The organism is Micromonospora sp. NPDC005206 (assembly GCF_040608175.1).
GTDB lineage: Bacteria > Actinomycetota > Actinomycetes > Mycobacteriales > Micromonosporaceae > Micromonospora.
This window is the reverse complement of the sequence record NZ_JBEXHU010000025.1, coordinates 1-104,331: the sequence shown is the minus strand read 5'-3', so window position 1 is coordinate 104,331 and position 104,331 is coordinate 1. Positions and strand designations below refer to the sequence as shown.

Sequence of the window (104,331 nt, the reverse complement as noted above, 5' to 3'; positions counted from 1 at the left end):
CCGCCCGAAGCGAACTGAACCTCGCAGCCGCCGCTTACAACATCCGCAAAATCCACACCGCAGCAGCCTGACGCGCCAGCCCCGGGGGCCAGCCCCGGCCGACGGCGCGATCAAGCCAGCCTGCTCCGCCCAGCCATCGGCATTCTGCGACAGGCTCTTCGACGCCGAGATCCGCACCGTCGTGTGCTCCACCAACGCCATCGAGAGCGTCAACGCCCGGATCCGGCGAGCTGTCCGAGCCCGCGGACACTTCCCCAACGAGGCCGCCGCGCTCAAATGTGTCTACCTCGCGGTCATGAGCCTGGACCCGACCGGGCAAGGCCGCAAACGCTGGACGATGCGCTGGAAGCCAGCGTTGAACGCCTTCGAGATGGCCTTCGAAGGCCGACTCACCGCAGCCCGCAAGTAGTCCTCAACAACCCGCGTTACACCGTTTTCTTGACAGACCCTACCCCTCAATCCGGGTTGCTAAGGGCACGGGCGTTCCTTGTGCCCGGCTTTCAGGAGTTCGATCATTTCGGCGATGCGTTGGGGCCGTTGCTCGGGTTGGCGTTTTGTGGCGTCGATCCGCCGTAGGTATGCGCGCCGGTAGAACTGAGCCAACGAGTCGAAGAACGCGCCGGCTTGCGGTTGCGCGTCGAGCGCGGCGGCCACGTCTTCGGCGAGGTCGCCGCGTTGGGGGCCTTCCGGCTCGATAGTCACGGAGACGGTGTCGCCGGCGGCCAAGCCGCAGCACCGTAGCCAGGCCGGGCCGAGGGTGAACCCGAAGACATCGCCTGCTGGTTCCACCACGGCACGTACACCGATGCCGTTGACGGTGCCGCGAATGTGGTGGGCGGGCTTGGCTCCCCAGACGGTGTCCGGGTTGAAGGGGACCGGGATCAGGACACGGCCGCGTGTGGCCCCGGTGACCGTGGCGGTGAACTGTTGACTTCTCGCGGAGCCCTGCATCGATGCACCTCGTGTCGGGTCCGGCGGCGGCGGGTGGCGATGGTGCTGTCGGCCTTAGGCGAGCAGCGGTTCGAAGATGTCGCGGCCGAGCGTGACGGCCTGGTCCTGGTCGAGAACAGTGGCGGCCAGGTTGGGATGGGCGGTGATCCACGCTTGAGCGTTGGGCGCGCTCGTGAAGAAGCTGATGGTGGAGCAGCAGGTGTCCGCGGAGCGACCAGCGTCTCCGGTGGCTGCGTAGACGACCACCGCTTCGGCCGGCTCGTAGGTGGCGGCACCGTTGGTGATGGTCACGCGGACCGATTGGCCGGTGTGCGGATCAGTGGAGGTGATCGTTGCGTCGGTGCCGAGCATGAACGGCATGCCCAACGCGTCGATGGCGCACATCGCGAACACCTCGACATCGCCGAATGAGACCACGTGCGGGGTTGGCGTTGGGGAGAACGGGTAGGCCGCGACCAGACGCCCGGCGCTGTCGACAGCGACAAGGTCTTCCCGGGCGAGTTCGCGCAGCGCGTTCGCGGTGTCCAGGTCCGGGGCGCCGAAAGCAGTGCGGATGTCGGCGTCCGTGGGGACGGTTCCAGTAGTGGAGAAGTGGCGGAGGATCGTCTGGTGCACCTGCCGGAGCCGGTCGGGCAGATGCTCGGCGCGGCGAGGTCGGTCGGCCCGGATAGCGTTGCCCGGCTGCGCGCAGCAATCCACCGGGCTCGACTCGGCTGCGGCGGTGGCGGGTTCGGCGCGCATCGCCTGGTGCAAGGCAGCACGGATGCGCTCGCCTGTGGGAAGGTCCAGGCGACAGGCCGCCGACCCGTCACCGGTGCTGCCCATCACGTCTAAACCGTTGATCAAGATCGACGGTGACGGATAGTCCCCCACCACCTCGGTGACAACATCCAGCGACAGCCCGACGTCGGCCAGCGCGGCGCGCAGCTCCTGCCGAGCAGGGCCAAGGTTCGGACACTCGGGCACGGAACGAAGCTCAACAGCCAGCTGGCGCTCTGCTGCTGCAGTCATCACAGCCCCTTTCCGTCTGGTGACCGGTGGCATGACGCACACCGCTTGGCCGTTACGGCTCTACCGGTACCAGACTGGACCTTCCAGTGCAGGGGAAGGTCAAGGCGCGACGGCAGGAGGCCACGAATGCGGATCGGGGAACTCGCCCAGGAAACCGGCACCACTACCAAAACGCTACGCTTCTACGAAGCCAGCGGCCTGCTCCCACCTGCGGGACGTTGCGGGAACGGCTACCGCGACTACGACGACCGGGCGCTCGCGCGGCTCGACTTCATCCGCCGCGGTCGCGCCGCCGGATTCACCCTCGCCCAGATCCGCGACATCCTTGCCGTCCGCGACGCCGGCAACGCCCCCTGCGGACATGGACGCCAACTGCTCGCCCAACGGCTCGACGCCCATCGACGCCCAGCTGGCCGACCTGCACGCCCTACGCTCCACCGTGGCTCAGCTTCACCAGTCCGCCACCGACGCCGAACCGGACACCTGCCCACCCGAGCAGGTCTGCCGATACCTGTAGCCGCTCGGGCGCCGAGCTTCTCCGGACGTTGGCGCTCGTCGCGTGCCGCCCGTTGAGGTCCGTAAGACGCATACAAGTTTCACCCAAATGCCGGTTAATAGGCAATGGGGTCTCAGGGCCTACGGGACACTCCGCCGTTCGTAGCACCCCCGAGGCCAGAGTCGATGAGCTGATCCGAATCGGCGGCGGCTTGAAGGCACCGACGGACCTCTACGTCTTCCCGACGGGGTCACCAAGGCGGGGCCGGCGGGCTCCAGGACTGGCGGCTTGCTGATAGTTGCTGCCCACTTGGGCGGGCGGACCGTATCGTCAACCTCATCCAAGGGCCGATCCGTGGACAGTGGAAGCGGGCGGTAGCTGTGAGGATCGCGACTTTCAACGCCAACAACCTGTTCTCCCGCTGGTCGTTCCAGGCAGAGCTTTCCCGGACCGTGGCCAATCCCCCGCTCGCCGAGATCGCCACCGACGCTACGCCGGACGCAACAGGCGGGCCGAGCAGCGAGCAACCGTCAGTGGTCGAGGTGGTCCTGCCTGACGGCACCCACATGAGCGGGATTCTGCGCACCTTCCGCGGCAGACTCGTGAAGGGCAAGGACCCGAAAGCCCGGGCGTGGATCGCCCGACGCATCGCAGCCCTGAACGCCGACGTGCTGTGCCTGCAGGAAGTCGAAGACCAAGACGCCCTTGACACGTTCCACCGCGACGACCTGCGCCCCCTGGGCATCGACTACCGCTACCGGGTCGTCGTAGAGGGCAACGACCCCCGCCGCATCGACGTTGCCATCTGCTCCCGCCACCCGATCACCCGCATCAGCTCCTGGCGGTTTTGGCCCAACCCCACCGGAGAACCGGTGTTCGGCCGCGACCTCCTTCAAGCCGAGATCGCCGCCCCGGACGGCAAGCCGTTGCACGTGCTCGTCAACCACCTCAAGAGCAACTTCATCACCGACGAACACACCCTCAGCCCCGCCGAGGTCGCAGCCGCTCGAAAAGCTATTGCCGAACGACGCCGCGACCAAGCCACGGCGATCGCCAAGATCCTGCGTCGACAGCGGCTGACCCGCCGCGTTGTGATCACCGGCGACTTCAACGATGCCCCTGAGGCCGCGACCCTCGCCGCCCTGCAAGAAGCGAACCTCACCGAACACATCCAACGGGGCACCACGATCGCCGGCCCCAACCGCAACGGGACCCTCATCGACGACAAGTTCGCCGACCTGTCCCCCACCATGTGGACACACCGGCACCGGGCAAAGGGCGTCACCACCTTCGCCCTCTACGACCAGATCTGGACGACCCCCGACCTGACCGTCACCGCCGCGCACGTGATGCGCCGCACCCAGATCAGCGGTGACGGGTCCGACCACGACCCCGCATACATCGACCTTGCCGTGAGCTGACGCTGAACCGTCTACCGGAGGCCCGCCACTGATCGGTCACCGACGCGCCGCAACGTCGACAGCTGCACCCGCTCAGCCGACTTCGATCTACGCCGCAGCCCACTTGACTGGAAGCTGTCCGAAGACTGGCGCATCGAGTACAACACCTACAGACCCCACGGCTCGCTGGACCCGCAGCAGCCTGCCCCGACCCCGTTCGTCTAGACGGTAAGTCCGAAGTTTGGTCAGTGGTCGTATGCGATCAGTGAGCCCCCCTCCCGACCGGCGGCGGTCGGGAGGGGGCCTGCGATCGGTTTAGGCCACCGGTTCGGGCGCGTCCACGCCGGCCTCCCTACGCGGCGCGGGGACGAGCCGGGCGTCGCCCTCGTCGGCGTGGTAGTCGTCGGTGGTGGTGCCGTCGGCGCCGTCGGCCACCTTCGTGGCCCGCAGGATCAGCGTGCCGAGCACCGCCACCAGCAGGTTGACCAGTACGGCCACGATGCCTACGTAGATCGTCTTGGTGGTGTCGAAGCCGAACTCCGACAGCGGGAACGCCGAGCCACCGAAGTGCTTCCGGGTGGGGCTGGCCACCTGGTAGAGCATCCACATGCCCAGCCCCATCCCGGCGACCCAGCCGGCGATCAGCGCGCCCCGGTGGAACCAGCGGGTGTAGAGGCCCAGCGCCACCGCGGGCAACGTCTGCAGGATGATCACGCCACCGATCAGTTGCAGGTCGATGGAGAACTGCGGGTCGAGGAAGACGATGCAGGCGACGGCGCCGACCTTCACCACCAGCGAGGTGATCTTCGAGACGTTCGCCTCCTGCGCTGGGGTGGCGTCGCGCCGCAGGTATTCCTTGTAGATGTTGCGGGTGAACAGGTTCGCCGCCGCGATCGACATGATCGCCGCGGGGACGAGGGCGCCGATCCCGATTGCGGCGAACGCGATGCCGGCGAACCAGCTCGGGAACTGCTGGTCGAACAGGAGCGGCACGACGGTGTTGTTGTCCACCGAGCCCTCCTTGGCCCCCGGCAACGGGGTCACCCCGGCCGCGATCGCCATGTAGCCGAGCAGCGCGATCAGCCCCAGGAGCAGGGTGTACGCCGGCAGCGCCGACATGTTGCGCTTGATTACGTTGCGGTTCTTGCTGGCCAGCACGCCGGTTAGGCTGTGCGGGTAGAGGAACAGCGCGAGGGCCGAGCCCAGCGCCAGGGTGATGTACTGCCACTGGTTGTTGGCGTTGAGCAGGATCCCGTCGCCGGCGTTCTGGCTGGTGTCGAACTTGGCGTCCGCCGCGTCGAAGATCTCCCCCCAACCCCCCAGCTTGTACGGCAGATAGATGATCGCCACCAGGATCACGATGTAGATCAGGATGTCCTTGATGAAGGCGATCAGCGCCGGCGCCCGCAGGCCGGACTTGTAGGTGTACGCGGCGAGGATCGCGAACGCGATGATGATCGGAAGGTGCCGGGCGATGGTGCTCTCGCCGGTCACCCCCATCGTCTTGAGCACCGCTTCGATGCCGACCAGTTGCAGCGCGATGTACGGCATGGTGGCGGCGATGCCGGTGATCGCCACCAGCAGGGCCAGCGTTGGCGAGCCGAACCGGGTCCGGACGAAATCCGCCGGGGTGACGAAGCCGTGCCGGTGCGACACCGACCAGAGCCGCACCAGCACCAGGAAGACCAGTGGATAGACGATGATCGTGTAGGGCACAGCGAAGAACCCGGCCGCGCCCGCGCCGAACATCAGCGCCGGCACCGCCACGAAGGTGTACGCCGTGTAGAGGTCACCGCCGACCAGGAACCAGGTGATCCAGCCACCGAAGCTGCGCCCGCCCAGCCCCCACTCGTCGAGGTGGGCCATATCCTTGGGTGCACGCCACCTGGCCGCCACGAATCCCATGGCACTGACCAGCAGGAACAGCAAGCAGAAGATGATGATCTCGGTGAGATGGTCGCGCCACATCAGCGCTCACCCCGCTTCTTCGTCATCTGGTAGACCACCGTCGTGGTGGAGACGCCGATGATGATGAAGGCGAGTTGCAGCCAGTAGAAGGTCGGAAACCCGAACAGCCGCGGTCCGTCCGAGTTGAACACGGGCGTGGTCAACGGCACCACGATCGGGACGAACAACAGCCAGTTCCACGGGCTGCTGTCCTTGGCTCTAGCTCTCGGCTTCGCCGGCACATTCTGCTCCTGTTCGTCGATGCGGGGGTAATCGGTGCGATGCGCGCGATGGTCGGGGCGGGCCGCGCGGTGGCCGGACTCAGTGCGGACCCGCCCGCCTGGCACGCCGATGGGCCAGGTAGGCGCAGGCCAAGCAGGCTGCCGTCAAGGGGACCCACGCGAGCTGGTACCAGTGGAAGAACGGCACGCCGAAGAGTCGCGGTTCGGCGCGGGCGAACACCGGTGTGGCCACCGCGCCCAGCATGGGCAGCGCCAGAGCGACCGCCTGTAGACAGGCCCAGACGCGGGCACGCTGTGCGGTGGGTGCCACCATCTCGCCCGCCTCACCTGGGTTCATACGTCTCTCCCATCACCTCTGACACTTGATTCTCAAGTTTCGAGCTGGTTAATTAGCTCTCGATCACTTTGCTTCCTCTGCTGCGTCCCTCCCCTGCTGCTCCCTCACCACCTCAGTTGCGGTCCGAACCCAGAAGGTTTACCCGCATCGGGTCTGGACCCCGCCAGCGGCATGGGAGGAGCAGCACATGGCAGAGTTCGCAGTCTGCTGTCACGCCGACCTTGGGAAGTGGACGTGAGAGCGGCGGTCGCCGCGGTCGTGGTCCTGTCGGCGTCCGTGGTCGCCCTCGTGGCCTCCCGCGGCCGGGGTCGCCGCTTGCCCGCGGGACGCGACCTGGCCGGCTGGGCCTTGGCCGACCGCAGCCACGGGCACCTGTTGACGTGGTGTGTCCTGGGCGGCACGATCTACACCGCCTACACGTTCCTGGCCGTTCCCGGGCTGGTGTTCAGCTCCGGCGGTGTCGGCTTCTACGCCCTGACGTACACGGTCGTGGTCTATGCGTTGGCCTTCATGGTCCTGCCACGACTGGCCGGCATCGCGCGCACTCACGGCTACGTGACGGGGGCCGACTTCATCCGCGGCAGGTACGGCTCCCCTGGCCTGGCGCTTGCGGTGGCACTCACCGGGATTCTGGCCACGATGCCGTACATCGCCCTGCAGTTGCTGGGCATACAGGCGGTGCTCAGCGTGCTCGGGGTGGAGTCCGGCGGTGTGGTTGGAGACCTGGTGCTCACCGTCGTGTTTGCGGTACTTGCTGTGTCGACCTACCGGCACGGGCTGCGCGTGCCCAGTGCTGTCTCCATTGGAAAGGCGGTCCTGGTCACGGCGTCCGCCGTGTCGATCGCGGCGCTCGTGTGGATCCGGGTCGGTTCACCGGGGGAGCTGTTCTCCGCGGCGGAGCGGACAATCACCGCGCGGGACAGCGGTTTGAGCGTCGTGCTGGACCCAGCGCTGGGACCTGCGTACGTGTCGTTGGCGCTGGGGTCAGCTTTGGCGCTGTTCGCGTTTCCGCATGTGCTGATGGTCGCGTTCTCAGCCCGCAGCGACGACGTCGTTCGGCGATCGGCGGTGACGCTGCTGGGCTGGACCGGCCTGCTGGGCCTGTTCGCGGTGTTTGGCGTGGCCGCGCTGGCCATGAGCCTCGTGCCGCCGCCGGGACGGGCCGAGCTCGCCGTCCCGATGCTGGTGCGCGAGCTGGCACCTGCATGGCTGTCCGGGGCCGTGCTGGGTGCCCTGGTGGTGGCGGCGCTGGTACCGGCCGCCGTCATGTCGATCGGGGCTTCGGCCCTGTTCGCCCGCAACGTGTATGTGGAGTATGTCAACCCGACCGCGACCGCGGAGCAGGAGACCAAGGTGGCCCGGGTCGTGTCGCTGGTCGTGAAGCTTGGCGCCTTGGGCTTCGCCATGGGCCTTCACGGTCAGAACGCCATCAACCTTCACTTGCTGGGTGCGGTGTGGGTCCTGCAGACGTTGCCTGCTCTGGTCCTCGGCCTCGCATCCCGGGCACCGCATCGGTTAGCCCTGCTGACCGGCTGGTTCGTCGGGATGATTGCGGGCACTGCGATGGTCGCCCACGGTGGGTTCTCTCCGACCGTACTGGTGTCCCTCGGGCCGGTCAGCACGCAGCTGTATCCGGGGCTGCTTGGGCTCGCGGTCAACCTCGCTGTCGTCGTCGTGGCCGAGCTGCTGTTGCGACGATGGGGGCCCGTCCGGGGGCTGGATCGGACGGTGGGTCGCCGAAGTACGCGGACGCTGCCGGCCGCCGCCTCGCGCTCGGTGCAGTCATGAACCTCGATCGAACGCAGCGCCACGGCACCTCAGATCGCCGCAACCGGCCTGCGCAATCCGAGATTGTCGGCCCTAACCCCGACGACTCGGGAGCGAACCCGTCCGGCACGGCCGGCGCGGAACATCGAGGAGTGCCGCTTCCAGCGGACGGCCCGCTGGCGGACGGTCCCGGCCTCGACCTCCACGATGTGGAACGCGAAGCCGCGATGATCGCCCTGTTCGACTCACTGCACGGCCAGCTCGTCCGACTTGCCTTCCTGCTGGGCGCCGACCACGACGCCGAGGACCTGGTCTCGGAGGCGTTCTGCGAGCTACATCGACGCTGGTACCGGCTGCGTGATCCGGCGGCAGCGCCACAGTACCTGAGGTCGATCGTGTGTAACCTTGCCCGTATGCACGTCCGGCATCTGCAGGTGCGTCGCCGTCATGCCGGAGACGAGCTGCCCCCCGGCCAGGCCGGCGTCGTGGACTCGGCAGAATCGTCCGTGCTGCTGCGGGAGGGTCAGCGAGCGGTTGTGGCGGCGCTACGGCAGCTGCCGGTGCGCCAGCGCGAGGCGCTGGTGCTGCGCTACTGGCTGGATCTGAGGGAGGCTGACATCGCCGGCGCCATGGGCATCAGCACTGGGGCGGTGAAGTCACACATCTTCCGGGGCATGGCCGCCCTGGCTACGCTCATGGGCGCGTCCCGATGAGTATCGGCGAGACCGAGACCCGGCTGCGGGATACCCTCCAGGTGCTGGCGACCACAGCCGTCACTTCCCCGGATGCATATGCCAACGCCCGCAGCGAATGGCAGCGGCGGGAACGGCGCCGGCGGCTGCTCACCGTCATCTTGGCATTGCTGATCTTCGCCCTGGCTGATGTGGTCGGGCTGTGGGCTCTCAGCAATCACCACCACACCAGACCGACGCCGTACGACCAGCCGGTGGCCCCTGGGAGCAAGGTCGGGCTCGATGGTGTCGTGATCATACCCTGACCTGGGTTCGGCGCCATGGCGGTCCACCATCGGGCCGGCGGCGCACGGCAGGGCGAGCGCCCGCTGACGTCGCGAACGCTCGCCCCTTGCCTCGTGGCCGCTGTCAGGCCATCTTGCCGGACAGTTTCCATGCCGCGTCGACCAGCCGGTTAACGTCCTGGCTCTGGTGGAACAGGTGCGTTGAGATGCGGACGGGGCGATGCGACTGGGCCGATCCGATGACGGGGAAGTCGCTGTTACGGATGGTGATCCCGTACTCGTCGCTCATCCGCGCGACGAACTCGGCCGACTTGTCCGCGTTGAGCACATCGGTGCGATTGCGGAACGGGTTGAACGACGTCAGGGCGCAGACCAGGCGAGAGTCGTCCTTCGGGGAGTACAACGATTGGACCCCCCACCGCTCGGCGACGAGTTCCTTGAGGTACGACGACAGGCCGACGACGTGGTCTTCGATGCGCTGTCGTCCGATGCGGTCCCACACCTCGCAGACGGTCCTGACTCCGGTGTTCAAGGCCAGGCTGCCGTTGCCGACAGACTGGAGGTAACTGCCGATGTTGTAGCTCTCCTTGTCGGTCGTCGAGCGGGGCGGTACGCCGCCTTCCGCCGGATAGCTGCTGGACACGACCGGCCAGAACTCTGGCAGGGGGTTCGGGTTGTACTGGGACAGGACCTTGTTGCGGATATACAGCACGCCCGTTCCGCCCGGACCGCACTGCCACTTGGCGGCGGAGCCGGCGAGGAAGTCCACGCCTAGCTCGTGGAAGCTGTAGTTCATCATCCCGGGGATATGTGCTCCGTCCACAACGCTGGTCAGGCCGTATTCCTGGGCGAGCTTGGCCAGCATCGGGATGGGCAGCATCGTCCCGGTCTTGTACGTCGGAGCGGAGAACAGAAGGACCTTGGTCTTGGCGGTAATCGCCTTGCGGAACAGCTCCACATAGTCCTCAGCCCGCTGGTCGTTGCCCACGGGCAGGGCCACCTTCCGGATGACAACGCCGTGCCGATCCCGGGCCATGCCCATCGGGACGAGGCCGCCTCCGTGCTCGTGATTGGTCGTCAGGATTTCGTCACCCTCGCGCAGATTCAGCCCGGCGATGATCTTCGACATGCCGTCACTGGTGTTGTGCGAGATGACGAGCTCGTCCACGTCGCAGCCGTATCCACGAGCCGCGACGGCCCGGACGTCGGCGAAGTCGCTGTAGGCGGAGAGGGCGTCACGGGCGACGTCCCGATTCGTTTTGTCGAGAGCGTCAAGGACCTCGCGGGGTGGGGAGCCGACTGTCCCCACGTTCATGAAGAGGACCTTCTTGTTGAGGGTGAACAGCTTCTCGACCTGGCGCCAGAAGTTCGCGTCGTTCGCGAGCGGCAACGACGACGACCCGGCAGCGGTCAGCGGGGATGCCGCCGCGGGAGAGGCGGCGGCGAAATTCAACCCCGCCGCACCCGCGGCGACGGCGCCCGCGCCGGCGCCCAGGAACTGGAGAAGGCCTCGACGCGAAATCTGGGGCGGCGTGTCCCCAGGGACTGGGGCGTTGGCGGTGTTCAGCATAGTTGTGTCCCCCTTCTAGGTAGAGTCATCGCACTGCGATAGCGGAGATTTCGACCTTGGCGTCCTGCGGCACCCGCGCCACCTGGATGGTGGCCCGGGCCGGCGGCTTACTGCCGAAGAACTCGGCGTACGCGGTGTTGAAGCGGGCGAACTCATTGAGGTCTGCCACATAAACCGTGGTGCTGACGACGTTGTCCAGGGTCATTCCACCGGCCCGCAGCACCGCATCGAGGTTCCTCAAGACCTGGCGCGTTTGGTCCTCAATGGACGCATTCGCCAAGAGCTTGTTCGTGACCGGGTCGATGGGAAGCTGGCCGGACAGGTACAGGGTGTCTCCCACAGCTATGGCCTGGGAGTACGGACCTATCGCGGCCGGGGCGTCCGGCGACGTTACAACCCGGTGATGCTTGCCACCGTTCTTTTGTTCGCTGGCGTTGGCGGCTGGTTCGTGTCCTGCGATGACGGCACCGGCTGTGCCAGCCAGCGCGCAGGCGAGAACTGCGGCAACCAGGCGAGTCCGTCGAAATCCGACAATGGAGGTTCTAGGAGACACACGTCTCTCCGCTCTTCGTGGATGTCTGCCGACTTCCGCAGGCCTGCGAGCTTGTCGTCATCCGTAAGTTGCATCCCGCGCGCGTACGGTTTACCGCCTTGAGCAATTTGTTTGGCCGCGATGTCGGTGCCTGCAGTGCGGTGACGGGCGTGATCGACTTTGGGAAGCTGCCGGGACGGCGCCACCGAGGACACCGCTGCTGCGAACATGCCGGTCTTCGTCGAGGCGGTCCAGCAGCGCGGAGGGTGGCTGGCGATGCCCTGTGGGTGCCTGAAAGTCGGTCAGCCTACGCGGCCTGCGAGTACTCGCCGACCATGCCGCCGAGGCGATCACGCCGCAGCACCCGCCGGCCAGCGATGGCGACCGGCGGTTGGGCCGGTCCGAGCGGCGGTGCCTGTGCCAACGAACGGTGTGGACGGTGCGAGTTGTCATGGTCGACGAATTCGGCTACCACCGACTCGAGGTGGCGACGCCCGAAGAGCAGCACGCGGTCAAGCAGTTCACGGCGTACCGTGCCGACCCAGCGCTCCGCGTACGCGTTGGCCCGCGGTGCCCGCGCTGGTGTCGTGAGGACGTCGATGCCTGCGGCGGCGAAGACCGCGTCGAACACGGCGCTGAACTTCGTGTCGCGATCCCGGAGCAGGAACCGTAACCGGTCGTCTCGCTCGCCAAGGTCCATCAGCAGGTTCCGGGCCTGCTGGACCACCCACTCCTCCACCGGATGTGCGGTGCCGAGCACATGGACCCACCGGCTGCCCACCTCGACCGCGAACAGCACGTACAGCCGCCGCAGCAACACCGTGTCGACGGTGAAGAAGTCCACCGCCAGGACGCCCTGCGCCTGGGCCCCTAGGAACTGCCGCCAGGTCACCGCCGACCGCTTCCGAGCGGGATCGATCCCGGCCAGGTTGAGGATGACCCAGTTGGTACTGGCACCACCCGGTAGCCAAGCCGGCGCAGCTCGCCATGAATTCTGCGGTAGCCCCAGGTCGAATTCTCCCTGGCCAGTCGCAACACCAGACCGCGGATCTCCCCGGTGACCGGTCGCCGGCCGCGTCGGCTCGGATAGGTCCAGCGCTGGCGGACCAGATCCCGATGCCAGCGCAGCAGGGTGCCCGGCCGAGCGAACAACCCGTCCCACAATCGGCGGCGCAGCAGCCATGTCAGGCCGGCCAGCACGCCCGGTCAGCCCAGTCCCACCCGCGGCCGAGCGACCTGTCGCCGCAGCACCGCCACCTCCTGACGCAGCACCAGGAGCTCACTTAGCTGCCGTAGAGCCGTAGTTGCCGCGAGCGAGGAGTTCGGCGAGGTGGACGCCCGGGCGACCGACTAGCTGGTCGGCCTGGGTGCGGCAGGAGAAGCCGTCCGCGAGGTACACGGTGTCCGGCCCGGCATTGCTCAGGGCGGGCAGCAGGGCGTTCTCGGCGACGGCTACGGAGGTGTCGTAATGGCCGGCCTCCATGCCGAAGTTGCCGGCCAGGCCGCAGCACCCTGCCAGCCGGGTCACGGATGCGCCCGCCCGGGCCAGGAGGGCGGCGTCGGCTTCCCAGCCCATGACCGAGTGGTGGTGGCAGTGGGGCTGCGCGACGACCTCGACGCCTGCCAGCGACGGCGGGGTCCAGCGGGGTCCGGGGCCCAGTGGCGCGGGGGCGGTGAGCAGCTCGGCGAGGGTGTAGGTGCCGGCTGCGAGTGTCGGGGCGCGGGGGTCGTCTGGGAGGAGGTCGACCATGTCTGAGCGCAGCACGGCGGTGCACGAGGGTTCGACGCCCACGACAGGGATCCCCCCGGCGGCGTAAGGCGCCAGGACGGAGAGCAGGTGGGTCAGTCGCTTCTTCGCCCCGTCGAGCTGGCCGGTGGAGATCCAGGTCAGCCCGCAGCAGGCGGATTCTTCGGGCACGATCACGGTGTACCCGGCCTCCTGCAGCACGCGGGCAGTGGCACGCGCCCCAGCGGTGTCCATCGTGTCGGAGAACGTGTCCGCCCACAGCACCACCGGCTGCGGCGGAGAGGAGGACGCGGGCCTGGCGACGGCGGGCGCCGCGCCATCGGGCATGGTCGCGCGGCCCTGCTCCCTGAACCAGGCGGAGAAGCGTTCTTGGGCGAAGGTGACCATCTGTCGGCGGGGGTCCATCCCGCCCGCGGTGAGCACCGCCCTCGCGATCGGGCGGACCCTCAGCACTGTGTTGACCAGCCTGGCTATGGCCGGGACCTTGGTGACCAGCGACGACCAGCGGGGCAGCTGGCCAAGAATGTAATGGTTGCGCGGGCGTATTTTGCCCGCGTAGGCGCGGTGGAGAACCTCGGCCTTGTAGCGGGCCATGTCGGTGCCGGTGGGGCAGTCCGTCGAGCACGCTTTGCACGACAGGCACAGGTCGAGGGATTCGAGCACCGTCGGGGAGTCCCAGGCGGTGACCAGCGAGCCGCTGGTCAGCTCCTGCAGCACCCGCGCGCGCCCGCGGGTGACGTCCTTCTCGTCCCGGGTGGCCTGGTAGCTGGGGCACATGAACCCGCCTGCGGCGGTGTTGTCGGCCCGGCATTTGCCCACCCCGGTGCAGCGATGGACCGCGGTGGTGAAGTTCCCGCCGTCCTCGGCGAACGCGAATCCCTGCCGGGGCGAGGCCGGGCGCGCGAAGGGCCGGCGCAGGTCCGCGTCCAGGGGCCGCGGGTCCACCACGATCCCCGGGTTCAGCGCGTTCTCCGGGTCGAACAGGGCTTTTACCTTGCCGAACAGGCCGATCACCTCAGGGCCGTACATGCGCGTCAGCAGCTCTGAGCGAGCCCGACCGTCTCCGTGCTCGCCGGACAGTGACCCGCCGTAGGAGGCGACGAGGTCCGCGGCCGCTTCGAGGAACGCCCGGGACGGCCCGATCCCGGCGGGCGTCTCCAGCGGTAGGTCCAGACGCACGTGCACGCAGCCATCGCCGAAGTGCCCGTACAGCAGCCCGTCTACGCCACGGTCAGCCATCAGGGCGGTGAAGTCGCGCAGGTAGTCCCCCAGCCGCTCAGGTGGGACGGCAGCGTCCTCCCAGCCCGGCCACGCCGGTGCCCCGCTCGGGGTCCGCCCGCCCAGACCCGCGCCGTCGGCCCGGATGCGCCACAGCGCCGTCGCCTCGGTTCCTGCGGGCACCACCCGCACCGCGTCGGTGCCGGCGTCGGCGGCCAGCGCGCGCGCTCGGGCTAGCACGTCGTCGACGCGCTCACCGGCCTCGGCGCCGACTTCCACGAGCAGCCACCCGCCACCGGCGGGCAGCTGTGGCACCGCGCCCGCTCCGCGGTGGCGGCGCACAACCTCGACCAGGCGGGCGTCCATGCCCTCGATCGCCAGGGGCCGGTGGGCCAGAAGCGCGGGGACGGCGTCGGCGGCCGTCGGCATGTCCGGGTATCCCAGCGCGACGACGACCGGGGCGGCCGGCGCGGGCACGAGGTTCACCGTGGCCTGCAGGACCGTGACCAGGGTGCCCTCAGTCCCCACGAGCATCTTGGCCAGGTCGCGGCCGTTCTCGGGCAGTAGGTGCTCGAGGGAGTAGCCGGAGACCTGCCGGCCGAAGCGGCCCAGCGCGGTGCGGATCGTCGCCAGGTTCGCGCGCACCAGGGCGTCCAGGCCCGCGACCGGCTCCAGCGTGCCTGCGCCGGCGTGGAATCGACGCCCGGTGCCGTCGACGACATCGAGTGAGACGATGTTGTCGGCCGTGCGCCCGTAGGCGACGGCGTGCGGGCCGCACGCGTTGTTCCCGATCATCCCGCCCAGAGTCGCCCGGTTCTGGGTCGATGGGTCCGGGCCGAAGCGAAGTCCGTGGGGAGCGGCCGCGGCTTGCAGGGAGGACATGACAACACCCGGTTGGACCACGGCGGTGCGGGCGTCGGCGTCGAGCGCGATGATCCGGTCCATGTGCCGGGAGAAGTCCAGCACCATCCCGGTGCCGATTGCGTTGCCCGCCACCGACGTCCCCGCGCCGCGGGCCGTGACCGGCACTCCGAGGCGGCGGGCCACGTCCAGGGCCGCCAGCGCGTCGTCGCTGTCGCGCGGGGCCACCACCACCCGTGGGGGCACCCGGTAGTTCGACGCGTCCGTGGAGTACTCGGCCTGGCGGCGTTCGGAGTCGTCGACATCCCCGTCGACCACCTTGCGAAGGGACGCGACGACATCATCGCTGCGCCCCGGTGCACGCACCGACTTCATTCGTGCCCTTCTTTCGTCAATACATGGGCGATGCATTGCGCAGCGGCCCGCGGGAGCCGTCATCCAATGCGGAGTCGGTCGCCTCGTGTAGGCGTTCGATGGTGATCTTCGCGTCGACGATGAAACCTCGCGCACGATCATCGCGGGAAAGGGAGCGGGAGCCCGCATCAGTCCGATGTGGAGTGCCCGCACTCGTTTCCACGTGCTCATCCGACGCACGTTCATGCCGCCGATCTTGATAACGCCCTTCGGTACGGACGAGTCCGAGCACGGCAAAATCCCGCAACGCCGGTCGTTGCCCGTACCCATGATCGACGCGCACATCCCTGCCGCGCCGCGCCAACTCGAAATCGATCTTGGTTCCGGCTCTCCGTGCCGACCGGACCCTTGCGAGGGGTCCGGTCGGCACGAAGGCGCCTGGTTCTTTCTCAGCCCTTGAGCGCGGAGGCGACCCACTGCGACGGAATGATTTCGGCAAACGGGGGCGTGGTAGGCACCAGGCCGGTCTGCCGGTGGAAGTCCGCCGAGACGTTGTAATTGGCCTCGGTGGGTGTCGGGGCCTCCGGGATCTCCGCCTGGAGGACCGGCACGAGTGCCTGTACCGTCTGGGCGTTCATCGTCTTCTGGTACTGCTGCAGCAGTTCGCTGGCCTTTGCCGGGTCGCCGTTGATGGTCTGCTCGGCCTTGGCGATGGCGCGCAGGAACGCGGCGACGGCCTTGCCCTTTCGGTCAATGACGTCCTGGGTGGTGAAGAGGGCACCGTGGATGACGTCCTTGAGAGCAGGGACGTCACCGCGAGCGGGCGAGATGTAGACACGACCGACACCGGTCGCCACGGCCTGCTGCCCGATCGGCTGGAAGAACGACAGGGCGTCGACCCGGCCGGCCTTAAGCGCACCGATCGCGGCGGACGCGTCGGCGCCGAGGTTGACCAGGGTCCCGTCCCTCTTGGGGTCCAAGTTCGCCTGCTTGAACAGGTAGTTCACCAGCGCCTCGGTGCCGCTGCCCGGCCCGGTCATGCCGATCTTCTTGCCGCGCAGGGCCTGGATCCGCTCGGCCAGCGGCGCGGAGTCGCCGGCGCTCGGGATCCCCGAGCCGACGATGATGTCGACGTAGTAGGCGTCGACGAGGGAGCCGATCACACGCGCCTCGTTGTTGATCTTGTACAGGTTGAACGCGTCGGTCATCACGCCCCCGGCGACGTCGATGCTGCCGGACTGGACGGCCGCGGCGAGCTTGGCGCCGGTACCGAGCCTGGGCCGTTCTCCCAGGGTGAGCCCTTCGGCCTTGAAGTAGCCCTCGTGTTCGGCGACGAACAGCGGGAAGAACGCGACGGAGTCGCTGATCTGCCCGACGTTGAGGCGCATGGCGTCGGCGCCGGTGGCCGGCTCGCTACTGCCGCCCTTGTTGGCGCAGCCGGCGGCGAGCAGCGCTGCCGACACGGCGACGATGGCCCCGAGACGGCGTAACAGGGATGTTTTGGTACGGGACATGGCGGACTCTTTCGACTGGGTGGAGAGGTGACGGGACTGCTGCTCGTCCGGGCCGGGCACCGGTTGTCAGACCTCGGTGTCCAGGGGCTTCCAGCGGTTGGCCCGTTTGCCTAGGAGGTTGACGATGGCGTTCAGGACGGCGGCGATGACGCTGAGGACGACGAGGGTGGCGAACACCCCGTCGGTGTCGAACTTCGCGGACGAGTCGCTGATCAGGTATCCGAGGCCGCGGTTGGACGCGACGAGCTCACCGATGACCGCGCCGATCAGCGCGTATGGGATGGAGACCCGCAGTCCGGTCAGCAGACCGGTCATCGAGGCGGGCAGGACGACCTTGAATGCGATGTCCCGGCGGGTGCCGTTCATCAGCCGTACGGCGTCGACCAGCGCGCGGTCGACTTCGTGCACGCCGGCTGCCGTGTTCAGGAAGACCAGGAAGAACACGGTGACGGCGGCGAGCAGCACCTTCATGTCGGTGCCGATGCCGAACCAGACGATGAACAGCGGCGCCAGGGCGACCTTCGGGATGGCGTAGAGCGCCATCAGGAACGGGTCCAGGATGTCCCAGACCACTCGGACGGAGGCGATCAGGTAGGCCAGGGCGGCGCCGGATAGTGCGCCGACCAGGAAGCCGAGCACGATCTCCTGCACGGTGATCCAGGTGTTCGACCACAGCGTGCCGTCGGCGATCCAGTCGCCGAGCCGGGTGGCGATGCCCTTTGGGCTACTGACGAACTGCGGGTCGAGGACGGGTCCCGACAGTGCCTGCCAGACCACCAGCAGGGCGACGAGCAGGCCGATGCGCCATCCCCAGATCAGCGCCTTGCGGCCGTGTCGCTGGCGCCAGGAGCGCCGGGACGTCTCCCGCAGGGGGCCCGCAGGCATGGTGGTCGAGCCCACTTGCGGGGTCGTGGTAGCGCTCATCGCGCTCCCTCCTTGAGCGCCGCGGACAGCCGACGGTGCAGTTCGACGAACTGTGGATCGACCCTGATGTCGTCGGGGTCGCGCGGGCGGGGCAGGTCCACCGGCTGGTCGAGCAGGATCGTTCCGATCGGCCCGAGCACCACGACGCGGTCGGCGAGGATCAGCGCCTCCTCGATGTCGTGGGTGACGAAGACGACGGTGCGCCCGCTGCCGGACCACAGCCGCAGTAGTTCGCCCTGCAGTTCGGTGCGCAGTTGCGCGTCGAGCGCTCCGAACGGCTCGTCGAGCAGAAGCGTCTCCGGGTCGGCACAGAGCATCCGGGCCAGGCTGGCGCGCCGGCGCATGCCACCGGACAGCTCGCGTGGGTAGTGCCGCTCGAAGCCGTCCAGGCCGACGAGCTTGATCAGCTCGGCGGCGACCGCAGCCCGTTCCTTCTTGCTTTCTCCGCGCAGTTCGCGGGGCATCTGCACGTTGCGGGTGACGTCACGCCACGGCATCAGCGTGTCGTGTTGGGTCAGGTAGCCGACCTGCGTGTTGGGTCCGCGCATCGGCTTGCCGCCGTACGTGATCTGCCCGCTGGTCGGCGGGGTCAGCCCTGCGAGGAGGTTGAGCAGGGTCGACTTGCCGCAACCGCTGCGTCCCAGCAGCACCAGGAATGACCCCTGCTCGACGGTCAGGTCGACGTCGCGGAGCGCGATCAGTTCCTCGTCGTCCTTGCGGAAGTGCTTGGACAGTCCCTGCACCTCGATGACGGCGGCGCTCATGCGGTCACCGCCGACGGCGCCGCCGCGACGCGGCGGGTGTTCGTCACTGCCATCACGTGTACCTCGTCCTCGGTGAACCCGGCCTCGAGCAGACGGTCGGCCAGCAGCGCGAGGCCGTCTTCCACGGGGGGGTTGAACGGCTGGCCGAGGTCGGAGGAGAGCAGCGAGTGCTCGGGGCCGACCTGGCGGATGTGGTCGAACAGCGTGTCCCAGCGGACCTTTCCGGTGTACGGGGTGGTGAAGCAGCGTTCCATCAGCGCGCCCCGCTCGGCCAGGTGCCGCTGCACCTGGACCGACAGTCGCTGGGAGGTGAACTCAGGGTGGGTGACGACGATGCGCCGCACCCCGAGGTCGGCGGCCGCGTCGACGACCGTGGTGATTTCGTCACCGGACAGGTGCCCGGTTGCCAGCACCATGTCGTGCTTGGCTATGACGCTCAGCACCTCTCGTAGCGCCGGCACGATCGCGCCGTCGGAGTCGACGACGTCGATCGCCGGGGCCATGATGCCCTGCTCGGCCAGGTCGGCCTGCAGTTGCGCCCACATCGGCGGGGTGGCGCCCTCCGGCTCGCAGGCCTGGCACTCCCGCTGGTTGGCGCAGTCCACGGTGGGCAGCCAGACGATCCGCGCGCCCTGCCGGCCCGCGATCTCCACTGCCACCGGGTTGAGTCCGCCGACCGAGCCGTTCAGCGTGAGAGCGCCGAGCACGTCCACCCCGGGTACGGCGTTCCGCACCACTTCGGCCCGCTCGGCAGTGGGCACGTAATGGGATTTCAGTACGAAGCCCGCCAGGCCGACCTCGGCGAACCGGCGCGCCAACGAGACGTCGTCGATGCGCCGGCGCATCACGTCCGGCGCGACGTGGATGTGTGTGTCGTACGCCCCGGCGACGAGTTCACGGGCTCGGGCCGAGGGGGTGGGATGGTTAGTCACGGAGCCTCCAAGGGGCATCTGGCCCGCGACGTACGCGCCGCGGTGGCTGGTCGAGCTGGGGTGATGGGGATCGCGATTCAGAAGTGGACGAGGTCGGGTCGAGGGCCGCGGTGCTGCGCGCGGGCGGACGTCATCTCGCGTAGGGTGTCGGCGACGTGGGACAGGTGGTAGCGCATCGCGGCCTCGGCGGCGTCCGGGTCAGCCGTCTCGATGGCGTCGACGATCCGGGTGTGCTCGACGAAGGACCGGGCGGACCGTCCGGGAACCAGCACCGTGCGATATTGGAAGCGCACCATCTGCGCCTTGAGCCCGGCGATGAGCCGAGTGGCCGTCTGATGCCGGGACGCCTCGATGATCTTCGCGTGCATCCGGGCGTTGCCGTCCGAGTACGCCAGCAGGTCGCCCGCCTTCAGGCAGGCCGACATCTGCGCGAGCGTCTCGCGCATGAACGCGACCTCCGCCGGCGTGGCATGCAGAGCGGCCTCGCGGGCAGCGAGTGCCTCGAGCGCGCCGCGCGCCTGGGTGATCTCCAGGGCCTCGGTCTCGGTCACCATTCGCACCCGGGCTCCGCGGTTCGGCTCGTGGACCACGAGCCCCTCCTGCTCGAGTCGGGCGAGCACGGTGCGGACCGCGGTGCGGCCCACCCCGAGCGTGACGGCCAGGTCGACCTCGACCAGCCGCTGGTTGGGCATCAGCCGCCCCCTGACGATGTCCTCGCGCAGTCTCGCGTACGCCTCGTCGGCGGCCATCCGCCCGCGGCCATTGCGGCCGACGGTCGTCGGCACCGACTGCGGCGGTGGCATGGCGTCCACGACGGCTCCTTCCATCAGCTTTGGGATCAAGCGGGGAGACGAGGCCCTCAACGGTTCCTGGCCTTCAGCGCCGCATCCAGTCGCGGGTAGACCCGGCGGGCGTTGCGCTCGTAGACCTTCTCCCGGTCGCCCGGCGCCAGGTGCAGCGCGTCCACGTACCGCAGGGTGTCGTCGAAGTGGTGGCCGGTCTGCGGATCGATGCCCCGGACCGCGCCGACCATCTCGGAGCCGAACAGGATGTTGTCGACGCCGATGACGCTGAAGAGCAGGTCGATGCCGGGCTGGTGGTACACGCAGGTGTCGAAGAAGACATTGTTCATGATCGACTCGTTCAGCGCGGGCCGATCGAGCATGTCCGCGAGCCCCCGGAAGCGGCCCCAGTGGTAGGGCGCCGCTCCCCCACCGTGCGGGATGACGAACCGCAGGTCTGGGAAGTCCTTGAACAGGTCCGACTGCAGGAACTGCATGAACGCGGTGGTGTCGGCGTTGAGGTAGTGCGACCCGGTGGCGTGGAAGTTTGCGTTGGTCACCGCCGACACGTGCACCATTGCCGGCACCTGCAGCTCCACCATCGCCTCGTAGAACGGGTACCAGCTGCGGTCGGTCAGCGGCGGAGATGTCCAGTGGCCGCCGCTGGCATCGGGGTTGAGGTTGCATCCCACGAACCCGAGCTCCAGCACACAGCGTCGCATCTCCGCGACCGAGTGCGAGATGGGTACTCCGGGTGACTGCGGGAGCTGGCAGACCCCGATGAAGTTGTCCGGGTACAGCTCGACCACGCGCGCGATGAGGTCGTTGGAGACCTGTGCCCAGCGGCTGCTGACGGCCTCGTCACCGAAGTGATGGCCCATGGCCGAGGCACGCGGCGAGAAGATGGTCAGGTCGATCCCGCGCTCGGCCATCAGCCGCAGCTGGCTTCCCTCGATCGTCTCGCGGATCTCGTCGTCCGAGATGGCGGGGTAGGCCGGCGGTTCTTCGCCGGCACCGAAGGCCGCCTGCTGCGCCTCTCGCCACGACGTGTGCGCCTGCGGCGCGGTCGTGTAGTGGCCATGGCAGTCGATGATCACTTGTTCCAGGGCTCCTTGGGATCGGCTGATCGGCAGAATCAGCTCCGTTGCTCCGTTCACCGGCAGGCGATGTGATGCGGAGCCTGATGGCCTCCCGCGCGTCACGGCTCGCGAATTGCCGCTCGGCAACTGTGACCGTAACCACCACGCAACATTGTCGCAATAGCTGTCGAGCAGATTGTCGACAATTTTTCCCACAGCCTCCACAGAGGCCCTATACTCATCCGCGACTGAGGAGGTCCGGATTGGCCAAGACTCCCCGTGAGGGTGGCGTCGCCACGAAACTGGCGGCCGACGCACTGCGCGCCGCGCTGATGAACGGCGATCTCGCGCCCGGACAGCGGCTGGTGGAGGCAGAACTCGCCGAGTCGTTCAACGTCAGCCGCGCCAGTCTCCGCGCAGCGCTGTTCGACCTGGCCGCCGAGGGACTGGTCGAGCGCATCCCGAACCGCGGCGCCCGCGTGCGGGTCGTCTCCGTGGCCGAGGCGGTGGCGATCACCGAGTGCCGCATGGTCATCGAGGGCCTGTGTGCCGCCAAGGCGGCGGAACGGGTCACCGACGAGCAGATCGCCGTACTGACCGATCTCGGCGACCGGATGCAGCGTGCGGTCGCGGACGGCGATCCGATGAAGTACTCGGCGCTCAACCGGGAACTCCACCGCCTCGTACGCGAGTACGCGGCGCAGCCGGTGGCCTCGGGGCTGCTCGACCGGCTCAACGGTCAGCTGGTTCGACACCAGTTCCGGCTCGCGCTGCGCGCCGGTCGCCCGCAGGTCTCCCTCCGGGAGCACCTCGCGATCATCGACGCGATCGCACGCCGCGAACCCGCCGACGCGGAGGTCGCCGCGCGCGCACACCTGACCAGCGTCATCACGGCGCTGCAGCAGGCCGACGCCGAGTAGAGCCGGGCGGACCACCGACCGCCTGGCCGGCATCGGCGGGGCTATCGCCCGCCGTTGTCGCGCAGGTCGAGGAGCAGGTCGCGCGTCGCCGCACTGATCCGCGGCGGGACCCCCAGCTCCTCGAGCTGCTCGGTGGCAGCGGTCATCTCGTCCGCGCGCCGACGGGCGTGCTGGTGGGTCCCGTCAATCAACCTGTCGACGGTGCGCTGGTCGAAGCCGGCAAGCTCGGCGCTGATGTTGTCGCGCAGCCAGTCGGCGCAGCCTGCTGCCTCCGCGGCGGCCAGCGCTTCCACCACCGCCGCGGCCAGCCCCTTGTAAAAGACGCTGCGGAGCAGCTTGCGCGAGATGGCCCCGCCCGCAGGCCCCGGCTGGATCGCTACCTCCGCACCAAAGCCGGACAGGATGGCCGCGTACCGGTCGGCGGCGTCGCCGGCCACCAGCATGGGAGTATGCAGCCCCTTGCCAGGCACCGGCGCCATCAGCGCGACGTCGACGACCGGGATGGGCGCCCCGGCCGCCTCCGCGAGCGCCGCCTTGAGACCCGGCGAAGCGGTGTTGAGGTCGGCCCAGATCGTCCCCGGTCGTAGGGCAGGCAACGCGTTGCGCAGCGCATCCATCGCGTCGTGGGAGCTGTTGACACTGAGCACCAGATCGGCGTCGCGCACCGCGTCGGCCTCGTCGGCCCGCGGGTCGACGCCGTCGGCCGGCGTCACCTTCGGGTCGTGGCCCCGGACGTCGGCGCCGGCCGCTATCAGATCGCGGGCGATCTCCGAACCGGCCTCCCCGAGTCCGAGGACGGCGATGCGGATGGCCGTGCAGGCCTCGGTGTGAGCGGTCTCGTGCAGCGGGGGCATGCTGTCTCCATGTGGTCGATGAACGCAGGAATCACGGGTGGGGAGGAAAACTCAAGCGCGGGGGAAGGCGGTGCCCTCGAAGAGCTTGCGGGCAGTGCGTACGACGCCTGAGCGGACGACCCGCGGTGGGGAGACCCCGGCGTCGACTGTCACGTCCACGAGCAGGTGGCCGGTCGGGTGCTCCACATCTACCTGCGCGCGGTCGGCCGGCCAGCCCGCGGTGAGCTCGTGACCGACCGCGCCCGGCAGCAGCATGCCGGTGACGACGCTGACCGCGGCCAGCACGCCGATCGAGGTGTGCGGCTGGACGGGGATGAACGACCGGGTGCAGACCTGGCCGCCGTCGCGTGCGGCGGCGACCAGCGCCGTCTTCGGTACAGAGGACTGGCTCACGTCCCCGAGCCCCATGAGTGCACCGGCTTTGATACGGATGGCGTCGATGCGCTCGAGCAGCGCGGCGTCGGCGGCCAACTGCTCGTGCGTCTCCTGACCGGTCAGGCCGAACGACTCGGCCAGCGCCACGACCAGCGGCATGCCGTTGTCGACGCAGGTCACGTCGATACCGTCGATCGAGTCCCGGACATTGGCGGTCGGCAGCAGTCTGCCCGTCGCTGACCCCGCCGTGTCGGTGAAGGCGAGAATGATCGGCGCCGCGGTGCCGGGAACCCCAGCGATCGCAACGTCGCCACGGTACTCGGGACGGCCACCTGGCGTCGGGAAGGTGGCCACCGCGACGCTGTCGGAGTTGACCATCCGGATCCGCACGCTGGTCTCGTGGAGTCCAGCCGGAACCAGTCCGCGCTCGACGGCGAAGGGTCCCACGCCAGCCAGAATGTTGCCGCAGTTCTGCCGGTCGTTGACCGTCGCGGTGTCGACGCCGAGCTGGAGGAACAGGTAGTCGACGTCCGCGTCCGGGCTCGCCGACCGGCTCACGACGGCGACCTTGCTGGTGAGCGAGGTGCTGCCGCCGAGGCCGTCGATCTGGCGCGGATCGGGGGTGCCCATCAACCGCAGCAGCAGATCGTCCCGCTCGGCCGGGTCGGCCGGCAGGTCAGCAGCCTCGAAGTACAGACCGCGGGAGGTGCCGCCGCGCATCATGGTGCAGCGCACCCCGGTGTCGTCGTAGCTCACCGCTCACCCTGGACATACTCGTCGTAGGAGACGTACTCGATGCCGAAGTCCTTGAGCTTGTCGCGTAGCCCGTAGCGGTCCAGGCCCAGCTGGCCCTGCTCGAAGGCGGCGCGGCTGGCGGCCTCCTTGTCCAACCGGGCCTGCGCGGCGGTCAGCGCCCGGGGCACGTCGCCCCTGGGTACGACCATGACGCCGTCGTCGTCCGCGACGATCACGTCGCCGGGATGCACGGTCTGCCCTCCGAGGACGATCGGTACGTTCACCGAGCCGGCCGTGGCCTTGACCGAGCCCTGCGCGCTGACCGCCCGCGACCACGCCGGAAACCCCATCTCACGCAGCTCCGCGACGTCGCGCACACCGCTGGCGAGCACCACTCCACGGACACCGCGCTTGGCCAAGGCGGTGGCGAACAGCTCACCGAACAGTCCGTCGGTGGAGGGCGAGTTGGTCGCGACCACCAGAACGTCACCGGGCCGACACTGCTCCACCGCGACGTGGATCATCAGGTTGTCCCCGGGCCAGCACAGGGCGGTGACGGCGGTACCGCCGACGCGCGCGCCCGGCCACGCGGGCCGGAACTCGGGACTCAGATAACCGACACGGCCCAGCGCCTCGTGCACGGTGGCGACACCGTACCCGCCCAGACGCTCCGCGTCGCCGACGTCGGCGCGCGGTGGATCGGTGACGACGACAGTCCTCATGCGAGGGTCTCCTTCTCCAGTAGGAACATCAGGCGCTCTTCTCGCTCCGGGCGACGACCACGCTGCTCAGGTGGATCCGGGCCGCCGCCTCCGCAGACTCCGGATCCCGCCGTGGTTGCCTCCAGGACGGCCGTGAGGCCGGCCAGCGAGACCTGCGGCCGCCCGGGCCGCAGCGACAGCCGGAACTGGTGGAGGACGATCTGCGCCTGGAGGCGCTCGATGAGCGCGGCCGCCGTGGGCTGGCGCACGGCCTGACGGATCAGCCGGTGCAACTCCTGGATGAGCGCCGAGTTGCGCATCAGTTCGCCCGCCTGCACGGCCTCTCGCATCGGGCCGACATGGGCGCGCCGTTCGGCTACCTCAGCGTCCGTGGCGTGCTGCGCGGCCTTCGCCACGGCCAGGCCCTCAAGCGCCATCCGACACTCGGTGATCGCCACCGCCTTTGCGGCAGAAACCGTGCGCACACGGGCGCCCCGATTGGGGATCCGCTCGACCAACCCTTCGGCCACCAGGGAGTCCAGGGCGAGCCGGACGGCATTGCCGGAGGCACCGAGCAGGCTCACGAGGTCAGCCTCGATTAGCCGCTGACCCGGGACCAGCTCGCCGCTCGTGATCGCTTCGCGCAACCACACCTGGGCCGCCTGCCGGCCGGCGGTCTCGCCGCTGACAGTCGTCTCCACGGCCCTCCCCCAGCAGATCCTGCGTCGACGCTAGGAGGTTGGCGACAGGATTGTCAACTCTTTTGTTGAAACACCGCACTCCACCGGCTAGTACTCCAGCCGGGGATCGTGATCATGGCTCGATGAGGGCTTGTCGGGTGTAGTGGCTGGCCTTGGCTCGCGCTTGGTGACGGCGCCGGCGGATGGACCAGAGCAGCGGGTCGTAGCGGCGGCGGGCGCGTTCGATGATCAGGATGTTGAACAGGTGGCGTAGCTCGTTGACGGTCAGCGGGATCAGCCCGACCGGGTGGTAGCGGTGGCGGTGGCCGGCGGTCGCGGCGGCGAGGAAGGCGTGGGCGAGGATCGCGAGGGTGGTCCAGCGGTGCCAGGAGGTCCAGCGGCGGTTCTGGTGCTGGTCCAGGCCGAGTCCGGACGCCTCGCCGGGCCGGCGCGCGTTCTCCGTCCTCCACGAGTTGCGGGTTTGTGAGGCCGTCCGGGTCACTCACCCGGACCTCAATCTCATTCACGAGAAGGAACCGGACGGTGGGGAGCGAGTGGAGCGGGGTCGAACCGCGGCAGGAGCCTCCGGTTGAGGGCGGGCCGCCGGAGGTGGTCGTCTTCGAGGTGGCCACCGCGAGGGGTGGGCCGGCGCACAGCTGCGTTACGTCGGCGGGCCGATGCAACGCCCGGGCGAGAGGCCAGACACCGGGAACCGATCCGACTCACCATGAGCTCTACAGATGCGTCCGGTCTCGAGTGGTACCAGAGGACGACGGCACGCTGCGCCGCTTGGTCGCCGATGACACGGTCTGGGACAAGCTTCTAGGGCTGTCGAGGGCGGTGCGGTGGCGTCTTCGCGGGAGACGGGCGCGGCAGCGGGCGATGGCCGCCACCGAGCGGAGGCACCCGAGGATCGGTGACGACCTTGCCCAGGCGTTGGTTAACACCGACACATGATCTTCGGACCACTGCCGCCCGGCGAGACCCCGGGGCGGGATGCAGACTTCCAAGGGGCGACTGACTTACGGTGTGTCGTCGAGGGGGCCGTTGCTCATTCACGATAATGCCGGGGACGGGAGTGATCAGCACGCCCGCGATCCTCCCCCGCACGGTGTCCGCACACCAGCACGGGCATTCGTTGATGCGGATCTTCGCCCGCGCCGCGCCGGCGGTCTTGCACGATGACCTTGGGGGTGAAGATGAGGAGCGTTCACAACCTGGGCGGGCAGTGAGTCCTACCCGGCACCGGGCCACCGGTCCGGTGTTGCGCCGGCCGGTGGTGCCGATGCTCGCCGCGCCCGTCGACCAGGTCCCCGAGGGCCCCCGATGCTACGCGGACCGTCACTGGCCAGTGGACTCCAGTTGGCCGAAGGCCATACTCCACCACGACTCCGGGTCGGTGAACGCGGACGGGTCCACCCTCATCAGGTCGGCGCGGATCGCGGCGGCGCGGGCCGCGCGCTCCCGGCCGCCCGGGTCGTTCTCCATCAATTGCCCGAGGCGGTACAGGAACTCGACGAACGCCGCGAACGTCGCGTTGACCTGCTCGAAGTTCGGCGACTCCAGGTCCAGCAGCGCGACGCTGCCGGTCAGCGTGTCCAGGCAGAACAGCAGGTGGCCGTCCTCGGGGGAACTGCCCAGCACGAGGTAGGTGCGCGGCCCGGCGTCGCCGATCTCGATGCGCAGCTTTGAGAACAGCTCCATGCCTTCGACGGCGACGTCGACAGTGAACAGGATCGGTACGTCCATCGGGAAGGCGCCGTTGGGCGGGAAGATCTCCGGCCGGATCGGGCCGAGGACGTCATCGAACCTGTCGACCGGAAAATGCAGCACGCCGTCGGCGCCCCACAGGCCGACGAGCTGCTCGTACGTGGCGGTCAATCGTCCGGCTCCTCGTCGTCCTCGTCTTCGGCGGTCAGCCCGTGCTCGTCGAGGAACTCCCACCACTCGTCGTCGGGTGCGACATCGACGTACAGGGGGCCGAACACGTAGCCGGCGAGAAAGTACTCGAGGTTCGGCATCAGCTCCTCGAACTCCTCCCGGGCGTAGAAGGGGTCGCCGCTGGTCCGCGGGAACCACCAGATCGCCCCGGTGTCGCGCCGCAGCAGCAGCGGCTCCCGGGCCAGGTCACCCAGGTAGTACCACTCGGCGGGCTCCTCGGCCACGCCGGTGAACTCAGGCATGCTGCCGAGCATGCCCCGCCGGTAGTCGACGTCGGCGGTGCCCCACAGTTCGAAGTCGCCGGCCCGGACGCCGTCGGCGACCTCTAGCAGCTCGCGGACCGGCTGCGGCACCTCGGCGGGGATCGTGTGGGCCGGCGCGCCCTGGCCGATCTGCGCCCACAGCAAGGTCGCGGGCTGGTCTGCCTCCAGATCGGCGCGCAACTCCACGATGAGTTCCCGCAGGTCGGGGTTCAAGGAATCACCTCTATTCGGATCGGCGTTCCGTCCGGCAGCTTCTGGATCTCCTGCCAGATCTCCCAGCCCATGTCCTGGTTCGTATGGGAGTCCAGAAGCCTCAGATTATCGACGGTGTCCGGACCGCCCAGTTGCGGATCCCAGACATGATCGGCGTCGAGCCGGCGCAGGCGGGCGAGAAGCTTGTTCGCCATGGCTTTGCCCTCCTCGGTGGCTTTGCCGCCCGGCGGCCAGTACTTGGCGAAAATCGCTTGCCGGATGCGTTCGCGGTACGCCTTGGTGAGCTCAGGGTCCTTGTCGAGGGGGTTTGCCTGCTTGAACAGCTTGCCCTCGTCACTGAGCTTCTTCAGCGCGTTGACCTTGCGGTCGAAGGGTCCCTTCTTGTACGACGGCTTGCGCTTGATCTTGAGGACGAATTCAGGCAGGTCGTTGTTGCGGGTCACCGGCGGCGCGGGAATCCGCTTCTTCGGCTTCTTGGCGGCGGCCTCGACCGCCTTGCCGACCAGCTTGCCGACCTTCGCCTTCGGCACGCCGCCGCGTGACTTCGAGCCCTTCGGCTTGGGGCTAGGCATCCATCAGCTCCGAGAGGACCTGGTCGATCAGCAGGCCGACGATCTCCCGCGTGATCATCTGGAAGATCGGGATCTCGGCGAGTGACGCACCGAAGGTGGCGACCGCGGTCGCGATGGCCTGCGCCACCTGGAACGCCAGAATCGCGAGCTGCACGATCACCTGGATCTTCAGGGCCAGCACAATCGCCGCACAGATGATCAGACCGGTGCCCACCAGCATCGCCGCCTGGGCGTAGTCCGGCAGCGTGCCCGGCCCGCTCTCGGCGTCCGTCCACCACCTCTGGAACGCCTGCAACGACTCACCGCTGTGCTGCGACCAGACTGCGGTCGCGGCCGACCCCGCTTGGCCCGCGGTGGTTGCGACGGTGCCGCCGAACTCGATCCAAGCCTGGCCCATCTCGAAGAGCTTCTCCTCGTCGGCCTCGGGCCATGTGTACCCGATCCAACCCAACGCGGTGATCAGCTCACCCGGCAACTGGAGTCCCATGCCGTCAGCCCAGCTGTCCGTGGAGGGCCTGGATCATGCCGGCCGTGTCCTGCTCGGCGGCCTCGTAGTTGTCGGCCATCAGCGTCAGGTCACTGCCCGCCGACCCGATCTCCTCGGCCGCCTCGCCGATGCAGTCGAGCACCCAGGCCGCGACCGCGGTGTACGCGACGCCGATCAACGACCCGATGTCGTCAGCGCCCCACGGCTCGCCGAACCCCTGCATCTGCGACTCGAAACTCTCCAGCTCACCAATGAACCCCTGGGCGACGCCGATCACGGCGTCCCCGCCGGACCGCAGCAACGCCGGATCGACCTCGAAGCCGCTCACCGCGAGCCTCCCCGCGGCATCCGCGTCTGCGCGTCGGTTAGCGCCTGCACGAACGCGCCCAGCCGCGGTACCGCCGTGTCCCGAATTTCCTGCAACTGCTCGGTGAGCTGCGACAGATCCCCGGCCGCCGGCACCGGCGCGGCGGCTCCGCGCATCGCGTCGATCCCCGCGTTCACCGCCTGGATGACGTGGTCGCCGACCTGCCCGGAGCCCAGCCGCATCAGCCGCGGGTCCCGGCTCAGCGCCGCCAACCCGCCGTTCGGGCCGAACTCGGCCTGCACCAGCCCGTTCGCCGATCCGCCGGTCCGCCGGCGGCGCGCGGTCTCCTCATCCTCCGGCTCAGGACTGGCAACCCGCAGCGCACCGACCGTCGCGTCCAGCATGCGGGCGAACTCTCCGCCCGCCGATTGATTCATTGGCATGCGTCCTCCCCGTTTGACCGGAGAATACAACCGAGTCGTCCTTTGTCGATGCCCGCTCAGGCGAGACAGAAGTCGTACCGCATCGCTACGGATCGCGCGTGACCGACTCCGGCGAAGCGTCCGCCGCAGCTTGACGGCTCGGGGCCGACGCGTTGTTTGATCGCCCTTGCGGTGGTCCTGCTTCGGCATTACCGCTCCGCCAGCCCATGACAAGGTTGAAGCCGCCTACGCCTCTGGCGGGTTTGCCCACGCTGGCGGCAGCCCCGCGCCACGACTGGGCGCAGCCGGGCCAGTTGTCTCAGCGCCCCAGGCAGCGCCGGTGTTCGGAAGCAGGAGACAGTGGGGCCCAACGTCCCCTGCTCCCCCTCTGCTCCAAAGGCAAGCCGCAAATACGGCGAAGCCCGTTACCGGCTACTCCGGCAACGGGCTTCTGACCTGCACATACTACGGCGGGCGATACTGAGATCGAACCAGTGACCTCGTCGGGGTGAATGTCGATCTCGCCTGCCGTCACGCTTCAACCGACGCCATCTGATGTCGTCGCGTGCGTCTCGGTCACCATAGAAGGTCGCCCGACGGTGGCTGGCGCACGCGCGGATCGCAGGCCGGTTCCGGCGTGCGGAACCGCGGGCTCGGGTGCGCCAGTACCTGTGCGGGTGGCCGCCGGGCTCTAGCGCAAGAACGGCTGGATCCTCGCCGAGCGGGCGGGTGAGGTGTCACCGGATGGGATGCAGCGGTTGCTGCGGTGGGCGGACTGGGATGTCGAGGCGGTCCGCGATGACGTGCGGGACTACCTGGTCGAGCACCTGGGCGACCCGCGGGGTGTGCTGATCGTCGACACACCGGCTTCCTGAAGAAGGGTGTCCCTCGGCGGGGGTGGCCCGGCAGCTTGCCGCCACCTAAGGGATGTCTCGTAACCCCGCGTCTGTCCGCTGAGGACGATCGGGCAGGATGCCGGGATGCAGGTGATCACCGCAGCCCACCCTGACTGGATATTCCCGTTCACCGGGCTGCAGCCCGCCCAGTTCCGCAAGCTAGTCCGGCTGGTCGCCGAGGTTGTGGTCAAGGCATCGCCTACGGCCGACCGGGCTGGCAATGGGCACTCGACCTCGCCGACCGGGTGCTGCTGGTGACCGCCTACTGGCGTACGAACCTGACGATGCGCCAGATCGGTCCGCTGTTCGGCGTGTCGCACTCCGCTCCCCCGCATCACCGTAGGTCAGCGCGCTGTTCCGCGTCCGACTGCGGTGAGCACTTCGGCTGCGGTGACCACTTCTCCGACCTGCTCCCAATCTGCGCCCACATGCAAGTGTCGGCTCCGCCGGCCCTGTGGATCTAACGGTTTTTCCGGCCTGACCCGCCAGGCGTTGTGCCTGTGAGGAGGGTGCCGTGACGACCGCGACACCGAACGACGGGACTGGACGCAAGAAACGACCTCCTCGTTCAACGCGGTCTCCAGGTCAGGTGGCCTTGACGAACGCCTCGGTGACGAGGGGATAGAGCTTGGCGACCATCGCCTGGGACTTCTTGAGGTCCCCGTCGCCGTCGGAGGCGTCCAGGTTGAGCACGTAGGAACCGCGCGCCATCATGATCGTGCACTGGCTGAGAGGGCCGTCGTCCGTCTGCTGGCGCTCGCAGAAGGTCACCACGTCCGGATTCGCCGGTACCCCGGCCGGGCTCCATGGCACGATCGTCGCGGTCCGGCCTTCGCCAGTCCGATACGACCGGCACGTCTGCAACACCGTTCGCAGCTCACCGATCAGCTTGCGGCCGGGCACGGTCAGGTAGCCGACGACGTGCTGGCGGATCCAGATCGGCGACTTCACCCAGCGGCGTTCGCGACCAGCGGAGGCGAGCCGATCCGACGGCAGGATGTCGCGACAGAGCGAACGCAGCCTCCAATCGTCGGAGTTCTCACTGGTGTGCTCCGCAGTCTCCTGGCGAAACGTCGACAGGTCCGCGAGCGCGAGCCGCGCCTGCCGGCCCGCCTCCTCCTTGTTCTTCGGCGCGGGTCGAGGCGGCGGCGGCGCCGGCTTGGCCGTCGGCGAAGCGGGGGCCGCCGCCGCCTGCCACCGCGCCCCGGCCGGCTCCGCGGCGCCACAGGCTGCGAACCCGCCTACGACCAGCAGCAACAGAATGATCGGCACAACAGTGCGACGCATCGCGGGGCGTTTCCTTCCGTAGGTGGACCGGGCCCGCCCGGGGCCCCCAGTCCACCTGCGTCGCCGCGCCTCGCCGCGTTACTTCAGGCCGGCAGGTAGTCGAAGGTGTCCGGGTCGGCGCCAGGCCGGCCGCGGTCCGACGTCGACGCCAAGGCGTAATCTTCGCGGCGGAGGCCCCGCAGGTACTGCCGTTTTGCGGGGCCTCATCCAACACCGGCGAACCGGATCAGGCGTACCGGGCGCCGTGGCGCTCCATCCGCGCCCGCACCTCGACGGCGTGCTCGGCGGCGATCTCCATGTCGGCGCTGGCCGAGCGCAGCAGCTCGGCAGCAGCCGAACCGGCGCGGCGAGGCGGGGGACCGGGCCGAGACGGCACCCGATCCCCCGTCAGCCCGCTAGTTGCGGCGTGACCTCCCCGGCCGCCTCCGCAGCACGAACACGATCCCCCCGATCGAGCTACCCGCGATCGTGGCGATCGCCGGGATCGCTAGTGAGGCGGTGCTGCCCTCTCCGAGCCGCTCGCCAGCACGATCCAGAGCAACGCGCCGATGGAGATCACGGTGATGATCATCAGCGCCATGATCAGGACGTGCTCTGTGCCGCTCGTCGCGGTGGACTGGCGCCCGTCGCTGAGGTGTGGTGATGCCATCGGTGGAGGCAGCCATCCGTGTTTCTCGAACGAACGCCAGGCTGAGTCGAGCCGCGCTGACCACGTGTGCCCGAGAACCAGGTATGTCGTGGCGCACCGGGTGCCCTAGCGCTCCATCCGCGCCCGGACCTCAGCAGCGTGGTTTCTCGGCGATCTCCATGTCGGCGCCGGCCGCGCGCAGCAGCTCCACGGTCGGTCCGCCGATGCCCTGCGGATCAGCCATCGCGACGCCCGCCTGGATGCCGAGCAGCCTGGGGTCGCGAGTGACCGCGTGCACTGCGGCGATGGCGTCGGCGCGGGGCTTCCCCCGGTCGGTGCCGTGACCACCGGCCGGCGACGCCGGACAGCTCCGCGAGCACCAGCCGGTCCCGGGCGGGCAGTGACGGCACATGCACCATCCGACGACCGTACCTAGCCTGCCGGAGCCGAGGTGGCGAGCCTCGGCGCGCCGCTCAGCTCGTGATCGGCGCGCAGCCGGTACGCGCAGGGCCAGTACGCCTGACAGTCGCGGCACCGCCGAGCATCGTCATCGCATTGACGATGCCTGCCGGCGATTGCCAGCCAGTTCTCCATACCCGAATCCATGGGCTACACCTACCCGGGATGCAGCCAGGGCCAACCCTTCCGTGGCTAGGTGCTCACCCCGGACGGGTTCATCTGGCCAGGACAACAACCAGCGTGGCAAGGGCACCGAGCAGCAGGGTGACTCCGCCGAACATGACGTACGGCCACCGCTCACCGGAGCGCTGCGGCTGCGGCCGAAGAGGCTGGGTCGGCAGGTTCCATGCCGGAGGTGCCGCCACCCCGTTTCGGCCGGGCCAGCGCGGCGGGGGGTTGTGCGATGTCGAGTCAGCCATCGTGCAATGCCTCCGCTGGCGCGTGGTGCTGCGCTGTTCGGCTGTCATCCGGGCGGGACTCAAGGGATCGAGCGGTCCCGCTCGGTCGAAAGGTCGCGCACCTCGGCCTTCCAGCCTTACAGGCGCTGCCCGTTTGCGCGCCGTTACACCCCCGGCGCGGCGATCATTCGCAAACCTTCCAGGGATGCAGACATGTCCGAGCTCAACCCCGCGCCGGCGCCGTCGCCCCGACCGATCGAGTCGAAGGTGAAGGCCGCGACGGTCGGCGCCGGCGGCAGCGCGGCCGTCATCACCTCGGCCGTGCTGTGGGCGATCGACGGGCTGTGGTTCAACAGCGGCGCCGCGCCGGACGTGCCGCTGCCGCTGGTCGGTGTCGTCGGCCTGGTCGTGACCGGCGTCTGCGCGTTCGTGGCCGGCTACTGGGCGAAGCACACCGCTCGGCCGGACCTCGGCCGCCCCTGATCTCCCCGCAAGACGAAGCGCCCCCGCTGGCTCCGGCCGGTGGGAGCGCTTCCTTCTGTTCGGGCTACTTCACCCGCCAGCGCGGCGGCACAGTCTCGCTCTCTGCCGCGTACTCCACAAAGACCGGCCGCTTCTTCGCGGGTACCGGGAAGGTGATCCAGCCACGAACGCACCGGCCCGGCGCCAACTCCTTCTCACCCCACGGGTACTCCGGGCCGGCGATCTGCAGCTGATATACCAGACGGTGCTGAACCAGGCAAATTCGGCCACGGACCTGTGCCGGTGGCTGCACGGTCCGACGCTGCGCCGCTTGTGGTCAAGCTTGTGGCCCCCGGCCCGGCTGCGGGCGTATGGCAGGCACGCTTCCCTGAGCTGACCACGCCGCCCCAGGCGCTGGCCGGTTCACCTCCGCCTGGCGGAGATCGGGCTGCGGGTCGCTGCCCGCTATGGGTTCGCGTTGGCCGGCGGGTACGCCGTGCAGGCCCACGGCATCCTGGACCGCCCGAGCGAGGACGTTGACCTGTTCACTGCGTGGGAGCGACGTGGCGAGTTCGCCGCAGCAGTGGACGCCGTCACGCCGCCGCTGTCTGCCTGGTGCTGCTGCTCGGCGGCGCCGTGCTCTCCAGCGGCGGACTCGACGACATCCTCGACCAGGACCAGAACCAGGACCGGCTCGACGCCATCGGCGCGGTCTACCGCCAGGGCGAGAAGGCACGCCAGGCGTTGGAGGACTCCGGAATCACGCTGCCGACGGAGCCGACCTGCGAGGACGCCTTCCACCGCACCGGTGCCGACACCGAGCGCAGCTCGGTGACTCGGCGGACCGGTGACAACAAGGAAGACACGGCGTTCGCCGAGCTGCGCAAGTTGTCGTTCATCAACGGCATCCTCGGCCGGCCGAACAACCTGCCCGCCACCCCGCTGCCCTCGACCCCGGCGGCATCGACGTCGGCGAACTGACCGACCCGCACCCCCTCCGTGAGCAAGTGCGTATGGCTAATCGACGGCTTATTTGCGGATTAAATCCGCCATAAGCGGCGCCCGAGGGTCAGTGGGCGCCGATACTCTTCACCGCGCGGAAGGTCGGGGTCCGAAGGACCGCCGCTCCCGAGCCGCTCGAGGCAGTCGACCGCCAAGGGCAACGACCCCGGCCCTTCCGTCCAAACGTCAGCCGCCGGCGTTTCAGCGGATCGGTTTCGCGGCGTACGCCTTGCGCCGTACCGGCTTCACGCCCGCCGCGACCGCGGATCCTGCCCTGGTCCCCAGCACCGATCGAGCTGAACCCCGGGACAGGCTCCCGCTCACCTGACTACTGCCGGCCAACGGTGGTTCAGGCCGTGGGTACGGCCGCCTGAATCGCAGCGAGAATGGCCAGGGACTTCGCGGCCAGAGTCGACGTTTGGAGCCCGCGCATCGGTCGTAACCGGTGCTTGAGCTGACTGTGATCGGCCTCGATCGGATTGTTCGCGTGCCGCTCGACATGGTGCCAGGCCGAGGAGATCAGGTCGTCGAAGACGGCGGGGTAGACCGGCGCGGCGTCGGTGACCACCTCGGTAGGCGTCACCTTCAGCACCCGCAGGGCCTTCTGGAAGAACCGCCGGGCCGCGGCGGCGTCACGGCGGGCCGAGACGGGCACGTCGATGACCTGACCGTGCTGGTCGACCGCCCGGTAGACGTACCGCCACACCCCGTTGACCTTCACATACGTCTCGTCGACGAACCACCGATCACCCGGGCGTAGCGAGCGAACCGGGCGGCGTCGGCCAACAGCGGGGTGAACCGCTGCACCCACCGGAACACGGTGACGTGGTCAATCTCGACACCGCGCTCAGCCAGGACCTCCTCCACGTCACGGTAGGAGAGGTTGTAACGCAGGTACCAGCGGACCGCGACGACGATCACCTCTGCGGGGAACCGGAACCCGGTGAACGCCGACTTCGGCGGCGACCAGGGACGATGACGACTCGACCGCGGCACCCGTCAAGCCTGCCTCGGTCCCTCGACACGGGCAACGCAACGGACCCCATCCCGTCGATCAGGGGTCCCATCGGGGGCACAACTCCACACCCCCGATCCCGGCCGCGGTGTAGGTGGTCAGCCACTCCCCGACCTCGTCCATGTCGGTGGTCTGCGGCCTGAGGGTCAGCTGCGCGGGCGCATCCTCGAACAGCTCCGCCAGCCGGGCCCGTCGCTCGAACAGCGGCGCGTTGACCACGACCTGGCCGCCAGCGTCGGCGAGCAGATTCCATAGGATGTACTGCGCCGGGTGTTCCCGCGCCATACATCAGCAGGCTCCGGGCCGGCGGTGATCCGGCGCTGCAGCCGGGCGAAGCTGGTCCGCCCCCGCTCCCACACGATTAGCTTCCCGTCGGGGATCACCCCCTGTGGGAGGGTCTGGCGGATCGCCCGGGTGATGTCCGGGAGGTACGGCTCAGTTTCTTGCCGGCGCGCGACTTGTGAACTGGCGCGAGGGGTCGGAGGTGCGCTGGTCGGTCCGCACCCGGTTCGGGCGCAAGGGGCCAGGATTGTTATCTAAAGATCATCGGGTACAGATCCGGCCGAACCGAGCGCGAGAACGGGTGCGAAGGCAACCGAGATCTGAGCGCGATCGGGGGGTGATGCGCGTGCCCCATCCTGCCGTTGTCGATCAGTCGAGGAGGTGGCCATGGACTGGATCCGAACGAATGTGAGTCCGCTGGCGTTCGCTGCTGTCGCTCTCCTGTTCGCCCTGCCGGTCGCGGAGCTGAAGGGTGAGGCCGAGGAGTGGCGTGGGGCGGTGACCTGGACTGGTTGGGGATTGACCGTCGGTGGCGGGGGTCAGGTTCACCTGGAGACGCTGCTCTGGGATGGCGATCTTGGTCGGTACGTCATGCATGAGGTGCCGAACGAGGCGCCGCAGATCGGTCCCGAAGAGCCCATTTACCTGCCGGGGCAACCGCTCTTCATGGTCGCCGCGCTGGGTGTCGTGGCCGGCGTGCTTGCCCGGATCCTGGCCAGTGTCAGTTCCCGCCTGGTGGTGTCGGCGGTAGCGGCGTTCGTCGCGGCGGGGGCGCTTGCGCTCGGCCTGCGGGGCGTACTGCGTCGCTTTGATCCGCCGCCCTTCGACGAGGCCATGTCCGCCGTGCCGGCCGTCGGGTTCTGGCTGACGGTTGGCGCCCTGGTACTGCTCGGCGTCGGCAATGTGATCGTGGGGTACCGGTTGTGGAGGCGTGCCGAAGCAGCGGTAATTGACGGCAACGTGCCGAGATGAGAACAGACAACGCGACCGCTCCCGGCCGATGATCCGAGGTGACCGACGCAGCCGCACGTCCCCGGACGGACAGCGCTTGTAAGCGAGGCATCCGCCCGCAGCGAGGCAGCGAGAAGGCAACAGACGCCTCGATCGAAGCCGACACCGCAAGCCACGAAATGATTAGGGGCACCTGCGCAGAGGCGCAGCGCGACACCGGCTGCCAAGGGTGGACAAGGAGTGCCCGGCTCCCCCGACGGGGGTCACCCTCAGCGCGCAGGGAGCCCGACAGCGGCGGCGACTTGACATCAGTCGTTGACCTCAACGGTGGCGGCCGAGGCTGGACGAGCGCGGGCGGGTGTCGCCTCGAAGTCGGACCCCATCCTCGAAACCGAGTCCCCGCTGTGCACAACACGGTAATTTCGCGATATGGGCATCATCGGGGGGATAGCATGCGTCTTTCTGATCGTCGTCATCGCGGCGCTCATCGTGTTCTGGGTGGCGCGGAACGCGAAGCGCTGAGCCGTTTTTTCAGGGCCGACGCATCTTCATAGGGCAATTTGGCGCTTTCTACCCGTTGGCGGACTTGCGACATCGGGCGACGAGCGGCTTCGGGACCGGACGCTGCGAAGGCACGGTCGGCCGCCAGCTTTTTCCGACCTCAGTCTGGTCGGCCCTGTCCTAGCAGGACAGATGTCTGTCATGTCAGCCATGAACTCAACCAGGTCGACCTGGTGTTCCTAACGACCTACGCGTCCTGGCTGAACTGGATCGAAGCCGAGTTCGCCGCCGTCCGATACTTCGCGCTCAGCGGCACCGACCACCGCACCCACGCCGAGCAGGACACCGCCATCGGCGCGTACATCCGTTGGCGCAACTACCGCGCCCAACCGAAATCCGGATTCGTCATCAACTCCAAGATCCGCCACCCGGACTACCCGTTCAAGGCTGCATGATGAGGCGCTAGCCGGACTGCCGCGCCAAGTTGTCGGCGGTGCGCTGTCGCTCTCCGGTGGGCTGTCCGGGGACCCGGGCGAACCGCGTCCAGGCGGAGATCACCTGTACGGCGGCGTGCCACGGAACCGGGTCGGCGACCTCGGAGGGCTCGGCGGGCCGGGTCACCGTCACGCCCCAGTGCCGCAGCCGCTCCAGGCTCTCCAGGAAGGCGGGGTGCCGGGCGAGCGCCGGATCCGGGGCCGGCACGGCGACGACCGGCAGGCCGACGGCGATCGCCTCGTTGAGCAGCCGCAGGCCCAGGTTGTCGTTGAGGCCGTACGCCCACTTGTTCACCAGGTCGAAGCTGGCCGGCACGACGGCGAAGGCGTCGGCCGGCGGCAGGGGATGGAGCGTCTCCGGCTGGTCGTCCTCGCGTACCGGATGGTGGGTGAGATCGGCGAGCCCGTCCCGGTCGATCGAGTCGACCGCGTCCGGGGTGGCGATGAGGTGGACCTCCCACCTCAACTCCTGGCAGGCCGTGATGAACGGTCCGAGCTCGACAGCGGGCTCGGCGTGGCAAACGACGAGGTGCAGGACAGGCGATCGTAACTTCCCGGGCATGGCGCTCCTATCGGCCTGAGAGGTCCCCGGCGCCAGTCGTGGCGAGAGCCGGCTGCGCGCCGGGACGTCGAGCGCCCGCGTCACCGGCGATCTCGCCGATCGAGTGGCTCCGGATGTCCGTGTGGATCCCGAAGCCGAGAGTATCGAGCCGGCTGCGAACGCGAGCCGTTATCCAGTGAACTGGCTGGATGGATGTGGCGCCGCTCCATCCGAGGAGCTGACCGAGCGGTCGGCCGGGCGTCCTTAAGTGGAGGATTCGGCGGCGCGCCGCCGGGAATCAGGTCGCGGACCAGGACGTGCAGGCGATTGAGGACGCGAATGCGTTCACCGGCCAGGTCGTCACGGCGTTCGGCCAGCAGCCGCAGCTGTGTGGTGTGGTCCTCGGCGACCACCGCGCGCAACCGCTTGTGGCGCATCGCGTCGTGCGCGACGCTGGCGGCGTCGGCGGGATCGCTCTTGCGGGCACCGCCGATGTCCAGCAGCCGGGCGCGAGCGGCGAGCGTGGCCGGCACGTCGACGACGTCTTCGCCGCCACCGACGAGCAGCTGGGCGATGCCGCGGCCAAGACCGGCGGCGCCTTCCACGGCAGACCGCCGCTGCGGCCAGCGGGCCTCCCACCCCATCAACGTCTTGTAGGTGCCGGCGTTGACCGCCACGCGTCTGACCGTCAACTGCCGGCCGGTGGCATCAGTGGGAGGAGAGCAGGGTCGCGCATCCCAGCCGGAGCACAGCGGCCCGGGCAACCATGCTGACCCACTGCTGGCCGGCAAGCAGGTGGGCGAGCCACCCCTCGGCTGGTGGTGTACGCGCCGGGAACCGGCCGCGGCGCCGAGGCCAACCGCCACGGGTCGTCGCGACCGGCCGGTGGCGGGAGCGGATACGGCGGGCGGGCCCGCACCGGTGATCCGGTACGGGCCCGCCGTCGGCCGCCGTGGCGGCTACTTGTTTCCGGTGTTGCTGACCCGGAACGTGTAGTCCGCGTCGAGGAAGGTCAGGTCGCCGGTCGGCAGGTTGGAGACCAGGACGGCGAAGTCGTCCTGGTTGCCGTTGGCGCACCTGGTTTTCAGGTTGCTGGCGGTGAACTGGTCCCCGGTGGACCGGTAGACCCAGTTGCCCGCGCCGTCGGTGGTCTCCCCCGCCGTGGTGGTGCCGGGCGTGAGGTCGCAGTGCGCGACCACCTGGACGGTCCAGTTGTTGTCCTGCGTGCCGGTGGTGGTGAACCAGTCACCGGTCGCCGAGGAGAGGGCGGCGTCGGCTCCGTTGACCCGCACGTCGTCGACGAACCAGCCGGTGTCCAGGTAGGCGGCGTCGGTGGAGTAGCGGAACCGGACGTCGGTGGCGCCCGCCGGCACGGCGGCGGTGAGGTGCACGTAGACCGGGTCGTCCACGAAGTACGCGCCGCCGGAGGTGCCGGTGAGGCCGCTGCCCTCGGTGTTGTTGCCGTGCGGGTTGTCGTCGGTGGTGACGACCTGACCCGCGTCATTCCGCAGCGGCACGGTGACCCACTCGCCGCCGACCAGGGCCTCGACGAAGCCGTAGTCCCAGCCCTCCTCGATGAAGTTCCAGCTCCAGAAGTCCAGCGAGGTGACCGGGCCGGCGGTGTCGACGTCGAGGATGTTGTCGGACTGGCTCTCGTAGCCGGCGTACCAGTGGGTGGTGCCGGTGTGCGGGGCGATGGTCGTCTCATCCTCGCCGTCGGAGGCGAGCGCGACGGTCGGGCCCGGGTTGCGGAACCGCTCGACCGACATGCCGAACGGCACGGCGGTGGTGTCTGGCCGGTTCTTCAGCCGGGCCCACTTCGCCTCCGGGGTGGCTCCCTGGTAGCTGCCCCGGCCCGCCCAGAAGGATCCGTCGGCGATGTCGATGGTCCACGACGTGTCGGCCGGGTCGCCGAAGTTGAATGCCTTGATGTCGTAGACCGGCGAGTCCTCGTCGTCCAGGTAGACCGCCACCGACCAGTCCCGGAACAGGGCCTCGGCGCTGCGCAGGTTGGCACCCGTCGCCGCGTTGAAGGTGTTGATGGCGTTCTGCACGCCGGCCATGCCGTCGGCCTGCTCTTCGAAGATGGTCTTGATGAGCAGGTCACCGCCGGCGGCGTCGTACTGCTTGTCCGGGGTGTAGGTGCCGTCGCCGTTGCCGCCGGCCTGCTCCCAGAGGTACTGGAAGTAGGTGAACGCGGCGCCGTAGTTGGCCAGCGTGCCGCCCCACCGGGTCAGCGAGGTCTCCTCGTAGAAGACCTGGTGGTTGGTCAGGTGCGAGCCGCCGGCGTCGAGCCCGTTGAGAAAGATGGCGAAGTCGGCCAGCCCCTCGTCGACCCAGGAGAGCTCGCCCGGGTCGCTGTAGTTGTGCAGCAGGTGCTCCAGCTCGTGGGCGACGGTGCCCTCGTACAGCTCGGGCCGGTCGTTGGCCGGGTCGGCGTCGCGCCACGGCGCGTCGTTCGGCCCGACCCGGTTGGCCCAGTCGAGGGCGTCGACCACGATGACGTTCATCCCGTTGCTGTCGATGAAGTCCGGGGCGAAGTAGCCCGCCGTGTAGGACGTCTGCGCGCAGTCGTAGTACGCCTCGTCCTGGATGTTGTAGAGGACCATCACCAGCGAGTCGCTGGCCGGCTCGTCAGGGTCGGCCGCGTCCATCAGGCCGAAGTGCTCCTCGTCCACGGCGACGATCTGGCCGGCGAGCTTGTCGCCGACGTAGTCGATTTGCCCCTGGGTGAGGGCGAACTGGGCCGCCGTGGCGGTGGCGCAGGGGGTGAACCCGTCGGCCGGGTTGTGGTCGAACTGCGGGTCCAGGCTGGCCACCCCGGCCGGCGCGGAGCCGTCCAGCGGGGTGCCCTCCGGGACGTAGATGTAGACCGGGGTGCCGTCGGGGGTGGTGTTGGCGTACACCCGGGTGAAGTCCTGGTTGTACGTCCCACCCGCCGCGCTGTCGTTGATCGGCAGCGTGATGGTCGGCTCTCCGGGAAGGTTCAAGTGGTCGTCCGCCTGTGCGGGGGCCGAGACCGTGAAGGCGAGCGCGGTCACGCCCACCACCGCGGCCGCGATCCGGCTCGCTCGTTTCATTCGCACGCGGCTGCCTCCTGCGGGTGAGGCTGGGCGGATCGGGCCGCCCAGTCGTCGATGTAACACTTTTGAGCCCTGCGACGCTGCCTCAAAACCGCACCTGACCAGGGAATATGAGCTCAGCAGACCACTTCGGACGGTGACTCGCAGGCCCCTCAGGTCACAGCTGCGTCACGAAGATGAGTCATCCGGCGGGTTCGGTGACCGCCCGGCGGCGCAGCAGCCTCCAGGTCGGCGCGACGCTCGCCGCGAGCGCGAGCAGCAGGCACAGGCCGACGACGCCACCGATCACCGGCCACGCCCGCCGCAAGGACCGCTCCCCCGACGCAGCTGAGCAACGGGGCGCGCGTCGGCCTGTTCGTGGTGGCCGTGCTGATGGTCGTGGTCGTCGCCGCGCCGGTCGCGCTGTCCGCCCAGGACCTCATTGACTGGGCGGCTTCGCCCACGGGCCTCGGCCTGGACCGCTTCTGGGCCACGGTGGTCTTCATCGCCCTCGACGCCGCCGCCGCGGTGTGCGTCCTGCTGATGGTCTACTGCGCCGTCCGAGGCGAGCCTGCCGGCGCGTTTGGCCTGTTCGTCTGGGTATTCGCCGGGACCGGCGCCTTCGCCAACTACCGGCACGGCACCCGGGTGGGCGCCCCGGATGACGCCTGGTGGTTCTTCCCCCTGATCTCGATCATCGGCCCCGCGCTCATGGAACTGGTGCTGCGGCGAGTCCGCAAGTGGGTGCAGCGCGACGACAACCGGCGCAGCCGCACCCTCCCCTCGTACGGGTGGCGGCGGTGGATGCCGGGCATCGGTTCCTTCAAGGACACCTTCGGCGCCTGCAGGACCGCGATTCTGCTGGGCATCGACACCGTCGACCTGTCGATCGACTGGTACCACTACCTGTGCCCCGACGGACGCTGACTCCACGCTCCAGGCCCCGGCCTAGTCGAGATGAGCAACGTCCGCTGACCTCAACGGGGTCCGCGCCACAGCCGAGATCCGTACGGACTTGTCCGGCGTCGGCCGCCACGGTTGATGTCAGGGACTGATGTCAAGCCTCTCCCCGCTGCCGTCTCCCCCGATGGCGTGACCCCCGTCGGGGGGAGGCCGATCGGCCGCATCGATGAGTGTTGGCGAGCGCTGTCCAATCTGATCCCTTGCATGGATCGCACCGCCCAGCGTGATCGCCATCGGTCGGATGGTGAAGCGCTTGCTGACTCTCTGTTGAATCCAGAGATGCTCACAGGCCTCGCCGGTGCCGATACTGCCGCCTCTTAGCCCTTCCGGCTCGTCGGTCTACTGCTCACCGGTTAGCTCGGCGAGGTCGACGGCGCTGAGGAGTTCGGCGAGTGCGGGCTCGGTTGCGAGGTTCAAGGGCTGCAGGTCGCCGGTGCGGGCTCGTTGGTTAAGCAGCAGCTCCGTGCTGGTGTCGTTGACGATCCGGGCTGCGTCTGCTGTCTGCCACTGAACGCCGTTGAGTGACTCGCGGTCGAACTTGGCCGCGAGCAGGCAGGAGACGCGGGGCCGGCCGTAGCTATCAGGCCCGTCCTGACGCAGCACGGCAACGCGGGCGGAAGCGATCGCGGGTGCAACAGCAAGAGCTTCCCGTACGGTGACCACCACTTGGCCGCACACGAACTGCTTGTAGTAGGCGGCGCGGTCGCGCTGTGGCAGCTTGCGTAGGGACAGGTTGCCCGCCTGGGTGGTCGTGGGCATGCGTTCGGGTACGACCTGGTCCACGCTGGGTACGAGCACCACCAGGGAGACCTCGTCGACGGTGACCCCGACGGCGGCGCTCGGTGCTTCGTTGTCCTCGAAGGCTTCCTCCAGCGTTTCCAGGACAACCTCGGGTGAGTTGCTGCACAGTTGCTGCCACCGCTGGTCGAGGTATTGCTGCCAGCCTGCCTGCTGCTCACATCGGGTCGCCCATTGCCGTTGCATCTCAGCCTCGGTCCACTCGGTGGCGAGCTGCTTGGCCCGAGCTCGTTTCGCGCGCTCGAAAAGGCGGTGGGGCTGGGGTGTGGCACCGCCATACCAGGGCTGACCCGCCCTGCCAGCAGTGCCATTCGGTCAGGACCGTCCGGTCGGGTCGCGGTCAACGGGACGGAGGAGGACCGCTGCCAGGTGGCGATCCAGCACGCCGAGATCCTCGTGCACGCCGCCCACGATGTGCACTCCGCACGTACCATGCACGAACTCGCGTCCGGACGGGCGGGGACCGGGGCGGGGGACCCTCGCTCGGACGGGCCGGTGGCGGCGGAACCGCCCGACCCCCGGCCCTGGCGACCCTGCGCCGGGCCGATCTCGTCCCGGCTCGCCGCCAGCTGCGCCGCCGGTGCGCGCTGCTGCTCGCCGGTCGGATCGCCGAGGCGGAGGCGTTGATCCTGGAGACGTTGCCGCTGGCCCGCCGCCACCTCAGATCGAGCCAGATGCAGAGCAGTGGGCTCTCCCCGTTCCTCGCACTGGTGCACTGCTACCGTCCCGACCCCGGGTCGGCGCACGAGCTCGCCCTGGCCGGGTACGAGACCAGCCCGCATCCGCCCGATCCGGTCAGCCAGGCGCTGCACGCTCTCGTGCTGGCCCAGGTCTCGCTGGTCAGGGGCCGGCCCCGCACGGCTCTACGCTGGGCCCAGGAGTCCCGCCTGGTGGCCGGGGACATCGGCCTGCGCCCGGTATGCCGCTGGGCCTCGGCGGTCCGCGTGCAGTCCTGCGTCCAGCTCGGGTTCGAGGTGGACGACACCATCATCGACCTGGACCGGTACGCACGTGGTCCGGCTTCGGTCCGGCTGTTCGACATGGAGGTTGCCCGCGCCAGCTCGAAGCGGAACCCAATCATCGAAGCAGCATCCGTACACCTCGCTTTGGTACAGCCACCGTAGCCACAGTCGCTTTGACCCAGCAGACACCCAACGGGCACGGGCCGGTCGTCGCCGAAGCGTTGGCTGACCCGTGCCCGCAAGCTCAGCAGCTAGTTGGCTGCAGGACCACGTCTGTGCTGACCGTGCTACCGGCCTGCACCTTGACCCTTCTTGTCAAAGTGCTGAATTCGTCCTTGGAGTAGACCAGCGTGATCGGGCTGTCCCGCTTGTCGACCCAGACCGACCAGTTGCCGGCCTCGTCGGTCCACAGGGTGGTGGTGAAGCGTTTCGTCCGAACCGTGACGGTGGCGCGCGACAGCGGCGCGACGGAACCGGTGCACCCGGCACCGCTGACCGTGCCGCTCAGCCGGCCCCACCTCTTGGGCGGATCGACATGCATCGTGACCTGGACCGGTGCGGGCTGCACGGGGCCGTCGACCCGGACCGCCAGCGCGGCGCCGTAGTCGCCCGGCTGGTCCACGGTTGACGCGTTGCCGGCGTCCAGCTTGAGCGTCACGGTCTTGCTCTCCCCAGGCCGAAGGGTGAAGGCGCTGTCGCTCTCGGAGAGCCATGGCACGTCGCCGGACGGCCCGCAGATGTCGTATCCCGGCAGCTCCTGGGTGCTCGACGTGGCCTCGAAGTGTTGCCGCGCCCCACCGACCCGGTAGACGCCACAGGCAGCAGCGCCACGGTAGAACGGCGCGGGTGCGTTCGGCAGGGCGTGCCATTTGCTGGCCACCGGATCGTACGCGTGCCCCTCGTTGGTGACGGACGACGTCGGGCCCGTGCCACCGGCGACGCCACCACTGAGCAACAGCTGCCCGTTGGCGACCGTCGACGCCGCGCCCCACCAGCCGGTCGGCAGGTCGGCCACGCGGGTCCACGCGTCCGTGCGCGGCTCATACGAGTAGGCGGCGGCCGACCCGTTGCCGGTCCCGAAGTCGACACCTCCGGCGCAGATGACCCGTCCGGTCAGTCCGCCGCAGGACATGAACGCCTCGCTCGCCGGGTAGTTCGCCCTGCTGCTCCACCGGTCGTGTACTGGGTCGTACACGAAGACGCTGTTGGTGGCGGTCAGGCAATCGCCGACATCGCAGCCGGAGACCAGGTACAGCAGGCCGTCGAGCACGGCACTGCCGGCGGCGCCGCGCGGTGCGGGCAGCGGCGCGCCGCGCGTCCACGCTCCGGTCGCCGGATCGTAGATCTGCACGTCGGTGACCGCGTCCAGCGGTCCCCAGCCGCCGGCGACGACGAGTCGGCCGGCGACGAACGCCGCCACCGGCTTCTGCACGGGCACCGGCAGGTCCGGCAATGCCGACCACAGCAGCCGGACCGGATCGTAGACGTACCCCTTCGCCGTGGGTCCGTACCCGTCAGGCGTGCCACCGACGACGTAGACCTTGCCGTCGTCGCCGCGGGCCATCGCGTTGTCCATGATCGGGCCGCCCGGATAGTCGGCCAGCGGCGCCCACGCCGGACCGCCGGACGCTGCCGAGGCGGTCATGGCCGGCGGGGAGGTGACGGTCGGCGCTGCGCCGACCAGCCGCCCGTCGGCGGCGCGCCGGCCGCCGGAGGCGACGCCGGGGACCCGTCGCACCGGAACCGCCGCTGCGGCGGCGGGCGGTGCGCCGATCGGGGTGAAGCCGCCGGGCTGCTCCACGAGGGAGACATGCGCTTCCGCCGACCCGGAGTTGGTGACGGTGAACTTCGCCTGCCCACTCTCGCCGAGCCGCACGTTCCGCGTCACCGTCGCCGGGCTGACGGTGAGCGCCGCGGCGGCCAGCGAGAAGTCGGCCCTGGTGGCCGCGTTGGTTGCGACGTGCACCGACCGGGTGAGGCTGACCCGGTTGCGCGCCGACGCGGTGAACTGCTGGTCACCGTCGCCCGGCGCGAACAGGGCGAAGTAGCCGTCGCCGACGTTGTCGTCGTCGGGCGTGGCCACCGACCTGGCCTGCGCGTCCGGGTGGGCGACCGCCGCCACCGTGGCCCCGTTGACGCCGTCGCCGGTGGTCGCGTCGAGGACCCGTCCGGCGACGATCCCGCCGGCCAGCGGGTCGCAGGTACGCCTGCCGACGTAGACGTCGTCGAGTTCCCAGTAGCGGGCGAACTGCCCGGCGTAGTGGAACCGCACCAGCACCCCGCGGCGGTTGGCCGCCTGCGGGATCGGCAGAGACAGCGGCCCGTTGATGATGGCCAGCCCGTCCTGCTTCCAGATCGTCGACCAGGTGGCGCCGCCGTCGATGGACACGCCCACGTCGGCCGACTGCGTCGGCAGGTACCCGACGAAGCGGGTGCGCAGCCCGACGACGGGATGGTCGACGTCGGTCAGGTCGACCGGCGGTGTGGTGAGCGTGGTGTCCTTGCGGTTCTGGAACTGGGTGTCGATGAGGGCGAAGTTTCCGCTGCCCGTCGTCTCGTTGGTACGCGGGATCACCGTGCCCCGGTTGAACTCCCACCCGCCGTTCTCGGTCGCGTTATCGGCACGCCAGCCCTCCGGCACGTCGGTGGATTCGAACGGTTGGGCGGGCATGCCGGCGTAGTTATGGTGATAGCCGGCGGCCTTGCAGATCTCGTCGTCGACGGGCACCGCGATGTCCCGACCGACGTTGGTGGCGTCGATGGTGACCTGCGCGTCGGCGGTCCGGTATCCGGCTGGCTCGGCCCGTACTCGCAGGGTCAGGGCGGACTGTACGGGCACCCGCATGCGGTAGCGGCCGGTGAAGGGATCGGTGCGCACGGCCGGCAGTGGCGTGCCGGGTGCGGACACCGTGGCGTACAGCGGCCAGCCGTGCCCGGAACCGTCTTTCACCGTGCCGGAGAGCGTGACCAGCGGCTGGGCGTGCAGCGCGAGGTCCACCGTGGACGTTTGCCCGTCGGTGACCTCGACGCTACGGGTCACGTCGACGTAGCCGAACGCGGCGACCGCCACGGTGAACGTGCCGACGGGTTCGGTGACGTAGTACCGCCCGGCGGCATCAGTGGTGGCGGTGACGCTGTGACCGCCGCCGCTCACCGTGACGGTGGCGTTCGCGACCGGCGCGTGGCTGCTCGCGTCGGTCACGGTGCCCGCGACACGGCCGTGGGGGCCGGGTGCCCGGAACGCGGAGACACCGTTCGGGGTCCCGAGGCCCGTCGGGCCGTCGAACCCCTCACCGGCGGTGCACAGGTACGCCGCCGCCGGGTCGCAGGTGCCGTTCCTGCCCGTGGTGATGTCGTTGAGGCTGCCGGCCGGCGCGGCGTAGGGGTACCAGTTCGGCATGTCGCCGGCCGGCGTCCGACCGGCGAGTGCGTACACGCCGGCGATGATTGGGGCGGCGAGGCTCGTGCCCCCGTACTGCGCCCAGCCGTAGCCGCCGAAGGTCTGGTAGACGGCCAGGCCGTTGAGCAGGTCGGCGAGGGCGGACACGTCGGCGACGGTGCGGCCGTCGCATCCGGGATCGGCCTGGAAGTAGGGCTTCGATTCCACCACGGAACATCCGCTGCCCGGCGCCCCGGAGTAGTTGTTCCACACCTGCTCGGTCCAGCCGCGGCTGGTGGTGTCGTCACGGGTGAGCGAGGTGCCGCCGACGGCCGTCACGTGCGGCGACGAGGCGGGAAAGGACATGCCGTACCCGCTGTCGCCGGAGGACGCCACGATCGCTACCCCCGGGTGCCGGTAGTGCTTCCCGTAGGTGGCGCTCAGGTCGGCGTCCTCGGGACCGCCGTAGGAGTTCGACACCACGTGCGCGCCACTGGCGACGGCCTGGTCGACGGCCTGGCCCAGGTCTTCGGCCGAGTTGGTGTCGGCCTCGACCAACAGGAGGTGGCAGCGCGGGCACACCGCCGACACGGTGTCGAGGTCGAGCGAAATCTCCCCGGCCCACGATTCGTCCGGTATGGGAAGGTTTTGGCCGCCGCGCTGGTCGATCTTCTTGAAGCAGCCGTTGTCGGTGGTGCACGGGGGCAGGCCCCAGTGTTCCCGATAGACCCCGAGGTCGGCCTCGGCCGTCGGGTTGTCGAAGGCGGCCACGACCGCGACGGTGACGCCGTCACCCGCCGCGGCAGGGAGGTTGTACGCCGAGGCGAGGTCGGCCGGACCGTACCCGTAGACCGTCTCGGCGGCGCCGGCCTGCCTGGACGTCGATGGCGACGGCTGCGTCGACGCCGTGGGCGGGGTGTGGCGGATCGAATGGCACTGTGCGTACCCCGCCCGCACCGGCCCGCTGCACACTCGCTCGACCCGCCATTCGCTGGACGGGCCAGGGCCGGTCGCGGTGGTGGCGAGACCTATGGATGCCGTGGTCAGGGGAGCCGCGTGGGCCACGCCCATGGCACCGGGAAAACCTTGGGCGACCAGTGTGCTGACAGCTATGGCGGTTACCGCGAGCGCGCGTAACAGACGACGCGACATGATTGCTCCTCCTCAATCGTGCCGGCACCGAGCGTCACGGTCGTCACGCGTCGTCACGAGGGGATCCCACATGCTTTCCATGCACCTAGATCACCGGCGGCGAGACAATAACAGCGTGATGACGCCCGACGGTGCCCGATTCGGCCAGATGCCCGTTCCGGACGCACGGGCCTATGCTCGGGCCGTGACGGACAACGGTGAGCGGGGAGCGTGGGACCTGGTCGGGCTGTCCGACCTGGACCAACAGGTGTACCGACGGCTCCTGCTCGATCCCAGGGCCGACGCCGAGTCCCACGCCGACGCGCTGAAGTGTTCGGCCGCGCATGTACGCGCCGCGCTGGACCGTCTGGCCTCGTTGGGCCTGATACGCCACGACGCCGGGACCGACGGCCGCTACCAGGCGGTGGACCCCCTCGCCGGCCTGGCCGCGCTGGTGCGGGAACGCCGACATGCCCTGGACCGGCTCGAGGCCGCGTCGTACGAGCTGTCCCGGGTCTTCGCCGCCGGCCTGATGCGCACCGAACCGCGACGACTCTTCGAGGTGGTCGAGGGGCGTACGGCGACCGCGAGAGCCGCATTCACGACGTGCTCGGCTCGGCGAGGATGGAGGTGGTCGGGATCGACACCCCGCCGTACGTCGCGCCGAACAGCACGCCCATCAGTGACGCCGAACTCGGTCTACTCCGCCGAGGAGTCCGGTTCCGCTCGCTGTATGCCAGCCAGGTCCTCGATGAGCCGGCGCTGGTCGCCCGTATCCAGTGGATGGTCGACAACGGCGAGGAGGCTCGGACACTGCCGCAGGTGCCCATGAAGCTGCTGGTGGTCGACCGGGAGACCGCCGTGGTGCTCCTCGCCGGCGAAGAGACCGCGCCGGAGACCCTCTCGGTCGTGGCGGCGCGTTCGGCGCTGACCGACGGTCTCCAGGCCATCTTCGAGCAACTGTGGACGCACGCCAGCCCCATCCGCTTCGGGTCGGGCCGCCAGGGCGCCACGGCGACGCACGACGCCGACACGAGCGAACTCATCGACCTGCTCAACGCGGGGGTGAAGGACGAGTCGATCGCCCGCCACCTCGGGGTGAGCCCCCGGACGGTCCGCCGCCGGATCGCCGAGCTGCTCGACGAACTCGACGCCACCGGCCGGTTCCAGGCCGGTGTCCGCGCGGTCCAGCGCGGCCTGCTCTGACACGGATCCGAGGGTAGGAATGCAAAAGGTCAGGACACCGGAGGGAGAATCGGGCACAGCGCTTCCAGCGCCGGTCCGTAACCCTGGTCTGGCGGGGTGGCATAGCCGACGACCAGGCCATCGTGGCCGGGCATGCACCATGCAGGCACCAGCACAGCTCGCCGCGTCGTTGCGAGTGACCCCACCGTGGTGGACTTGGCCGCATTCCGCGCACGTCACGGCGGAAGCGGTCGTGTCTGCGGCGGCGGCAGCCGAATGGATGGCTGGAGACCCATGGGATCATGACGTCATGTCGACCTAGCATCATGCCGGTGACACTCGGGCGACCGACCGGGCCCGAGGAGTTCCGCCATCTTGACGATGCCCGTGATGTTGAAGAAATGGCCATCCACCTCGACGTTGCTGATCGGGTTACCGCCGCCGAAGGCGTCCCGGTTGCCGGTGAACGGATCCGCGTTCAACTTCCCACCGGCGGCGCCGCCGTCGCTGGGTAGTCGCCCGGGCAGGCGCGCCCCTAGACTCCCGGTATCTCGGACCTCGACAGATGGGAAGTTTCCGTGCGTCGCTGGACGGCCACCTTGACCCTGATCGTGCTGCTCACAGGGTGCGGTGGAGGCGAACAGGTCGACCCGCAGGCTCCACCGCCGGTTTGGCAGAGCGCCGCGCCGACCACCCCGGCCACGCTGACGCCTACTGAGGCGAAGAACCGCTATCTGGCGATCGTGGCGCCGTACAACACCGCGTTGGAAGAGCTGGAGGACGCGGTCAACGCCGGGAAGCCGTGGCGGACGGTCCGCACGCTGGCCGCCGACGTGGCCCGGACCAACGCAGCACACGCGGTTGAGCTACGCGAGACGGTCTGGCCGGCAGAGGTCCGGGCGCCGATGGGCGCACTCCTCAAAGAGAACGACGTCGCGTTACGGCATTGGCGGCGAGCCGGCGAGGCGGCGGACGCCGACGTGCTGATGCGGGAGATCCGCGCAGCAGCGGCGCACAGCGGAGCCAGGGAGGCCGGCAAAGTCCGCACCGCGCTCGGGCTGCCCGCCTACCGGGAAGGCTGACCGCCTGCTGCCCGCCGATCGTCGGCCAGGTGCAGCCGAAGCACCGGGCGCCGCTGCGTGCAAGGATCGGTTCAACTCGTCGACCAACTGCCGCCTCCTGGGCCAACCCGATCGAGGCCCAGTTCGGGCCACTGCGCACCTTCGTCATCGCCGGCTCCAACCACCCCAACCACCGGGCGCTGACCCGGAAACTGCAGGCCTACCTGCGCCGGCGCAACGCCAACGCCCGCCACCCCGACGTCCTGGCCGCCCAAAGCCGAGAACGCGCCCGCATCCGCAGCGAACGCCAACGACGATGGGGCCAACCCACCACCCGCGCAGCCTGACCCCAACACCCTGAACGTTCGTGGTCACGGCACTAGGGAACTCGAGCGGCGGATTCGGTTCCAACTGCCTATGTGTCGTGTGGGTTAGCGAAGGTCTCGATGTAGTCGAGAGCGGCTTCCAGGGCCTCCCTGAGGGGGGAGATGCCCCGGGCGACTTGTGCGAGGAGCATGCCGCCCTGGAACGCGGCGAGGAGCAGGCTCGCGAGCCGCTCGGGGTCGGCCTCGTTGCTCAGACGGCCCTGCCGCTGCAGGCGGAGGAGCGCGTCGCGGAAGATCTCTCGCCACTTAGCGAACGCATCCGCAAGCTCATCGTGAACGTCGAGGTCGGTCTTGATGATCTCGCTGGCGAGCGACCCGAGGCTGCAGCCTTCGTGGTAGGCGCGTTCATACCCGATATAGAACGCTGCCCACTTCCGAAACCCCTCGAGGCTCTCGAAGCCGTCGAACTGTTCGCTGTGATGGAGCCCGAGGACGCGTTCAGCCTGCCATTCGATCACCGCCAGGACGAGGCTCTCCTTGGTCGGGAAGTAGTGGTTGATCTGCGACCCGCTGACGCCGGCGGCGCGCCGGAGCTTGTCGTTGTTCGTGGCGTGGACGCCCTCGGCGTAGATGAGCGCGGCGGCGTGCTCCAGTATCCGGGCACGCGTCGCCTGCCCCTTCTCGGTGAGCTGGCGAGGCTCTGGCGCTGCCGTCGTGGACTTCATGATTCACATCTTAGCAAGAGTGGGCTTGACAGCCCAGTCGTGTGTAGTGTTGTATCTACGGAGTGGGCTACGCAGCCCAAAACTTGACCAAGGTCGGTTACCGACCACCACCCACCTGGACCGGAGTGGGATTTCCCATGTCACGCCTGAACGTTCTTCCTGCCGATGAGCCCTCCGCCGACGTGCGGGGCACGCTTGACCAGGTCGAAGCGCAGTTCGGCTTCGTACCGAATATGTTCACCATGCTCGCGTCGAACCCGACCGTCCTCGATCTCGTCATGACGGTGCAGACGAAAGCGAGCAGGCTCCTGGACGCGAGGACGCGCCACACGATCGCGCTGGCCGTGTCCGAAGCCGATGGCTGCGACTACTGCCTGGCGCTGCACACGGCCGGGTCCGTGAAGGGCGGCATGTCCGTGGAGGACATCGAGCTGGCGCGGGCGGGAAGCTCGGTCGATCCGAAGCGGGCTGCGGTGGCTCGCTTCGCCCAGCAGGTGATCGAGACGCGCGGACGGGTCAGTGATGCCGACCTCGCGGCCGTCCAGGGTGCCGGGTACACCGATCCACAGATCTTGGCGATCGTCACGCTGGTCGTCCGGGCACTGCTGACGAACTACCTCAACAACGTGAACCTGACCGACGTCGACATCCCGGCCCCCGACCTCGCATGAGAGCGCTTACCAAACTCGCGAGAACAGCGGCCTGACCGGTCGAACCCTCGCCCTGATCGACCGCACTGGAAAGGAACGACATGCCCGGTTCTGAGCTCTATGAGAAGTTCATGGCACTGCACACCCGAGAAGGGGGCCTCGTCATGCCGAACGCCTGGGATGGCGTGTCGGCATTGGTCCTGGCGGATGCCGGCTTCGAGGCCATCGGCACGTCGTCGGCGGCCCTGGCGGCCGCGCTCGGCCGCATCGACGGACGCCACAGCATCACCCGCGACGAGCATCTCGACCACGCACAGCTGCTCGGCCGGCTCACGGGGTTGCCCGTCAACGGTGACTTCGAGGACGGCTACGGCGTCACCGCCGAGGACGTCGCCGTGACTGTGGACAGTGCCGTCGCGCACGCGCTGGCCGGCATCGGGATCGAGGACACCACCGGGAATCCCGATGACCCGATCCGCGACTTCGACGACGCGGTAGGCCGGGTTCGCAGTGCGGTCGCCGCGGCGAAGCGACGCATCGTCGTCACCGCTCGCACCGACAACTTCATCCAGGGGCGGCCTGACCTCGATGACACCATCCGACGGCTGACGGCCTTCGCCGAGGTCGGCGCCGACGTGCTCTACGCGCCGTTCCCGCCCGACCTCGAGTCCCTGGTCGCGATCGTCACCGCCGTCGCGCCGACACCCGTGAACGTTCTCATCTCACCGGCGGACCAGGTGCTGACCGTCTCTGAACTGCAGAAGGCCGGGGTCAAGCGCATCAGCCTGGGCCCCGCGCTCTACACGCATGCGATGGGTGCTCTCGAACAGGCGGCCACGGCGCTCAAGGCCGGCGACATCGCCTCGGCCACGACAGGCATCAGCTTCGACCGGGTGGGCGAACTCCTCGCCCGCAAACCCTAGCCGTATCCGACTTTCACCATCTACAACCCCTCAACTCATCACGCACAGAAAGCACGATGACATGGATCTCGACAAGCTCATGAGCAAGCACCTCAGCCGGTATTTCGACGGCAGCAAGACGATCCCGGATGAGACTCTTCAGCAGCTGCTGAGGTTCCTGCGCTCGGCTCCCACGTCGACGAACATCCAGCCGAATCACTTCTACGTCGTGTCCACTCAGGAGGGCAAGGAGCGGCTGGCCGCCAACCTCGGCGAGCGGTTCCAGGACAACGCCGAGAAGATCCTCAACGCCTCGCACACCATCATCCTCACCACTCGGGCCGATGTGCCCGAGCACCACCTCGAAGCGGTGTTCGCCAAGGAGCGGGCCGACGGCCGGTTCGCAGATGACGCCAAGCAGGAGCGGTGGGAATCGATGACCCGTGACTTCCTGAGCCTGCGCAAATACAGCTACAAGGACACCTACCACTGGATGGAGAAGCAGACCTACATGGTGATGGGTCTGACGATGATGGCAGCCGCCGAGCTCGGCGTCGAGGCCATGCCGCTCGAAGGCTTCGACCCGATCAGCGTGGACAAGGCCTTCAACATCCGCGCGACCGGATACACCACCACCGTGCTGCTCGCGCTCGGCTACCCCGACGAGGCGAAGCAGTACAAGACCCCGGTGTCGCGGTTCGAGCCCGAGCGCCTGTTCACCTTCGCCTGAGCGGCCCGGCCCGGGCGAACCGATCGCTAGAGGAGTTAACCAGCTATGGACGGACAGGAACTCCAGAAGGTCGCGAACGAGTACGCGACAGAGCTGCCGGACGTGACGTTCGAGCACCGTGTCGGCCCGAATTGGGAGCTGTACAAGGTGGGCGGCAAGGTCTTCATGCTCATGACCGACATGCCGGGACACCCCGTCGTGATCCTGAAGGCCGATCCGGACGAGGCCGTTGGGCTGCGCGAGCAGTACGCAGAGATCACGACCGGCTACCACATGGACAAGAAGCACTGGATCACGGCAGCAGGGGGGCCCAGCCTCGACGAGAACCTGGTGAAGGAACTCGTCACCGACTCCTACCGGCTCGTGGTCGACAAACTCCCGAAATCCAAGCGGCCCGTGGACCCGAGCACGAACCGGGCCGCCTGAAACCCGAAACACGCACGAACAGAATCAACACAGAAGGAAGAACCATGATCGGACTCGGTGTTCGAGCCGCCAACGGCGCTCTGGAGATCCTCGACCTTCCGAACCCCCGCCAGCCTGACGCGGGCGAGCTCGTCCTGGAGGTGGTCGCGGCAGGGATCGGGCCGTGGGACGCCCTGCTTCACACGGGCGGATGGGACGTCGGCCTCGTTCCGCCCGCAGCTCTGGGCGTCGAAGCCGTCGGCCGCGTCACCGCGACCGGCCCGGACGAGACCGAATTCCGCACGGGAGACCTCGTGCTGGTCCACGAGGCGCCCCTGCCAGGCGGCAGCGGCACCTGGGCAGAGCGCGTCCTAGTCCGTTCCGCGCACGTCGCACGACTGCCCGAGAGCCTGGCTCCGGAGATTGCGGCGGCACTCCCGGTCGCCGGGCTCACCGCCCAGCAGGCCCTCGACGAGCTCCAGGTCGACGCCACCACCCGCCTGCTCGTCGTCGGAGCGTCCGGCCCCACCGCGTCACTGGCCGTGCAACTCGCCCACCTCCGGGGCGCCGACATCGTCGCCGGTGCCGGGCCGGCCCGCGCCGATCAGCTCCGCGCCCTCGGCGCCAGCGAGGTCATCGACACCCACGCTGACGGTTGGGCGCAGAAGAGCGATCGCCGATTCGACGCCGTCCTCATCGCCGCGACAGGCACCGCCGAGGACGCGATCGGACTGCTCACCGACGGAGGCCGCCTCACCTCCATCACCTCGGACGCACCCGACCCGATTCGCGGAATCACCACCTCGGACCTCTACGTGCAGCCCGACGGACGTGCACTCGGCGAACTCGCGGCACTCGCCGCCTCCGGCGAACTGAGATTTGACGTCCAGACGACACCAATCAAGGACGGCGCCGCGATCGCGGACCAGGTCGCGGGCGGCCGCTCTGGTGGGGTCAAGTACGTCCTCGAGTTCTGACGTCCGCGGTAGAAGCACGTTGCAGATCGTCCGAAATGATGGTGTTCGTGCGTCATGTGGGGCCAGCGCCTTCGTGACACACCGCCCTTCTCCCTGCCCCTGACCATCGACGGCGACCGCATCACCGGGCTACACGTGCTGGCCGACCTGGAACGTCTCGACGGAATCATGCATATAGTCCAGGTGCGGTCGCCCCTTCAGGGCCTCCGCAAGATCAAGGTAGGGATTTCTCGGTTTGGTCACGTGATGCCGAGGAGTGGCAGAGGTCTGCGGTGATTTCGGGCGTTGTGGCGTAGGGCTTTGGCGATGTCGGTTTGTCCGGCGTGGCGTAGCGGGCCGATCTTGCCGAGGCCCTGGATGTTGGCCTTGTCGTGGCCCTTGGCCAGTAGGTCGGACTTGCAGATTGCGTATGACTGCGAGTTGTAATCCTGCCCGTACAGGCTCAGTTTCGCGTCGGGGTTCTGTGCGAGCAGGTGCTCCTCGGCCAGCGCGAGGATGCCGCCGGTGCCTGCGGTGGGGTCGTACAGCGTGCGGACGATGCCGGCCTCGGTGAGGTCGGCGTCCTTCTCGGCGAAAAGGAGGTCGACCAGCAGCCGGATCGGGTCCCGCGGGGTGTAGTGGTCACCGGAGGTCTCGTTCGCGGCCTCGTTGAACTTGCGGATGATGTACTCGAACGCATCGCCCATGTCGGCGTTGGAAACGACGTCCGGATGCAGGTCGACGGCCTTGAAGGACGTGATGACCTCGCGCAGGAGCCCGCCTTGTCCAGGGCGAGGATCTCCTTCTTGAAGTCGAAGTACTGGAACACGTCGACATCGGGCGAAAACCGGTCGATGTAGTCGGCCAGGTTGTCCGCCAGCCCATCGGCGTCAGCCAGCAGATTGGCGAAGGAGTAGTTCGAGGTGTTGTAGAACGGCCTGCCGGTCGCCGTCTTGACCTCGATCTTGAGCCGGTTCGGGTTAGCGTACTTCGCCGCCAGCGCGCGCACCGCCTCCCGGTCGGGCTCAAGGATGCAGTCGAGGCGTCGCAGGATCAGGCCCGGGCCCTGCTCAACACGGTCCGGCCGCGTGGTCTGGTCGGGCGCACCCGCCGCCGGCTCGCGTCCGAGCTGATCACCGAACTGGTCCAGGTCGACAAGAAGATCAAGGCCGCGAACAAGGAACTGACCGAGCTCGTCGAGACCACCGGCAGCAGCCTGCAGGACCTCAACGGCATCGGCCCCTCCGGCGCCGCCCGCCTGATCGGCGACATCGGCGACATCAGCCGATTCGCCACCCGCGGGCACCTCGCGTCCTGGAACGGCACCGCACCCCTGGACGCGTCGTCCGGTGACCAGCGGCGCCACCGCCTGTCCCGGGCCGGGAACCGGCGCATCAACCGTGCCTTGCACATCATGGCCGTCGTCCAGCTACGCCACGACACCGAAGGCCGTGCCCACTACCGGCGCAAACTCGCCGCCGGCAAAACACCGATGGAGGCCATGCGCGCACTCAAGCGACGGTTGTCCGACATCGTCTACAAGCAAATGATCAAAGACGCCAAGAAAGCCGAGACGGGCCCGGGAGGACACGTGGGGGCGACTCTTCAATCCAGCGCGGCTGACCCGAACCCCAGGGTCAACACTTCGGAACAGTCACTTCCCGGACCCGCCGAACCCCAGCCTAGAACACCACTCCTCGCCGCCTCTTGATGGCATGAAGGAGCGGGGCCTCGGAAAACGGTCGTCGCCGGGCTGGGACCATCCGGTTGCGGTCGTCTTGGCGCTCGCTGCGGCGACGGCGGCGGGATGAGGCGCCTTGGATGCGCCGGTGCCCCCAGCCGGGATTCTCCCGGGCCAGGCGCAGCACCAGGTCACGGATCTCGTCGCTGACCCGTGGCCGTCCCTGCTGGTTCGGATAGGTCCAGCGTCGGCGGACCAGTCGGCGATGCCAGGCCAACAGAGTCGTCGGGGTGACGAAGCGGTGCTTCCACAGTTCTCGTGGCAGGGCCCGGACCAGCGCGGACAACACCGCGCGTTCCGGCCACGACAGCCGCGGCCGGCCGATCTGGCGTCGCAATACAGCAACCTCGTGGCGCAGCACCAGCAGTTCCGCGACCATCGCGGCCTCGCTCCGCGTGGCCTGCCGCAGCCAGCCGAACACGCGCACCGCGCTCAAGTACAGCAACCGAACCAACACGCCCCCCATCCTGTGCCAGGGACGCGAAACATCAGCTCACACCAGGTGCGATGAGTTTTGGCACGGTACACGGCGTGGCCGGTCAGGCGCAGCAGCGTCTTGCGGGTGATGGCGAGTTCGGCCAGCTCGGTCCCGGCCGCGGTGAGCTGCTCGGTGAGCGTGGCGATCTGTTCACGGAGCCGTTCGGCCGTCATGCCGGCGGCGGTCTCGCCTTCGGTGAGCAGGTCCAGCACCGAGGGCCGGGTCACCGCTGGTGGTCTGGGTCGCGCCAGGACGCGGTAGTGGTGCCGGTCAGCCGGCGGATCAGGTTCGCTGTGGACGCCCACCAGGTGCGAGACACCGCCGAGGCGGGTCGGCTCTTGCGCTTGACCGGCACGAACCCGGCCGCCATGTCGCTGCGTTGACCTGCTCGACGTCGATACCGCGCACGGCGCCGTGGATCGCGACGTCGTCTCTAAACCCGGCGTCCACCCATGCCTTTGGTCACCGAAGGGGTGTGCGCGAGGACGGAGTCCAGCAGTCGCACGCCGATCGCGTTGTCCGTGACCGACGCGTCAAGCCAAGCCCACAATGGGCATAAGCAACCGAACCACCCTCTCACGGGACCGGTCCACGTCCCGGACGATCAGCAGCTGGGTGAGCACCATGCCGCCCTCCGGCCGGAAGTGGTCCGGTGCTTCCTGGGTCATCGACGCCTCCTTGTCCGGTCGTCGGGGTACCCGGCGACGGCGCGGGCACACCTGCTGCCGGGTCACCTGGTCCGGTGAGTGCGCTCGGCACGTACCGGCGGCACGCACTTACGGCCGCCTGGTGGGACGGGTTAGACCAGTGTGACCGCTTGCCGCAGCGGGTTCCGAGCAGGCCCTGAAGGGGGTTGAGTACCGTGCCGACCGATCGCCCCAGTTCCCGGATCGACCGCGCCGAGGCGGTCGCGGACGCGATCCTGTACGAGGGCTACCTGCTCTATCCCTATCGGCGCTCATCGGGAAAGAACCGGGTCCGCTGGCAGTTCGGGGTCCTGGTGCCCCCGACCTGGGCGGCGGCGCACGGCCTGGTCGACAGCGGCGTGGCCGGCTCCGCGGAGTCGCCGTGGCAGCAGACCGAGTGCCTGCTGGAAGCGCCAGACCCGGCGAACGTCCGAATCCGGCTGCGGTTCCTGCACCTGCAACGCAAGCTGACCGAGCAGCGGACGGCCGGCGGGTACCGGCCGGTCGACCGGATCGAGGCCGGTGGCCGCACGGAGCTCAGCTTCGACGAGGCGGTGCCGCGGGAGTTCGACATCGAGGCGTCGGTGGGTGACCTGCGGCGGGGCCGCCGGCTGGACGTCCGGCTACCGGGTGGGGACGACGTCGAGCCGCTGGTCGACGGCCGGAGCGAGCCGGTCGGGCGGGTGGTGCGCCGGCGCTGGCCGTTGTCCGCGTCGGTCACCGTCTCCGCCGCCCCGGCCGAAGCGCCGTTCCCCCTGCTGCGGCTCGCGATACGCGTCGAGAACACGGACGGGACCATCCCGCCGGACAGCCCGCGGGACGAGGCGTTGCGCCACTGCCTGCTGGCGGCCCACACGCTGGCCACGGTCAGCCGGGGGCGGTTCCTGTCCCTGCTCGACCCGCCGGAGTGGGCGGCGTGCGCAGCCCGGGAGTGCCGCAACGTGCACACGTTCCCGGTGCTCGCAGGCGAACCTGGCAGCGCCGACGTGCTGCTCTCGTCGCCCATCATCCTCTACGACCACCCGCAGATCGCGCCGGAGAGCCCGGGTGACTTGCACGACGCGGCCGAGATCGACGAGATCCTCTCGTTGCGGACGCTCACGCTCTCCGACGCCGAGAAGCGGGAGGCGCGGGCCACCGATCCCCGGGCCGCCGCGATCGTCGACCGGGTCGAGGCCATGCCGCCCGCGGTGTTCGAACGGTTGCACGGCGCCTTCCGGGCCCTGGCGCCCGTACGCCGGGGTGGCGATGCCGCCCCCGACCCGGAACGGCCATGGTGGGAGCCCGGCGCCGATGACGGGATCGCGCCGGAGACCGAGACGGTGCTGGTCGCGGGCGCTCTGCTGGCGCGGGGCAGCCGGGTCCGGTTACGGCCCCGCCGGCGGGGTACGGACGCCCACGACATGTTCCTGGAGGGCCGTACCGCCCGTGTGGAGCAGGTGCTGCTCGACGTGGACGGGTCACGATTCCTGGCCGTGACGGTGGACGACGACCCGGGCGCGGAGCTGCACCAGTGGTACGGGCGGCTGCGTCACTTCCGTCCCGAGGAGGTCGAGCCGTTGACCGGAGAGGTGGCGACCCCGTGAGCGGCGCCGTGAGCAGCCCCGACGGCGGGCGGATCCTGGTCGCCGGCATCGGCAACATCTTCCTCGGCGACGACGCGTTCGGCGTCGAGGTCGTCCGGCGGCTGCGGGACGTGGTCCTCCCACCGGGGGTGGATGTGTCCGATTACGGCATCCGGGGGATACACCTGGCCTACGATTTGCTGGACGGCCGCCACGACGTGCTGGTCCTGGTGGACGCGTTGCCGCTGGACGAACCGCCCGGGACGTTGGCCGTACTCCAGGTGGACCTCGACGATCCGGGCTGGACGCTACGGCCGGCCGACGTGCTGGACGCGCCGGCCGCCGACGCGCACGGCATGGATCCCGAGTCGGTGCTGCATCTGCTGCGCGGCCTGGGCGGGAGCGTCGACCGGGTCCTCGTGGTGGGTTGCCGTCCCGCGGTCCTCGACGAGCGCATGGGGCTGTCGGCTCCGGTGGCCGCCGCGCTCGACGAGGCGGTCCGGACGGTGACGGGGATCGTACGGGAGGAAGCCGCGCGGCTGGGGCGCGGCGACGGGCCGGCACCAGGCACGCCCGCAGACGGCAGCGAACGGGGGGTGAGCACGCATGCATGAAACAGGTCTGTCCGAGGCGATCGTGGCGGCGGCGGTACGGCGGGCCGCCGGCCGCCGGGTCACCGGGCTGCGGGTGCGGATCGGTGGCCATCCGGTCGACCGCGACGTCGTCACGCAGGGCATCCAGCTGGCCGCGGCCGGCACGGTCGCCGCGGACACCGCCGTCGACCTGGTGCTCGAACCGATGACGGTGGCCTGCCACGGCTGCGGCCGCAGCGGGCCGGTCGACGACCACCTCGCGATGGTGTCCTGCCCGCAGTGCGGGGGCGTCGACATCGACGTCACCGGCAGCGACGACGTCGTACTGGAATCGATCACGGTGGACAGCGCCGGACGGGGGGCGGTCTGATGGACGCTACGGAGTTGCTCCGGCACGACCACCGCGTGGTGGAACAGCTGTTTCGGGACTATCAGGCAGCGGAATCGGACGCGCAGCGCCGCGGCGTCGTGGAGATCCTCATTCGCGAGCTGTCGAAGCACGCCGCACTCGAGGAAGTTCTCTTCTACCCGTTCGCCGCGAAGGTCCTGGCTGACGGCCAGGTCGACCGGCACCTCTCCGGGCACCGGCCGATCAAGGAGTTGCTCCTCGAGCTGGACCGCTGCCGGACCGGCGATCACGCGCAGGACGAGCTGATGGAGCGGCTGGCGTCCGCCGTCGCACGGCATGTGCAGGACGACGAGAACGAGCTCATGCCGCAGCTGAGCGTCCGGGCCGACGAGCAGGCCCTCCGCGAGCTGGGCCAGGAGATTGACCACGGCAAGCAGCGGGCCCCGACGCGCCCGCACCCGCACGCGCCGGACAAGCCGCCGGCGCTGGCCCTCGCGGTGCCGGTGGCGGCCATCTACGACCGGCTGCGGGATCGGATCCAAGGGAGGCCACGCACATGACACAGGGCGTACGCGACACCGCGGTGATACCGCAGGAGAACGGGTTCGACGAGGTCACCATCCTCTGGATCTCCGAGGGCATGAGTTGTGACGGCGACTCCGTGTCGATGACGGCCTCCGCTCAGCCGGCGATCGAGGACGTCGTTCTCGGGCTCGTTCCCGGTCTGCCGAAGGTCAACCTGCACAACAAGGTGTTGTCGCCGACCGCCGGCGGCGAGGAGTTCCTGGCGCCATACCGGAAGGCGGCCCGTGGGGAGATGCGCGAGCCGTTCATCCTCGTGATCGAGGGCTCGATCCCGAACGAGAACATCAACGGCGACGGGTACTGGACCTCGTTCGGCAATGACGAGCGCACCGGTGAGCCGCTGACCTTGAACTGGTGGCTCGACCAGCTGGCGCCGAAGGCGTGGGCGGTGGTCGCGGCCGGCACGTGCGCGACGTACGGCGGCATCCACGCCATGGCGGGCAACCCGACGGGGTGCATGGGCCTGGCCGACTATCTCGGGTGGGACTTCCGGTCGCAGGGCGGTTTGCCGATCGTCAACGTGCCCGGCTGCCCGATCCAGCCGGAGAACTTCATGGAGACCCTGACCTGGGTGCTCTACCACGCCGCTGGCTCGGCCCCACCCCCGCCGCTGGACCACATGCTGCGGCCGCAGTGGCTGTTCGGCAAGACCGTGCACGAGGGCTGCGACCGGGCCGCCTACTACGAGCAGGCCGACTTCGCCAAGGACTACAACTCGCCCAAGTGCCAGGTGAAGATCGGCTGCTGGGGACCGGTCATCAACTGCAACGTCCCGAAGCGCGGCTGGATGGGCGGCGTGGGTGGCTGCCCCAACGTCGGCGGCATCTGCATCGGCTGCACCATGCCGGGCTTCCCCGACAAGTTCATGCCGTTCATGGACATGCCTCCCGGTGGCAGCCTTTCCACGCTGATGATCAAGCCGTACGGCGCCCTGATCCGCCGCCTGCGCAGCATCACCAACGCGACCGCCAACAAGGAACCGAAGTGGCACCACAACGGTCCGGAACTCACCAGCGGCTACAACCCCCGGTGGCGCCCGTACGCTCCGGCAGATCCCCGTCGACAGGCGGCAATGGAAAGGAACAAGTCGTGACCGCGACGGAACCGAAGCCGGCCGTTGGCCAGAAACCCGGCGAACTGGTGGAGATGGCGTGGGATCCGATCACCCGGATCATCGGCAACCTCGGCGTCTACACGAAGATCGACTTCGCGAACCGCGTGGTCGCCGAATGCCACACCACGTCGTCGCTGTTCCGCGGCTACTCGGTGTTCATGAAGGGGAAGGATCCGCGGGACGCCGGCTTCATCACCAGCCGGATCTGCGGCATCTGCGGCGACAACCACACGACCTGCTCGGTGTACGCGCAGAACATGGCGTACGGCATCAAAACCCCGCCGCTGGCCGAGTGGATCATCAATCTCGGCGAGGCCGCCGAGTACATGTTCGACCACACCCTCTTCCAGGACAATCTCGTCTTCGTCGACTTCTGCGAGGCGATGGTCAAGCAGACCAACCCGAGCGTGCTCGCCCTGGCCGAAAAGACCGCGGCACCGGGCCGGGACATCCACGGCTACCGGACGATCGCCGACATCATGCGGGCCTACAACCCGTTCGAAGGCGAGGTCTACAAGGAAGCGCTTAAGGTCAGCCGGACGACCCGGGAGATGTTCTGCCTCATGGAGGGCCGGCACGTCCACCCGTCGACGGTCTATCCCGGCGGCGTCGGCACGATGCCCCAGCCGTCGCTGTTCACCGACTACCTGAGCCGGCTGATCAGCATCCTGGACTTCGTCAAGAAGGCCGTCGCCATGAACGACGACATCTTCGACTTCTGGTACGAGGCGCTGCCGGGCTACGAGGAGGTCGGCCGCCGCCGAGTCCTGCTCGGCTGCGGGGGCTCGTTCCAGAACCCCGACGTCGTCGACTACCGCTACGAGACCATGACGAACTGGGGACGAGCCATGCACGTCACGCCCGGCATCGTCGTCGACGGCAAGCTGCTCACCACGGACCTGGTCGACATCAACCTCGGCATTCGGATCCTGCTCGGCAGCTCCTACTACAAGGACTGGGCGGGCCAGGAGGATCCGTTCGTCAAGTACGACCCGCTCGGCAACCCGGTCGACATCCGCCACCCCTGGAACCAGACCACCCTCCCGGATCCCGGCAAGCGCGACTTCAGCGACAAGTACAGCTGGGTGATGAGCCCCCGCTGGTTCGACAAGAGCAGCGGGGAGCACCTCGCCCTGGACACCGGCGGCGGTTGCTTCGCCCGGCTGTACACCACGGCGCTGGCGAAGATGGTCGACACCCCGTACGTCAAGTCGACAGGGAACAGCGTGCTGATCTCGCTGCCGAAGAGCCAGCAGCTGCCCGAGATGACGCTGGAGTGGAAAATCCCGAAATGGTCGAACGCCCTGGAGCGGAACCGCTCGCGGGCCTACTTCATCGCGTACGCCGCGGCGATGTCGCTGTACTTCCTGGAGCGGGCAATGGAGCGGATGCGCGCCGGCGACATGCGGGTCTTCGCCGAGTTCGAGGTGCCGGACGAGGCCATCGGCTGCGGCTTCCACGAGGCCGTCCGGGGCATCCTGTCGCACCACATCGTGATCCGCGACCGCAAGATCGCCAACTACCAACCGTACCCGCCGACACCGTGGAACGGCAGTCCCCGCGACAGCTACGGCACCCCCGGGCCTTACGAGGACGCGATCCAGAACACGCCCATCTTCGAGGAGAACGGCCCGGACAACTTCAAGGGCGTCGACATCATGCGGGCGGTGCGCAGCTTCGATCCCTGCCTGCCGTGCGGGGTGCACATGTACGTCGGCGGCGGCCAGACCCTCAAGAAGATCCACTCGCCGATGTTCGGCGCGTCGCATGGCTGAGCCGCCGGACGTCCCGCGGCTCGACGACGCCGCCGTCGAGCCGCGGCTGGCCCGCCTGGACGCCGTGCTCGCCCAGCTCGAGCAGACCCCCGGCCGCACCGCCGAGCTGGCGCTGAACGCCGTCGAGGTGCTGACCGAGGTGTACGGCGAGGCGCTGGCCCGGGTCACCGACCTCGCCGCCGACGACCCTCGCGCGCTCGACCGGCTGACCGGCGACGAGCTGCTGCGGCACCTGCTGCTGTTGCACCGCGTCCATCCGGATCCGCTGGACCGGCGGGTGGCCCGTGCGGTGGACGACCTTCGGCCGCAGCTGCAGGCGCAGGGTGCCGAGATCGCGCTGATCGGTGTCCAGGACGAGGTGGCGCGGATCAGCCTGTCCGCGAAGTCGTGCGGCGGTGGCGGCACCGTCCTGCGGGACCTGGTGCAGCAGCAGGTGCTGACGTTCGCGCCGGAGCTGTCCGCCGTCGACGTGGTAGCACCCGCGCCGGCTCCGCCGCTGATCCCGGTCACCAGTCTGTGGCAACGGCCGGACCGGCCCGAGGTGGCGACGATGCGCGAGGCGGGGCGCGTTGCGGGGCCGGTGGCGCTGGGTGGCCCGGCATGACGGCAAGCGCGCTGCAGCGGGCGATCCGCCGCGCCGGGGAGCGCGCGGCCGCGGTCGAGCGCTGCGGCATGTGCGCCGAGCCGGTCGGCCCCGAGCACCGGCACGTCTGGGACGAGCAGGACGGGGAGCTGATGTGCTCCTGCACGCCGTGCTCCCTGCTGTTCGACCGCGAGGCGGCCGGCGGCGGCCGGTACCAGCTCGTCCCCACCGAGGGCAGACGGTTGACCCGGCTGTCCGCCGACGAGCTCGGCGTGCCCGTCGGCCTGGTGTTCTTCGTGAAGCAGCGGGACGGCCGGGTGCTCGGGCACTTCCCGAGCCCGCTCGGCACGACCGAGTCGGAGATCGATGCCGGCGCCTGGCGGGCCATCGAGGCACGATCACCCGCGCTGGCCGAACTCGCGCCACGGGTCGAGGCGTTCCTGGTGTGGACGGGCACGCCGCGCGGCGGCGGCCAGCAGTGGGTGGTGCCGGTCGACGACTGCTTCCGGCTCGTGGCGCTCATCCGCCGGCACTGGACGGGCATGTCCGGGGGAAGCGCGGTGTGGCGGGAAATCGCGGGGTTCTTCGACGATCTCGGGCGGCGGCACGGTGGGCCGTCCGGCGACAACTGATGGAGGGGGCGGTAATGGGCGAGATCCGGGTGGGCAATCCCGATATCGAACTCGACGCGCCGGCGCACACCAAGGGCGTCGAGGAGGGCAACTCGCGGAGAAAGAAGCAGGCGGGCCACAACGCGGACGGGACGGTGGACGGCCGCCGCTCGACCGGCATCCGGCCCGAGAAGCACGGCCCGATCCTGCCGATCATGCCGAACCTGCCGCCCGGCTGAGTCCGGCGCGGGTCCGAAGGAGGTGAGCTGTGCGGAAGCTGTTGGCGCTGCTGGCCGGCGTCGCCGTGGTCGGGGTGTTCTGGAAGGAACTTCCCGCACTGCGGCGCTACATCAAGATCGAGAAGATGTGACCGGAGAGGACCAGCAAATCGATGTGTCTTGGGATCCCAGGCGAGATCGTCGAGATCAAGGCCGGTCACGACGACCTGGCCGTCGTGGACGTCGTGGGCGTCCGGCGGGCGGTCAACATCGGCCTGCTCGGAGCGGACCGGATCGGCGTCGGGGACTGGGTGCTGGTCCACGTCGGGTTCGCCATGTCGAAGATCGACGAAGCCGAGGCGGCCGCCACGTTGGCGCTGCTGACCGGCCTCGGGCAGGCGTACACCGACGAGCTGCAGGCGCTCGCCGAATCTGACATCACCTAGAGGGGGCGACCAGATGCGTTTCGTCGACGAGTACCGCGACGCGGACAAGGCCCAGGCGTTGGCCACCCAGATCGCCGCGCTGTGCGAGCCGGGACGGCAGTACAAGTTCATGGAGGTCTGCGGCGGGCACACGCACACCATCTACAAGCACGGGATCGAGGACTACCTGCCGGAGAACGTCTCACTCGTGCACGGGCCGGGCTGCCCGGTCTGCGTCATCCCGATGGGCCGGGTGGACGACGCCATCGCCATCGCCAACGAGCCGGGCGTCATCCTGACCGCGTTCGGCGACATGATGCGGGTCCCGGGCGGGAACGGCTCGTTCCTGGACGCCAAGGCGGCCGGTGCGGACATCCGGATGGTGTACTCGCCGCTGGACGCCCTGAAGATCGCCCGGACCAACCCGGACCGCAGGGTGGTCTTCATGGCGATCGGGTTCGAGACTACCTCGCCGTCGACCGCGATGACCGTGCTGCGGGCGGCCGCCGACGGCATCGATAACTTCTCGGTGTTCTGCAACCACGTCACTATCCTGCCGGCCATCAAGGCGATCCTCGACTCACCCGACCTGCGGCTCGACGGCTTCCTCGGACCCGGGCACGTCTCCACCGTCATCGGCTGTCGGCCGTACGAGTTCATCACCCGCGACTACGGCAAACCGCTGGTGTGTGCCGGGTTCGAACCGCTGGATCTCCTGCAGTCGGTCTTCATGCTGCTCAAACAGCTCGCCGAGGGGCGCTGCGAGGTGGAGAACCAGTACACCCGGGTGGTGCCCTGGGACGGCAACCTGCGGGCGCTGGAGGCGATCGGCCAGGTCATGCAGCTGCGGCCGTACTTCGAGTGGCGCGGCCTCGGCTTCATCTCGCACTCCGCACTGCGGATGCGGGACGAGTACGCGGCGTACGACGCCGAGCGAATCTTCGACGTGCCCGGGGTACGGGTGGCCGACCCGAAGGCCTGCCAGTGCGGCGAGGTGCTCAAGGGGGTACTCAAGCCCTGGGAGTGCAAGGTGTTCGGCACCGCGTGCACGCCGGAGACCCCCATCGGCACGTGCATGGTCTCCTCGGAGGGTGCGTGCGCCGCCTACTACAACTTCGGCCGCTTCACGAGGCAGCGGCTGACGGAGGCGGTCCGGGCATGACGACCGAACGCACTGCCGGGTGGGCCGAGCGCCCGGTGGCCGAGGCGGAGGCGACGACCGAGCGCGAGCCGGGGCGGCTGTCGCCGGAGCAGCAGGTGCTGAAGCGCATCGAACGGGCCCGCCAGCGCGCGCCGAAGATCCGGGAGAGCCGGATCACGCTCGCGCACGGCGCGGGTGGGAAGGCGACGCACAGCCTGGTCGAAGGGCTGTTCGTCGAGGCGTTCCGCAACCCGACGCTGGAGGCGCTCGAAGACGCCGCCGTGCTCTCCGTGGGCACCGGCCGGCTGGCGTTCACCACCGACTCGTACGTGGTGTCGCCGCTGTTTTTCCCGGGCGGGGACATCGGCGACCTCGCGGTCAACGGCACCGTCAACGACCTCGCGGTCAGCGGCGCCCGGCCGCTGTACCTGTCGGCCGGGTTCATCCTAGAGGAGGGCTTCCCCGTCGCCGACCTGCGGCGGATCACCGCCTCCATGGCCGCCGCCGCGGCGCGCGCCGGAGTCCAGGTCGTCACCGGCGACACGAAGGTGGTGCAGCGGGGCAAGGCCGACGGCTGCTACGTCAACACGGCCGGCGTCGGGGTGCTGGAGCGGCCGCTGAGCCTGGGCGCCGCGCACATCCGCCCGGGTGACGCGGTCGTCGTCTCCGGGCCGATCGGCGACCACGGAGTCACCATCATGCTCGCCCGCGGTGAACTGGACATCGCCGCCGACCTCGCCTCGGACACCGCGGCGCTGCCGGGGCTGGTGGACGCTCTGCTGGACGCGGCTCCCGGGGTTCGGCTGCTGCGCGACGCCACCCGCGGCGGTGTGGCGACCGTCCTCAACGAGGTGGCGCAGGCGGCGCAGGTCTCCGTCGTCGTCGACGAGGCGTCCGTACCGGTGCGTCCGGCCGTGACCGGCGCCTGCGAGCTGCTCGGCATCGACCCGCTCTACGTGGCGTGCGAGGGACGCCTGGTGGCCGTGGTGGACGGCACGCAGGCGGAGGCCGCTCTGGCGGCGCTGCGCGGCCACCCGCTCGGCGAAGGTGCGGCGGTGATCGGCCGCGTCGCCGCCGACCCGCCCGGAATGGTGCTGCTCAGGACCGCGTTCGGGGGCACCCGGGTGGTCGACATGCTGGTCGGCGACCCACTCCCCCGCATCTGCTGACGGCGGTCGCGGGGCCAGCCGGCGGGCACGGCGCGCGCCGCGGCCACCGCTGATCGCGCCGCGAGGTCAGCCGGCCGGTACGGCCCGCGCTGCGGCCAACACGGCCTGGCCGAGCGAGATGCCACCGTCGTTGGGTGGCACCCGCGAGTGCACCAGCACCCGGAAGCCGTCCCGCTCCAGCCCGCTCACCACCAGGTCGAGCAGCAGCACGTTCTGGAAGACCCCGCCGGAGAGCGCGACGGTGGTCAGTCCCGTGTTCTCCCGGACGGCTCCTGCCGACCGGACCACGGCGTCCGCCAGGCCATGGTGGAAGCGCGCGGCGATCCGGCCGGGATCCACGCCGGCGAGCAGGTCGTCGACCACGCACCGGACCAGCCCGCGCCCGGCCTCCAGGAGCGGCACGGGGCCGCCCGCCTCGACCGGGTAGCCGCCCCGCTCGTCACGGTGGGCCCGCTGCTCCAGGGCGATCGCGGCCTGCCCCTCGTACGTGACACGGTCGCGCAGGCCGAGAAGCGCCGAGACGGCGTCGAAGAGCCGGCCGGCGCTGGAGGTACGCGGCGAGTTCGTCCCGGTCCGCGCCAGCGCCACCACCGCGGGCCACTGCCGCTCGTGCCGGCGCAGCACCGGCAGCTCCGGTACGGCGTCGCCGTAGATCTCGTCGAGATAGGCCGCCGCCATCCGCCACGGCTCGCGTACCGCCGCGGCCCCACCCGGCATCGGCAGCGCGCCGAGGTGACCGACCCGCTCGAACCCGGTGAGGTCCGCGACGAACAACTCCCCGCCCCAGAGGGTGCCGTCCGGGCCGTACCCGAGACCGTCGAAGGCGACGCCGATCACCGGGCCGGGGTCGCCGTTGTCGGCCAGGCAGGACGCGATGTGGGCGTGGTGGTGCTGGACGCCGAGCAGTTCGACGTCATCGCGCCGCAGGGCGTACTTCGTGGACAGGTACTCGGGATGCAGATCGTGGGCGACGACCGCCGGCCGGACGTCGAAGAGCCGGGTGAAATGCGCGATGCCGTCGGTGAACGCCCGCAGCGTCTCGTAGTTCTCCAGGTCGCCGATGTGGTGCGACACGAACGCGCGCCGTCCCTTCGCCACGCAGAAGGTGTTCTTCAGCTCCGCGCCGCAGGCCAGCACCGGCCGGTCGAACCGCCACGGCAGCGTGATCGGGGCGGGCACGTAACCGCGGGACCGCCGTACCGGCAGTTCCCGGCCGCGGAACACGCGGACCACCGAGTCGTCGGTCCGGACGTGGATCCGCCGGTCGTGCACGAGGAATCCGTCGGCGATCGGCGCGAGCCGCCGACGGGCGTCGTCGTCACGGTGCGCGATCGGTTCGTCGGAGACGTTGCCGCTGGTCAACACGATCGGCATGCCCAGTCGCCCGAGCAGCAGCTGGTGCAGCGGCGTGTACGACAGCAGCACCCCCAGCTCGCGGTTGCCCGGCGCCACCGACCCGGCGACCGGGGCGTCGGCGCGGCGGGGCAGCAGCACCACGGGACGGCGGGCGCTGGTGAGCACCGCCTCGGCCGCCGGCGCCACGTCGACCAGGGTGCGCGCCGTCGGCAGGTCGGCGGCCATCACGGCGAACGGCTTCTCCTCGCGGTGCTTGCGGGCGCGCAGCGCCGTGACGACCCGATCGTCGTCGGCTCTCGTGGCCAGGTGGTAGCCGCCGAGGCCCTTGACCGCGACGATCCGGCCGTCCCGCAGCCACCGTACGGCGGTGTTCAGGGGGTCACCGGGGACCGGGGCGCCGTCGGCGGTGACGAACCGGAGGGCGGGACCGCAGGCGGGACAGCACACCGGCTCGGCGTGGAAGCGGCGGTTCGCCGGGTCGGCGTACTCGGCGGTGCACTCGACGCAGAGCGGGAACCCGGCCATGGTGGTGGTGCGGCGGTCGTACGGGACGTCCTCGACGATCGTGAAACGCGGGCCGCAGTTGGTGCAGTTCGTGAACGGGTAGCCATGGCGCCGGTCCGCCGGGTCGGCCAGCTCGGCGAGGCAGTCCGGGCAGGTGGCGGTGTCCGGGGAGATCAGGGCGTCCCGGCCGGCGCCGGTGACGCTGCTGACGATGGCGAAGCCGGGCCGGCCGGTCGGCGGGACCGGCTCGGTGGTGAGCCGCTCGACCTCGGCGAGGGTCGGCGCCCGCCGGCTGAGGTCGGCCACGAAGGCGGCCAGCCGTTCCCCGTCCCCTTCGACCTCCACGAAGACGCCCGCGGTGTCGTTGCCGACGAAGCCGGCCAGGTCGTACTCGGTGGCGAGTGCGTGCACGAACGGCCGGAAGCCCACCCCCTGCACGATGCCCTCGACGCGGACGTGCACCCGCCGCACGCTGGCCAGGTCCATGACGACCGGTCAGAGTTCGTCGGCCAGCGCCTGCTGGGTGAGTTCCCAGAGCACGTGGTAGACCGTCGTCTGCGCCTCCTGGACCCGGTGCACCGATGCCGACGGCACCACGAACAGGTGGTCGACGAACTCGGACTCGGCCATCCGGCCGCCGTCGTACCCGGCGAGCCCGATGGTGAGCATGCCGCGCCGGGAAGCCTCCTCGAATGCGCGCAGCACGTTGTTCGATCCGCCGCTGGTGGACAGCCCCACCGCGATGTCCCCGGCCCGACCGAACGCCGCCAGCTGCCGGGCGAAGACCACCTCGAACCCCACGTCGTTGGAGAGTGCGGTGATCAACGCGACGTCGTGGGCCAATGAGATGGCCGGCAACGGCCGGGCGACCGCCGGTGGGTGCAGAAACAACTGCGTGATGTCCTGCGCGTCGGTGCTGCTGCCGCCGTTGCCGAACGCGAACAGCGTGCCGCCGGCCCGGAAAGCCGCGGAGCACCGGCGGGCGCAGTCGACCAGCCGCTGCCCGTGCTCGGCGACAAGGGATTCGCGCAGGGCGACGATCTCCGCCGCCTTCGCCGCGGTAGACTGCGCCACCTCGGCGAGCACCGCGTCCACGTCGGTCGGCCGGGTGTCCAGGAACGGGTAGAGCGCCCCGATCGCGCCCTCGACCCCGGCGCTCACGGGGCCACCTCAGTTCGCGGCTGCGGGGCTCGCAGATCCGGCTCACTCCTCGCGCTCACGACCGCTTCTCCACGACGGCGATGGCCTCCTTGGCGTGCACCAGCACTACGTCGCCCGGTCCCGCGTCGACCAGGGCCACGCTGACCTCCTCCGGCCCGGCGTCCGTGTCGACCATCGCCAAGCCGCCGGCCAGCACCTCCCGTACCCGGACGGCGACCGCCGCATCGGAACAGGTGATGCACACGTCGTCGTGGCACTCGGGCATGGCCCGGGTCGTCGTCACCGGCTGCGGGTTCACCGGACCAGCTCCGGCTCCAGCAGTCCGGGCTGCTCGAACAACACGTGCACCAACTCCCACAGGATGTGATAGATCGTCACGTGCACCTCCTTGACGATGCACGGGTCCTCGGAGCGGGCGACGACGACGTGGTCGGCGATGGCGTCCCGAGCGATGTCACCGCCATCGCCACCGAGGAGTCCGACGGTGAGGAGACCGAGGTCGCGGGCCGTCACCAGACCGCGCCGCACGTTGGTGCACCGGCCATCGGCGGACAGGCCGAGCGCGATGTCCTCCGGGGCGGCGAGCAGGCGCAGCTGAGCCGCGAACACCTCGTCGAAGCCCTCCGCCCGGGCGATCCCGGTGAGGGTGGCGGCGTCGTTGGTCAGCGAGATCGCCGGCAGGGCTCGCTTGCCGACGATGACCGGGTGAACGAACTCCACCACGATGTGCTGGGCGTCGGTCGCCGGCCCGCCGTTGCCGAAGACGATCAGCTTTCCGCCGCGATGGAAGCGTACGGCCATCTCGTAGCAGGCCCGGGCGATCTGCGGCGCGTCGCCGGCGAGCGCCTGCGCCGGTGCCACCCGGCGGGCGAACGCGCGGCCAACGGCCGGCAGGACAGACGACTCCATGCTCCTCCGTTCAGGGTCGGGCAGCGACGTACCGGTCAGCGCCGCCGGGATGCGCGCTCTGGAAGGCGCCTGCCGAGCGGCGCAGACAGGCGCCGATGACCTGGTCGAGCTGCGCCAGCTGGACGGTCCACGACCGGAGATCGTCGCGGCCCTTGGCGGTGAGCTGGTAGCACCGGCGGGCCGGCCCCGCTTCGGCGGTCTCCCACCCGGAGACCAGCGACCGGTCGCGTTCCAGGCCGCGCAGCACGCGGTAGACATGGCCGGGTTCCACATCGGTCAGTCCCAGGTCCCGGAGCCGGTCGATCAGGTCGTACCCGTGACCGGGCCGCTCGAAGATCAGGAGCAGGAGGAACGGATGCAGCAGACCACGCAGCTCACGTCCGTGCATGCCAATCCCTTCCCGGCGCAGCGCGCCACCTTTTCAACAGCTAAACACACTTTCGCTCCCAAACGAGGCGGAATGCCCGGTTCGGCTCGCACCATGAGCAGCGCCGCGGCCGCGGCCGGATCGAACATCCGGAACCGCGGGCCGCGGCCACTTCCCCAACGAGCTGGCCGCGTTGAAGTGTCTGTACCTGGTGACCCGGTCCCTGGACCCCACCGGAGCAGGCAGAACCCGATGGACGATGCGCTGGAAACCCGCATTGAACGCCTTCGCCATCACCTTCAGCGACCGCTTCCCGGCCGCTGAAACCTACTAACCAAGATCGCCGGAAACACCGTTAGCGAGACAGCCTTGGATTTGGCACCCCACAGGGCAAGTGACCGCGAAAGAACGTTGAGGTTCGCGTACTTGCGGCCCGCCCCTTGGGGCGGGCCGCAAGGGATAAGGGTTAGTGGAGGCCGAGGGCGCGAAGGATTGTTTGGGTGACGGAGTTACCGGCGGAATCGGTGCCGGTTACCCGGAGGGAGGCGAAGTGCGCCTTTTTCGGTGCGTCCAGGCGGTAGGCGCCTCGGTGGTCGTCGCGGAGGCGGGTCCAGGTGGCGCCGTCGTCGTAGGAGACCTCGACGCCGGGCGAGCGAGGGGTGCCGCCGCCGGCGACCGTTACCGCGGTCAGGCCGACTGAGACAGGGGCGCGTTGTTCGACGGTGACGCCGAACGTCGAGTCGCGGGGCACGGATCCGGAGGCGTCCGGGTCAACGGCGTAGCGGATCTGCAGTAGCGGGAGCAGGTCCCGTTGGCCGGGGACCTTCGGGGCGGCGGAGGTGAACGTCCATGCTGTCGTGGTCGAGGACGAGTAGGGGCTGACGGACGCGTCGCGCTGGTTCGCGACGACCAGGCGGTACTGCCGCGGCCCGGCGCTGGGTGCCGTCGGGTACATGATGAGCCCGTTGCTGGACGTGCCCAGCCGGGTGTCGCCCTGGTAGAGGGTCACGGTCTGACTCGCGTGCTGAAAGTCCGAGATCGCGCCGGTGTGGTCGGCGTTGCCGTACCCCGGCACGTCGATCCGCATCTCGTTCTCCGTACGCGCCGGCCCGAGGTAGTTGTTGTTGAGGTAGGGCCGCTGGATGGGCGTGAACCACTCGTCGTCCGACACGGTGCCGGCTTTGTACGTCCGGCGGACGCCCCACTGGCCCAGGAGGCCGTCGTAGACCTCGTGGCCCCACCGGTTCGCACCGTCGGTGCTGACCCAGTCCGTGCGGCGGTCGCTGGCGGCCATGGCGACGTAGTTCCCGATACCCCATTCCGAGTACGTCGGGAAGTCGTACCGCCACTCCTCGCCCGCACCAGCGGGGACGGCGCCGGCGAACGTCTGGTCGATGCGCGCGAGGTTCTTGCTCGAAGCGCGGACGACCATGCTCTTGGGCAACTCGTTGTCCCAGGTGTGCATGAGGTCGTAGACGTAGGCCGGCGCCGGGTGCGACTCCGTGCGCAGCGCGTTGCGCTGCCGGGCCTGGGCGATCAGCTTCTCGCCCTCGTCGGAGCTGAGGAGCCCGACGTCGACGGGGCTCGGCTGCCCCGAGTCCGTCCCGAAGTAGAGGCTCTGCCGGCCGGGCCGGTCGTTGGCCACCAGCAGCAGCTTGGCGCCCGCGTCAGCCGCCGCCTCTGCGAGCGCGGACGGGGTCGCCGACGCGGACCGCCGGATGATCACCGCCTTGCCCCTCGCGCCGAGGCCGGCGTAGTCCGACGGCGCCCCCGCACCCGCGAAGACCAACGGCAGGGTCCGAGTTCCGTCAGGCAGTGCGGTGACGCCCCGCTGCCGGAGGACGTCGGTGTTGTCGGTCCCCCGGGCGGACACCGTCAGCGCCGGCTGTTCCTTGCGCCACCGCGCACCGACGATGAAGTCGCCGTGCGTCACCTTGCCTTGCGGCTGGATCCACAGGCTGTCGACGCTTTCGTTCGCGAGAACGAAGTCGTGCCAGCGGCCGTCCTCGTGGACCATCCGCGAGTACTCGAGCCGCAGGTAGGTGGGGACGCCGGGCTGCGGGGTGGTCTCGTCGACCAGCCGGACGCGGCCGGCGTCCAGCGTGATCGTGCGGTCCTGGGTGAACGTGAAGTCGGGATCGCCGAGCAGCGCCAGCCCCTGTGAGTTCGGGCCGTGGACCCCGGACACGGCCAGGTAGCCGAGCGCCGAGTACTGGTCCTCCGGTGTGTAGAAGCTCACCGTGCCGTCGACCGGCACCGGTATCGGGTTTGGATCGCCCGCCCGGAGCACGATGACGAACGCCGACGCGGGTTTGCCCGCGGCGTCCTTGACGTTGATGGTCAGCAGGTGCGCCGGCGCGCCGACCGAGACCGCGGTGTGCGCGGCGAGCGCGCCGTCCGGTTCGGTGGCCAGGATCTGGGCGCTGAAGCCGTTGGACCCGCCGGGCGCGGCCGACGGATCGATGGTCACGGTGACCGTAACGGTGCCGTGCGCGGGCACGGTGACCCGGTCGTCCGAGAGCCGGAACATTCCCTCGGGTACGCCGGAGGCCGCGACCGACAGTGCGAGCGTCGTCGGCGTGCCACCGAGGTTGGTGTACGTCACCGGGCGGCGGACCGGGCCGGCTTCGTTCTGCCCGGCGGAGGCGGTGGCCGAAGCGAAGATCCCGGCACGGGCGGCGGTTGCCACGTCCACGCGGCCGCTGCCGGCCTGGAACGCGGTGTAGTCGGGAGTCTGCTTGGCGGTGCTGGTCAGCAGGTCCTTCAGCTGGGCGCCGGTGAGTTCGGGGTGCTTCGCGGCGAGCAGCGCGGCAGCGCCGACCACGTGCGGCGTGGCCATCGACGTGCCGCTCATCGTTTGGTAAAAGCCCTCCCCTTCGGCGGTGTACTGCGACCGCGCGGCCAGGATGTCGACGCCGGGTGCGGTGATCTCCGGCTTGAGCGCACCGTCGCCGACCCGGGGACCCTGGCTCGAGAAATCGGCGAGGTGGTCACCGCTGTCCACGGCGCCCACGGTGAGGGCCGCGTCGGCTCCACCTGGCGAGCTGACCGTACCGGGGCCGGAGGTGTTGCCCGCCGCGATCACGAACAGCGCGCCGGTCTGCGCGCTGAGCCGGTTCACGGCCTGCGACAACGGATCCGTACCGTCGGAAGGCTCCTGCGTACCCAGGCTCATGTTGATGATCTTGGCGTGCTGCTCGACCGCCGCCCACTCCATGCCGGCGAGGACCTGGGAGTCGCTGCCGGAGCCGGAGTTCGCCAGCACCTTTCCGATGTGCAGGCGAGCGCCGGGGGCGACACCCTTCTCGGCGCCGCCGGACGCGACGCCCGTGCCGGCGATGGTGGAAGCGACGTGGGTGCCATGGCCGCGGACGTCCTGGACGTCCTCGCCGGCGATGAAGCTGCGGGTCTCGACGATGCGTCCCGCCAGATCGGGGTGGCCTTCGTCGACACCCGTGTCGAGGACCGCGACGTCGACGCCCTGCCCGGTGTCGCCGCCGGCCCAGACCTCCGGCGTGCCGATCTGCGCGACCGATTCGGCCAGGTCCGCGTACACCTTGCCGTCGAGCCAGATCTGCTTGATGCCGTTCGCGAAAGCCGGGGCCACCTCACCCGCCGCGAAGAACGACGGCGTGCCTGCCGTCACCGCGGCCCAGAAATCGCGCGCCTGCACGCGGTTCTCGGTGATGGCGGCACCGTCGACACTCGTGAGTGGACGGACCAGCGCCGATCCCCGTGGCGCGGCGTTCGCGCGGAACCCCGCCGACTGGGTGGCGTAGGAGACGATCAGGGGCAGGTCGGCGCGGTGAGCGTCGTCGTAGCCGTCGGCGATCAGGTCCGTGACGTTGAAGAGCCGCCGGTCGAGCACGCCTTTGCCGAGGTAGGTCAGCGCCGAGGACGGAAAGACGAACACGTCTCCCGCCGACTCCAAGATCCTCGCGTCGGCGGGTCCGCCGTCCGGTCCGTTGACCGAGATCGTCCCTCCGCTGTCACCGGCGTCACCGGTCGCGTTCACCGTGACGACATCACCAGTGATCAGGGTGACAGTGTGGGTCTGCGGGGCGGTGCGCCCCGATGATCCGCCGGGAGCGGCCGACGCCGAACCGGCGACCACGATCGAGCTGAGCGACAACGCGAGGCATGCGGCCGCCGCGATGGCCCGACGCGTGCGTGAAGTTCTCAACGGTGGGGTTCCTTCCTGCGCGGGCGCAGCTCAACGGGCGCCACTGCGGCCGAACAGTGCCAGCCGTCGATCAACGCCGCAAGATCCCCTCGTGGCTGCTTACTGCCAGCTGGCACAATCTCGACAATGAAGCTCGCAGTCCTGGGGTTGTCCGCTGACGAGGAGCGGGTCTACGAAGCGCTGGTCGCCCTGCCCGGGTCGACGGTCGCCGCGCTCGCCGACCACTTGTCGACCCCGGCGGGCCCGGTGCAGCGGACCCTTGCCGCCCTCAACGCGAAGCACCTGGCGGCCGGTAGTGGGAGCCCGGCGCGGTACCTGGCCGCTCCCCCTGACATCGCGATCAACCAGCTCGTGCAGCTGCGGGAGCGCGAACTGAGCGCGGCGCGCGCGAAGGTGCACTCGCTCTCGGAAATTCACCGCAGCGCGCACCGGACGAGCCCCGAACTCGTGATCGAGCAGCTGACCGACCGGGAAACGATCGCCGCGGCCGTCGCCCACCTGGAATCCGAGGCGCACCAGCAGGTCCGGGTGTTCGACACGCCGCCCTACTACGAGGTGCCCGGGGGCGCAGGCGCCGCCAGGAACACCCAGGCGCAGATCGCCCGCCACCAGAACGACGGCGTGGCGCACCGCGTGATCTACAGCCTGGACGCGGTGACCTGGCCCCAGAAGCTGGAAACGGACATCCTGCCCGCCGTACGCGGCGGCGAAGAAGCCCGGACCCGGCGGACCCTGCCCATCAAGCTGATCATCCGCGACGACCAGGACGCCCTCATCCCGTTCGACCTCAGCCGGAGCGGCCTGCAGGTCGCCTACCTCGTCCGGCGCTCCCCGCTGCTCACCGCCCTCGAAGCTCTGTTCGAGGGCGAATGGGCCCAGGCCGCCCCGCTCGACGCGTCCGCGGTGACGCCGAATGCTTTTGGTGGCCTCACTCGGCCGGACGAGGAAACCCGGTCACTGCTCACGATGATGATGGCGGGGTTGACCGACACGGCGATCGCGCGCGTGAACGGCTGGAGCACCCGGACGACGTACCGCCGGCTCCAGCGCGTGATGACCGAGCTCGGAGCGTCGAGCCGGTTCCAAGCAGGCTGCCTGGCGGAACGCCGCGGCTGGCTGTGAGCGGGCGACCTGGTGCGGCCAGGCGGTCCGTCCGCGAGGAATTTGGCTCGTGCTGCTGCCTATCGACCTGCTGGTCCCCTCTTGATCCTGTCTGTTCGCAGAGGTTCCGCGCAGATTCATTGTCGCGAGCGGACGGTGATCGCCGAACTTGAGCGCTGCGCCGCGCACCCCGCCAGCCTGCGTGACGAGATCCGCCGCGTTCTTGCCAGTTAGCCGGTCATGCTTCCCGGCCGAAGAGCTCGCCGCGCCTCTGCGAGTGCCTCCTGTGCGTAGCACTCGTTGACCTGTGGGGTGCCAAATCCCTGTCATGGGGCCCGAGCTGGACTTCTACGCGGCTCGTTCGTACTCGTTGATCAGCCCGCCGAGGACGGGTCGGCGTTTGATCCGCTCATGCGTGAGGTCAACGACGGGACGGTCGGACCGTGGGGGCTGCAACTGCAGGGCCTGATGCGGACGGTGGCCGTTGTAGTGACGTGCGTACTGATCGAGTGTTCGGCGTAGATGTCGTTCGCCGAAGATGAGCATGCGGTCGGTCACCTCGCTGCGGGCGGTCAGGACGAACCGTTCCGCATGCGCGTTCGCCCGCGGGCATTGCGGGGGGATCTTGCACACGGTCACGCCAGCATCGGCCAGTACGGCGTCGAAGGCGGCGGTGAACTGGCCGGCTCGGTCACGGATGAGGACCTCGAACTGGTCGGCGCGTTCACCAAGGTCCATAACGAGGTTACGGGCCGCCTGGTTGGTCCACGGCCCGTTGGGGTTGGTGGTGATGCCGAGGATGTGCACGTAGCGGCTGTCGACCTCGATGACGAAGAACACGTACAGGCGTTGGAGGGTGAGTGTGCAGTGCACGTGGAAGAAGTCGCAGGCCAGCATGGTCGACGCCTGGGTGCGCAGGAACCGCCGCCAGATGGTGTGGTCGCGGCGCAGCGGCGCTGGTGGTAAGCCGAGTCGTTTGAGGATCCGGCGGATCGTGGAGGCACCCACGCGGTGGCCGAGTCCGAGTAGTTCGCCTTGGATGCGTAGGTAGCCCCAGCCGGGATTGTCCCGGGCCATCTGCTCAACCAGGGGCGGCGATGGCTGGGTCGATGGGTGGCCGGCCGGGCCGATTCGGATAGGTCCACTGGTGCGCCACCAGCCGCCGATGCCAGGCAAGGACCGTGGCCGGGGTGACGAGCCGATGCGTCTTCAACGGCCGAGGTAGGAGCCTGATCAGAGCCGCGAGCACCGCCCGGTCGGCCCAGTCCAGGCGTGGTTTCGGGTTCTGCCGGCGCAGGACGGCGGCCACGGTGACCAGCCAGCCCTTGGGGTCCCGCGGCGGGTCGTCCAGCCACACGCACACGTACGTATGATCCGGGGGGGTGTTGTCGGCGGGGGATGTGGGCACAGCGCCGGATTTCCGGCCGTTGATCCTCAAGGGCCGGCCCCTCGGCTCACAGGTGGCGGCGGCGCCACTCGGACTGCTCCTGCTCGGCGGCGACCTGCTCCTGCAGCGCGACCTGCCGCACCTCGCGGCGCAGCGGGTCACTGGCGCGCAGCCCGGCCAGCACCAGCGCGACGCAGGCCGCGGCGAGCACCGCCAGGCCGGCGACCGCCGGCAACCGGCCTGCGGGCAGCAGCACGACGGCCAGCGCCACCACCGTCACGGTCGGCCACAGGCGCACCCGGTGGCTGGCCCGCACCCCCAACGCCAGCAGACCCAGAATGTAGATGATCACGCCGGCGAACAGCACCCGGTAGTCCAGGCTGAGCGCCCGCACCCGCCACGGGTCACCGTGCGGGTCGGCGATCACGGCGAGGTAGCGCTTCAGGCCGAGGGCGAACAGGATGATCCCGGCGATCAACGGCAGATGCAGGTACGCGTAGACGTCAAGGGCGTAGGCGGCCCGCGCGTCCGGGTCGCGGGTGCCGTGCAGCCTCTGCTCGAGGTCGAGCGTCAGGGTGTCGAAGTACATCCACCACAGCGCCGCGATGGTGGTGACGCCGAGGACCGACGCCACGATCACCGCCCAGCTGAGCGGCAGGCCGGCGGCCGGTTTGGTTCCCAGTCCGAGCGAGATGATCGACTCGCCGAGCGCGATGAGCAGGATCAGCGCGTACCGCTCCGCCAAGTGGGCGGCGGAGACCACCGCCAGACCGGCGCTGCGGACCAGGCCCCCGGCGGTGAACTCGATGCCCACGGCGGCCGCCCACAGCGCCAGCTGCAGCCACGTCACTCCGACCTGGGGCGGGTGGGGCAGCGCCCCGGCGACCAGGATCAGCATCACGCTGGCCAGCAGCGGCAGGCCAGACCGCAGTGCCGCGCGGCCCGGGGCGTCGGCGCGGGTCAGCAGCGCCAGCACCTGAACCACCCGGATGACCAGGTAGCAGGCGGCGAAGATGAGCGGGCCGGGCGGCCCACCGGGTCGGTTCGTGAACGCCTCAGGCACGCTCAGGTTGAGCACGAACAGGGCGACCACCGTCACCGCGCCGATCAGCGGCAGCACCCCCTGGTCGGTGCGGACCATGTTGCCGAGGGCGGCGAAGGAGACCCAGCACCACCACAGCAGGGCCAGCACCACCAGCCCCGCGAGCAGCGTGCGTACGTGCAGGTGTGCCGACAGCAGGGTGGTGACGTTGAGGAACGCGAGCACGAACACCAGGTCGTAGAACAACTCCAGGCGAGTGACGCGGGACCCCGGCGCGGCAGGCAGGATCCGACCCCGCCAGTGGCCGGTGCTCATGCCGCCCAGTCTGGCAGCCCCCGCCCGTCCCGGCGGCGGAAGACACACAACGGACTGGCAGGGTCGCGTAATCCAACTGTCTCGTATTCGTGTTCATCGCTGATCCGGCAGTCACGGGGTGCTGGACCAGTTGCGCGAATATCAGCCGACGTTCATTCTCGCCGTGCCGCGGGTGTTCGAGAAGATGCACCACCGGGCGCGGCAGGAGACCGACGACGCGCACCACGGGTGGCTGTTCGCCGCAGCCGATCGGGTGGCCGTGCGCTACAGCCGCGGCCACTGAACCCGGACATCGCACCATGTGCAACGTTGCCTTGGTGTCGTGTGCCCTTGGTGGTCCGCTCCCGTCGAGTGTGGGCCGCAGCGCTGGTCGTCGTCTCGTTCCGCGCCGTCGTGGTTACAGCAAGCGGTGACGGGTCATGTGGCGGAGGGCTAGGTAGCCCGGCGGCACCGGGAGCCAGAAGGTCGCGAGACGGTAGATCAGGACGCCGGCGACGGCGGTGTCCAGCGGCACTCCGTAGAGCAGCAGGCCGGAGACGAGCGCGCCCTCGGTGGCACCGAGCCCGCCGGGGGTGGGCGCGGCGGAGGCGACGCCCTCGCCGATGACGCAGACCAGGATCACCGGAGGTAGTAGCGCGATGTCGACGGGCTGGCCGGTGGCGAGTAGCGCGAGGTAGAGGCAGAGGCCGTAGGTGAGGGTGAGCGTCACGGACGCGGCGACGAGCCGCCGGAGACGGTGCTGGTGAATCAAGGTGCGCAGGGCGGCGATGACGCGGCCGGCCGCCGCGCGTCCGCGGCACCGGATCCGGGGTGCGGCGAGGACGGCCGCGAGGACGAGCAGCGCGACGAGGGCGCCCAGCAGCAGCGGCAGCGCCTTGGTCGCGCCGTGGGTGAGGGTCCGGGCGGGCTGCCGCGCGAAGGGCAGCAGGATCGGCAGCAGCACCACGACCGAGACCACGCCGGCGGTGCGGGAGACGACCACGGCGGTGACCGCCGCCGCGGTGTCGAGTCCTTTCTGGTGCAGGTAGCGCAGGCTGAGCGCGGCACCGCCGAGGCTGCCGGGGGCCAGCCGGTTGGCGAACGACGCTGCGACCTGCACCAGAGTGGCCTCGCCGAGCGGTACCCGGCCGGCCGTGGCCAACCGGAGCACGACGGCGCTGAGCAGGTAGGTGAGGGCCGAGCCGAGCAGCGTTGCCACGACGGCCACCAGATTCGCGTGCACCATCAGGTGGATTGCGGTGCGTACTTCGCCAAGTTGCGGGAGCAGGAGGAGCACGATAAGCCCGAGGACCGCCAGCAGGAGGATGTCCCGCGGCGCTGCCCGGACCACCTTGGCCGGGGGCCGCTCCCGGTCCGGGCAGCGCCGCAGGATCTCCTCGCGGAGGCACTCCAGCAGGCCGGGGTGGGCGCGTAGGACGTTGCGGCCGGCGCGGGAGAGCACCGGCGGTTGCAGGAACGGGACGCTGTCCGCGACCGTTTCGGCGCCGAGTCGGTCGACTGCGGCTGCGACCACACTCGCCGAGTCGACCCGGCTGGCGAGGGCGACCAGCAGTTCGACGATGTCCCGGGCCCGCTGGTCGGCCGGGGCGTCGTCGACGCCGAACCCGAGGTCGACCAGGTACGCGCGGTCGCCGTCAACGAGCACGTTCGCGGCCCGCAGGTCGCGGTGCGCAATGCCCGCCCGGTGCAGCAGCGCCACCTGTCCCCAGGCGTCCCGCACGGCGGCGATCGGGACCGGCTCGACGACGGCGCGGAGGGGGGCCGCGTCGATGAACTCCTGCACCAGCAGGGCGTTTCCGCCGGGTGCGGTGGCGGTCGTGACGACGGCCGGGACTCGGACGCCGGCGCGTTCGGCCAGCAGGGTCAGGTAGGTTTCGTGTTCGCTCTGCTGCTTGGGACTCAGGTATGGCGGTGCGTCGGCGACGTGCCGGTATCGCAGGCTCCGGTAGAGCCTGTAGGCCCAGTCCGCATCGCGTTGCTGGCCGCCGGTCACCTTCACGAACAGCCGCCGTCCATCGGTGGTGACCGCCTGCCACGGGTGGGAGCCGCGGGCGTCACCGCCGATCGGTTCCAGCCGCCGCACGTCGAATCCGCGTCGCCGCAGCGTCTCGCGTAGATCGCGGGCGGACTGCTGCGGTCCGACCTCGCCGAGGGCGAGCCGGGTCAGGCACACCGCGAGCCAACCGACGAGGATCCCACCGACCGCGTCGACCGGCAGATGAGCGCCGACGTGGATCCGCGCTACGGCGACCAGAGCGATCACCGCCCAGGCCAGGCGGCGCCAGCGGGAGTTGCCGGCCTGCGCCACGACGAGGGCCAGGGCGGTGGCGACCGCGACGTGCCCCGAGGGGTAGCCGAGCGCTCCGGTGATCGTGTCCCGGAGGGTCAGTTCGGTCAGCAGCGCCGCCGGTCGTTGCCGGGCGACCGCGGCCTTGACGGCGAGCGCGAGCCAGTACGCGAGGTTGCCGGCCAGCAGGAAACGCCACGCGACGCCGGTGCGCCGCAGGATGACGGCCGTCGCGGCGGCGACGAACACCGCCGCATACGAGCCGGCCTGCATGACGACGACCAGCACCGGCGTCAGCCCTGAGGGTAGGTGGTTGATCAGGGCGAACAGGTCCCGCTCCCACAGCGCTACGGGTCGGTGCCGCACCAAGACGCTGACGACGACCAGCAGACCGGCCGAGACGGCCAGGCTGACCAGCAGCGCCGGCGACGGGCGATGCCTCCGCGTTACCACCGATCCTCGGCTGACCCCCTCATCCGGCTCGATTCCCGCTGTCGGTCCGAACCCTACGGACCGCCCGCGGGCGGATCGGTTCTTGCCCGAAAATCAACCCGCTAGGGGCGACAATCAGCAGGTGGACAAAGTAATCGCGGTGCTCACCGGTTACCGCCGGGCCTCGTCCTGGCCCTGGTGCTCGTGTTGCCGGCCCTGGAGTCCTCGACCCTGCTCGGGCTGGTCGTACCGGGCGAGACGGCGATCCTGATCGGCGGGCTGGCAGCGCACGCCGCAGGGCCGCTGCGGGCCTTGGTGTTCGCGGCGGCGCTCGAAACGCTGCACCGGATCGTGCGGTGCGGTGTCGTCGTGGCATGTGTCAGGACTGGCAGCCCACCGGCTGGAACAGGGCGTCAGAGCGGGCCTGCGTCCGCCACATCGGGTTCAGTCTCAGCGGGAGGGCTGGGGCTTGCCACGCTACGAAGAAGTCCAGTCGGGCGCGGCGGTAGCGATGCAGCTGTGGGTCGACCGGTGGCTGGCCGTTGAGGAAGGCGCCGATGGCGCGCTGCACGGATGGCCGATTGGTGAGCTGGCCGTGGATACCGCTGGCCTCGAGTAGGGGGATCTGCGGAACGCTCCGTCCCGAGGGCGGGAGGACTATCGTTTCGATGGTCGGCAGGAACGCGATTGTCGTTACCCCAGGCACCGGACAGAGCAGGTGGTTGCGAAACAGCGGCGCGTTGTCCAGAAGTGAACGCAGGAACGGCTGGTCCGGGGCGCCCGAGCTGGCTCCGCCGGGCACTGCGAGCAAGGTGCGTATCAACCAGCCGGTAGCGATTCCCCACCCGCTTTCGGCGTCCGGCGGTGGGTAGTAGGTGCGGCCGGCCCGGATCAACGGGTCGGTGAGGACGGCGCTTGTCACCGCCGGCTTCCGCAGTCGGCGGAGGTAGTAGTGGACGACCATTGCCCCTTCGCTCTCTCCGACAAGTGCCACCCGGCGGCCTGTAATGGCATGGGCCCGGTCCACCTGCTCGGCAAGGAGGCGGGCGCTGTCGACGATCGACTGATGGGTGTCGACGGGTCCGTACGGCCGAGCCCGGCCGTCGGCATCGATGCCCCGGTAGGAGAAGCGGATCACCGGTCCGGTCGGTGGCGCGGGATCACCGGGGTAGGCGGAGTTGAAGCCAGCAAGGTAGATCACAGCCTGGGGTACGGCAGGTAGGTCGGGCAGCGACGATGCCGGTACGGGCCGCTTGCTGCTGACCCGCGTCGTGGCAATATCGACGGCATACAAACAGCCGACTGCCAGGACGGCGACGAGCGGAGCTACCGGCGCCAGTCGCCAGTGCACTGGCTTCTGACGGAGGGCGGCGTGGACCATTTGTCGCCAAAGTAGACCATTGATCGCGCCTACCGCGCCTGCCGTTGCCACCACGCTCCAGCCTGGAGTGGCAGCCACTGCGGCGCCACCCACGGTGAGCAACGTGAAGGTCAGCAGCGACCAGCCGGCCAGTCGGAGCGTGGGTAGGCCACGCCACCAGTCGGGCACGATTCCGCCGCGGGCAACGAGCGGGGCCAGGATCAGCACTGGCAGCAGTTCGAGGAACAGGATCCCGGCCAACGCGAATTGGGCGGTGGCAACCGCGACCGCGGCCCAGGGCAGCAGAATCACGGCGATGAACACGGCGAAGAGCAGGCTACGTCCGATGAGCCGGCGTAGTGGCGGCCGCGGGATTGCCGTGGGCCAGGCAAGCGCGACGCATCCAGCGCAGAACAGCCCTCGTACGATGACCGCGCAGGCCAGCCCGATGCCGAAACTGAACCAGCTGTCGTGGTAGACCAATACCCAACGCAGGTCGTGGAACATGCCGTACGGCCAGATAGTGGCGAATTGAGGTGCGATCGCCCTGGTGCGTTCGAAGCCGGCCGCGTTCATCGCCCTGCCTCCGCCGCTGCCGCCAAGGTGGTCAATGCGAGAAGTGGGAGTAGCCGTGCTGATCGCATCACACACCTCGCTGTTCGGCCCAAACTTGGCGTCGCCGGGTACCCGCTTCCCTGCAGGACATCCCTCCGATTTCGACGGCGGTACCTGCGCGGTGGTGTGACTGGTAAGTCCGAGCGTGTTCTCCGTCCAATGGATGGGACACCAGTGACGGGCAGGAGGACCGGCCGGTTCGGGTGGAGCAGCCCGCGCCCGCGGACGTGGGCTGGGCTCTCCCCGTGCGTCGGATCGGCTCCACGGCCCCGGCGTTGTTCGGGAAGGTCCGGTTTGATCACGGTTTGTTAGATGCCGTAGACGGCGAAGGCATCGGTGCGGTCGTGTAGGTCGCGGCGGGCATGGGCGATGTTGGCGCGTCCGGCGAGGCGGAAGGTGTTGAGGGTCAGGTTGCGGAAGCTGGCCAGGGCTCGTGGCGCGGCAACGGTCCTGGGCTGGGAATCGGCTTCTCGAAAGGTCACGTCCCGGGTCCAGTGCAGACGTTTCTCCACGGACCAATGCCCCCGGGGTTAGGCGTTGAGGTGGTGCGGGCTGGCCAGGTCGGCGTTCAGGCTGACGATGCCGTGGATGATTTCTTTGCTCGTGCGGATGCCGTCGAGTCCGCCGGTGTCGCGGCGTAGTCGGAAGACTTGCCGGGCGCCGGGGAACAGGCTGTCGTCGCAGCGTGCGACCCGTAGGGTTCGGCGTTCGTTACGCCCGTGTCCCCGGTCCTCGTCGATGCTCATGTGGTCGGCGTACTCGGTGTCGGTGCCGGACAGCAGTGCTTGGGCGGCCTGGTAGGTGAGCGGCTGGTTCCCCTTCAAGATCAGCATGTAGTGGGCGCCGGGTGGCCCGGTGATCAGGGAGCAGGCGGAAGAAGGCCAGTCATGATTCCCACCATTACGTGGCAGCCTAAGAGACGTCTCGTAACCCCGGTGTCTGTCCGTTGGGGATGATCATCGAGGATGTTGTGGTGCAGGTGAGAGCACGCCGAACGCCACCGCGAACCCCAGCTGCGCCGCGAACACCAACGGCAGCGATCCCAGCGCCGCGAACGTACCGGCCAGTACCAGACCCGCCGAAGTGTCAACCCCCTGGAAGCGTGGAGGGTTGTTTAAGGGTGAGTCAGCTGCGGGCGCTACTCGGCGACGGTTGGCGCGGGGTTGACCGGCCGGGCCGGCGACGTGCACGGTCTCGTTGCCGTCGGCGACGGCACGGACGGCGGCGGCCCGGGGCCGGGTCGGCGCTTCCCGGGTGGATCTGGTCAGGCCGCGCGCCGGTGCCACGGATTGCGGTACAGCGGCCGGCCAGGGGTCAGATGTTGGAGCCGTCGGGTGGGAGGTCGGCGGGCGGTTGTGAGGATCCGCCGTCACCGGCGTTGGGGCAGGACAGGCCGAGGGTGTAGGCCGTCATCGACAATGACCCGTAGGCGTAGCCGTCGACGAGAACTTCGGTGTCGGATGCTTCGGTGGCGCCGGCGAGGCCGGCTAGGTAGAGCGCGGGGATGAAGTGGTCTGCTGTCGGTACGGCGTTGCCGAAGTCGCGGTGGGCGTCGAGTGTCGCGAACTCGGTCGGGTCGGTCAGCATGCGTGACTTGGCGTCTTCGTCGAAGCGCTGTGCCCAGTCATAGCCGTCGTCGGTGAGCTTCCAGTTCATCCCGCGCAGGTTGTGCACGATGTTGCCGCTGGCGACGATGAGCACTCCGCGCTGCCGCAGTGGGGCGAGTTTGGCGCCGAGCTGAAGGTGGTAGTCGAACGGCTTGTCGGCGTTGACGCTGAGCTGCACGACGGGAATCGAGGCGTCGGGAAAGGCATGCGTCAGCACTGACCAGGTGCCGTGATCGATGCCCCAGCTGTCGACGTCGGCGCCGACCCAGGTCGGATGAACGACATCACTGACCTCTGCGGCCAGCTCGGGCAGCCCGGGCGCTGGGTACTGCACCTCGAACAGTGCCAGCGGGAAGCCATAGAAGTCGTGGATGGTCCGCGGTCTGGGCATCGCCGTGACGGCGGTGGCGTTGATATACCAGTGCGCGCTGATCACCAGGATGGCGCGTGGGCGGGGTACCGCCGCGCCGAAGGCTTTCCATGCGGTGGTGTAGCGGTTGACCTCGAGGGCGTTCATCGGGTTGCCGTGGCCGATAAACGCTGCGGGCATCAGTGCGTCTGAGGCGTTGAGGTTGTCTGCGGGCACGTCGGGCCCTCCTCGGGTCGCGGTTTCATCCGACGGCGGGGCGTCGCTTGCAGGCAGGCCATCAGCGTAGTGCGGACGGCCTGTCGGCTACCGCACTTCGGCTTCGTCCTTGTCGTAGCGGTTCACCTTGACCGCGACCGGCGGGCAGCTCGCCTTGGACGTAGCGGTGCCGGCGGGTCACGTCGACGTACTCGACGCTCTCGCCGCACGCGCCGGGCTCCAGGACGTCGCGTGAAGCCGGGGTTGCGGTCGGGGCAGGTAGCGGAGGCGGCGGCGGTGAACCAGCAGACGCTGCGCTACTACGAGCGGCGAGGTCTGGTGGCCGAGCCAGATCGGACGTTGGGTGGGCACCGGCTCTACCCGCCAGAGACTGCCACGATCCTGCGGGTGATCAAGACCGCGCAGCGGCTCGGGAACACCTGGACGAGGTCGCCGGGTGGTTCTGCCTGCAGATCCCCCTTTTCCTGGCCCCTGCAGCGTGCTGGTGAGCGCGGGCGCTGGTCGAGTCCACGGACACGTCCCAGGTAATCCGTCCGGCCGCATCAGCGAGGGCCTGCAGGGCGGTAAGCACCTTCTTCCAGGTCTTGTCACGCTGCCACCTGCGGAACAGGGCATACATCGCCGACCAGGACCCGTACTGCGGTGGCACGTCCCCGCCACGGGGCACCTACTCGGATGCGCCACCGGATCCCGTCGATCAACTGCCACCTGCTCCGCAACGACAATCGACCCGGCCCCTTCGGCGCTGGCAGCAACGGCTCCAGCACCGCCCACTGCACGTCGATCAGGTCGAACCGCTCGTCGCGTCGCGGGAGACCAGTTCGCAGGTCGTCCACCAGCATCGCGGCGCCGACCCTGATTCCGTACGGCAGGATCTGCCCGCTGCGTGCAGGCACCCGCAGCCGGCGGCCGGCCCAGCAGCGGCTCGCCGTGCCAGCCCAGCGCGGACGAGTCGAACCGGTCACGGACCACGCCGACGGCGGCGTCGAGTCGGTGCCCAGGGTCACACCCGTCCGGGTACAAAACGGGCCCAACATCGCAAAAGCGACCGACCGCTGCCGACGTTGTGGGAATGTTTCATGTACTAGGCACTAGTTGGCGCCCCAATGAGGGAAATGGCTGCGTGTCATCCGTTTCCGGAGGCCAGCGGTGCCTAGAGCGTCTGTATCCCCAATATGGCGACCCGTCGGGTTTGCCACCGGACCAGGCTTGGAAACTTGCCTATGGAAGGAGCGTCAGGTGATCAGAAGGCATGGGCGGCTGTGGACCGTCGCGGCTGTGGTAAGCGCAGCGGTGGCGGTCACTGCCACGGCGGCAATGGGAGATGGGGGCGGTCACGACCGTGCGGGGAGCGAGGACCGCGGCGGACACCACGCGGGCGACCCGCGGTTCAAAGTGATCAACCAGGTCTCCGATCAGGAAGAACGAGATCCCGCGGTCGTCGACCCGGACGCTGTCAACTCGTGGGGGCTGGCCCTGGGGCCGACGACACCGCTGTGGGTGGCCAACAACGGCACGAACACCGCCACCGTCTATCGTGGCGGAGTCGACGGGGCCCCGGTCGAGAAGGTCGACCTCACCGTTGACATCCCCGGCGGCGCGCCGACCGGGGCGGTGTTTAACGACACCGACGGCTTCGAGGTGCCCGGGCCGGGCGGTGACGAACCGGCACGCTTCATCTTCGTCAGCGAGGGCGGTGACATCACCGCTTGGAACCCGAACGCGGAAACCACGGCGGTCGTGGTGGCGCACACGAACCGTGCGATCTACAAGGGTGTGACCCTACTGAAGACCGACGTCGGCAGTTTCCTGCTCGCCGCCGACTTCCACAACGCACGCATCGATGTGTTCGACGAAAACTTCGACAAGGCGGACCTGCCGGACTCCCTCTTCCGGGACACGAACATCCCCGACGGGTTCGCGCCGTTCAACGTGCTGGCGGTAGGCGAACGGGTCTACGTCACCTATGCAAAGCAGGATGCGGACGCTGAGGACGACGTGAAAGGCCCCGGTCTCGGTTTCGTCAACCTGTTCACCGACTTCGGGACGGAGGTTCGGCGGATCGCCAGCGAGGGCACGCTGAACGCACCGTGGGGTCTCGCCATCGCGTCGGAAGGCTTCGGCGAGTTCACCGGCGACTTGCTGGTCGGCAACTTTGGCGACGGCCGGATCAACGTGTTCGACGGCAAGGAATTCGAGGGCCAACTGCGGGACGAGGACGGCAAGACGATCGCCATCGACGGTCTGTGGGCGCTCCTGCCGGGCACCGAAACCACCGGTGGTGAAGAGACTCTGTGGTTCAGTGCCGGGCCGGACGACGAGCAGCACGGACTGGTTGGTCAGTTGATCCCAACGACCAAGTAACTGCCGCGGATCCGCCGCGCCCCGAGCTTCGCGGGGCGCGGCGTACCGCTGTTCCGGCCCCGCCGGGTACCGCCGGTACGGTCTATTCGGACCGTCGCCACCCCGCCGAGCACACGGTCGAGTTGGCGATTGAGCCTGGCCCAATCGCAGGGTCATTGCGTTGTCGGGTAATCGCTGGTCACCGCGGTGATGAGGTCGTGTGGGCGGCGGTTGGCGCGGGCGATGTTGGTGTCGGCCGTTGGTGCGGTGGTAGCCGATCGAGGTGTTACGCAGGGTGGCGAGGACGGCAGGTCCGGTGCCGGTTCGGGCCTGGTGGAGATCTTCACGGAAAGTGACGTCGCGGACGTGGTGGACCAGGTTTTCGAGGTGCCATTCGAGGCGGGTCCAGTGCTGCAGGTCGGCGGGTTGGGCCTGGTCGGCGGGTAGGGACACCGTGTAGTAGGCGGTTTCGCGGCTGGTCTTGCCGTTGCTGGTGGTGCGGGTGCGGGTGATCCGGACGGCCTGCTGGGCGTGGGGAAACCTGATTCCGCCGGGGGTGGCGACGGTGATGGCTTTGACGGTGCGGGTCTCGTGGCGGCCGTGGCCGGTGTCGCGGCGGCGGTCGGGACGTCTGGCCAGGGCAGGTGCTTGAGCTGCTTGAACAGGGTGGTTTGGTTGCCTTTGGTCGGGATCATCAGGTGGGCGTCGCGGGCGGCGATCTCGTCGGCGTGGGCGGTCTGGGTGTGCAGGGCTTCGGCGATGAACAGCAGGCCGGTCAGGCTGCCCAGCACGGTCTCGACCGCGTCGAGCAGCGGCTTGAACGCGGGGATTTCGTTGCTCTTCGCGGTGATGGTGACCTGGGCCAGGACGATGCCGGTGCTGGTGTCCAGAGCGGAGAGCAGGTGAACCTGGCCGCCGTTGCGGCGGCGGGCACCACGTAGGGTCTTGCCGTCCACGGCGATCACCGTCCGATACCTGCATGGCAGGGGTGTGACCGGCCGGGCGCGGACCTTCAGCCAGCCCGCGAGGACGGTGGATAGCAGCTGATCGTCGAGGCGGGTCAGCAACCGCCATACGGTCGTACCCGCGGGCACCTGACGACTGAAGCCAGGCCGGTCGCGGGCCTGCTCGTCCAGATCATGCAGCCAGTCGGTGATCGCGGCGAACGACGACGCGCCCGCCAGGACGGCGCACACCGCGACCGCGAGCAGGCCCGACAGCGGGTAACGCACTCCACGTGGATCTCGAGGATCCGGGACCGCCGCCGAGGCGTGAAGCAGTCCCGTTGTCTCACTCTCAGTGACCAACCGTGGTGGGGTGTCAGGGCTGCCGGCGAGGCCGGACAGTGCGGGGATCGGGCATGATGACATCGGCGGGTGAGATCCTCGGGGTCGTGAAGCGTAGAGAACTCCATGATCACCGACGCGACCTCACCCGCTCTTCCTGCCTCCACAGAGGCCACTCATCCCATGGATTCCCCAGCTCAGGGCACCCGCCGACCGACTACGCAATCACCCTGGACCGCCCCTGCCTTGCAAAGAGCCGTCGGTCATCACGCATGCTTGTCGGCCGGCTTGGCTGCGCCAATGGCTGCGCAGCCAAGCGTTCTCGCGCCCTTGCATCCGCCCCCGCTTGGGCTACATGATCCGCTCACCGCGAATGGGGAGGAGGCCCTCGCCGCCCTCCTGAACGCGGAGGTCATAGGGCCCGACCAGGTGCGCTACCACCAGCTCTCTCGCGACCTCGTCCGGGACGTCCTCACCCGCCCCCGGCCACCCCGACTGGCTGTCCAACTCAGCGAACGGATGGGCGTCCGGTCGCAAGGACCTCGCTGGTAGCTGGGGCTCAGATCAGCCGGGTCGTATAGCCGGCCGCCACCAGGCGACCAAAGGCCGCCTGCACCTCGTCCAGCATCTCCTGCGGAATCGCGAATCCACGCTCCGCGTACACCTCAATCCTCTGCGTATCACCGACCAGCATGTTCACCACCCGCCGAGGGTCGCCGATGCCGCGCACGTAGTCATCAAGTTCCAGAGGATTCGACGCGCACACCACATCGACCTCCGGCCAGATCAGCTTGCAGGTGGCGTAGGCCCGTCGCTGCTGGTAAGGCCGCGACATGATCAGCACCGACTGCACCGAGATACGCCGTTCACCCAGCAGCTGACGCGAGTGCTCCAGGTTCTCGGCGGTGTTCGTCGCCCGCGGCTCCACGAGAATCGACTCCGCCGGCACGCCCTGCTCGATGGCGTACTCGCTGTAGTGCACCGCTTCTCCGCGCGGGAATCGCTCGATGGTCGTCGGCGCGTTCGCACCGGTGAACACGATCCACGGGAACAGGCCCGCATGAAACAGGCGCGTCGCGATCACCGCGACGCCGAGGTCGTGGCTGCCCAGCCCGATCCCCACGTCGCACGGACGCAACTCGTGGTGCATGTCGTGGTAGCGCCACAACGTCTCCACGTCCGCCCGGATCGCCTCAGGGATCGCCTCGACCGGCGCCGGCGCATGCCGGTTCATCAGCACCTACCAGACAGGGCAGTCACCGGGTCCCCTCGTCAGGCCATCCCAGGGCCACCAGCCCCGTCCTCGCCACCTCCAGTGGAACGACGGCGGACACCGACACGTCCAGCTCACTCAGGTAGACGACCTGCCCCTCGCGCACACTCCGCAGCAGTTCAGGCAGCACGGCCGATACCGGAAAGTTGTCAGGCGTGGCGTAAGTCGGGTCCGCGCTGGGTTCCCTCATACCGCCAGCGTAGAGGTAAGGAGGCAGCAGGGCGGCGCTGACTCCACGCACCAGATCCACTGGTCGAGACGAGGCCGTTGGCGGCGAGCCAAGAAGCACCGGCGCGTCCGCCCGTCAGACGTGAGCGCATGTCCACGGTCACAGCACCGCGTCCGCCATCGGCCGGAACGGTCCCACCGCTCCCGAGCACCCAGCCATCGCCAAGGATACGAGAATGGCTCTGGCCGGTGGCGAAATTCTGGCGGGCGTAGCAGCAGGAGATGTCGTTCGCAGTCACGGTGATCAGCCCGGCCTGGGTGAGCCGGCCGGCGGCGGCGGCGGTGACCAACGCGCCACTGAACACCTCTACCCCGAGATGGTCGGTCGCGGTGTCCCCGAGTGCCCTCCCGGATCCGCCGCCTGCCTGCGTTTCTGGTCGGCGACCATGCGGGCGTAGATGACGTTGGACAGTCGCCGTTTCAGCGCGCGCATGGCTTCCATGCTCCGTACTTTGTGCCAGCGAACCGGCCTCGGCATCAGGCGCAGGGCCGGCAGCAACCACCACCACCACTGCGCGGCGTCGAGGTCGACCACGTCTCTGTCTACCGTTGGGTGCAGCCGTTCACCCCGCGCTGCTGGCCGACGCCGCCCGATTCGGCCGGCACTCACCAGGCGACAGGCCGCCCGCAGCGGCCGTCAGCCGACCCAGCTGTAGCGGCGTTCCGGCCGGCCGGCCGCGCCGTAGCGCAGCGTCACCGCCGCCCGCCCGGTACCCGAGAAGTGCTCCAGGTAGCGACGGGCGCTGACTCGGGAGACTCCCACCCGGTTCGCGCATTCTGCTGCCGAGAGGGTGCCGGAGTTCTCCCGAAGTGCGCGTTCCACCAGCTCCGCGGTCTCGATGCTGAGACCCCGGGGCAGGGCGGAGGTGACGTGCGAGCTGCTGCGGGACAGCACCCGGTCCACGTCGGCCTGGTCGCTTACCACGGCCGCACGCAGCGAGTTTCGCCGTGCGGCGTACTGCTCCAGCCGGGTGCGCAGCTCGTCGAACCCGAAGGGCTTGAGCAGGTAGTTGACCGCGCCGTAGCGGACCGCCCGGCGGACCGCCTCGGCCTCCCGGGCGGCGCTGATCACCAGGATGTCGCAGTCGTGCCGTGCGGCGCGCAGCCGGGTCACCACGTCGAGGCCGAACATGTCCGGCAGGTAAAGGTCGAGCAGCACCAGGTCGGGCCGGAACTCGTCGACCGCGGCGACGGCCTGCTCGCCGGTGCCCGCGGTACCGACCACCCGGAACCCGTCCATCCGCTCGACGAACCCCCGGTGGATTCGGGCGACCATGAAGTCATCGTCGACGACCAGGACGTCGATCAACGAACTCCCTCCAGCATGGTGGCTACCGACATCCGGGCGGTGAACATCGCGCCCTCCTCGGTGTTCGTCACCGCGATTTCCCCGCCGCGCCGGTTGCAGACCAGCCGAGTGAGCGCCAGCCCGATACCGCGCTCGCCGCCCTGCGCCGCCTTCGTGGTGAAGCCTTGGGTGAAGACCTCCTGGGCCAGCTCCGGGGCGATCCCCGGCCCCGAGTCCCGGACGATGATCTCCACGGACGAGGCGTCCTGGCGCAGCTCAACCTCCACCCAGGCCGGTCCGTCCGCCGCACCGGTGCCGCCGCCGGCCGGGCCGGCGTCCCTGCCGGCGGCGACGGCATCCACGGCGTTGTCGACCAGGTTGCCCAGCACCGTGGCGACGTCCGCGGTGATCTCCGGCTCCATCCGCTCCAGGCTGGTCCGTTCGGAGACCCGCAGCTCCACCCGACGCTCGGCGGCCACCGCGGATTTCGCCATCAGCAGCGCGGCGACCGCGGTGTCGTGGATCCGGCTGGTCACGGTCAGGTCGAGCGACGCCCGGTGCCGGCTCAGCGCGTCCACGTACCGGACCACCTCGTCGTGTTCGCCGATCTGGATCAGCCCGGAGATGGTGTGCAGCTGATTGGCGAACTCGTGGGTCTGCGCGCGGAGCAGCTCCGCGGTGCTGCGGAATGACCCGATCTCCCGTTCCAACCGGGCCAGCTCGGTGCGGTCCCGCAGCGTGGTCACCGAACCGAGCCGGCGACCGTCCTTGTTGACCGTCATCCGGTTCATCACCAGCACCCGGCCGGCGCGGACGACGACCTCGTCGCGGGCCTCCGGACCGTCGCTGGTGCCGGCCAGCACGTCCCGCAGCCGGCCGGAGATGCGCAGGTCGGCGAGGCTGCGCCCGAGGCAGTGCTCGGGCAGGTCGAGCAGCCGCCGCCCGACGGCGTTCACCAGGGTGATCCGCAGTTGCGGGTCCAGCGCGATGACGCCCTCGGCGATGCCGTGCAGCAGCGCCTCTCGGTGCTCCGCCAGCCCGGCGATCTCTCGCGGCTCCAGGCCCAGGGTCTGCCGCTTGATCCGCCGGGCCAGCAGCCAGGACCCGACCACCCCGAGAGCGCTGGCGATGCCGAGATAGGTGAAGAGGTAGGAGGAGGCGCCGACCATTCGCTCTGACCAAGTCGGTGAGGCCTCACCGATCACCACGGCACCCAGGTAGCGGCCGAGGTTTTCCTTGCGGTCGCCGAGCACCGGAACCTGGGCCACCAGTTCCCGCGATCCGTCGACCTCCAGCTCGCCGAACCAGCTACGGCCGTCGGTTACTCGGGGATCGCCTAGCACTACCGCGGCGCCCACCAGGGTGGGGTTGGTGGAGCTGACCACCCGGCCGCGAGCGTCGGCGACGCTGACCGTGGTCACGGCGGCCTCGGTCCGCACGTTCTGCACCAGCGGCGCGATCGTCTCCGCCGGCGCCGGCTGGGTGAGGCGGTCGCGCAGCAGCCGGTTGCCGGCGAGCTGCTCGCCGAGGGCGGCGACGCGGCGGCCCTCCACCCGGTTGAAGGTCGCCGCCGACTGAGCCAGGGACACGGCGGCCACGGCCAGCAGCACCACGACGATGATCGCGAGCTGGAGGACCAGCAACTGCCCGGCCAGGGAGCGGCGGCGGGAAGTAATCGCGACCACAAAGACCTCAATTTCCGCTGGTGACAGAAGGCAGACACGGAGTCCGCCCGGAGGCCATCATCTTGCCGCCGGACTCCTTCGAAACGAAAGAGAAACATAATGGCAACTCGGAGAAACGTGCTGGTCATGGGGGTCGCCGCCGCGACGGCGCTGGCGATGGGCGCCTGCGGCGCCACCGCCGGACAGAACGAGGGCGGGTCCGGCGATGACGGAAAGCCGGTCGCCGGCCTGCGGATCATGGTGCCGAACACCCCCGGTGGCGGGTACGACACCACAGCCCGTACCGCCGCCAAGGTGATGGAGGACGCGAAGATCGCCACCGGCGTGCAGGTGTTCAACCTGCCCGGTGCGGGCGGCACCGTTGGCCTCCAGCGGATGGTGAATGAGAAGGGCAACGGCAAGCTCGCCATGCAGATGGGGTTGGGCGTGGTCGGTGCCTCCTACACCTCCAAGTCGTCCGCGACGCTCACCCAGACGACCCCCCTGGCCAAGATGATCGAGGAAGCCGGTGCCATCGTGGTGCCGAAGGATTCGCCGTACAAGACGATCGGCGATCTGGTCGCCGCCTGGAAGAAGGACCCGAAGAAGATTGCCGTCGGCGGCGGTTCCTCGCCGGGCGGCCCGGACCACCTGCTGCCCATGCAGCTCGCCAAGACGGTCGGCATCGACCCGCGCCAGGTCAACTTCGTCTCGTACGACGGCGGCGGTGAACTGCTGCCGGCGGTGCTCGGTGGCAAGGTGGCCTTCGGCGCCAGCGGCTTCGGCGAGTTCCTCGACCAGGTCGAGGCGGGCCAGCTCCGCGTCCTCGCGGTGACCAGCGAGCAGCCGATCGCGGCGCTCAAGGAGGTGCCGACCCTCAAGGCCTCCGGAATCGACCTGGTCTTCACGAACTGGCGCGGCATCGTCGCCCCGCCCGGCATCAGTGACGGCGACAAGAAGGTCTGGATCGACGCGTTGACGAAGATGCACGAGTCCGAGGAGTGGAAGGCCGAGCTGGCCAAGCGGGGCTGGAGCGACGCCTTCGTGACCGGTGACGCCTTCGCCACCTTCCTCACCGAGCAGGACACGTCCGTGGCCGACCTGCTCAAGCAGCTCGGGCTGGCGTGACCGGCATGACGACCCGACCGGACCGGGGCGGCGACCCGCCGCCCCGCCCGGCGGCGCCGGAGGCGAGCGCTTCCGTCGTACCGCCGATCCCGACGCAGCCGACCGCGGAGGCTGCCGATCCGGTGTCTCCCGCAAGGGAAGCCGAGACGACCGCAGAGCGTACGCCGGACCTGCCTGCGGTGGCGCGGCCGTCAGCGGCCGACGACCGGCCGCCGGTTGCGGACGCCCTCCACGGCGCGGCGCGGACGGCGAAGCCGGACCGGGCGCAGTACGGCGTCTGTGCGGTCCTCGCCGTGGTCGGCGCACTGGTCATCGTCGACGCGATCCGGATCGGGCACGCGATCAGCAGCGCCGACCCGATCGGGCCGAAGCCGGTGCCGATCCTGCTCGGCGCACTGCTGCTGGTGGTCGCCGCGATCTACGCGGTGGACGTGGCCCGCGGCGGCGCGGGTGAGCCGGAGGCCGGCGAGGACGTCGACCTGAGCAGCCCGATCGACTGGCGGACGGTCCTCCTGCTGATCGGTGCCTTCCTGGTCAACGCGGTGCTGATCGACCGGCTCGGCTGGGTGATCAGCGGCACCCTGCTGTTCTGGGGTTCGGCATTCGCGCTGGGCAACCGGCACTACATCCGCAACCTGCTGATCGCCGTCGCCCTGTCGCTGATCACCTTCTACACGTTCGCCATCGGGCTGGGTGTCAACCTGCCCGCCGGCGTCCTGCAAGGAATCCTCTGATGGACAATTTCGGCCACCTGCTCGACGGGTTCGCCAATGTGCTGACCCCGATGAACCTGCTGATCGCGCTGCTCGGCGTGACCATCGGCACCGCCGTCGGTGTGCTGCCGGGCATCGGTCCGGCGATGACGGTCGCGCTGCTGCTGCCGGTCACCTACGGGATGGAGCCGACGCAGGCGTTCATCATGTTCGCCGGCATCTTCTACGGCGGCATGTACGGCGGCTCGACCACGTCGATCCTGCTGAACACCCCCGGCGAGTCGTCCTCCGTGGTGACCGCGATCGAGGGCAACAAGATGGCGAAGGCGGGTCGGGCCGCGCAGGCGCTGGCCACCGCCGCGATCGGCTCCTTCGTCGCCGGCACCATCGCCACCCTGCTGCTGGTCGTGGTCACCCCGCCGGTGGTGGCATTCGCGATCAGTCTCGGCGCGCCGGACTACTTCGCGCTGATGCTGCTCTCGTTTGTGGCGGTGACCGCGGTGCTCGGCGCGTCCCGGGTGCGCGGCTTCGCCTCGCTGCTGATCGGCCTGGCCATCGGCGTGATCGGGATCGACCAGACCGGCCAGCAGCGGCTCACCTTCGGTATCCCGCAACTCGCCGACGGCATCGACGTGGTGGTGGTCGCGGTGGGCATCTTCGCCGTCGGCGAGGCGCTCTGGATCGCCGCGCACCTGCGGCGCAAGGCCGCCGAGGTGATCCCGGTGGGCCGCCCCTGGATGGGCCGGCAGGACTGGAAGCGGTCCTGGAAGCCCTGGCTGCGCGGCACCGCGTATGGGTTCCCGTTCGGGGCGCTGCCGGCTGGCGGGGCGGAGATCCCGACCTTCCTGTCATACGCGACCGAAAAGAAACTGTCGAAGCACCCGGAGGAGTTCGGTAAGGGCGCGATTGAGGGTGTCGCGGGGCCGGAGGCGGCCAACAATGCCTCCGCCGCCGGGACGCTGGTGCCCATGCTGGCGATCGGCCTGCCGACCAATGCCACGGCCGCGGTCATGCTGGCTGCCTTTCAGCAGTACGGCATCCAGCCCGGTCCGCTGCTCTTCGAGCGGGAGTCCGGCCTGGTCTGGACCCTGATCGCCAGCCTCTTCGTCGGCAACCTGCTGTTGCTCGTGCTCAATCTGCCGCTCGCGCCCGCTTGGGCCCGGCTGCTGCGGGTTCCGCGGCCGTACCTCTACGCCGGGATCATCTTCTTCGCCTCGATGGGCGCGTACGCGGTCAACGCTCAGCCGTTCGACCTGTTCCTGTTGCTGACCCTCGGCCTGATCGGGTTCGGGATGCGGCGCTTCGGGCTGCCGATCCTGCCGCTGATCGTCGGGGTGATCCTCGGCCCCCGGGCGGAACTTCAGGGCCGGCGGGCGCTGCAGCTCGCCGGTGGCGACCTCTCCGGTCTGCTCGGTGGCTGGGTGTCCTGGCTGATCTACGCCACCGTGCTGGTGGTGCTGCTCTGGCCGCTGCTCGGCCGGTTCCTCGTACGACCGCTTCGTGAAAGGTTGGTGACCGGATGACCGTGCTGGTGGGGTACGTGCCGTCGGAGTTGGGCGAGGCGGTCCTGTGCGCGGCGGTTGAGCAGGCCCGGTTCCGCGATGAGCCGGTGCTCGTGGTCAACACCTCGCGCGGGGGACGCGTACGTCGACCCGCGGTTCGCTCAGGACCACGACCTCGAGCGTGTCCGCCGGGAGCTGACCGGGCTGGGCGTGCGGCACAGCGTCCGGCAGTTGGTGCGGGGCCGTGACGCGGCCGAGGAGATCGTCGAGTTGGCCGAGTCCGAGGACGTGTCGCTGGTGGTGATCGGGATCCGGCACCGGACGCCGGTGGGCAAGCTGATCATGGGCTCCACCGCGCAGGAGATCCTGCTCGGCGCCCGCTGCCCGGTGCTCGCCGTCAAGATCGACGGGGTGTGACGTCTCCTGCCGTCCACGGGGGCACCTTCCCGAACCAGCCGGAGCGGACGGGTGCCCCCGTGCCAGCCTCGAACCGCACCAGCGGCCGTCGCCGCCACCGGCCTACGCCCGTTCACCGCCCCTGAATCCGATACCCGAAGTGAGAGAAGGACGAACCATGCGGACGCCCACCGCGGACCTTTATGACCGGTACATGGACGAACTCGGCTCGTGCGACACGCAGCTGCGCCAGTTCGGCGGCTTCCACGCCTTCCGCGGACCGGCAGTCACCGTGCGGTGCTTTGAGGACAATGCCCTGCTGAAGTCGGTCGTCTCCGCACCGGGTGAGGGGCGGGTGCTGGTGGTGGATGGTGGCGGGTCCGTACACACGGCTCTGATGGGCGACGTGATCGCCGGTATGGCGGCGGAGAACGGCTGGGCGGGTGTGGTGATCAACGGCGCCGTCCGCGATGTCGCTGCCCTGCGCGCCCTTCCGATCGGCATCAAGGCACTCGGCACCAACCCGCGCAAGAGCGCCAAGACCGGGGCCGGCGAGCGGGACGTGCCGGTGGCATTCGGAAACTGCACCTTCGATCCCGGCGCCGCGGTTCACAGTGACGACGACGGTATCGTCGTCCTGCCCTTGGGCCGGCGGGCGTAGGCCTGAAGGGCCAGGTGCCCAGTGACTCGATCATCGGGGCCCCTCCAGTCGGAGCCCTGCTCGACCGCGAGCAGCCCGGCAGCGATCCCCGGGTCAGGGGCGGTTTGTCAGACCGCGGGGGCACATCGCCCTAAGACGGGCAGGATCTTGACCGACCCGACACATCACGATGGACGCCCCGCCGAACGGCACCCGATCCGAGTCGTCTTCCAGAATCACCTGCAGGGCGTCGTCCGACCACGAACCCGATGTCGTCGGTCATTGCTCCTCGTTCACGTCGACGGACGGGGCCTGCGCCCCGCCGTGGGGGATGGTCGCTCAGGCGGCGCGGAGTGCGGCGAAGGACGCCTCGGCCTGCTTGCGCAGCATCGGGTACGAGGTCCTGGACTGGCCGGGGCAGCCCGGCGAGGAGCAGCTCGACCTCGGCCGGCGTGGCGACGGTCGAAGAATCAGCTGCACGTGGGAGAGCTGGACCTGACCTGCGAGGGCTGGAGTTCCCGTCCGAGTCGGATCTGATGTTGCTCGTCTGCGGGGGCGAGCGTTGTCACGTCTGTGCAGGTACCTGGCGGATGCGATCCCGGCCACCTGCAGCCGGCGGACGAAACCCGTCCTCCGGCTCGGACCGGATGGCACAGTGTGAGGAGTGACCAGGGGTCGGTCGGCGTTGCATGTGGCTGCGCGATTCTTCGGAGGCATTCAGCTCTCCACCGGGGGCGTCGGGGTGACCCGGTTGGAGCTGTTCCTCGACCTGGTGTTCGTATACGCGTTCCTGAGCGTGACGGACCTCATGGCGGAGAACTTCCGAATCGAGGGCCTGTTCCAGGGCGTGCTGGTGGTCCTGTTGCTTTGGCGGTGCTGGAGCTCTTACACGTTGCTCGGCAACGTCGTCAGGTTGGACCGGGGATTCATGCGGCCACTCATTTTCGGGGCAGCCGCGACCATCCTGGTGATCGGGATTGCCGCGCCGGTGATCTTCGCCGATCGGCCAGGTGGCCTGTTCGGGCCGTTGATCTTCGTCGTCGCGTTCCTGCTGGCCCAGTTCGGCGCGCTGATGAGTTTGACGTACACCATTTCAGGCGGGACTCGAGGACCCCTTCTACGCGCATGGTTGCCGTTCTCCGGCGGCGCCGTCCTGCTGCTGTGCGGTGCGCTGCTCCCTCTCCACCTGCCGCCGGACGTCGACGATGGGACCGTCCGACTGACCCTCTTCTTCGCCGCCACCGTCGTCGACTTCATCGGCGTGCGCGCGCTCGGCGCGGGCAACTGGCGGATCGCGTCCGTGCCGCACTGGGCCGAGCGGCACCGGCTGATCATGCTCATCGCGCTTGGCGAGACAATCATCTCGATCGGCACCAGCCGTGGCCTCATCGGCGACCCTCCGATCACCTGGTCGGTCATCGGAGGTTCCGCCCTGGGCCTCGTCGTCGTGGCCGTGCTTTGGTGGCGCTACTTCGACATCGCCGGATTCGCCGCGGAGCAGGCGCTGGAGCACCAGCCGACAGCCACCAGATCACGACTGGGCCGGGACGCGTATAGCGTCCTGCACGTTGTCATGATCGTCGGTCTCGTCCTCATCGCGCTGGGGCTCAAACGCGCGTTCAGTTCCGTCGAGCCCGCCACCGCGTACCGGTGGGACCAACTGAGCACGTTCGTCCTCTACGGAGGTGTCCTCTTCTACCTACTCGGTCTGGTGGCGCTCGAGCACCGCACCATCCGCCTGCTGGGTCGTAGCCCGTTGCTGGGGGTCGTCCTGGTGACCGCCTTGGTTCCGGTTGCGGTCCGCCTACCGCCGGTAGGCGCGGTGGGCCTGCTCGCCGCCGTTCTCACCAGCATGGTCCTGGCCGACCTCACCGTCTTCCGCCAGCGGCATCATGTGCTGCACAGGCAGGCGGCGGAGGCGTCGGTCCGCGCCGCCGCTACCGGAGTCACACCAAAGGAACTGTTCCTCGATCTGGTGGTCGTCTACACGTTCATCCAGGTCACCGTGTTGATGACCCGACACCCCACCGGGGTCGGGGTCGCCCAGGCCCTGGCGGTGCTCACCCTGCTCTGGGTCGCCTGGTCCCTTTACACCCAGGTGGGAAACGTCCTTCGCAGCGAGTCCATCCCCGTGCGGTTGAGCGTCCTACTGGTCGTCGCCCTGACCCTGACGATCGGCATCGCCATCCCACAGGCGTTCGACGTGGTACCCGACGGATTGCCCGGCCCGATGATCGTCGTGCTCTGCTATATCGTGCTGCGCGTGCTGCACCTGAGCACGCTTCGGCTGGTCGTCCGCCCGGACCGGCTACCACAGGCCCAACTGCTGCGGGCGAGCATTGCGACCGTGGCGGCGCTCATCCTGCTGTTGCTCGCCTCGCTGGCATCCTCGCGGCCGCATGCCCCCGAAGGGCTGAACCAGCTCGTGGCAAGCCTCTGGCTGATGGCCATCGTCGTCGACCTCGCCGGGGGCTACCTCGTCGTCCGGCAGTTCTGGCGCGTGAGTTCGACCAAGCATTGGACCGACCGGTACGCCCTGATCATCCTTGTCGCACTGGGCGAATCGATCATCTCGGCAGGGGTGGCCGTCTTCGGCCGCGCGATCTCCTGGTCGGTCATCGTCGCCATCGCCACCAGCATGGTCCTACTGGCCACACTCTGGTGGGCGTACTTCGACACGGACGCGATCGTCGGAGAGCGCGTCATGCAAGACCGCACCGGCAACCAGCGGGCCGCGCTGGCCCGCGACGCCTACACCTACCTGCACCTGCCCATGATCGTCGGACTGATACTGCTCGCCTTCGGCCTGCGGAAGACCCTCGACGTGATCAGCGACCCGTCAGGACCAGCGCGCACCCCGCTAGGGCACGCCACCCTCTTCGCCGGAGTGCTCGTCTATCTCCTCGCCAACCAGGCATTCTGGTGGCGCACCCAGCGCGAGATCCGCTGGATCCGGGCCACCGGAATCCTGCTCGTGGCAATCTTCGCGCCGATGACCAGCCCACTGCCACCGCTGTGGGCACTGACCATCCTGACAGCCACCACCGCCGCCGTCATGATGACCGACTCCCACCGCGCCGCCGAGCTACGACGACGGCTACACGAGCCGCCACCATCGAGCATCCTGACCGACGCGCGGCCCGCCAACCCCATCAGGTAACCCGGAGCCATGTCGGAGACCGTCCGGTGCTCGTTGAGGACGTCACGTCTAGTGCCGTGACCACGAACGTTCACGGTGTTGGTTGACACGCCGTCCGGCCTGTCGGTCTGGCGGCGTTGCGGCGGTCAGGCTGTGGCGGTGGCAGATCTTGTACGCGTGCGGCGGCTGAGTGATCAGGAAGGTCAGCAGCTGCTCAGAATCACCCGCCGGGGAACCGGTTCACCAATCCGACTACGTCGGGCGATGGTCGTGCTCGCGTCTGCCGGCGGGAACACGGTGCCGGCGATCGCCCGTCTCGTTCAGGCCGACGAGGACACGATCCGGCAGGTCATCCACCGGTTCAACGAGATGGGGATGGCCAGCCTGGACCCTCAGTGGGCGGGTGGCCGTCCCCGCCAGATCAGTCCTGACGAGGAACAGTTCATCGTCGAGACGGCCAA

Annotated in this window: 106 protein-coding genes and 16 pseudogenes; 52 read left to right on the top strand and 70 right to left on the bottom strand. The window is 69.2% G+C overall.

The window, feature by feature from the left end:
* Positions 1 to 409 (top strand): transposase (locus ABZU69_RS31365; protein WP_354967912.1); only part of this gene is annotated, 409 nt, incomplete at its 5' end.
* 59 nt (positions 410 to 468) lie between these two features.
* Here the strand turns inward: ABZU69_RS31365 and ABZU69_RS31360 are convergent.
* Positions 469 to 951, bottom strand: coding sequence for a YdeI/OmpD-associated family protein (locus tag ABZU69_RS31360; RefSeq protein ID WP_354967911.1), 483 nt, complete (start codon positions 949 to 951; stop codon positions 469 to 471).
* Between the two features lie 54 nt (positions 952 to 1,005).
* Positions 1,006 to 1,962, bottom strand: coding sequence for an alkylmercury lyase family protein (locus ABZU69_RS31355; protein WP_354967910.1), 957 nt, complete (start codon positions 1,960 to 1,962; stop codon positions 1,006 to 1,008).
* Positions 1,963 to 2,088: 126 nt separating this feature from the next.
* Between ABZU69_RS31355 and ABZU69_RS31350 the strand changes: the two are divergent.
* Together ABZU69_RS31350 and ABZU69_RS31345 are read left to right on the top strand one after the other, a co-directional pair.
* Positions 2,089 to 2,479: pseudogene (locus ABZU69_RS31350) on the top strand (heavy metal-responsive transcriptional regulator).
* Positions 2,480 to 2,838: 359 nt separating this feature from the next.
* On the top strand, positions 2,839 to 3,879 hold the full coding sequence (locus tag ABZU69_RS31345; protein ID WP_354967909.1) for an endonuclease/exonuclease/phosphatase family protein: 1,041 nt from the start codon (positions 2,839 to 2,841) through the stop codon (positions 3,877 to 3,879).
* 294 nt (positions 3,880 to 4,173) lie between these two features.
* Here ABZU69_RS31345 and mctP read toward each other — a convergent pair whose 3' ends face one another.
* The 3 genes from mctP to ABZU69_RS31330 all read right to left on the bottom strand — a co-directional run bounded on the left by mctP (position 4,174) and on the right by ABZU69_RS31330 (position 6,384).
* Positions 4,174 to 5,826, bottom strand: a complete 1,653-nt coding sequence (gene mctP / locus ABZU69_RS31340; RefSeq protein ID WP_354967908.1) for a monocarboxylate uptake permease MctP — start codon at positions 5,824 to 5,826, stop codon at positions 4,174 to 4,176.
* Positions 5,826 to 6,047, bottom strand: coding sequence for a DUF3311 domain-containing protein (locus ABZU69_RS31335; protein WP_354967907.1), 222 nt, complete (start codon positions 6,045 to 6,047; stop codon positions 5,826 to 5,828). The genes mctP and ABZU69_RS31335 overlap by 1 nt, the downstream gene beginning before the upstream one ends.
* A gap of 79 nt (positions 6,048 to 6,126) precedes the next feature.
* The gene (locus tag ABZU69_RS31330) at positions 6,127 to 6,384 is read right to left on the bottom strand and encodes a DUF3311 domain-containing protein (RefSeq protein WP_354967906.1); all 258 of its coding nucleotides are present in this window, start codon (positions 6,382 to 6,384) and stop codon (positions 6,127 to 6,129) included.
* 234 nt (positions 6,385 to 6,618) lie between these two features.
* On the opposite strand from ABZU69_RS31330, the gene ABZU69_RS31325 reads away from it, so the two are divergent.
* The 3 genes from ABZU69_RS31325 (at position 6,619) to ABZU69_RS31315 (ending at position 9,148) form a co-directional block, all read left to right on the top strand.
* On the top strand, positions 6,619 to 8,172 hold the full coding sequence (locus ABZU69_RS31325) for a sodium:solute symporter (protein WP_354967905.1): 1,554 nt from the start codon (positions 6,619 to 6,621) through the stop codon (positions 8,170 to 8,172).
* A gap of 131 nt (positions 8,173 to 8,303) precedes the next feature.
* On the top strand, positions 8,304 to 8,864 hold the full coding sequence (locus ABZU69_RS31320; protein ID WP_354967904.1) for a SigE family RNA polymerase sigma factor: 561 nt from the start codon (positions 8,304 to 8,306) through the stop codon (positions 8,862 to 8,864).
* The gene (locus tag ABZU69_RS31315; RefSeq protein ID WP_354967903.1) at positions 8,861 to 9,148 is read left to right on the top strand and encodes a hypothetical protein; all 288 of its coding nucleotides are present in this window, start codon (positions 8,861 to 8,863) and stop codon (positions 9,146 to 9,148) included. The genes ABZU69_RS31320 and ABZU69_RS31315 overlap by 4 nt, the downstream gene beginning before the upstream one ends.
* Before the next feature lie 103 nt (positions 9,149 to 9,251).
* On the opposite strand, the gene ABZU69_RS31310 is transcribed toward ABZU69_RS31315, so the two are convergent.
* From ABZU69_RS31310 to ABZU69_RS31255, 12 genes are all read right to left on the bottom strand, one after another.
* Positions 9,252 to 10,697, bottom strand: a complete 1,446-nt coding sequence (locus tag ABZU69_RS31310; RefSeq protein WP_354967902.1) for an aminotransferase class V-fold PLP-dependent enzyme — start codon at positions 10,695 to 10,697, stop codon at positions 9,252 to 9,254.
* Between the two features lie 25 nt (positions 10,698 to 10,722).
* Positions 10,723 to 11,157: a RidA family protein gene (locus ABZU69_RS31305; RefSeq protein ID WP_354967915.1), complete on the bottom strand. Its 435-nt coding sequence runs from the start codon at positions 11,155 to 11,157 to the stop codon at positions 10,723 to 10,725.
* The gene (locus ABZU69_RS31300; protein WP_354967917.1) at positions 11,088 to 11,459 is read right to left on the bottom strand and encodes a hypothetical protein; all 372 of its coding nucleotides are present in this window, start codon (positions 11,457 to 11,459) and stop codon (positions 11,088 to 11,090) included. The genes ABZU69_RS31305 and ABZU69_RS31300 overlap by 70 nt, the downstream gene beginning before the upstream one ends.
* 77 nt (positions 11,460 to 11,536) lie before the next feature.
* Positions 11,537 to 12,121: an integrase core domain-containing protein gene (locus ABZU69_RS31295; protein WP_354967901.1), complete on the bottom strand. Its 585-nt coding sequence runs from the start codon at positions 12,119 to 12,121 to the stop codon at positions 11,537 to 11,539.
* Positions 12,118 to 12,429 carry a hypothetical protein gene (locus ABZU69_RS31290; RefSeq protein ID WP_354967900.1) on the bottom strand — a complete coding sequence of 104 codons (312 nt, stop codon included), beginning with the start codon at positions 12,427 to 12,429 and terminating at the stop codon, positions 12,118 to 12,120. Before ABZU69_RS31290 ends, ABZU69_RS31295 begins: the two co-directional genes overlap by 4 nt.
* Positions 12,430 to 12,508: 79 nt before the next feature.
* The gene (locus ABZU69_RS31285) at positions 12,509 to 15,430 is read right to left on the bottom strand and encodes an FAD-linked oxidase C-terminal domain-containing protein (protein ID WP_354967899.1); all 2,922 of its coding nucleotides are present in this window, start codon (positions 15,428 to 15,430) and stop codon (positions 12,509 to 12,511) included.
* Positions 15,431 to 15,858: 428 nt separating this feature from the next.
* Positions 15,859 to 16,923 carry an ABC transporter substrate-binding protein gene (locus tag ABZU69_RS31280; protein ID WP_354967898.1) on the bottom strand — a complete coding sequence of 355 codons (1,065 nt, stop codon included), beginning with the start codon at positions 16,921 to 16,923 and terminating at the stop codon, positions 15,859 to 15,861.
* 66 nt (positions 16,924 to 16,989) lie between these two features.
* On the bottom strand, positions 16,990 to 17,847 hold the full coding sequence (locus ABZU69_RS31275) for an ABC transporter permease (protein ID WP_354967897.1): 858 nt from the start codon (positions 17,845 to 17,847) through the stop codon (positions 16,990 to 16,992).
* A complete protein-coding gene (locus ABZU69_RS31270) occupies positions 17,844 to 18,611 on the bottom strand; it encodes an ABC transporter ATP-binding protein (RefSeq protein WP_354967896.1) in 768 nt (255 codons plus the stop codon). The genes ABZU69_RS31275 and ABZU69_RS31270 overlap by 4 nt, the downstream gene beginning before the upstream one ends.
* Positions 18,608 to 19,543 carry a DUF6282 family protein gene (locus ABZU69_RS31265; protein ID WP_354967895.1) on the bottom strand — a complete coding sequence of 312 codons (936 nt, stop codon included), beginning with the start codon at positions 19,541 to 19,543 and terminating at the stop codon, positions 18,608 to 18,610. Before ABZU69_RS31265 ends, ABZU69_RS31270 begins: the two co-directional genes overlap by 4 nt.
* 77 nt (positions 19,544 to 19,620) lie before the next feature.
* Positions 19,621 to 20,346 (bottom strand): GntR family transcriptional regulator, encoded by a 726-nt coding sequence (locus ABZU69_RS31260; RefSeq protein WP_354967914.1) that lies wholly within the window; start codon positions 20,344 to 20,346, stop codon positions 19,621 to 19,623.
* 56 nt (positions 20,347 to 20,402) lie between these two features.
* The gene (locus ABZU69_RS31255) at positions 20,403 to 21,422 is read right to left on the bottom strand and encodes an amidohydrolase family protein (RefSeq protein ID WP_354967894.1); all 1,020 of its coding nucleotides are present in this window, start codon (positions 21,420 to 21,422) and stop codon (positions 20,403 to 20,405) included.
* Positions 21,423 to 21,667: 245 nt separating this feature from the next.
* Between ABZU69_RS31255 and ABZU69_RS31250 the strand changes: the two genes are divergently transcribed.
* Complete coding sequence (locus ABZU69_RS31250; protein WP_354967893.1) at positions 21,668 to 22,324, top strand: GntR family transcriptional regulator; 657 nt, start codon at positions 21,668 to 21,670, stop codon at positions 22,322 to 22,324.
* A 41-nt stretch (positions 22,325 to 22,365) separates the two neighbouring features.
* On the opposite strand, the gene ABZU69_RS31245 is transcribed toward ABZU69_RS31250, so the two are convergent.
* The 11 genes and pseudogenes from ABZU69_RS31245 to ABZU69_RS31195 form a co-directional block, all read right to left on the bottom strand.
* Positions 22,366 to 23,178: a DUF1932 domain-containing protein gene (locus tag ABZU69_RS31245; RefSeq protein WP_354967892.1), complete on the bottom strand. Its 813-nt coding sequence runs from the start codon at positions 23,176 to 23,178 to the stop codon at positions 22,366 to 22,368.
* A 51-nt stretch (positions 23,179 to 23,229) separates the two neighbouring features.
* Entirely contained in the window at positions 23,230 to 24,309 is a 1,080-nt protein-coding gene (locus ABZU69_RS31240) for a 4-oxalomesaconate tautomerase (RefSeq protein ID WP_354967891.1), read from the bottom strand.
* Positions 24,306 to 25,010, bottom strand: a complete 705-nt coding sequence (locus tag ABZU69_RS31235; protein WP_354967890.1) for a 4-carboxy-4-hydroxy-2-oxoadipate aldolase/oxaloacetate decarboxylase — start codon at positions 25,008 to 25,010, stop codon at positions 24,306 to 24,308. The genes ABZU69_RS31240 and ABZU69_RS31235 overlap by 4 nt, the downstream gene beginning before the upstream one ends.
* Positions 25,007 to 25,642, bottom strand: coding sequence for a GntR family transcriptional regulator (locus ABZU69_RS31230; RefSeq protein WP_354967889.1), 636 nt, complete (start codon positions 25,640 to 25,642; stop codon positions 25,007 to 25,009). The genes ABZU69_RS31235 and ABZU69_RS31230 overlap by 4 nt, the downstream gene beginning before the upstream one ends.
* 160 nt (positions 25,643 to 25,802) lie before the next feature.
* Positions 25,803 to 26,102, bottom strand: a pseudogene (locus ABZU69_RS31225) (IS701 family transposase); the annotation flags it as partial.
* Between the two features lie 908 nt (positions 26,103 to 27,010).
* Positions 27,011 to 27,550 (bottom strand): SUKH-4 family immunity protein, encoded by a 540-nt coding sequence (locus ABZU69_RS31220; protein ID WP_354967888.1) that lies wholly within the window; start codon positions 27,548 to 27,550, stop codon positions 27,011 to 27,013.
* Positions 27,547 to 28,086 carry a hypothetical protein gene (locus ABZU69_RS31215; protein ID WP_354967887.1) on the bottom strand — a complete coding sequence of 180 codons (540 nt, stop codon included), beginning with the start codon at positions 28,084 to 28,086 and terminating at the stop codon, positions 27,547 to 27,549. Before ABZU69_RS31215 ends, ABZU69_RS31220 begins: the two co-directional genes overlap by 4 nt.
* Positions 28,083 to 28,658 carry an endonuclease gene (locus ABZU69_RS31210; protein ID WP_354967886.1) on the bottom strand — a complete coding sequence of 192 codons (576 nt, stop codon included), beginning with the start codon at positions 28,656 to 28,658 and terminating at the stop codon, positions 28,083 to 28,085. The genes ABZU69_RS31215 and ABZU69_RS31210 overlap by 4 nt, the downstream gene beginning before the upstream one ends.
* Complete coding sequence (locus ABZU69_RS31205) at positions 28,651 to 29,145, bottom strand: hypothetical protein (RefSeq protein ID WP_354967885.1); 495 nt, start codon at positions 29,143 to 29,145, stop codon at positions 28,651 to 28,653. The genes ABZU69_RS31210 and ABZU69_RS31205 overlap by 8 nt, the downstream gene beginning before the upstream one ends.
* A 4-nt stretch (positions 29,146 to 29,149) precedes the next feature.
* Positions 29,150 to 29,473, bottom strand: a complete 324-nt coding sequence (locus ABZU69_RS31200) for a hypothetical protein (protein ID WP_354967884.1) — start codon at positions 29,471 to 29,473, stop codon at positions 29,150 to 29,152.
* Positions 29,470 to 29,895, bottom strand: coding sequence for a YbaB/EbfC family DNA-binding protein (locus ABZU69_RS31195; RefSeq protein ID WP_354967883.1), 426 nt, complete (start codon positions 29,893 to 29,895; stop codon positions 29,470 to 29,472). The genes ABZU69_RS31200 and ABZU69_RS31195 overlap by 4 nt, the downstream gene beginning before the upstream one ends.
* Before the next feature lie 582 nt (positions 29,896 to 30,477).
* On the opposite strand from ABZU69_RS31195, the pseudogene ABZU69_RS31190 reads away from it, so the two are divergent.
* Both ABZU69_RS31190 and ABZU69_RS31185 read left to right on the top strand, forming a co-directional pair.
* Positions 30,478 to 30,795 (top strand): annotated as a pseudogene (locus ABZU69_RS31190) (transposase); the annotation flags it as partial.
* Positions 30,796 to 30,854: 59 nt separating this feature from the next.
* Positions 30,855 to 31,096, top strand: a pseudogene (locus ABZU69_RS31185) (transposase family protein); the annotation flags it as partial.
* A 259-nt stretch (positions 31,097 to 31,355) separates the two neighbouring features.
* Here ABZU69_RS31185 and ABZU69_RS31180 read toward each other — a convergent pair.
* The 5 genes and pseudogenes from ABZU69_RS31180 to ABZU69_RS31160 all read right to left on the bottom strand — a co-directional run bounded on the left by ABZU69_RS31180 (position 31,356) and on the right by ABZU69_RS31160 (position 33,563).
* Positions 31,356 to 32,057 carry a hypothetical protein gene (locus ABZU69_RS31180; protein WP_354967882.1) on the bottom strand — a complete coding sequence of 234 codons (702 nt, stop codon included), beginning with the start codon at positions 32,055 to 32,057 and terminating at the stop codon, positions 31,356 to 31,358.
* Between the two features lie 226 nt (positions 32,058 to 32,283).
* Positions 32,284 to 32,433: a hypothetical protein gene (locus ABZU69_RS31175; RefSeq protein WP_354967881.1), complete on the bottom strand. Its 150-nt coding sequence runs from the start codon at positions 32,431 to 32,433 to the stop codon at positions 32,284 to 32,286.
* 111 nt (positions 32,434 to 32,544) lie between these two features.
* A complete protein-coding gene (locus ABZU69_RS31170) occupies positions 32,545 to 32,706 on the bottom strand; it encodes a hypothetical protein (protein WP_354967880.1) in 162 nt (53 codons plus the stop codon).
* A 108-nt stretch (positions 32,707 to 32,814) separates the two neighbouring features.
* Positions 32,815 to 33,104, bottom strand: a pseudogene (locus tag ABZU69_RS31165) (hypothetical protein); the annotation flags it as partial.
* A 255-nt stretch (positions 33,105 to 33,359) separates the two neighbouring features.
* On the bottom strand, positions 33,360 to 33,563 hold the full coding sequence (locus tag ABZU69_RS31160) for a hypothetical protein (protein WP_354967879.1): 204 nt from the start codon (positions 33,561 to 33,563) through the stop codon (positions 33,360 to 33,362).
* Between the two features lie 192 nt (positions 33,564 to 33,755).
* Here ABZU69_RS31160 and ABZU69_RS31155 point away from each other — a divergent pair, with 192 nt between their 5' ends.
* From ABZU69_RS31155 to ABZU69_RS31145, 3 genes and pseudogenes are all read left to right on the top strand, one after another.
* Entirely contained in the window at positions 33,756 to 34,025 is a 270-nt protein-coding gene (locus ABZU69_RS31155; protein WP_354967878.1) for a hypothetical protein, read from the top strand.
* A 412-nt stretch (positions 34,026 to 34,437) separates the two neighbouring features.
* Positions 34,438 to 34,599 (top strand): annotated as a pseudogene (locus ABZU69_RS31150) (nucleotidyl transferase AbiEii/AbiGii toxin family protein); the annotation flags it as partial.
* Complete coding sequence (locus ABZU69_RS31145) at positions 34,557 to 34,985, top strand: hypothetical protein (RefSeq protein WP_354967877.1); 429 nt, start codon at positions 34,557 to 34,559, stop codon at positions 34,983 to 34,985. The pseudogene ABZU69_RS31150 and the gene ABZU69_RS31145, both read left to right, overlap by 43 nt.
* A 439-nt stretch (positions 34,986 to 35,424) precedes the next feature.
* Here the strand turns inward: ABZU69_RS31145 and ABZU69_RS31140 are convergent.
* Positions 35,425 to 36,002, bottom strand: a pseudogene (locus ABZU69_RS31140) (IS6 family transposase); the annotation flags it as partial.
* A gap of 58 nt (positions 36,003 to 36,060) precedes the next feature.
* Positions 36,061 to 36,306: a hypothetical protein gene (locus ABZU69_RS31135; protein WP_354967876.1), complete on the bottom strand. Its 246-nt coding sequence runs from the start codon at positions 36,304 to 36,306 to the stop codon at positions 36,061 to 36,063.
* Between the two features lie 384 nt (positions 36,307 to 36,690).
* Here ABZU69_RS31135 and ABZU69_RS31130 point away from each other — a divergent pair, with 384 nt between their 5' ends.
* Entirely contained in the window at positions 36,691 to 37,275 is a 585-nt protein-coding gene (locus tag ABZU69_RS31130; protein ID WP_354967875.1) for a hypothetical protein, read from the top strand.
* A gap of 713 nt (positions 37,276 to 37,988) precedes the next feature.
* The gene (locus tag ABZU69_RS31125; protein ID WP_354967874.1) at positions 37,989 to 38,210 is read left to right on the top strand and encodes a transposase; all 222 of its coding nucleotides are present in this window, start codon (positions 37,989 to 37,991) and stop codon (positions 38,208 to 38,210) included.
* A gap of 7 nt (positions 38,211 to 38,217) precedes the next feature.
* Here the strand turns inward: ABZU69_RS31125 and ABZU69_RS31120 are convergent, their stop codons facing one another.
* The 4 genes from ABZU69_RS31120 to ABZU69_RS31105 all read right to left on the bottom strand — a co-directional run bounded on the left by ABZU69_RS31120 (position 38,218) and on the right by ABZU69_RS31105 (position 42,180).
* Positions 38,218 to 38,811 carry a flavoprotein gene (locus ABZU69_RS31120; protein WP_354967873.1) on the bottom strand — a complete coding sequence of 198 codons (594 nt, stop codon included), beginning with the start codon at positions 38,809 to 38,811 and terminating at the stop codon, positions 38,218 to 38,220.
* An 80-nt stretch (positions 38,812 to 38,891) separates the two neighbouring features.
* Entirely contained in the window at positions 38,892 to 39,656 is a 765-nt protein-coding gene (locus ABZU69_RS31115; protein ID WP_354967872.1) for a transposase, read from the bottom strand.
* A 93-nt stretch (positions 39,657 to 39,749) separates the two neighbouring features.
* Positions 39,750 to 41,870 carry a hypothetical protein gene (locus tag ABZU69_RS31110; RefSeq protein ID WP_354967913.1) on the bottom strand — a complete coding sequence of 707 codons (2,121 nt, stop codon included), beginning with the start codon at positions 41,868 to 41,870 and terminating at the stop codon, positions 39,750 to 39,752.
* Between the two features lie 184 nt (positions 41,871 to 42,054).
* Positions 42,055 to 42,180 (bottom strand): hypothetical protein, encoded by a 126-nt coding sequence (locus tag ABZU69_RS31105; RefSeq protein ID WP_354967871.1) that lies wholly within the window; start codon positions 42,178 to 42,180, stop codon positions 42,055 to 42,057.
* A 53-nt stretch (positions 42,181 to 42,233) separates the two neighbouring features.
* On the opposite strand from ABZU69_RS31105, the gene ABZU69_RS31100 reads away from it, so the two are divergent.
* Complete coding sequence (locus ABZU69_RS31100) at positions 42,234 to 42,779, top strand: hypothetical protein (RefSeq protein WP_354967870.1); 546 nt, start codon at positions 42,234 to 42,236, stop codon at positions 42,777 to 42,779.
* Between the two features lie 375 nt (positions 42,780 to 43,154).
* Here the strand turns inward: ABZU69_RS31100 and ABZU69_RS31095 are convergent, their stop codons facing one another.
* Positions 43,155 to 43,799 (bottom strand): hypothetical protein, encoded by a 645-nt coding sequence (locus tag ABZU69_RS31095; RefSeq protein WP_354967869.1) that lies wholly within the window; start codon positions 43,797 to 43,799, stop codon positions 43,155 to 43,157.
* Positions 43,800 to 44,287: 488 nt separating this feature from the next.
* Here ABZU69_RS31095 and ABZU69_RS31090 point away from each other — a divergent pair, with 488 nt between their 5' ends.
* Positions 44,288 to 44,737: a hypothetical protein gene (locus tag ABZU69_RS31090; RefSeq protein ID WP_354967868.1), complete on the top strand. Its 450-nt coding sequence runs from the start codon at positions 44,288 to 44,290 to the stop codon at positions 44,735 to 44,737.
* A gap of 82 nt (positions 44,738 to 44,819) precedes the next feature.
* Here the strand turns inward: ABZU69_RS31090 and ABZU69_RS31085 are convergent, their stop codons facing one another.
* The gene (locus ABZU69_RS31085) at positions 44,820 to 49,106 is read right to left on the bottom strand and encodes a carboxypeptidase regulatory-like domain-containing protein (protein ID WP_354967867.1); all 4,287 of its coding nucleotides are present in this window, start codon (positions 49,104 to 49,106) and stop codon (positions 44,820 to 44,822) included.
* Here ABZU69_RS31085 and ABZU69_RS31080 point away from each other — a divergent pair.
* From ABZU69_RS31080 to ABZU69_RS31060, 5 genes and pseudogenes are all read left to right on the top strand, one after another.
* Positions 49,024 to 49,506: pseudogene (locus tag ABZU69_RS31080) on the top strand (hypothetical protein); the annotation flags it as partial. The gene ABZU69_RS31085 and the pseudogene ABZU69_RS31080 sit on opposite strands and share 83 nt — an antisense overlap.
* Before the next feature lie 209 nt (positions 49,507 to 49,715).
* Complete coding sequence (locus ABZU69_RS31075) at positions 49,716 to 50,291, top strand: HTH domain-containing protein (RefSeq protein WP_354967916.1); 576 nt, start codon at positions 49,716 to 49,718, stop codon at positions 50,289 to 50,291.
* Positions 50,292 to 50,602: 311 nt separating this feature from the next.
* Positions 50,603 to 50,785 (top strand): hypothetical protein, encoded by a 183-nt coding sequence (locus ABZU69_RS31070; RefSeq protein ID WP_354967866.1) that lies wholly within the window; start codon positions 50,603 to 50,605, stop codon positions 50,783 to 50,785.
* A gap of 63 nt (positions 50,786 to 50,848) precedes the next feature.
* A complete protein-coding gene (locus ABZU69_RS31065) occupies positions 50,849 to 51,352 on the top strand; it encodes a hypothetical protein (RefSeq protein ID WP_354967865.1) in 504 nt (167 codons plus the stop codon).
* Positions 51,353 to 51,435: 83 nt separating this feature from the next.
* Positions 51,436 to 51,678, top strand: a pseudogene (locus tag ABZU69_RS31060) (hypothetical protein); the annotation flags it as partial.
* A gap of 68 nt (positions 51,679 to 51,746) precedes the next feature.
* Here the strand turns inward: ABZU69_RS31060 and ABZU69_RS31055 are convergent.
* On the bottom strand, positions 51,747 to 52,382 hold the full coding sequence (locus ABZU69_RS31055) for a TetR/AcrR family transcriptional regulator (RefSeq protein WP_354967864.1): 636 nt from the start codon (positions 52,380 to 52,382) through the stop codon (positions 51,747 to 51,749).
* Positions 52,383 to 52,519: 137 nt separating this feature from the next.
* On the opposite strand from ABZU69_RS31055, the gene ABZU69_RS31050 reads away from it, so the two are divergent.
* The 5 genes from ABZU69_RS31050 (at position 52,520) to ABZU69_RS31030 (ending at position 56,046) form a co-directional block, all read left to right on the top strand.
* Positions 52,520 to 53,053, top strand: a complete 534-nt coding sequence (locus ABZU69_RS31050; RefSeq protein ID WP_354967863.1) for a carboxymuconolactone decarboxylase family protein — start codon at positions 52,520 to 52,522, stop codon at positions 53,051 to 53,053.
* 110 nt (positions 53,054 to 53,163) lie between these two features.
* The gene (locus ABZU69_RS31045; protein ID WP_244298514.1) at positions 53,164 to 53,955 is read left to right on the top strand and encodes an isocitrate lyase/phosphoenolpyruvate mutase family protein; all 792 of its coding nucleotides are present in this window, start codon (positions 53,164 to 53,166) and stop codon (positions 53,953 to 53,955) included.
* Between the two features lie 61 nt (positions 53,956 to 54,016).
* The gene (locus ABZU69_RS31040) at positions 54,017 to 54,664 is read left to right on the top strand and encodes a nitroreductase family protein (protein ID WP_354967862.1); all 648 of its coding nucleotides are present in this window, start codon (positions 54,017 to 54,019) and stop codon (positions 54,662 to 54,664) included.
* Between the two features lie 45 nt (positions 54,665 to 54,709).
* Entirely contained in the window at positions 54,710 to 55,090 is a 381-nt protein-coding gene (locus tag ABZU69_RS31035) for an MmcQ/YjbR family DNA-binding protein (RefSeq protein ID WP_354967861.1), read from the top strand.
* A 44-nt stretch (positions 55,091 to 55,134) separates the two neighbouring features.
* Positions 55,135 to 56,046, top strand: a complete 912-nt coding sequence (locus tag ABZU69_RS31030) for an NADP-dependent oxidoreductase (protein ID WP_354967860.1) — start codon at positions 55,135 to 55,137, stop codon at positions 56,044 to 56,046.
* 239 nt (positions 56,047 to 56,285) lie between these two features.
* Here the strand turns inward: ABZU69_RS31030 and ABZU69_RS31025 are convergent, their stop codons facing one another.
* Together ABZU69_RS31025 and ABZU69_RS31020 are read right to left on the bottom strand one after the other, a co-directional pair.
* On the bottom strand, positions 56,286 to 56,732 hold the full coding sequence (locus ABZU69_RS31025) for an N-6 DNA methylase (RefSeq protein ID WP_354967859.1): 447 nt from the start codon (positions 56,730 to 56,732) through the stop codon (positions 56,286 to 56,288).
* A 146-nt stretch (positions 56,733 to 56,878) separates the two neighbouring features.
* A pseudogene (locus ABZU69_RS31020) lies at positions 56,879 to 57,034 on the bottom strand (hypothetical protein); the annotation flags it as partial.
* Positions 57,035 to 57,091: 57 nt separating this feature from the next.
* Here ABZU69_RS31020 and ABZU69_RS31015 point away from each other — a divergent pair.
* Positions 57,092 to 57,430, top strand: a pseudogene (locus tag ABZU69_RS31015) (transposase); the annotation flags it as partial.
* 9 nt (positions 57,431 to 57,439) lie between these two features.
* Complete coding sequence (locus tag ABZU69_RS31010) at positions 57,440 to 57,736, top strand: hypothetical protein (RefSeq protein ID WP_354967858.1); 297 nt, start codon at positions 57,440 to 57,442, stop codon at positions 57,734 to 57,736.
* On the opposite strand, the gene ABZU69_RS31005 is transcribed toward ABZU69_RS31010, so the two are convergent.
* From ABZU69_RS31005 to ABZU69_RS30990, 4 genes and pseudogenes are all read right to left on the bottom strand, one after another.
* A complete protein-coding gene (locus ABZU69_RS31005; protein ID WP_354967857.1) occupies positions 57,708 to 58,223 on the bottom strand; it encodes a hypothetical protein in 516 nt (171 codons plus the stop codon). The two genes, ABZU69_RS31010 and ABZU69_RS31005, sit on opposite strands and share 29 nt — an antisense overlap.
* Positions 58,199 to 58,456: a hypothetical protein gene (locus tag ABZU69_RS31000; protein WP_354967856.1), complete on the bottom strand. Its 258-nt coding sequence runs from the start codon at positions 58,454 to 58,456 to the stop codon at positions 58,199 to 58,201. Before ABZU69_RS31000 ends, ABZU69_RS31005 begins: the two co-directional genes overlap by 25 nt.
* 11 nt (positions 58,457 to 58,467) lie before the next feature.
* A pseudogene (locus ABZU69_RS30995) lies at positions 58,468 to 58,776 on the bottom strand (IS5/IS1182 family transposase); the annotation flags it as partial.
* A gap of 1 nt (position 58,777) precedes the next feature.
* Complete coding sequence (locus ABZU69_RS30990; RefSeq protein ID WP_354967855.1) at positions 58,778 to 58,912, bottom strand: hypothetical protein; 135 nt, start codon at positions 58,910 to 58,912, stop codon at positions 58,778 to 58,780.
* Positions 58,913 to 59,106: 194 nt separating this feature from the next.
* Between ABZU69_RS30990 and ABZU69_RS30985 the strand changes: the two genes are divergently transcribed.
* The 12 genes from ABZU69_RS30985 to hypE all read left to right on the top strand — a co-directional run bounded on the left by ABZU69_RS30985 (position 59,107) and on the right by hypE (position 69,058).
* On the top strand, positions 59,107 to 60,516 hold the full coding sequence (locus tag ABZU69_RS30985) for a hypothetical protein (RefSeq protein WP_354967854.1): 1,410 nt from the start codon (positions 59,107 to 59,109) through the stop codon (positions 60,514 to 60,516).
* Positions 60,513 to 61,109 (top strand): hydrogenase maturation protease, encoded by a 597-nt coding sequence (locus ABZU69_RS30980; protein ID WP_354967853.1) that lies wholly within the window; start codon positions 60,513 to 60,515, stop codon positions 61,107 to 61,109. Before ABZU69_RS30985 ends, ABZU69_RS30980 begins: the two co-directional genes overlap by 4 nt.
* Positions 61,102 to 61,458 carry a hydrogenase maturation nickel metallochaperone HypA gene (locus tag ABZU69_RS30975; RefSeq protein ID WP_354967852.1) on the top strand — a complete coding sequence of 119 codons (357 nt, stop codon included), beginning with the start codon at positions 61,102 to 61,104 and terminating at the stop codon, positions 61,456 to 61,458. The genes ABZU69_RS30980 and ABZU69_RS30975 overlap by 8 nt, the downstream gene beginning before the upstream one ends.
* A complete protein-coding gene (locus ABZU69_RS30970; protein ID WP_354967851.1) occupies positions 61,458 to 61,997 on the top strand; it encodes a hemerythrin domain-containing protein in 540 nt (179 codons plus the stop codon). Before ABZU69_RS30975 ends, ABZU69_RS30970 begins: the two co-directional genes overlap by 1 nt.
* Positions 61,994 to 63,115, top strand: a complete 1,122-nt coding sequence (locus ABZU69_RS30965) for a hydrogenase expression protein HypE (RefSeq protein ID WP_354967850.1) — start codon at positions 61,994 to 61,996, stop codon at positions 63,113 to 63,115. The genes ABZU69_RS30970 and ABZU69_RS30965 overlap by 4 nt, the downstream gene beginning before the upstream one ends.
* Positions 63,112 to 64,911 carry a nickel-dependent hydrogenase large subunit gene (locus ABZU69_RS30960; RefSeq protein ID WP_354967849.1) on the top strand — a complete coding sequence of 600 codons (1,800 nt, stop codon included), beginning with the start codon at positions 63,112 to 63,114 and terminating at the stop codon, positions 64,909 to 64,911. Before ABZU69_RS30965 ends, ABZU69_RS30960 begins: the two co-directional genes overlap by 4 nt.
* On the top strand, positions 64,904 to 65,515 hold the full coding sequence (locus ABZU69_RS30955) for a hypothetical protein (protein WP_354967848.1): 612 nt from the start codon (positions 64,904 to 64,906) through the stop codon (positions 65,513 to 65,515). Before ABZU69_RS30960 ends, ABZU69_RS30955 begins: the two co-directional genes overlap by 8 nt.
* Positions 65,512 to 66,126 carry a DUF5947 family protein gene (locus tag ABZU69_RS30950; protein WP_354967847.1) on the top strand — a complete coding sequence of 205 codons (615 nt, stop codon included), beginning with the start codon at positions 65,512 to 65,514 and terminating at the stop codon, positions 66,124 to 66,126. The genes ABZU69_RS30955 and ABZU69_RS30950 overlap by 4 nt, the downstream gene beginning before the upstream one ends.
* A gap of 14 nt (positions 66,127 to 66,140) precedes the next feature.
* A complete protein-coding gene (locus ABZU69_RS30945; protein WP_354967846.1) occupies positions 66,141 to 66,344 on the top strand; it encodes a hypothetical protein in 204 nt (67 codons plus the stop codon).
* 152 nt (positions 66,345 to 66,496) lie between these two features.
* Positions 66,497 to 66,769: a HypC/HybG/HupF family hydrogenase formation chaperone gene (locus tag ABZU69_RS30940; protein ID WP_354967845.1), complete on the top strand. Its 273-nt coding sequence runs from the start codon at positions 66,497 to 66,499 to the stop codon at positions 66,767 to 66,769.
* 13 nt (positions 66,770 to 66,782) lie between these two features.
* The gene (gene hypD, locus ABZU69_RS30935) at positions 66,783 to 67,910 is read left to right on the top strand and encodes a hydrogenase formation protein HypD (RefSeq protein WP_354967844.1); all 1,128 of its coding nucleotides are present in this window, start codon (positions 66,783 to 66,785) and stop codon (positions 67,908 to 67,910) included.
* A complete protein-coding gene (gene hypE / locus ABZU69_RS30930; RefSeq protein ID WP_354967843.1) occupies positions 67,907 to 69,058 on the top strand; it encodes a hydrogenase expression/formation protein HypE in 1,152 nt (383 codons plus the stop codon). Before hypD ends, hypE begins: the two co-directional genes overlap by 4 nt.
* A gap of 66 nt (positions 69,059 to 69,124) precedes the next feature.
* Here the strand turns inward: hypE and hypF are convergent, their stop codons facing one another.
* Genes hypF through ABZU69_RS30905 form a run of 5 tightly spaced genes read right to left on the bottom strand, consistent with a single transcriptional unit; the run spans position 69,125 to position 73,376 of the window.
* Positions 69,125 to 71,404, bottom strand: a complete 2,280-nt coding sequence (gene hypF, locus ABZU69_RS30925) for a carbamoyltransferase HypF (protein ID WP_354967842.1) — start codon at positions 71,402 to 71,404, stop codon at positions 69,125 to 69,127.
* 9 nt (positions 71,405 to 71,413) lie between these two features.
* The gene (locus ABZU69_RS30920; RefSeq protein ID WP_354967841.1) at positions 71,414 to 72,079 is read right to left on the bottom strand and encodes an SIS domain-containing protein; all 666 of its coding nucleotides are present in this window, start codon (positions 72,077 to 72,079) and stop codon (positions 71,414 to 71,416) included.
* 55 nt (positions 72,080 to 72,134) lie between these two features.
* On the bottom strand, positions 72,135 to 72,377 hold the full coding sequence (locus tag ABZU69_RS30915) for a HypC/HybG/HupF family hydrogenase formation chaperone (RefSeq protein ID WP_354967840.1): 243 nt from the start codon (positions 72,375 to 72,377) through the stop codon (positions 72,135 to 72,137).
* Complete coding sequence (locus ABZU69_RS30910; RefSeq protein ID WP_354967839.1) at positions 72,374 to 72,988, bottom strand: SIS domain-containing protein; 615 nt, start codon at positions 72,986 to 72,988, stop codon at positions 72,374 to 72,376. The genes ABZU69_RS30915 and ABZU69_RS30910 overlap by 4 nt, the downstream gene beginning before the upstream one ends.
* A gap of 10 nt (positions 72,989 to 72,998) precedes the next feature.
* Positions 72,999 to 73,376 carry a helix-turn-helix transcriptional regulator gene (locus tag ABZU69_RS30905; RefSeq protein ID WP_354967838.1) on the bottom strand — a complete coding sequence of 126 codons (378 nt, stop codon included), beginning with the start codon at positions 73,374 to 73,376 and terminating at the stop codon, positions 72,999 to 73,001.
* A 142-nt stretch (positions 73,377 to 73,518) separates the two neighbouring features.
* Between ABZU69_RS30905 and ABZU69_RS30900 the strand changes: the two are divergent.
* Positions 73,519 to 73,689, top strand: a pseudogene (locus tag ABZU69_RS30900) (IS256 family transposase); the annotation flags it as partial.
* 132 nt (positions 73,690 to 73,821) lie between these two features.
* Here the strand turns inward: ABZU69_RS30900 and ABZU69_RS30895 are convergent.
* Positions 73,822 to 77,538, bottom strand: a complete 3,717-nt coding sequence (locus ABZU69_RS30895) for a S8 family serine peptidase (RefSeq protein WP_354967837.1) — start codon at positions 77,536 to 77,538, stop codon at positions 73,822 to 73,824.
* A 126-nt stretch (positions 77,539 to 77,664) separates the two neighbouring features.
* Here ABZU69_RS30895 and ABZU69_RS30890 point away from each other — a divergent pair, with 126 nt between their 5' ends.
* Positions 77,665 to 78,660, top strand: coding sequence for a helix-turn-helix domain-containing protein (locus ABZU69_RS30890; protein WP_354967836.1), 996 nt, complete (start codon positions 77,665 to 77,667; stop codon positions 78,658 to 78,660).
* A gap of 327 nt (positions 78,661 to 78,987) precedes the next feature.
* Here the strand turns inward: ABZU69_RS30890 and ABZU69_RS30885 are convergent, their stop codons facing one another.
* The 3 genes from ABZU69_RS30885 to ABZU69_RS30875 all read right to left on the bottom strand — a co-directional run bounded on the left by ABZU69_RS30885 (position 78,988) and on the right by ABZU69_RS30875 (position 81,383).
* Complete coding sequence (locus ABZU69_RS30885; RefSeq protein ID WP_354967835.1) at positions 78,988 to 79,716, bottom strand: integrase core domain-containing protein; 729 nt, start codon at positions 79,714 to 79,716, stop codon at positions 78,988 to 78,990.
* A gap of 4 nt (positions 79,717 to 79,720) precedes the next feature.
* Positions 79,721 to 80,002, bottom strand: a complete 282-nt coding sequence (locus tag ABZU69_RS30880; RefSeq protein WP_354967834.1) for a hypothetical protein — start codon at positions 80,000 to 80,002, stop codon at positions 79,721 to 79,723.
* A gap of 91 nt (positions 80,003 to 80,093) precedes the next feature.
* Positions 80,094 to 81,383, bottom strand: coding sequence for a low temperature requirement protein A (locus ABZU69_RS30875; RefSeq protein WP_354967833.1), 1,290 nt, complete (start codon positions 81,381 to 81,383; stop codon positions 80,094 to 80,096).
* Between the two features lie 118 nt (positions 81,384 to 81,501).
* Between ABZU69_RS30875 and ABZU69_RS30870 the strand changes: the two genes are divergently transcribed.
* The gene (locus tag ABZU69_RS30870; RefSeq protein WP_354967832.1) at positions 81,502 to 81,666 is read left to right on the top strand and encodes a hypothetical protein; all 165 of its coding nucleotides are present in this window, start codon (positions 81,502 to 81,504) and stop codon (positions 81,664 to 81,666) included.
* A 114-nt stretch (positions 81,667 to 81,780) separates the two neighbouring features.
* Here ABZU69_RS30870 and ABZU69_RS30865 read toward each other — a convergent pair whose 3' ends face one another.
* The 5 genes from ABZU69_RS30865 to ygiD all read right to left on the bottom strand — a co-directional run bounded on the left by ABZU69_RS30865 (position 81,781) and on the right by ygiD (position 88,270).
* Positions 81,781 to 84,123, bottom strand: coding sequence for a lysylphosphatidylglycerol synthase domain-containing protein (locus tag ABZU69_RS30865; protein WP_354967831.1), 2,343 nt, complete (start codon positions 84,121 to 84,123; stop codon positions 81,781 to 81,783).
* Between the two features lie 358 nt (positions 84,124 to 84,481).
* Positions 84,482 to 86,038 carry a hypothetical protein gene (locus ABZU69_RS30860; RefSeq protein ID WP_354967830.1) on the bottom strand — a complete coding sequence of 519 codons (1,557 nt, stop codon included), beginning with the start codon at positions 86,036 to 86,038 and terminating at the stop codon, positions 84,482 to 84,484.
* A gap of 347 nt (positions 86,039 to 86,385) precedes the next feature.
* Positions 86,386 to 86,589 carry a hypothetical protein gene (locus ABZU69_RS30855; RefSeq protein ID WP_354967829.1) on the bottom strand — a complete coding sequence of 68 codons (204 nt, stop codon included), beginning with the start codon at positions 86,587 to 86,589 and terminating at the stop codon, positions 86,386 to 86,388.
* Positions 86,590 to 86,607: 18 nt separating this feature from the next.
* Complete coding sequence (locus ABZU69_RS30850; protein WP_354967828.1) at positions 86,608 to 86,901, bottom strand: hypothetical protein; 294 nt, start codon at positions 86,899 to 86,901, stop codon at positions 86,608 to 86,610.
* Positions 86,902 to 87,391: 490 nt separating this feature from the next.
* A complete protein-coding gene (gene ygiD / locus ABZU69_RS30845) occupies positions 87,392 to 88,270 on the bottom strand; it encodes a 4,5-DOPA dioxygenase extradiol (RefSeq protein WP_354967827.1) in 879 nt (292 codons plus the stop codon).
* 231 nt (positions 88,271 to 88,501) lie between these two features.
* Here ygiD and ABZU69_RS30840 point away from each other — a divergent pair, with 231 nt between their 5' ends.
* Positions 88,502 to 88,798, top strand: a complete 297-nt coding sequence (locus ABZU69_RS30840; protein ID WP_354967826.1) for a MerR family DNA-binding transcriptional regulator — start codon at positions 88,502 to 88,504, stop codon at positions 88,796 to 88,798.
* Here the strand turns inward: ABZU69_RS30840 and ABZU69_RS30835 are convergent.
* Positions 88,725 to 89,112: pseudogene (locus ABZU69_RS30835) on the bottom strand (transposase); the annotation flags it as partial. The gene ABZU69_RS30840 and the pseudogene ABZU69_RS30835 sit on opposite strands and share 74 nt — an antisense overlap.
* 397 nt (positions 89,113 to 89,509) lie before the next feature.
* Here ABZU69_RS30835 and ABZU69_RS30830 point away from each other — a divergent pair.
* A complete protein-coding gene (locus ABZU69_RS30830) occupies positions 89,510 to 90,634 on the top strand; it encodes a TIGR03118 family protein (protein ID WP_354967825.1) in 1,125 nt (374 codons plus the stop codon).
* A gap of 318 nt (positions 90,635 to 90,952) precedes the next feature.
* Here ABZU69_RS30830 and ABZU69_RS30825 read toward each other — a convergent pair.
* The 7 genes and pseudogenes from ABZU69_RS30825 to ABZU69_RS30795 all read right to left on the bottom strand — a co-directional run.
* Positions 90,953 to 91,183, bottom strand: a pseudogene (locus ABZU69_RS30825) (ISAs1 family transposase); the annotation flags it as partial.
* Positions 91,184 to 91,317: 134 nt separating this feature from the next.
* Positions 91,318 to 91,983: pseudogene (locus ABZU69_RS30820) on the bottom strand (ISAs1 family transposase); the annotation flags it as partial.
* A 475-nt stretch (positions 91,984 to 92,458) separates the two neighbouring features.
* On the bottom strand, positions 92,459 to 93,139 hold the full coding sequence (locus tag ABZU69_RS30815; RefSeq protein ID WP_354967824.1) for a YdcF family protein: 681 nt from the start codon (positions 93,137 to 93,139) through the stop codon (positions 92,459 to 92,461).
* A gap of 16 nt (positions 93,140 to 93,155) precedes the next feature.
* Positions 93,156 to 93,362, bottom strand: coding sequence for a hypothetical protein (locus tag ABZU69_RS30810; protein ID WP_354967823.1), 207 nt, complete (start codon positions 93,360 to 93,362; stop codon positions 93,156 to 93,158).
* A 345-nt stretch (positions 93,363 to 93,707) separates the two neighbouring features.
* Positions 93,708 to 93,935, bottom strand: a complete 228-nt coding sequence (locus ABZU69_RS30805; RefSeq protein WP_354967822.1) for a hypothetical protein — start codon at positions 93,933 to 93,935, stop codon at positions 93,708 to 93,710.
* A gap of 102 nt (positions 93,936 to 94,037) precedes the next feature.
* Complete coding sequence (locus tag ABZU69_RS30800) at positions 94,038 to 94,709, bottom strand: response regulator (protein ID WP_354967821.1); 672 nt, start codon at positions 94,707 to 94,709, stop codon at positions 94,038 to 94,040.
* Positions 94,706 to 96,373, bottom strand: coding sequence for an ATP-binding protein (locus tag ABZU69_RS30795; protein WP_354967820.1), 1,668 nt, complete (start codon positions 96,371 to 96,373; stop codon positions 94,706 to 94,708). Before ABZU69_RS30795 ends, ABZU69_RS30800 begins: the two co-directional genes overlap by 4 nt.
* A 99-nt stretch (positions 96,374 to 96,472) precedes the next feature.
* Between ABZU69_RS30795 and ABZU69_RS30790 the strand changes: the two genes are divergently transcribed.
* From ABZU69_RS30790 to ABZU69_RS30760, 7 genes are all read left to right on the top strand, one after another.
* Positions 96,473 to 97,480 carry a tripartite tricarboxylate transporter substrate binding protein gene (locus ABZU69_RS30790; protein ID WP_354967819.1) on the top strand — a complete coding sequence of 336 codons (1,008 nt, stop codon included), beginning with the start codon at positions 96,473 to 96,475 and terminating at the stop codon, positions 97,478 to 97,480.
* 5 nt (positions 97,481 to 97,485) lie between these two features.
* On the top strand, positions 97,486 to 98,214 hold the full coding sequence (locus tag ABZU69_RS30785) for a tripartite tricarboxylate transporter TctB family protein (protein WP_354967818.1): 729 nt from the start codon (positions 97,486 to 97,488) through the stop codon (positions 98,212 to 98,214).
* Positions 98,214 to 99,716 (top strand): tripartite tricarboxylate transporter permease, encoded by a 1,503-nt coding sequence (locus tag ABZU69_RS30780; RefSeq protein WP_354967817.1) that lies wholly within the window; start codon positions 98,214 to 98,216, stop codon positions 99,714 to 99,716. Before ABZU69_RS30785 ends, ABZU69_RS30780 begins: the two co-directional genes overlap by 1 nt.
* A 78-nt stretch (positions 99,717 to 99,794) precedes the next feature.
* On the top strand, positions 99,795 to 100,112 hold the full coding sequence (locus tag ABZU69_RS30775; RefSeq protein ID WP_354967816.1) for a universal stress protein: 318 nt from the start codon (positions 99,795 to 99,797) through the stop codon (positions 100,110 to 100,112).
* Between the two features lie 157 nt (positions 100,113 to 100,269).
* Positions 100,270 to 100,752 (top strand): ribonuclease E activity regulator RraA, encoded by a 483-nt coding sequence (gene rraA / locus ABZU69_RS30770; protein WP_354967815.1) that lies wholly within the window; start codon positions 100,270 to 100,272, stop codon positions 100,750 to 100,752.
* 643 nt (positions 100,753 to 101,395) lie between these two features.
* The gene (locus tag ABZU69_RS30765; protein WP_354967814.1) at positions 101,396 to 103,891 is read left to right on the top strand and encodes a low temperature requirement protein A; all 2,496 of its coding nucleotides are present in this window, start codon (positions 101,396 to 101,398) and stop codon (positions 103,889 to 103,891) included.
* 132 nt (positions 103,892 to 104,023) lie between these two features.
* On the top strand, positions 104,024 to 104,331 hold a 308-nt coding region (locus ABZU69_RS30760; protein ID WP_354967813.1), incomplete at its 3' end, for a helix-turn-helix domain-containing protein.

What these genes read in the sequence shown, in the direction of transcription:
- ABZU69_RS31360 (WP_354967911.1), bottom strand. Translation starts at nt 951, where the DNA reads ATGCAGGGCTCCGCGAGAAGTCAACAGTTCACCGCCACGGTCACCGGG.
- ABZU69_RS31355 (WP_354967910.1), bottom strand. Translation starts at nt 1,962, where the DNA reads ATGACTGCAGCAGCAGAGCGCCAGCTGGCTGTTGAGCTTCGTTCCGTG.
- mctP (WP_354967908.1), bottom strand. Translation starts at nt 5,826, where the DNA reads ATGTGGCGCGACCATCTCACCGAGATCATCATCTTCTGCTTGCTGTTC.
- ABZU69_RS31330 (WP_354967906.1), bottom strand. Translation starts at nt 6,384, where the DNA reads ATGAACCCAGGTGAGGCGGGCGAGATGGTGGCACCCACCGCACAGCGT.
- ABZU69_RS31315 (WP_354967903.1), top strand. Translation starts at nt 8,861, where the DNA reads ATGAGTATCGGCGAGACCGAGACCCGGCTGCGGGATACCCTCCAGGTG.
- ABZU69_RS31310 (WP_354967902.1), bottom strand. Translation starts at nt 10,697, where the DNA reads ATGCTGAACACCGCCAACGCCCCAGTCCCTGGGGACACGCCGCCCCAG.
- ABZU69_RS31300 (WP_354967917.1), bottom strand. Translation starts at nt 11,459, where the DNA reads ATGTTCGCAGCAGCGGTGTCCTCGGTGGCGCCGTCCCGGCAGCTTCCC.
- ABZU69_RS31285 (WP_354967899.1), bottom strand. Translation starts at nt 15,430, where the DNA reads ATGAAGTCGGTGCGTGCACCGGGGCGCAGCGATGATGTCGTCGCGTCC.
- ABZU69_RS31280 (WP_354967898.1), bottom strand. Translation starts at nt 16,923, where the DNA reads ATGTCCCGTACCAAAACATCCCTGTTACGCCGTCTCGGGGCCATCGTC.
- ABZU69_RS31275 (WP_354967897.1), bottom strand. Translation starts at nt 17,847, where the DNA reads ATGAGCGCTACCACGACCCCGCAAGTGGGCTCGACCACCATGCCTGCG.
- ABZU69_RS31270 (WP_354967896.1), bottom strand. Translation starts at nt 18,611, where the DNA reads ATGAGCGCCGCCGTCATCGAGGTGCAGGGACTGTCCAAGCACTTCCGC.
- ABZU69_RS31260 (WP_354967914.1), bottom strand. Translation starts at nt 20,346, where the DNA reads ATGCCACCGCCGCAGTCGGTGCCGACGACCGTCGGCCGCAATGGCCGC.
- ABZU69_RS31245 (WP_354967892.1), bottom strand. Translation starts at nt 23,178, where the DNA reads ATGCCCCCGCTGCACGAGACCGCTCACACCGAGGCCTGCACGGCCATC.
- ABZU69_RS31235 (WP_354967890.1), bottom strand. Translation starts at nt 25,010, where the DNA reads ATGAGGACTGTCGTCGTCACCGATCCACCGCGCGCCGACGTCGGCGAC.
- ABZU69_RS31210 (WP_354967886.1), bottom strand. Translation starts at nt 28,658, where the DNA reads ATGCCTAGCCCCAAGCCGAAGGGCTCGAAGTCACGCGGCGGCGTGCCG.
- ABZU69_RS31205 (WP_354967885.1), bottom strand. Translation starts at nt 29,145, where the DNA reads ATGGGACTCCAGTTGCCGGGTGAGCTGATCACCGCGTTGGGTTGGATC.
- ABZU69_RS31195 (WP_354967883.1), bottom strand. Translation starts at nt 29,895, where the DNA reads ATGCCAATGAATCAATCGGCGGGCGGAGAGTTCGCCCGCATGCTGGAC.
- ABZU69_RS31180 (WP_354967882.1), bottom strand. Translation starts at nt 32,057, where the DNA reads ATGCGTCGCACTGTTGTGCCGATCATTCTGTTGCTGCTGGTCGTAGGC.
- ABZU69_RS31170 (WP_354967880.1), bottom strand. Translation starts at nt 32,706, where the DNA reads ATGGCATCACCACACCTCAGCGACGGGCGCCAGTCCACCGCGACGAGC.
- ABZU69_RS31160 (WP_354967879.1), bottom strand. Translation starts at nt 33,563, where the DNA reads ATGGCTGACTCGACATCGCACAACCCCCCGCCGCGCTGGCCCGGCCGA.
- ABZU69_RS31155 (WP_354967878.1), top strand. Translation starts at nt 33,756, where the DNA reads ATGTCCGAGCTCAACCCCGCGCCGGCGCCGTCGCCCCGACCGATCGAG.
- ABZU69_RS31135 (WP_354967876.1), bottom strand. Translation starts at nt 36,306, where the DNA reads ATGGCGCGGGAACACCCGGCGCAGTACATCCTATGGAATCTGCTCGCC.
- ABZU69_RS31130 (WP_354967875.1), top strand. Translation starts at nt 36,691, where the DNA reads ATGGACTGGATCCGAACGAATGTGAGTCCGCTGGCGTTCGCTGCTGTC.
- ABZU69_RS31120 (WP_354967873.1), bottom strand. Translation starts at nt 38,811, where the DNA reads ATGCCCGGGAAGTTACGATCGCCTGTCCTGCACCTCGTCGTTTGCCAC.
- ABZU69_RS31110 (WP_354967913.1), bottom strand. Translation starts at nt 41,870, where the DNA reads ATGAAACGAGCGAGCCGGATCGCGGCCGCGGTGGTGGGCGTGACCGCG.
- ABZU69_RS31095 (WP_354967869.1), bottom strand. Translation starts at nt 43,799, where the DNA reads ATGCAACGGCAATGGGCGACCCGATGTGAGCAGCAGGCAGGCTGGCAG.
- ABZU69_RS31090 (WP_354967868.1), top strand. Translation starts at nt 44,288, where the DNA reads ATGCAGAGCAGTGGGCTCTCCCCGTTCCTCGCACTGGTGCACTGCTAC.
- ABZU69_RS31085 (WP_354967867.1), bottom strand. Translation starts at nt 49,106, where the DNA reads ATGTCGCGTCGTCTGTTACGCGCGCTCGCGGTAACCGCCATAGCTGTC.
- ABZU69_RS31055 (WP_354967864.1), bottom strand. Translation starts at nt 52,382, where the DNA reads ATGAAGTCCACGACGGCAGCGCCAGAGCCTCGCCAGCTCACCGAGAAG.
- ABZU69_RS31050 (WP_354967863.1), top strand. Translation starts at nt 52,520, where the DNA reads ATGTCACGCCTGAACGTTCTTCCTGCCGATGAGCCCTCCGCCGACGTG.
- ABZU69_RS31045 (WP_244298514.1), top strand. Translation starts at nt 53,164, where the DNA reads ATGGCACTGCACACCCGAGAAGGGGGCCTCGTCATGCCGAACGCCTGG.
- ABZU69_RS31040 (WP_354967862.1), top strand. Translation starts at nt 54,017, where the DNA reads ATGGATCTCGACAAGCTCATGAGCAAGCACCTCAGCCGGTATTTCGAC.
- ABZU69_RS31035 (WP_354967861.1), top strand. Translation starts at nt 54,710, where the DNA reads ATGGACGGACAGGAACTCCAGAAGGTCGCGAACGAGTACGCGACAGAG.
- ABZU69_RS31030 (WP_354967860.1), top strand. Translation starts at nt 55,135, where the DNA reads ATGATCGGACTCGGTGTTCGAGCCGCCAACGGCGCTCTGGAGATCCTC.
- ABZU69_RS31025 (WP_354967859.1), bottom strand. Translation starts at nt 56,732, where the DNA reads ATGGGCGATGCGTTCGAGTACATCATCCGCAAGTTCAACGAGGCCGCG.
- ABZU69_RS31010 (WP_354967858.1), top strand. Translation starts at nt 57,440, where the DNA reads ATGGCCGTCGTCCAGCTACGCCACGACACCGAAGGCCGTGCCCACTAC.
- ABZU69_RS30990 (WP_354967855.1), bottom strand. Translation starts at nt 58,912, where the DNA reads ATGACCCAGGAAGCACCGGACCACTTCCGGCCGGAGGGCGGCATGGTG.
- ABZU69_RS30975 (WP_354967852.1), top strand. Translation starts at nt 61,102, where the DNA reads ATGCATGAAACAGGTCTGTCCGAGGCGATCGTGGCGGCGGCGGTACGG.
- ABZU69_RS30970 (WP_354967851.1), top strand. Translation starts at nt 61,458, where the DNA reads ATGGACGCTACGGAGTTGCTCCGGCACGACCACCGCGTGGTGGAACAG.
- ABZU69_RS30965 (WP_354967850.1), top strand. Translation starts at nt 61,994, where the DNA reads ATGACACAGGGCGTACGCGACACCGCGGTGATACCGCAGGAGAACGGG.
- ABZU69_RS30955 (WP_354967848.1), top strand. Translation starts at nt 64,904, where the DNA reads ATGGCTGAGCCGCCGGACGTCCCGCGGCTCGACGACGCCGCCGTCGAG.
- ABZU69_RS30950 (WP_354967847.1), top strand. Translation starts at nt 65,512, where the DNA reads ATGACGGCAAGCGCGCTGCAGCGGGCGATCCGCCGCGCCGGGGAGCGC.
- ABZU69_RS30945 (WP_354967846.1), top strand. Translation starts at nt 66,141, where the DNA reads ATGGGCGAGATCCGGGTGGGCAATCCCGATATCGAACTCGACGCGCCG.
- ABZU69_RS30940 (WP_354967845.1), top strand. Translation starts at nt 66,497, where the DNA reads ATGTGTCTTGGGATCCCAGGCGAGATCGTCGAGATCAAGGCCGGTCAC.
- hypD (WP_354967844.1), top strand. Translation starts at nt 66,783, where the DNA reads ATGCGTTTCGTCGACGAGTACCGCGACGCGGACAAGGCCCAGGCGTTG.
- hypE (WP_354967843.1), top strand. Translation starts at nt 67,907, where the DNA reads ATGACGACCGAACGCACTGCCGGGTGGGCCGAGCGCCCGGTGGCCGAG.
- hypF (WP_354967842.1), bottom strand. Translation starts at nt 71,404, where the DNA reads ATGGACCTGGCCAGCGTGCGGCGGGTGCACGTCCGCGTCGAGGGCATC.
- ABZU69_RS30910 (WP_354967839.1), bottom strand. Translation starts at nt 72,988, where the DNA reads ATGGAGTCGTCTGTCCTGCCGGCCGTTGGCCGCGCGTTCGCCCGCCGG.
- ABZU69_RS30905 (WP_354967838.1), bottom strand. Translation starts at nt 73,376, where the DNA reads ATGCACGGACGTGAGCTGCGTGGTCTGCTGCATCCGTTCCTCCTGCTC.
- ABZU69_RS30890 (WP_354967836.1), top strand. Translation starts at nt 77,665, where the DNA reads ATGAAGCTCGCAGTCCTGGGGTTGTCCGCTGACGAGGAGCGGGTCTAC.
- ABZU69_RS30885 (WP_354967835.1), bottom strand. Translation starts at nt 79,716, where the DNA reads ATGGCCCGGGACAATCCCGGCTGGGGCTACCTACGCATCCAAGGCGAA.
- ABZU69_RS30875 (WP_354967833.1), bottom strand. Translation starts at nt 81,383, where the DNA reads ATGAGCACCGGCCACTGGCGGGGTCGGATCCTGCCTGCCGCGCCGGGG.
- ABZU69_RS30860 (WP_354967830.1), bottom strand. Translation starts at nt 86,038, where the DNA reads ATGAACGCGGCCGGCTTCGAACGCACCAGGGCGATCGCACCTCAATTC.
- ABZU69_RS30810 (WP_354967823.1), bottom strand. Translation starts at nt 93,362, where the DNA reads ATGAGGGAACCCAGCGCGGACCCGACTTACGCCACGCCTGACAACTTT.
- ABZU69_RS30790 (WP_354967819.1), top strand. Translation starts at nt 96,473, where the DNA reads ATGGCAACTCGGAGAAACGTGCTGGTCATGGGGGTCGCCGCCGCGACG.
- ABZU69_RS30785 (WP_354967818.1), top strand. Translation starts at nt 97,486, where the DNA reads ATGACGACCCGACCGGACCGGGGCGGCGACCCGCCGCCCCGCCCGGCG.
- ABZU69_RS30780 (WP_354967817.1), top strand. Translation starts at nt 98,214, where the DNA reads ATGGACAATTTCGGCCACCTGCTCGACGGGTTCGCCAATGTGCTGACC.
- ABZU69_RS30775 (WP_354967816.1), top strand. Translation starts at nt 99,795, where the DNA reads ATGAGCCGGTGCTCGTGGTCAACACCTCGCGCGGGGGACGCGTACGTC.
- rraA (WP_354967815.1), top strand. Translation starts at nt 100,270, where the DNA reads ATGCGGACGCCCACCGCGGACCTTTATGACCGGTACATGGACGAACTC.